The 105,595-nt window shown below is 70.7% G+C and carries 103 protein-coding genes and 2 pseudogenes (1 of these 105 running past the window's edge); 62 read left to right on the plus strand and 43 right to left on the minus strand.

Features of this window, described 5'->3' with window-relative positions; all coding sequences use genetic code 11:
• The 3 genes in view from ACIA5D_RS37670 to ACIA5D_RS37680 are tightly spaced (at most 57 nt apart) and all read left to right on the plus strand, a layout consistent with a single transcriptional unit that may run on beyond the window.
• Positions 1–388: the 3' portion of a helix-turn-helix domain-containing protein gene (locus ACIA5D_RS37670; RefSeq protein WP_396035259.1), read on the plus strand. 305 nt of this gene lie to the left of the window's left edge; 388 of the gene's 693 nt are visible here — the last part of the coding sequence; the start codon falls outside the window, past its left edge; its stop codon occupies positions 386–388.
• Positions 389–445: 57 nt separating this feature from the next.
• A complete protein-coding gene (locus ACIA5D_RS37675; RefSeq protein ID WP_396035260.1) occupies positions 446–1,153 on the plus strand; it encodes a dihydrofolate reductase family protein in 708 nt (235 codons plus the stop codon).
• Positions 1,154–1,210: 57 nt separating this feature from the next.
• Positions 1,211–1,357: a hypothetical protein gene (locus ACIA5D_RS37680; RefSeq protein ID WP_396035261.1), complete on the plus strand. Its 147-nt coding sequence runs from the start codon at positions 1,211–1,213 to the stop codon at positions 1,355–1,357.
• On the opposite strand, the gene ACIA5D_RS37685 is transcribed toward ACIA5D_RS37680, so the two are convergent.
• Entirely contained in the window at positions 1,354–2,265 is a 912-nt protein-coding gene (locus ACIA5D_RS37685; protein ID WP_396035262.1) for an NADP-dependent oxidoreductase, read from the minus strand. The two genes, ACIA5D_RS37680 and ACIA5D_RS37685, sit on opposite strands and share 4 nt — an antisense overlap.
• A 298-nt stretch (positions 2,266–2,563) precedes the next feature.
• Between ACIA5D_RS37685 and ACIA5D_RS37690 the strand changes: the two genes are divergently transcribed.
• Positions 2,564–3,577 (plus strand): molybdopterin-dependent oxidoreductase, encoded by a 1,014-nt coding sequence (locus tag ACIA5D_RS37690; RefSeq protein WP_396035263.1) that lies wholly within the window; start codon positions 2,564–2,566, stop codon positions 3,575–3,577.
• On the opposite strand, the gene ACIA5D_RS37695 is transcribed toward ACIA5D_RS37690, so the two are convergent.
• Together ACIA5D_RS37695 and ACIA5D_RS37700 are read right to left on the minus strand one after the other, a co-directional pair.
• On the minus strand, positions 3,507–4,163 hold the full coding sequence (locus tag ACIA5D_RS37695) for a sigma-70 family RNA polymerase sigma factor (RefSeq protein WP_396035264.1): 657 nt from the start codon (positions 4,161–4,163) through the stop codon (positions 3,507–3,509). The two genes, ACIA5D_RS37690 and ACIA5D_RS37695, sit on opposite strands and share 71 nt — an antisense overlap.
• Positions 4,160–4,942 (minus strand): alpha/beta fold hydrolase, encoded by a 783-nt coding sequence (locus ACIA5D_RS37700; RefSeq protein WP_396035265.1) that lies wholly within the window; start codon positions 4,940–4,942, stop codon positions 4,160–4,162. Before ACIA5D_RS37700 ends, ACIA5D_RS37695 begins: the two co-directional genes overlap by 4 nt.
• A gap of 85 nt (positions 4,943–5,027) precedes the next feature.
• Between ACIA5D_RS37700 and ACIA5D_RS37705 the strand changes: the two genes are divergently transcribed.
• The 3 genes from ACIA5D_RS37705 to ACIA5D_RS37715 all read left to right on the plus strand — a co-directional run bounded on the left by ACIA5D_RS37705 (position 5,028) and on the right by ACIA5D_RS37715 (position 10,891).
• Positions 5,028–7,796 carry an AAA family ATPase gene (locus ACIA5D_RS37705; protein WP_396035266.1) on the plus strand — a complete coding sequence of 923 codons (2,769 nt, stop codon included), beginning with the start codon at positions 5,028–5,030 and terminating at the stop codon, positions 7,794–7,796.
• Between the two features lie 76 nt (positions 7,797–7,872).
• On the plus strand, positions 7,873–9,717 hold the full coding sequence (locus ACIA5D_RS37710) for a ricin-type beta-trefoil lectin domain protein (RefSeq protein ID WP_396035267.1): 1,845 nt from the start codon (positions 7,873–7,875) through the stop codon (positions 9,715–9,717).
• A 112-nt stretch (positions 9,718–9,829) separates the two neighbouring features.
• Complete coding sequence (locus ACIA5D_RS37715; RefSeq protein WP_396035357.1) at positions 9,830–10,891, plus strand: NTP transferase domain-containing protein; 1,062 nt, start codon at positions 9,830–9,832, stop codon at positions 10,889–10,891.
• Between the two features lie 97 nt (positions 10,892–10,988).
• Here the strand turns inward: ACIA5D_RS37715 and ACIA5D_RS37720 are convergent, their stop codons facing one another.
• Positions 10,989–11,684, minus strand: a complete 696-nt coding sequence (locus tag ACIA5D_RS37720) for a response regulator (protein ID WP_396035268.1) — start codon at positions 11,682–11,684, stop codon at positions 10,989–10,991.
• Positions 11,681–12,907: a sensor histidine kinase gene (locus ACIA5D_RS37725; RefSeq protein WP_396035269.1), complete on the minus strand. Its 1,227-nt coding sequence runs from the start codon at positions 12,905–12,907 to the stop codon at positions 11,681–11,683. The genes ACIA5D_RS37720 and ACIA5D_RS37725 overlap by 4 nt, the downstream gene beginning before the upstream one ends.
• A gap of 109 nt (positions 12,908–13,016) precedes the next feature.
• Between ACIA5D_RS37725 and ACIA5D_RS37730 the strand changes: the two genes are divergently transcribed.
• The 5 genes from ACIA5D_RS37730 to ACIA5D_RS37750 all read left to right on the plus strand — a co-directional run bounded on the left by ACIA5D_RS37730 (position 13,017) and on the right by ACIA5D_RS37750 (position 19,546).
• Complete coding sequence (locus ACIA5D_RS37730) at positions 13,017–14,753, plus strand: serine hydrolase (protein ID WP_396035270.1); 1,737 nt, start codon at positions 13,017–13,019, stop codon at positions 14,751–14,753.
• Between the two features lie 387 nt (positions 14,754–15,140).
• Positions 15,141–15,593, plus strand: coding sequence for a hypothetical protein (locus ACIA5D_RS37735; protein ID WP_396035271.1), 453 nt, complete (start codon positions 15,141–15,143; stop codon positions 15,591–15,593).
• 348 nt (positions 15,594–15,941) lie between these two features.
• Positions 15,942–16,982, plus strand: a complete 1,041-nt coding sequence (locus tag ACIA5D_RS37740; protein WP_396035272.1) for a TerB family tellurite resistance protein — start codon at positions 15,942–15,944, stop codon at positions 16,980–16,982.
• Positions 16,972–18,372, plus strand: a complete 1,401-nt coding sequence (locus tag ACIA5D_RS37745; protein ID WP_396035273.1) for a hypothetical protein — start codon at positions 16,972–16,974, stop codon at positions 18,370–18,372. The genes ACIA5D_RS37740 and ACIA5D_RS37745 overlap by 11 nt, the downstream gene beginning before the upstream one ends.
• Before the next feature lie 262 nt (positions 18,373–18,634).
• Positions 18,635–19,546, plus strand: coding sequence for a haloalkane dehalogenase (locus tag ACIA5D_RS37750; RefSeq protein ID WP_396035274.1), 912 nt, complete (start codon positions 18,635–18,637; stop codon positions 19,544–19,546).
• A 425-nt stretch (positions 19,547–19,971) separates the two neighbouring features.
• On the opposite strand, the gene ACIA5D_RS37755 is transcribed toward ACIA5D_RS37750, so the two are convergent.
• Positions 19,972–21,093 (minus strand): FAD-dependent oxidoreductase, encoded by a 1,122-nt coding sequence (locus ACIA5D_RS37755; protein WP_396035275.1) that lies wholly within the window; start codon positions 21,091–21,093, stop codon positions 19,972–19,974.
• Between the two features lie 24 nt (positions 21,094–21,117).
• Between ACIA5D_RS37755 and ACIA5D_RS37760 the strand changes: the two genes are divergently transcribed.
• Together ACIA5D_RS37760 and ACIA5D_RS37765 are read left to right on the plus strand one after the other, a co-directional pair.
• The gene (locus tag ACIA5D_RS37760; protein ID WP_396035276.1) at positions 21,118–21,849 is read left to right on the plus strand and encodes a TetR/AcrR family transcriptional regulator C-terminal domain-containing protein; all 732 of its coding nucleotides are present in this window, start codon (positions 21,118–21,120) and stop codon (positions 21,847–21,849) included.
• Positions 21,850–21,981: 132 nt separating this feature from the next.
• Positions 21,982–23,196, plus strand: a complete 1,215-nt coding sequence (locus ACIA5D_RS37765; protein ID WP_396035277.1) for an epoxide hydrolase family protein — start codon at positions 21,982–21,984, stop codon at positions 23,194–23,196.
• Here the strand turns inward: ACIA5D_RS37765 and ACIA5D_RS37770 are convergent.
• Positions 23,193–23,819 carry a class I SAM-dependent methyltransferase gene (locus tag ACIA5D_RS37770; protein WP_396035279.1) on the minus strand — a complete coding sequence of 209 codons (627 nt, stop codon included), beginning with the start codon at positions 23,817–23,819 and terminating at the stop codon, positions 23,193–23,195. The genes ACIA5D_RS37765 and ACIA5D_RS37770 overlap by 4 nt on opposite strands.
• Before the next feature lie 132 nt (positions 23,820–23,951).
• On the opposite strand from ACIA5D_RS37770, the gene ACIA5D_RS37775 reads away from it, so the two are divergent.
• Entirely contained in the window at positions 23,952–24,392 is a 441-nt protein-coding gene (locus tag ACIA5D_RS37775; RefSeq protein WP_396035280.1) for a hypothetical protein, read from the plus strand.
• Between the two features lie 2 nt (positions 24,393–24,394).
• Here ACIA5D_RS37775 and ACIA5D_RS37780 read toward each other — a convergent pair whose 3' ends face one another.
• Positions 24,395–25,297, minus strand: a complete 903-nt coding sequence (locus ACIA5D_RS37780; protein WP_396035281.1) for a GlxA family transcriptional regulator — start codon at positions 25,295–25,297, stop codon at positions 24,395–24,397.
• Between the two features lie 7 nt (positions 25,298–25,304).
• Positions 25,305–25,889 carry an isochorismatase family protein gene (locus ACIA5D_RS37785; RefSeq protein WP_396035282.1) on the minus strand — a complete coding sequence of 195 codons (585 nt, stop codon included), beginning with the start codon at positions 25,887–25,889 and terminating at the stop codon, positions 25,305–25,307.
• A gap of 110 nt (positions 25,890–25,999) precedes the next feature.
• Between ACIA5D_RS37785 and ACIA5D_RS37790 the strand changes: the two genes are divergently transcribed.
• Positions 26,000–27,091 (plus strand): alpha/beta hydrolase, encoded by a 1,092-nt coding sequence (locus tag ACIA5D_RS37790; protein ID WP_396035283.1) that lies wholly within the window; start codon positions 26,000–26,002, stop codon positions 27,089–27,091.
• Here ACIA5D_RS37790 and ACIA5D_RS37795 read toward each other — a convergent pair.
• Genes ACIA5D_RS37795 through ACIA5D_RS37810 form a run of 4 tightly spaced genes read right to left on the minus strand, consistent with a single transcriptional unit; the run spans position 27,081 to position 29,540 of the window.
• Positions 27,081–28,010, minus strand: coding sequence for a sugar kinase (locus tag ACIA5D_RS37795; RefSeq protein WP_396035284.1), 930 nt, complete (start codon positions 28,008–28,010; stop codon positions 27,081–27,083). The genes ACIA5D_RS37790 and ACIA5D_RS37795 overlap by 11 nt on opposite strands.
• Positions 28,007–28,639 carry a bifunctional 4-hydroxy-2-oxoglutarate aldolase/2-dehydro-3-deoxy-phosphogluconate aldolase gene (locus ACIA5D_RS37800; protein ID WP_396035285.1) on the minus strand — a complete coding sequence of 211 codons (633 nt, stop codon included), beginning with the start codon at positions 28,637–28,639 and terminating at the stop codon, positions 28,007–28,009. The genes ACIA5D_RS37795 and ACIA5D_RS37800 overlap by 4 nt, the downstream gene beginning before the upstream one ends.
• Complete coding sequence (locus tag ACIA5D_RS37805; protein ID WP_396035286.1) at positions 28,629–29,201, minus strand: hypothetical protein; 573 nt, start codon at positions 29,199–29,201, stop codon at positions 28,629–28,631. Before ACIA5D_RS37805 ends, ACIA5D_RS37800 begins: the two co-directional genes overlap by 11 nt.
• Before the next feature lie 33 nt (positions 29,202–29,234).
• On the minus strand, positions 29,235–29,540 hold the full coding sequence (locus tag ACIA5D_RS37810) for an NIPSNAP family protein (protein ID WP_396035287.1): 306 nt from the start codon (positions 29,538–29,540) through the stop codon (positions 29,235–29,237).
• A gap of 313 nt (positions 29,541–29,853) precedes the next feature.
• Between ACIA5D_RS37810 and ACIA5D_RS37815 the strand changes: the two genes are divergently transcribed.
• The 5 genes from ACIA5D_RS37815 (at position 29,854) to ACIA5D_RS37835 (ending at position 33,215) form a co-directional block, all read left to right on the plus strand.
• On the plus strand, positions 29,854–30,228 hold the full coding sequence (locus ACIA5D_RS37815; RefSeq protein WP_396035288.1) for a VOC family protein: 375 nt from the start codon (positions 29,854–29,856) through the stop codon (positions 30,226–30,228).
• 113 nt (positions 30,229–30,341) lie between these two features.
• Positions 30,342–31,268 (plus strand): hypothetical protein, encoded by a 927-nt coding sequence (locus tag ACIA5D_RS37820; protein ID WP_396035289.1) that lies wholly within the window; start codon positions 30,342–30,344, stop codon positions 31,266–31,268.
• Positions 31,265–31,438, plus strand: coding sequence for an abscisic acid-deficient protein Aba4 family protein (locus tag ACIA5D_RS37825; protein WP_396035290.1), 174 nt, complete (start codon positions 31,265–31,267; stop codon positions 31,436–31,438). Before ACIA5D_RS37820 ends, ACIA5D_RS37825 begins: the two co-directional genes overlap by 4 nt.
• 5 nt (positions 31,439–31,443) lie before the next feature.
• On the plus strand, positions 31,444–32,592 hold the full coding sequence (locus ACIA5D_RS37830) for a sensor histidine kinase (RefSeq protein WP_396035291.1): 1,149 nt from the start codon (positions 31,444–31,446) through the stop codon (positions 32,590–32,592).
• A complete protein-coding gene (locus ACIA5D_RS37835; protein WP_396035292.1) occupies positions 32,589–33,215 on the plus strand; it encodes a response regulator in 627 nt (208 codons plus the stop codon). The genes ACIA5D_RS37830 and ACIA5D_RS37835 overlap by 4 nt, the downstream gene beginning before the upstream one ends.
• Positions 33,216–33,348: 133 nt before the next feature.
• Here the strand turns inward: ACIA5D_RS37835 and ACIA5D_RS37840 are convergent, their stop codons facing one another.
• The gene (locus ACIA5D_RS37840; RefSeq protein ID WP_396035293.1) at positions 33,349–33,471 is read right to left on the minus strand and encodes a ribosomal protein bL36; all 123 of its coding nucleotides are present in this window, start codon (positions 33,469–33,471) and stop codon (positions 33,349–33,351) included.
• 112 nt (positions 33,472–33,583) lie between these two features.
• On the opposite strand from ACIA5D_RS37840, the gene ACIA5D_RS37845 reads away from it, so the two are divergent.
• Positions 33,584–34,636 carry an epoxide hydrolase family protein gene (locus tag ACIA5D_RS37845; RefSeq protein ID WP_396035294.1) on the plus strand — a complete coding sequence of 351 codons (1,053 nt, stop codon included), beginning with the start codon at positions 33,584–33,586 and terminating at the stop codon, positions 34,634–34,636.
• Between the two features lie 28 nt (positions 34,637–34,664).
• The gene (locus ACIA5D_RS37850; RefSeq protein WP_396035295.1) at positions 34,665–36,284 is read left to right on the plus strand and encodes a S8 family serine peptidase; all 1,620 of its coding nucleotides are present in this window, start codon (positions 34,665–34,667) and stop codon (positions 36,282–36,284) included.
• A gap of 80 nt (positions 36,285–36,364) precedes the next feature.
• Here ACIA5D_RS37850 and ACIA5D_RS37855 read toward each other — a convergent pair whose 3' ends face one another.
• Genes ACIA5D_RS37855 through ACIA5D_RS37870 form a run of 4 tightly spaced genes read right to left on the minus strand, consistent with a single transcriptional unit; the run spans position 36,365 to position 39,503 of the window.
• Positions 36,365–36,847 (minus strand): NADPH-dependent FMN reductase, encoded by a 483-nt coding sequence (locus tag ACIA5D_RS37855; protein ID WP_396035296.1) that lies wholly within the window; start codon positions 36,845–36,847, stop codon positions 36,365–36,367.
• Positions 36,844–37,911, minus strand: a complete 1,068-nt coding sequence (locus ACIA5D_RS37860; protein WP_396035297.1) for an LLM class flavin-dependent oxidoreductase — start codon at positions 37,909–37,911, stop codon at positions 36,844–36,846. The genes ACIA5D_RS37855 and ACIA5D_RS37860 overlap by 4 nt, the downstream gene beginning before the upstream one ends.
• Entirely contained in the window at positions 37,911–38,411 is a 501-nt protein-coding gene (locus tag ACIA5D_RS37865) for a flavin reductase family protein (protein WP_396035298.1), read from the minus strand. Before ACIA5D_RS37865 ends, ACIA5D_RS37860 begins: the two co-directional genes overlap by 1 nt.
• A gap of 9 nt (positions 38,412–38,420) precedes the next feature.
• Positions 38,421–39,503: an LLM class flavin-dependent oxidoreductase gene (locus ACIA5D_RS37870; protein ID WP_396035299.1), complete on the minus strand. Its 1,083-nt coding sequence runs from the start codon at positions 39,501–39,503 to the stop codon at positions 38,421–38,423.
• A gap of 143 nt (positions 39,504–39,646) precedes the next feature.
• On the opposite strand from ACIA5D_RS37870, the gene ACIA5D_RS37875 reads away from it, so the two are divergent.
• The 14 genes from ACIA5D_RS37875 to ACIA5D_RS37940 all read left to right on the plus strand — a co-directional run bounded on the left by ACIA5D_RS37875 (position 39,647) and on the right by ACIA5D_RS37940 (position 52,145).
• Positions 39,647–40,495: an ABC transporter permease subunit gene (locus ACIA5D_RS37875; RefSeq protein ID WP_396035300.1), complete on the plus strand. Its 849-nt coding sequence runs from the start codon at positions 39,647–39,649 to the stop codon at positions 40,493–40,495.
• Positions 40,492–41,451 (plus strand): ABC transporter substrate-binding protein, encoded by a 960-nt coding sequence (locus ACIA5D_RS37880; RefSeq protein WP_396035301.1) that lies wholly within the window; start codon positions 40,492–40,494, stop codon positions 41,449–41,451. Before ACIA5D_RS37875 ends, ACIA5D_RS37880 begins: the two co-directional genes overlap by 4 nt.
• A complete protein-coding gene (locus ACIA5D_RS37885; protein WP_396035302.1) occupies positions 41,448–42,152 on the plus strand; it encodes an ABC transporter ATP-binding protein in 705 nt (234 codons plus the stop codon). Before ACIA5D_RS37880 ends, ACIA5D_RS37885 begins: the two co-directional genes overlap by 4 nt.
• Positions 42,149–42,559, plus strand: coding sequence for a cupin domain-containing protein (locus tag ACIA5D_RS37890; protein ID WP_396035303.1), 411 nt, complete (start codon positions 42,149–42,151; stop codon positions 42,557–42,559). The genes ACIA5D_RS37885 and ACIA5D_RS37890 overlap by 4 nt, the downstream gene beginning before the upstream one ends.
• Before the next feature lie 54 nt (positions 42,560–42,613).
• The gene (locus tag ACIA5D_RS37895; protein WP_396035304.1) at positions 42,614–43,093 is read left to right on the plus strand and encodes a winged helix-turn-helix domain-containing protein; all 480 of its coding nucleotides are present in this window, start codon (positions 42,614–42,616) and stop codon (positions 43,091–43,093) included.
• A complete protein-coding gene (locus tag ACIA5D_RS37900; protein WP_396035305.1) occupies positions 43,093–44,409 on the plus strand; it encodes an FAD/NAD(P)-binding protein in 1,317 nt (438 codons plus the stop codon). The genes ACIA5D_RS37895 and ACIA5D_RS37900 overlap by 1 nt, the downstream gene beginning before the upstream one ends.
• A gap of 176 nt (positions 44,410–44,585) precedes the next feature.
• Positions 44,586–45,623, plus strand: a complete 1,038-nt coding sequence (locus tag ACIA5D_RS37905) for an alpha-lytic protease prodomain-containing protein (protein WP_396035306.1) — start codon at positions 44,586–44,588, stop codon at positions 45,621–45,623.
• 90 nt (positions 45,624–45,713) lie between these two features.
• Positions 45,714–46,370 (plus strand): response regulator transcription factor, encoded by a 657-nt coding sequence (locus tag ACIA5D_RS37910; protein ID WP_396035307.1) that lies wholly within the window; start codon positions 45,714–45,716, stop codon positions 46,368–46,370.
• Positions 46,370–47,455 carry a sensor histidine kinase gene (locus ACIA5D_RS37915; protein ID WP_396035308.1) on the plus strand — a complete coding sequence of 362 codons (1,086 nt, stop codon included), beginning with the start codon at positions 46,370–46,372 and terminating at the stop codon, positions 47,453–47,455. The genes ACIA5D_RS37910 and ACIA5D_RS37915 overlap by 1 nt, the downstream gene beginning before the upstream one ends.
• Before the next feature lie 25 nt (positions 47,456–47,480).
• Complete coding sequence (locus tag ACIA5D_RS37920) at positions 47,481–47,978, plus strand: hypothetical protein (RefSeq protein WP_396035309.1); 498 nt, start codon at positions 47,481–47,483, stop codon at positions 47,976–47,978.
• Positions 47,975–49,009 (plus strand): peptidoglycan-binding protein, encoded by a 1,035-nt coding sequence (locus tag ACIA5D_RS37925; RefSeq protein ID WP_396035310.1) that lies wholly within the window; start codon positions 47,975–47,977, stop codon positions 49,007–49,009. Before ACIA5D_RS37920 ends, ACIA5D_RS37925 begins: the two co-directional genes overlap by 4 nt.
• A gap of 5 nt (positions 49,010–49,014) precedes the next feature.
• Positions 49,015–49,677 (plus strand): ABC transporter ATP-binding protein, encoded by a 663-nt coding sequence (locus ACIA5D_RS37930; RefSeq protein WP_396035358.1) that lies wholly within the window; start codon positions 49,015–49,017, stop codon positions 49,675–49,677.
• Positions 49,674–50,879 carry an ABC transporter permease gene (locus ACIA5D_RS37935; RefSeq protein WP_396035311.1) on the plus strand — a complete coding sequence of 402 codons (1,206 nt, stop codon included), beginning with the start codon at positions 49,674–49,676 and terminating at the stop codon, positions 50,877–50,879. The genes ACIA5D_RS37930 and ACIA5D_RS37935 overlap by 4 nt, the downstream gene beginning before the upstream one ends.
• A gap of 93 nt (positions 50,880–50,972) precedes the next feature.
• Complete coding sequence (locus ACIA5D_RS37940; protein ID WP_396035312.1) at positions 50,973–52,145, plus strand: cytochrome P450; 1,173 nt, start codon at positions 50,973–50,975, stop codon at positions 52,143–52,145.
• Positions 52,146–52,147: 2 nt separating this feature from the next.
• On the opposite strand, the gene ACIA5D_RS37945 is transcribed toward ACIA5D_RS37940, so the two are convergent.
• On the minus strand, positions 52,148–52,963 hold the full coding sequence (locus tag ACIA5D_RS37945; RefSeq protein WP_396035313.1) for a hypothetical protein: 816 nt from the start codon (positions 52,961–52,963) through the stop codon (positions 52,148–52,150).
• Between the two features lie 221 nt (positions 52,964–53,184).
• On the opposite strand from ACIA5D_RS37945, the gene ACIA5D_RS37950 reads away from it, so the two are divergent.
• Both ACIA5D_RS37950 and ACIA5D_RS37955 read left to right on the plus strand, forming a co-directional pair.
• Positions 53,185–54,012, plus strand: coding sequence for a serine hydrolase (locus tag ACIA5D_RS37950; protein WP_396035359.1), 828 nt, complete (start codon positions 53,185–53,187; stop codon positions 54,010–54,012).
• Positions 54,013–54,055: 43 nt separating this feature from the next.
• Entirely contained in the window at positions 54,056–55,297 is a 1,242-nt protein-coding gene (locus tag ACIA5D_RS37955; RefSeq protein WP_396035314.1) for an Ig-like domain-containing protein, read from the plus strand.
• A gap of 11 nt (positions 55,298–55,308) precedes the next feature.
• Here ACIA5D_RS37955 and ACIA5D_RS37960 read toward each other — a convergent pair whose 3' ends face one another.
• Genes ACIA5D_RS37960 through ACIA5D_RS37970 form a run of 3 tightly spaced genes read right to left on the minus strand, consistent with a single transcriptional unit; the run spans position 55,309 to position 57,211 of the window.
• Positions 55,309–55,938: a DedA family protein gene (locus ACIA5D_RS37960; RefSeq protein ID WP_396035360.1), complete on the minus strand. Its 630-nt coding sequence runs from the start codon at positions 55,936–55,938 to the stop codon at positions 55,309–55,311.
• The gene (locus tag ACIA5D_RS37965; protein WP_396035315.1) at positions 55,938–56,714 is read right to left on the minus strand and encodes an MBL fold metallo-hydrolase; all 777 of its coding nucleotides are present in this window, start codon (positions 56,712–56,714) and stop codon (positions 55,938–55,940) included. Before ACIA5D_RS37965 ends, ACIA5D_RS37960 begins: the two co-directional genes overlap by 1 nt.
• Positions 56,711–57,211 carry a DUF1990 family protein gene (locus ACIA5D_RS37970; protein ID WP_396035316.1) on the minus strand — a complete coding sequence of 167 codons (501 nt, stop codon included), beginning with the start codon at positions 57,209–57,211 and terminating at the stop codon, positions 56,711–56,713. The genes ACIA5D_RS37965 and ACIA5D_RS37970 overlap by 4 nt, the downstream gene beginning before the upstream one ends.
• Before the next feature lie 53 nt (positions 57,212–57,264).
• Between ACIA5D_RS37970 and ACIA5D_RS37975 the strand changes: the two genes are divergently transcribed.
• The 4 genes from ACIA5D_RS37975 to ACIA5D_RS37990 are packed head-to-tail and all read left to right on the plus strand — an operon-like array spanning position 57,265 to position 61,360.
• Positions 57,265–58,203 carry a diacylglycerol/lipid kinase family protein gene (locus ACIA5D_RS37975; RefSeq protein WP_396035317.1) on the plus strand — a complete coding sequence of 313 codons (939 nt, stop codon included), beginning with the start codon at positions 57,265–57,267 and terminating at the stop codon, positions 58,201–58,203.
• Positions 58,204–58,263: 60 nt separating this feature from the next.
• Positions 58,264–59,214 carry a YihY/virulence factor BrkB family protein gene (locus ACIA5D_RS37980; protein WP_396035318.1) on the plus strand — a complete coding sequence of 317 codons (951 nt, stop codon included), beginning with the start codon at positions 58,264–58,266 and terminating at the stop codon, positions 59,212–59,214.
• 9 nt (positions 59,215–59,223) lie between these two features.
• Positions 59,224–60,759 (plus strand): phosphatase PAP2 family protein, encoded by a 1,536-nt coding sequence (locus ACIA5D_RS37985; RefSeq protein WP_396035319.1) that lies wholly within the window; start codon positions 59,224–59,226, stop codon positions 60,757–60,759.
• Entirely contained in the window at positions 60,677–61,360 is a 684-nt protein-coding gene (locus tag ACIA5D_RS37990; protein WP_396035361.1) for an endonuclease/exonuclease/phosphatase family protein, read from the plus strand. The genes ACIA5D_RS37985 and ACIA5D_RS37990 overlap by 83 nt, the downstream gene beginning before the upstream one ends.
• On the opposite strand, the gene ACIA5D_RS37995 is transcribed toward ACIA5D_RS37990, so the two are convergent.
• From ACIA5D_RS37995 to ACIA5D_RS38005, 3 genes are all read right to left on the minus strand, one after another.
• The gene (locus ACIA5D_RS37995) at positions 61,347–62,357 is read right to left on the minus strand and encodes a hypothetical protein (RefSeq protein ID WP_396035320.1); all 1,011 of its coding nucleotides are present in this window, start codon (positions 62,355–62,357) and stop codon (positions 61,347–61,349) included. The genes ACIA5D_RS37990 and ACIA5D_RS37995 overlap by 14 nt on opposite strands.
• A 179-nt stretch (positions 62,358–62,536) precedes the next feature.
• Entirely contained in the window at positions 62,537–63,922 is a 1,386-nt protein-coding gene (locus tag ACIA5D_RS38000; RefSeq protein WP_396035321.1) for a M36 family metallopeptidase, read from the minus strand.
• Between the two features lie 34 nt (positions 63,923–63,956).
• Positions 63,957–65,360: an MFS transporter gene (locus tag ACIA5D_RS38005; protein ID WP_396035362.1), complete on the minus strand. Its 1,404-nt coding sequence runs from the start codon at positions 65,358–65,360 to the stop codon at positions 63,957–63,959.
• Between the two features lie 101 nt (positions 65,361–65,461).
• On the opposite strand from ACIA5D_RS38005, the gene ACIA5D_RS38010 reads away from it, so the two are divergent.
• On the plus strand, positions 65,462–66,907 hold the full coding sequence (locus ACIA5D_RS38010; protein WP_396035322.1) for an alpha/beta hydrolase family protein: 1,446 nt from the start codon (positions 65,462–65,464) through the stop codon (positions 66,905–66,907).
• A gap of 27 nt (positions 66,908–66,934) precedes the next feature.
• Here ACIA5D_RS38010 and ACIA5D_RS38015 read toward each other — a convergent pair whose 3' ends face one another.
• Complete coding sequence (locus ACIA5D_RS38015; protein ID WP_396035323.1) at positions 66,935–67,354, minus strand: hypothetical protein; 420 nt, start codon at positions 67,352–67,354, stop codon at positions 66,935–66,937.
• A gap of 568 nt (positions 67,355–67,922) precedes the next feature.
• Here ACIA5D_RS38015 and ACIA5D_RS38020 point away from each other — a divergent pair.
• From ACIA5D_RS38020 to ACIA5D_RS38050, 7 genes are all read left to right on the plus strand, one after another.
• Positions 67,923–70,115: a glycoside hydrolase family 3 N-terminal domain-containing protein gene (locus ACIA5D_RS38020; protein ID WP_396035324.1), complete on the plus strand. Its 2,193-nt coding sequence runs from the start codon at positions 67,923–67,925 to the stop codon at positions 70,113–70,115.
• 94 nt (positions 70,116–70,209) lie between these two features.
• Positions 70,210–70,920 (plus strand): hypothetical protein, encoded by a 711-nt coding sequence (locus ACIA5D_RS38025; RefSeq protein ID WP_396035364.1) that lies wholly within the window; start codon positions 70,210–70,212, stop codon positions 70,918–70,920.
• A 68-nt stretch (positions 70,921–70,988) separates the two neighbouring features.
• Positions 70,989–71,918, plus strand: a complete 930-nt coding sequence (locus ACIA5D_RS38030; RefSeq protein ID WP_396035325.1) for a metal ABC transporter substrate-binding protein — start codon at positions 70,989–70,991, stop codon at positions 71,916–71,918.
• Between the two features lies 1 nt (position 71,919).
• Positions 71,920–72,654 (plus strand): metal ABC transporter ATP-binding protein, encoded by a 735-nt coding sequence (locus tag ACIA5D_RS38035; protein WP_396035326.1) that lies wholly within the window; start codon positions 71,920–71,922, stop codon positions 72,652–72,654.
• The gene (locus tag ACIA5D_RS38040) at positions 72,651–73,565 is read left to right on the plus strand and encodes a metal ABC transporter permease (RefSeq protein WP_396035327.1); all 915 of its coding nucleotides are present in this window, start codon (positions 72,651–72,653) and stop codon (positions 73,563–73,565) included. Before ACIA5D_RS38035 ends, ACIA5D_RS38040 begins: the two co-directional genes overlap by 4 nt.
• On the plus strand, positions 73,549–74,403 hold the full coding sequence (locus tag ACIA5D_RS38045; RefSeq protein WP_396035328.1) for a metal ABC transporter permease: 855 nt from the start codon (positions 73,549–73,551) through the stop codon (positions 74,401–74,403). The genes ACIA5D_RS38040 and ACIA5D_RS38045 overlap by 17 nt, the downstream gene beginning before the upstream one ends.
• The gene (locus tag ACIA5D_RS38050; RefSeq protein WP_396035329.1) at positions 74,382–75,455 is read left to right on the plus strand and encodes a hypothetical protein; all 1,074 of its coding nucleotides are present in this window, start codon (positions 74,382–74,384) and stop codon (positions 75,453–75,455) included. Before ACIA5D_RS38045 ends, ACIA5D_RS38050 begins: the two co-directional genes overlap by 22 nt.
• Here ACIA5D_RS38050 and chrA read toward each other — a convergent pair.
• The 4 genes from chrA to ACIA5D_RS38070 are packed head-to-tail and all read right to left on the minus strand — an operon-like array spanning position 75,452 to position 78,560.
• A complete protein-coding gene (gene chrA / locus ACIA5D_RS38055; RefSeq protein ID WP_396035330.1) occupies positions 75,452–76,600 on the minus strand; it encodes a chromate efflux transporter in 1,149 nt (382 codons plus the stop codon). The genes ACIA5D_RS38050 and chrA overlap by 4 nt on opposite strands.
• Positions 76,597–76,980, minus strand: coding sequence for a VOC family protein (locus tag ACIA5D_RS38060; protein WP_396035331.1), 384 nt, complete (start codon positions 76,978–76,980; stop codon positions 76,597–76,599). Before ACIA5D_RS38060 ends, chrA begins: the two co-directional genes overlap by 4 nt.
• Positions 76,977–77,690: an ArsR family transcriptional regulator gene (locus tag ACIA5D_RS38065; RefSeq protein WP_396035332.1), complete on the minus strand. Its 714-nt coding sequence runs from the start codon at positions 77,688–77,690 to the stop codon at positions 76,977–76,979. Before ACIA5D_RS38065 ends, ACIA5D_RS38060 begins: the two co-directional genes overlap by 4 nt.
• A 39-nt stretch (positions 77,691–77,729) precedes the next feature.
• Positions 77,730–78,560, minus strand: a complete 831-nt coding sequence (locus tag ACIA5D_RS38070) for a helix-turn-helix domain-containing protein (RefSeq protein ID WP_396035333.1) — start codon at positions 78,558–78,560, stop codon at positions 77,730–77,732.
• Positions 78,561–78,699: 139 nt separating this feature from the next.
• Between ACIA5D_RS38070 and ACIA5D_RS38075 the strand changes: the two genes are divergently transcribed.
• Positions 78,700–79,506 carry an SAM-dependent methyltransferase gene (locus ACIA5D_RS38075; RefSeq protein WP_396035334.1) on the plus strand — a complete coding sequence of 269 codons (807 nt, stop codon included), beginning with the start codon at positions 78,700–78,702 and terminating at the stop codon, positions 79,504–79,506.
• A 318-nt stretch (positions 79,507–79,824) separates the two neighbouring features.
• Here the strand turns inward: ACIA5D_RS38075 and ACIA5D_RS38080 are convergent.
• The 5 genes and pseudogenes from ACIA5D_RS38080 to ACIA5D_RS38100 form a co-directional block, all read right to left on the minus strand.
• Positions 79,825–81,002: pseudogene (locus ACIA5D_RS38080) on the minus strand (ROK family protein).
• A 4-nt stretch (positions 81,003–81,006) separates the two neighbouring features.
• Entirely contained in the window at positions 81,007–81,567 is a 561-nt protein-coding gene (locus ACIA5D_RS38085; RefSeq protein WP_396035335.1) for a hypothetical protein, read from the minus strand.
• 211 nt (positions 81,568–81,778) lie between these two features.
• On the minus strand, positions 81,779–83,530 hold the full coding sequence (locus tag ACIA5D_RS38090) for an ATP-dependent DNA ligase (RefSeq protein WP_396035336.1): 1,752 nt from the start codon (positions 83,528–83,530) through the stop codon (positions 81,779–81,781).
• A gap of 124 nt (positions 83,531–83,654) precedes the next feature.
• Positions 83,655–83,765: pseudogene (locus tag ACIA5D_RS38095) on the minus strand (NADPH:quinone reductase); the annotation flags it as partial.
• A gap of 31 nt (positions 83,766–83,796) precedes the next feature.
• Positions 83,797–84,465: a hypothetical protein gene (locus ACIA5D_RS38100; RefSeq protein WP_396035337.1), complete on the minus strand. Its 669-nt coding sequence runs from the start codon at positions 84,463–84,465 to the stop codon at positions 83,797–83,799.
• 11 nt (positions 84,466–84,476) lie between these two features.
• Between ACIA5D_RS38100 and ACIA5D_RS38105 the strand changes: the two genes are divergently transcribed.
• Entirely contained in the window at positions 84,477–84,968 is a 492-nt protein-coding gene (locus tag ACIA5D_RS38105; RefSeq protein ID WP_396035338.1) for an Lrp/AsnC family transcriptional regulator, read from the plus strand.
• 65 nt (positions 84,969–85,033) lie between these two features.
• Here ACIA5D_RS38105 and ACIA5D_RS38110 read toward each other — a convergent pair whose 3' ends face one another.
• The 3 genes from ACIA5D_RS38110 to ACIA5D_RS38120 form a co-directional block, all read right to left on the minus strand.
• Positions 85,034–85,879, minus strand: a complete 846-nt coding sequence (locus ACIA5D_RS38110) for an alpha/beta fold hydrolase (protein ID WP_396035339.1) — start codon at positions 85,877–85,879, stop codon at positions 85,034–85,036.
• A 3-nt stretch (positions 85,880–85,882) separates the two neighbouring features.
• The gene (locus tag ACIA5D_RS38115) at positions 85,883–87,286 is read right to left on the minus strand and encodes an FAD-dependent oxidoreductase (protein ID WP_396035340.1); all 1,404 of its coding nucleotides are present in this window, start codon (positions 87,284–87,286) and stop codon (positions 85,883–85,885) included.
• A 63-nt stretch (positions 87,287–87,349) separates the two neighbouring features.
• Positions 87,350–89,377 (minus strand): ATP-binding protein, encoded by a 2,028-nt coding sequence (locus tag ACIA5D_RS38120; protein WP_396035342.1) that lies wholly within the window; start codon positions 89,375–89,377, stop codon positions 87,350–87,352.
• Positions 89,378–89,802: 425 nt separating this feature from the next.
• On the opposite strand from ACIA5D_RS38120, the gene ACIA5D_RS38125 reads away from it, so the two are divergent.
• On the plus strand, positions 89,803–90,246 hold the full coding sequence (locus tag ACIA5D_RS38125) for an RDD family protein (RefSeq protein ID WP_396035343.1): 444 nt from the start codon (positions 89,803–89,805) through the stop codon (positions 90,244–90,246).
• A 404-nt stretch (positions 90,247–90,650) separates the two neighbouring features.
• On the opposite strand, the gene ACIA5D_RS38130 is transcribed toward ACIA5D_RS38125, so the two are convergent.
• Positions 90,651–91,139, minus strand: coding sequence for a GNAT family N-acetyltransferase (locus ACIA5D_RS38130; protein WP_396035344.1), 489 nt, complete (start codon positions 91,137–91,139; stop codon positions 90,651–90,653).
• A gap of 196 nt (positions 91,140–91,335) precedes the next feature.
• Here ACIA5D_RS38130 and ACIA5D_RS38135 point away from each other — a divergent pair, with 196 nt between their 5' ends.
• On the plus strand, positions 91,336–92,973 hold the full coding sequence (locus ACIA5D_RS38135; RefSeq protein ID WP_396035345.1) for a PAS domain S-box protein: 1,638 nt from the start codon (positions 91,336–91,338) through the stop codon (positions 92,971–92,973).
• Positions 92,974–92,980: 7 nt separating this feature from the next.
• Here ACIA5D_RS38135 and ACIA5D_RS38140 read toward each other — a convergent pair whose 3' ends face one another.
• Positions 92,981–93,445 carry a VOC family protein gene (locus ACIA5D_RS38140; protein WP_396035346.1) on the minus strand — a complete coding sequence of 155 codons (465 nt, stop codon included), beginning with the start codon at positions 93,443–93,445 and terminating at the stop codon, positions 92,981–92,983.
• A 23-nt stretch (positions 93,446–93,468) separates the two neighbouring features.
• Positions 93,469–93,915: a nitroreductase family deazaflavin-dependent oxidoreductase gene (locus tag ACIA5D_RS38145; protein ID WP_396035347.1), complete on the minus strand. Its 447-nt coding sequence runs from the start codon at positions 93,913–93,915 to the stop codon at positions 93,469–93,471.
• A gap of 201 nt (positions 93,916–94,116) precedes the next feature.
• On the opposite strand from ACIA5D_RS38145, the gene ACIA5D_RS38150 reads away from it, so the two are divergent.
• Complete coding sequence (locus ACIA5D_RS38150) at positions 94,117–95,325, plus strand: alpha/beta hydrolase fold domain-containing protein (RefSeq protein WP_396035348.1); 1,209 nt, start codon at positions 94,117–94,119, stop codon at positions 95,323–95,325.
• A gap of 124 nt (positions 95,326–95,449) precedes the next feature.
• On the opposite strand, the gene ACIA5D_RS38155 is transcribed toward ACIA5D_RS38150, so the two are convergent.
• Positions 95,450–97,849: an RICIN domain-containing protein gene (locus tag ACIA5D_RS38155; RefSeq protein WP_396035349.1), complete on the minus strand. Its 2,400-nt coding sequence runs from the start codon at positions 97,847–97,849 to the stop codon at positions 95,450–95,452.
• A 401-nt stretch (positions 97,850–98,250) separates the two neighbouring features.
• Between ACIA5D_RS38155 and ACIA5D_RS38160 the strand changes: the two genes are divergently transcribed.
• The 6 genes from ACIA5D_RS38160 to ACIA5D_RS38185 all read left to right on the plus strand — a co-directional run bounded on the left by ACIA5D_RS38160 (position 98,251) and on the right by ACIA5D_RS38185 (position 105,243).
• Entirely contained in the window at positions 98,251–99,663 is a 1,413-nt protein-coding gene (locus ACIA5D_RS38160) for a ricin-type beta-trefoil lectin domain protein (protein WP_396035365.1), read from the plus strand.
• Positions 99,664–99,699: 36 nt separating this feature from the next.
• Positions 99,700–101,061 carry a ricin-type beta-trefoil lectin domain protein gene (locus ACIA5D_RS38165; RefSeq protein WP_396035350.1) on the plus strand — a complete coding sequence of 454 codons (1,362 nt, stop codon included), beginning with the start codon at positions 99,700–99,702 and terminating at the stop codon, positions 101,059–101,061.
• Between the two features lie 539 nt (positions 101,062–101,600).
• A complete protein-coding gene (locus tag ACIA5D_RS38170; RefSeq protein WP_396035351.1) occupies positions 101,601–101,933 on the plus strand; it encodes a TfoX/Sxy family protein in 333 nt (110 codons plus the stop codon).
• Positions 101,934–102,322: 389 nt separating this feature from the next.
• Entirely contained in the window at positions 102,323–102,814 is a 492-nt protein-coding gene (locus ACIA5D_RS38175) for a hypothetical protein (RefSeq protein WP_396035352.1), read from the plus strand.
• A gap of 776 nt (positions 102,815–103,590) precedes the next feature.
• Entirely contained in the window at positions 103,591–104,157 is a 567-nt protein-coding gene (locus tag ACIA5D_RS38180) for a DUF1697 domain-containing protein (RefSeq protein ID WP_396035353.1), read from the plus strand.
• Positions 104,158–104,805: 648 nt separating this feature from the next.
• Complete coding sequence (locus ACIA5D_RS38185; protein WP_396035354.1) at positions 104,806–105,243, plus strand: chemotaxis protein CheW; 438 nt, start codon at positions 104,806–104,808, stop codon at positions 105,241–105,243.
• Positions 105,244–105,309: 66 nt separating this feature from the next.
• On the opposite strand, the gene ACIA5D_RS38190 is transcribed toward ACIA5D_RS38185, so the two are convergent.
• Positions 105,310–105,595: integrase core domain-containing protein (locus tag ACIA5D_RS38190; protein WP_396035355.1), on the minus strand; the 286-nt coding region annotated here is incomplete at its 5' end.

The following is a 105,595-nucleotide window of genomic DNA, read 5'->3' on the forward strand; positions in this document are numbered from 1 at the left end:
CCGGATCGTCATCGGCGGCGAGGACTGGGAGGCGCCGACGTACGAGAACGTCGAGCGCTTCGTCCGGCGGCTGCAGGACGCGGGCCTGCTGACGCGATCGCGCCTCGGAGAGGAGCACGCCCGGCGCACCCTTCAGCGCCGCTACCGCGCGATCACCGGGCTCTCGCCGACCGCCGTGACGCAGATCGACCGCGCGAACGCCGCCGCCACGATGCTGCGCGACGGTCTCGACTGGCGCGCGGTCGTCGCGACGCTGAGGTACTTCGACCAGGCCCACCTCGCACATGCGCTGCGCCGCTATGTCGGGCACACCGCGCGCGAGCTGCAGGCGGGCGACCGCCCCTCGATGTCGTTCCTGTACAAGACCGGCCCGGGGCCCGGCAGCTAGCGTCCCCTCCGGGCCGGCCACGGCGGCCGTCCACGACCCGGAACCCGGAGGAGAACCGTGCTGCTCAGCGTCAACACCTTCGTCAGTCTCGACGGCGTCATGCAGGGACCCGGAAACCCCGACGAGGACCGCTCCGGCGGCTTCGACCGCGGCGGGTGGCTCGTCCCGTACGCCTCGGCGCACACCACCGCGGTCGTCGAGAGCTGGTTTCGGGAGGCGGGCGCGTTTCTCTTCGGCCGTACGAGCTACGGCCTGCTCGGCGGGTACTGGTCGAAGGTCGCCGAGCCCGGTGACCTGATCGCCACCAAGCTCAACACGCTGCCGAAGCATGTCGTCAGCTCGACGCTGACCGGCGAGCAAGCCGATTGGAGCCCTACGACGGTCCTGAGCGGCGACCCGGTCGACGAGATACGCCGCCTCAAGGAGCTTCCCGGCCGGGAGCTCCAGGTGCACGGCAGCTGGAAGCTCGTGCAGACGTTGCACCGGGCGGGGCTTGTCGACCTCTACCGGCTGCTCCAGTACCCGGTCGTCGTCGGCGCGGGCAAGCGCCTGTTCCCGGACGGATCCACGCCCGCGACGTTCGCGATCGACGAGGAGAGCTCGCGCGTGCTGCCCGGCGGCGTCGTCTCGCTGACCCTCGAACCGGTGGGACTCGGCGCGATCTCCGCGGGCGCGTACATCGTTGACGACGGGCGCTCGACGACGGTCCTCGGTCAGGATCGGCGAGGAACTCCGGCCGTGTCGACGAGCACGAAACCCGTTTAGCGCTCCTCGCCTCTGGGGTAAACGGTCGCCGCCATCACATTCCAATGAGGAGCGACGATGTCAGTTCAGGCTGCCCTTTATCTGATCGCGGTCATTCTGCTGGTGCTCGCGGCGCTGCCATTGCCGACCCGGGGAATCAGCTTTGCGCTGCTCGGGGCCGCGTGCGCGCTGCTCGCCTACTCATGGAACACGATCACCGGCTAGGGCTCGACGATCAGAACCACCTTGCCCCGGCTGTGGCGGGACTCGACCGCGGCGTGGGCGGCGGCCACGTCGGCGAACGGGTAGGCGCGCACCGGCATCGTGACCTTGCCCGAGGCGGCCAGCGCGACCACCTCGGCCAGGCGCTCGGGGCTCCGGCCGGCCCGCACGACCAGGGCTCCGTGTTCGGCGGCGGCCTTGTCGTCCACGATGGTGCCCACCCGGGCCGGCGGGATGCCGAGCGCGATCGACTGGGCGATGGCCTCGCCGCCGGCGGCGTCCAGGGCGACCGTGGGCGTCGTCGCCAGGGCACGCACCGCATCGACGAGGCCATCACCGTAGGTGACTGGGGTCGCGCCGAGCTGTCGCAGGTAGTCGTGGTTGGCGGGGCTCGCGGTGCCGATCACGGTGGCGCCGCGCAGGCGCGCGAGCTGGGTCGCGACGGTGCCGACGCTGCCGGCCGCGGCGTGCACCAGCAGCACATCGCCATCGCCGACGCCGAGCTCGTTCAGCGCGCCGCTCGCGGTCTGCGATGCCGCGACGAGCGCGGCCGCGGTGGGCAGATCCAGGCGGTCCGGCTTCCGCACCACATTGCGTACGGGTACGCAGAGCAACTCCGCGTACCCGTTGAACATCGTTGAACCCAGCACCGCGTCACCGACCTCGAGGCCCGCCTCGCTCGCGCCCTCCCCGAGGCGATCGATCACCCCCGAGTACTCCTGGCCGATCTGCTGCGGGAAACTCACCTGCGCCCAGGGCATCTCGCCCCGTCGCACGAAGACGTCGAACGGCTGCACCCCGGCGGCCCGCACCCGGACCCGGACCTCGCCCGGCCCCGGCTCGGGATCGGGCAGTTCGGCAACGCGCAGGACGTCGGGCGGACCGAAGCGGTCGAAGACAACGGCTCTCATCGGGTCACTCTGCAAGGTGAAGTCAGGTTGAGGTCAAGGGCTCTGCACGCGTTCTGCACGCGACCTGCGTCACGGGCACGACGAATCAGGCGTGGCGGCCCGAGCTCGTCGCGGCGGGCCTCAGCCTGCTGGCGCTCGCCCTGCTGATCCCGTTCGGCCTGACCGGCCTGGGGGCCTACGCGATCGCCGCCGCCGTGATCCTCGTGGTCTACACGCTCACCGCCTGGTGGTTCGGCCGATAGCAAACCGATGCCCGCGCGACACGGCGGCGGGTCGGGGCCGCGCTAGCGTTCGGCCCATGCGGGTGAGTCTGCGTGGCAGGCAGGGCGGGCGCCGGGTCGACCTGGCGCTCGGCCTGCTGCTGGCCGCGGGCGTGCTCACCGGGACCGCGGCCAACACCATCGGGGTGAACTGGCCGCTCGATCTGATCCAGCTGCACGCCGCCGCCGCGCTGGCGATCCTTCTGCTGGCGCCCTGGAAGTACGTGGTGATCCGGCGCGGTCTGCGACGCACGCGGCGACGGCGGGCCACCAAGGCGCTGTCGCTGACCCTCGCGGCGTTCGTGCTGATCACGATCGGCAGCGGCCTTCTGCACTCGACCGGCCGGGTCGAGTTCGTCGGGCCGCTCACCCTCATGCAGATCCACGTCGGCGCTGCGATCGGCGCGCTGCTCGCCCTGACCGCGCACTTCCTAGGCCACGCCGTACGCCCACGCCGCACCGACGCCGACCGGCGGGCCCTGCTGCGGCTGGGCGTGCTCGGCGGCGCGGCGGCCGTGGCCACCGTCGCCTGGGACGCGGGGGCGGTCGCCACCGGGCGACGCTTCAGCGGCTCGATCGCCAAGCCGTCGCTGGAGGTCACCTCCTGGTTCGACGACGGCGTTCAGCGGATCGACCCGGCCGGGTGGACCCTGCGGGTCGGTGCGGCCACGTTCGATCTCGACGCCATCCGGGCCCTGCCGCACGAGCGTTTCACCGCGATCCTCGACTGCACCAGCGGCTGGTACAGCAGCCAGGACTGGGACGGCGTACGCCTGAGCACGCTCATCGCCGCGGCCGGGCTGCCGGCGGAGGGCTGGCGCAGTCTGGAGGTCCGGTCGACGACCGGTTACGCCCGCTGGTTCGGCGCCGGCGCCACCGGCGACGTCTGGCTCGTGACCGCGGTCGCCGGTCTTCCGCTCTCGTACGGCCACGGATTCCCGGCCCGCATCGTGGCGCCCGGTCGCCGCGGCTTCTGGTGGGTCAAATGGGTGGCCTCTGTCGAGCCGTCCCAGCGCCCACCCTGGGCGCAGTCGATCTTCCCGCTGAGCTGAGGATCTGCTCGAGGCCCGCCAGGTCGCCGCGGCGGGACGCGGTCGAGAAGGCTTGCAGGAAACTGTGGGCGGGAGACTCGTACGGACGGCGGCCGGCCACGGTGACGCGGGAGCGGGCGCGGGTCACGAGCTGCCGTGCGTTGGCGGGGCTGGTGCGCAGGAGCTCGGCGATCCGGGCGTACGGGTATTCGAAGCCCTCCCGCAGCACGTACGCGGCTCGTTCCGTCGGTGGCAGGCGGTCGGCCACCAGCCGCACGGCCGACTCGATGGCCTCGCGCCGCTCGGCCTCGGCGTGCGGGCCGGCCTCGCGGTCGGCCGTTTCCACGTGCTGGTCGGGGGCGACGTAGCTCTCGTGCCGGCGGCGCGCGGACTGGATGAGGTTGATGGCCAGCCGCCCGGTCACGGTGGCCAGGAACGCCTCGGCGTTGAGCACCGTGGCGCGGTCGGTGCGCTGCCAGCGCAGCCACACGTCCTGGAGGATGTCGTCGGCGTCGTCGGCGTTGCCGGCGATCCGGCGGGCGATGGCCAGCAGGCGCGGGCGCAACCGGACGAACTCGTCGAGGTCGGCGCAGGACCAGGTGCTCATCGTCCGGCCTCCTGCTCCGCGGTGCGGCCGAGCTTCTCCGTGCGGCCGAGCTTCTCCGTGCGGCCGAGCTTCTCCGTGCGGCCGAGCTTCTCCGTGCGGCCGAGCTTCTCCGTGCGGCCGAGCTGAGCGGCGGCGCGGATGATGTCGGCCGTGACCCGGGGCTGGGACATGTGCACGGCGTGGCTGGCGGCGATCTCGGTCACCGTGGCGCCGGCGCGGGCGGCCATGGTGTGCTGCGCCGCCGCCGGGATGATCCGGTCGTCCGCGGTCACCAGGCAGGAGGTGGGCTTGTCGCGCCAGGCGGGCCGGTTCACCCGGCCGCCGGCCGCGTCGACCCCCCACGGCACCTGCGAGCCGGCCAGGAAACGTGCCTCCGCGTACGGGAGATCGGCCGCGTACGTCTCCGGGAACTTCTCCCGGTCGAGCAGCAGGAAACCGTCCTGGGGCGGCAGGGCCGGGGGAAGAAGGCCCAGGGTGCTCACCGACTCGTACGCGTCGGGCAGGTATCCGGCGATGTAGACCAGGGCGGCGACCGCGTCGTGCGAGCCGGCCTCGGTGATCACCACCCCGCCGTACCCGTGACCGGCGAGAACGCACGGCCCGTCCTGCGCCCGCAGGACCCGGAGGGTGGCCAGGACGTCGCCCGCGAGCGACAGCGTGGGGTTCTGGACCACGGTGACCCGGTACCCGTCCGCGGCGAGCAGGTCGTGCACCCGCCGCCACCCCGAGCCGTCCACGAATCCCCCGTGAACGAGCACGATGTTCTTTGTCTGTGTCATGGCCGGAGGGTCCGGCGGGGGGTGTGTCGGAGGCATCAGGGATAACCCTCGACAGGGCGAGGGAGCCCTAGGGATGATGGGCCGCGTGAGTGACCTTGCAGCTGAGCTGGGGCTCTTCGGCCGCGAGGACGCCTTGCACGTCATGACCGACCTGATCGACTCCGGCGGGAGCGCGGTCGCCACCGGCGATCCCGGCTCCGGCAAGAGCAGCCTGATGAGGGTCGCGGTGCGGCTCGCCCAGGCCCGGGGGCGGCGGGTGCTGTCGGTGACGCCGACCCAGTTCGAGCAGGGATTGCCGTTCGCGGGGCTGGCCGAGCTGGTCGGCCAGTGCCCCGAGGGTGCCGACGCCGAGCTTCCGGGCCCGCAGCGGCGGGCGCTGGCGGTCGCCCTCCACCGCGCCGAGCCGACCGGGAGCGAGGTCGACGCGCTGGCGGTGCCGCTGGCCGTGCGGGGATTGCTGACCCGGCTGTGCGAGACCGAGCCGATCGCGCTGCTCGTCGACGACCTCCAGTGGCTCGACCAGGCGAGCGTCGGCAGCCTCGGCTTCGCGCTGCGCGGCATCGCCGTCGAGCCGGGGCGGCTGAGCGTCCTGGTCGCGACGCGACCTGATCCGTACACGGGAACCGATCTGATCCGGTCCCTGGCCGAGCCGCGGCGGGAGTTCGTGCTGCCGCCGCTGGCGGACGACGCGGTCGGGCAGGTCCTGCGCGACCGGCTGGGCCCGCGGTGGACTCCGCCGATGAGCGCCGGCGTGGCCCGGGCCAGCGGCGGCAACGCGCTGCTGGCGCTGGAGATCGCGCGGGCGATGGAGGCTGACCCGTCGCGCCGGCGCGGAAGTGTCGTTCCCGTGCCGCCGAGCCTGGCCGACCTGCTGCGCGAGCGGGTGGAGCGGCTCCCGCGGGGCGCCCGCGAGGTCCTGCTGCTGGCGTCCGCGGCCGGCCGGCTCACGGTGGCGCAGGCGCGGGGAATCGTCGACGAGGCGCGGCTGCGGGAAGCGCTCGAGGACGCGGCCGACGAGGACGTGGCGAGCGTCGGCGCCGGATCGACGATCGTCTTCTCCCACCCGCTGATGGCGTCGGCCGTCTACGACGCCGCCACGGCGGGCGAGCGTCGCCGGGCGCACCGTGCGCTCGCCGAGGCGCTCGACGACCCGGTGGAGCGGGCCCGGCACCGTTCCCGGACGGTCACCGCCCCCGACGAGGCGGTCGCGGCCGAGCTGGAGCGGGCCGCCGAGATCTCCCGGGGCCGCGGCGCCCAGCGACTGGCCGGCGAGCTGCTGGAGGGGGCTGCCCTGGCCACTCCGGACGGCGGACTTGACCGCTGGCTGCGCGCCGTGGACGTCTACGGCGACGCCGGCGACGAGATGGCGGCCCGGTCCGCCCTCGACAAGGGGTCGGCGCTGGCCACGCTTCCGGAGCAGCAGACCCAGGTGCTGACGCGGCGGGTGCGCCTCGCCGAGGACGTGACCACCGCCCGCTCGCTCGCCGAGCAGGCCCTGCTGCTGGCGCCGGCCGGGAGCGAGGCCCACGCCGAGATCATGAGCGTGCTGGCGGCGCTCTGCCGGCTCCAGGGTGACGGAACGCGGGGCCTGGAGCTGGCCCGGGCGGCGGTCGCGGAGGCGGCCTCGCTCGAGCGCTGGGAGATTCAGCTGTCCGCCCTGAGCGAGCGGCTGGCGATCGAGCGGCATTGGGGAGCCGGCGATCCCGAGCAGTCGCTGCGCGATGTCGAGGCGCTGGCCGAGCGCGCGACCCCGCCCCTGTCGGCGTCGTGGCTGGCGTTCATCCGCGGTTTCTACGCGGCCTGGGACGACGACAGCGCCGAACGACAGGTGCGCGACGGCATCGCGTGGGCCGTCGACGCCGGCCGGTACGGCGAGCTGTCGCTCCTCTACGTCGCCCTGGTTCTCATCCTCATCCGGTCGTCGAAGGTGGAAGAGGCCCGGGCGGCCCTCGACGAGGCGGCCCGCACGGGCGCGTGGACGGCATCCAGCCGCGACTGGTCGGCCGCCTACACCTCGCAGGAGGCCATGGCCCGCGTCCTGGTCGACGGGTATTCCGGCAACCTCGACGTCGCTCGCGAATGGGCCCGGCGCGCGGTCGCGGCGCCGCGCATCCGGGAGTCGACGTACTGGCGCGGCGGTTTCCTGGCCCAGCTCGGCTTCGTCGAGACCTCGGCCCGGGACTGGCAGGCGGCGCTGGAGCCGCTGCGCGAGCTCGCCGGCATCTTCGCGAGCACCAGGATGGTCGACATGGAGGCCCTGTTGTGGGCCGTCGACTACGCCGACGCCGCGCTCAAGACCGGCGCGATGCAGGAGGTCGACACGGCCATCGCCGTCCTGCGCCGTCAGGCGTCGGCCGGCCGGCCCGAGGCGGCGGTCGCCGCGGACCGCTGCGAGGCGTTGCGCAAGGCCGCGCGCGGCGACGTGGACGAGGCCCTGACCGAGCTCCGCGCGATCGCCGGCCGGGCCGGAGCCGAGTGCCCGTTCGAGGCGGCCCGGTCGCGGCTGGCCCTCGGCCAGGTCTACCGCCGCGCCGGCTACAAGGGCCTGGCGGGCGAGACGCTGAACGCGGCGGCGGCGGCCTTCGACCAGCTGGGCGTTCCCCGCTGGGCGGAACGTGCCCGGCTCGAGGCCGGCCGGGTGGGGCTGCGTCCCACGACGAGCGGGCTCACCGAGACCGAGCGCCGGGTCGCCGAGCTGGTGGGGGCGGGACAGTCCAATCAGGAGACCGCCGCCGAGCTGTTCATGTCGGTCAAGACGGTGGAGGCCAACCTGACCCGGATCTACCGGAAGCTCTCGGTCCGGTCGAGGACGGAGCTGGCGAACCTCATGAAGGCCGGCGTTCCGGAACCGTAGGCCATTGACTGGCCTCTATCGGGGACGCAAGGATCGTTACTTCACGTCCTGATATTACTCCGAGGGGCCGCCACCGATGTCCCGTACCAGAGTCGCGGCCGTGCTCGCCGCCGTCCTCGCCTCCGCCGGTCTGAGCGCTGCGGCCCACGCGGCCGCCGCCACCACCGTGCAGGTCTACCTCAGCTCCGAGTCACGCACCGCCGGCTACGAACCCAAGAACGGCAACTGGTACACCAACCCCGCCACCGGCCTGGCCGGCACGCCCTACCAGCTCAGCCGCCAGGCCGATCTGGCCACCGCGGCCGCCGGCGGCTCCGCGACCGTCACCGTCGACACGACCCAGCAGTTCCAGACCGTGCTCGGCGTCGGCTCCTCGCTCGAGGAGTCCACTATCTACAACCTCTCCCGGATGAGCGCGGCCGGCCGGGACGCCGCGCTGCGCGCGCTGGTCGACCCGGTCAACGGGGCCGGCTTCAACGTCGTCCGGATCACCCTGGGCACCAGCGATTTCACGTCGCACGACTTCTACACGTACGACGACGGCGCGGCCGACCCGACGCTGGCGCGCTTCTCGATCCAGCGCGACATCGACTACCACATCATCTCGACGCTGCAACAGGCCCTCGCGATCAACCCGAGCCTGAAGATCTTCGCGAGCGCCTGGAGCGCGCCGCCGTGGATGAAGACCAGCAACAACATCATCGGCGGCAGCCTGCTCAGCCAGTACATCCCCAACCTGGCCGCGTACTACGGCAAGGCCGTGCGGGCGTACGCCGCGCAGGGCATCCCGATCTACGCCCTGACCCTGCAGAACGAGCCGCTGTTCTCGCCGGCCGACTACCCCGGCATGCTGGTCTCGGCCGACCAGGAGCGCCAGCTTGCCAAGGCGGTCCGCGCCGAACTGCCGACCACCAAGATCTGGGCGTTCGACCACAACTTCTCCGAGGGTGTCTCGTACGCGGCGGGCGTGCTCACCGCCGACGCACGCTCGTCGGTCGACGGAATCGCGTTCCACGACTACGCCGGCGACCCCTCGGCGATGGCGACGGTCAAGGCGGCGTACCCGGAGAAGGACGTGCTGATGACCGAGCGCTCGGTGTGGGGCACCGCGGGCGCCGACCGGATCGTGCAGTACTTCCGCAACCAGGCCACCCTCTACGAGGGCTGGGTCTCCATACTCGACCAGAGCCGCTCGCCGGAACGCTGGTCGGGCTCGCCCGACCCGACCATGCTGGTGCAGAGCACCAGCAACCGCGACACCTTCTGGAAGCTGCCCGACTACAACATGGTCGCCCAGTTCTCGAAGTTCGTTAAGGCCGGCGCCAAGCGGGTGGCCACCGGTTACGGCTCGACCGGCACGGTCACCAACGTCGCCTTCGCCAACCCCGACAACTCGCTGGTCACCATCGTGGTCAACCAGACCTCGGCCAACCAGACCTTCACCCTGCGGGCCGGCGCGCGCCAGTTCACCGCCACCCTGCCGGCCAAGACCACCGGGACCTACGTCTGGGCCGGGGCGGGCGACGCCGGCGCCGGGCCGTCTCGCTCCGGCCGGATCACCGGGTACGGCGGCAAGTGCGTCGACGTGGCCGGGGCCAACTCGGCGAACGGCACCGCGGTGCAGCTCTACACCTGCAACGGCAGCACCGCGCAGACCTGGACGGTCGGCGCCGACGGCACCGTCCGCGCCCTCGGCAAGTGCCTCGATGTGGCCGGGGCCAGCTCGGCCAACGGCACCAAGGTCCAGCTGTACGACTGCAACGGCACCGCCGCCCAGCAGTGGGCGCCGAACGCCGACGGCACGCTGCGCTCGCTCGGCAAGTGCCTGGACGCCACCGGCCCGAGCTCGGCCGACGGCACCCGCCTGCAGATCTGGGACTGCTTCGCCGCCGCCAACCAGAAGTGGACCCTGCCGGCCTGACCGCACGACCCCGGCGCCGGCCGTGACATGCCGGAGCCGGGGTTAGGCTCGGCGGATGCAGCTGGAGATCGCTGGGCTCGTGCTGGCGGCCGGGGGCGGGCGCCGTTACGGAATGCCCAAGGCGCTCGTGGCGTACGACGGGAAGTTGCTCGTGGAACGCGCGGCCGAGACCCTTCGCGAAGCCGGTGTCGCGCTCAGCGTGGTGGTTTTGGGGGCGGAAGCCCCGCGGGTGAGCGACGTGGCGACCGGGCTGCCGACGACGGTGATCAATCCGGATTGGCCGAGTGGCCTCGGATCCTCCCTATGCGTGGGGCTGCAGGCGCTGGCGGAAACTACGGCGTCGGCGGTCGTGGTGCTGCTGGTCGACATGCCACACGTGACCGCATCGGCGGTGCGCAGAGTGACTGCCCTCGCGTCGAGTGACGCTCTGGTGATGGGCGGGTACGGCACGCGGCGTGGCCATCCCGTGCTGCTCGGGCGCGATCACTGGGCCGGCGTGATCGAGACGGCGAGCGGCGACAAGGGCGCCCGCGACTACCTGCGCGCGCATGCTTCGGAGTTGCGGGTGGTGCCAGTCGACGATGTGGCCGACGATTTCGACCTCGATGTGCCCCTGCGCGCGCTGCTGGACGATCTCTATGCCGAGGGCAAGGCCTTCGACGCCGGTCAATCCGACCGCCGCGACCGCCGTCGCAACCTGGAGCCGGACGCCGCCGAGCTCCTGACGATGGTCCTCCGGATCGGCGGCGCGAAGGACATCGTCGAGATCGGCACCTCGAACGGCTACTCCACGTTGTGGCTGGCCGACGCCACCGGCGGCACCGTGACCACAGTCGACGTAGCCCCGCCCGTCGACGCCCGCGCCAACGCCGCCCGTGCCGGCCTATTGCGCAAGATTATTTTCGAGACGGCCGACGGCGGCGACTTCCTGGCCGCCCGCCCCGATCGCAGTGTCGACCTGCTGTTCCTCGACGCCGACCGCCCCGAGTATCCCGGCTGGTGGCCGCACCCCAAGCGGGTCCTGCGCCCGGGTGGCGTTCTGGCGATCGACAACGTGCTCTCCCACCCGGATGAGGTGGCCCCTTTCCTGCGGCTGATCGCGGACGATGCTGACTTCACCGCCACGACCGTCGCCGTAGGAAAGGGGCTTCACCTCGCAGTTCTCAACCGCTAGCGGAGGCCGTCCCGGAGGCGTCAGAGGCGGAACGTTGCCACCAGATGGCGCAGTTCGCGGGACACCTCGCAGAGCTCGTGTGCTGGCGTGCTCGATCTCAGCGCGAGTTGGCCCCGGCCGGCCCGCCGCTGCCGGGCTTGACCAGGCCGGTCTCGTACCCGAACACCACGGCCTGCACGCGGTCGCGCAGGCCCAGCTTCTGCAGGATCCGGCTCACGTGGGTCTTGGTGGTCTGCTCGGCGATGAACAGCGACGCGGCGATCTCGGTGTTCGACATGCCGAGCGTCATCAAGCGCAGTACTTCCCGCTCCCGGTCGGTGAGACCGTTGAGGGCGGCGACGCCGGTGGACTCCCGCGGTCGCGCTTCGACGAAGTTCTCGATGAGCCGGCGAGTGATGCTCGGCGCGAGCAGTGCCTCGCCGGCGGCGACCACCCGCACGGCCCGGAGAAGGTCGTCGGGCTCGCTGTCCTTGAGCAGGAATCCGCTGGCCCCGGCCTGCAACGCGGCGTAGATGTAGTCGTCGAGGTCGAACGTCGTCAGCATCAGCACCCGCGGCGCGTGTGCCTCGGCGCGGTCCGGACCGAGCAGCGCCCTCGTCGCCGCGAGCCCGTCGAGCACCGGCATACGCACGTCCATCAGCACGACGTCGGGGCGCAGGCTGCGGCACCGCTCGACGCCGGCCTGCCCGTTCTCGGCCTCGCCGACGACGGTGATGTCGTCCTGCGAGTCCAGGATCGCGCGGATCCCCACCCGGATCATCGGCTGGTCGTCCACGATCATTGCGCGGATCATGCCTGGCCTCCGATCGGCAGTCGCGCCACGACCCGGTAGCCGCCCTCGTCGCGGGCGCCGGTCTCCAATGATCCCCCGGCCAGCCGGACCCGCTCGCGCATCCCCGCCAGTCCGTGGCCGGCCCGGCCGGGCGCCTCCATCGGCCGGGCCGGTGCCGCCGCCGCATCGTTCACGACCGACAGCACAAGGTCAGAACCATCAAGATCAAGACCTATGGTCGTACGGGCGCCGGGCGCATGCCGGATCACGTTGCTCAGCGATTCCTGGGCGATCCGGTACGCCGCCAGCGCGACCCCGTCCGGGAGCACCGCGGCGCGGGCGGCCTCGGCCTCGCGCAGCTCGACCGGCACCCCCGCGCGTCCGGCCGACTCGACCAGCTCCGCCAGGCGGCCGAGGCCGGGCACCGGCGCCAGCTCGGCCTCTGCGCTCTCGTCCCGCAGCACCGCCAGCAGCTGCCGCATCTCCCGCAGCGTCGACCGGGCGGCCGCGGCGATCTGCCCGAACTCGGCCTTCGCCTCCGGGTCCAAGTCCTTGATCCGGTACGACGCCGAGCTGGCCTGCATGTGGATCACCGACATGCTGTGCGCGACGACGTCGTGCAGCTCGCGGGCGATCCGGGTGCGCTCCTCGGCAACCGTCCGCCGGCCCTGCTCGACCTCGACGTCGCGTCGCGCCTCGACGAGCTCACGGCCGATCGCCCGCCAGCGGCGGACCGCCAGCACGACGCCGAGCACGAGCGCCGAGAGCAACAGGTAGGCGGTCATGATCGGCAGCGCGTCGGCGACGGTCCGGCCACGCGGATCGAACAGCACCACGACAGCGAGCAGCAGGACGCTCGCCGCCCATGTCGCCTCGGCCGTCCGCGGGTTGGCGCGGGCGGCGACCAGGCCGATGTGCGCGACCAGCGCGATCATGCCCAGCACCGTCAGCGGCCAGGTCGAGGCGGAGCCGGGCGGGATGGCGAGCGCGAAGACGGTGACGGCCAGCAGCTGCACCACGGTCGCCGCCCGCGGACGGATCAGGATCAGCACCAGCGCGGTGCTCTGCCCTACTCCCGCCAGCAGTGCGGCCGCCGGCGGCACGTCGAGCTCCGAGGCGGCCACCGCCGTGTTGAAGAATGCCAGCGCGAGCGCGGGCAGGCCGGTGCCCAGCCACAACGGCAGCCGCGACAGCACCAGCCGACGGCGGCCGTGCTTCCGGTCCGATTCCGAGCGCGCTGTCACGCGGCGACATTAGCGAGATCTGCCGTCGACCGGCATCCAACCGCGGAGGTATCCGGCCCCCTACCAGGGAGGGACGCCCCGGGCGAAACCGTTCGCCCACGCTCCTGGCATGGATCTTCTGACTCTGCTCGACCCGCTGATGACCTCGCCGCTGCTCTACCCACTGCTGACCGGCACGAGCAGCCTCGACGGCGTGCTCCCGATGATCCCGTCCGAGGCGGCGGTGCTGACGGCCGGCGTCTTCGCCCACACCGGCACACCCAACCTGGTGCTGCTCGTCCTCGCCACCGCCCTCGGTGTCTTCGCCGGCGACCACCTGGCGTACGGCATCGGCCGCAGCGTCTTCGGCCCCCGGCTGATCAACCGCTCGGCGCGCCTGGGCCGGGCCGTCGCCGCGGCGGGCCGGCACCTCGACCGCCGCGCCGGCCTGCTGATCGTGACCTCCCGCTTCCTGCCGGGTGGCCGGGTGACGATGAACGCGGCCTGCGGCACGGCCCGGCTGCCGCTGTCCCGGTTCAGCCCGGCGTCGGCGATCGCGGCACTGGCCTGGTCCGCTTACATCGCCGGGCTCGGCTACGTGGGCGGCACGGCGTTCGCCGAGAACCCGCTGCTCGGCCTGGCCGTCGGCCTCGGCCTCACGTTTGCCTGCGGCGGCCTCGTCGAGCTGATCCGGGCCGCATTTCGTGGCCGAGGCCGACGAGAGCACCGGCGCCCCGCCCGGCGCGGCCGCGCACGCCGGGCGCTGGCGAGCGCGACCGCGGCACTGGCGGTGCTCGCGATGCCGGCCGCTGCCGCTGCCGCCGCCACGCCGCACAAGCCGGACCGTGCCGAGCTGCAGAGCCGGCTGGACGGCATCGTGACCGCCGGCGCGGTGGGCGCCCTCGCCGAGGTACGTGACGAGCACGGCGTCTGGCGGGGCACCAGCGGTGTCGCCGAGCTGGGCACGACGCGGCCGGTCCCGGTCGACGGCCGGTTCCGGGCCGGCAGCATCACGAAGACGTTCGTCGCCACCGTCGCCCTGCAACTCGTCGGCGAGGGCCGGCTGCGGCTGGACGACCCGCTGGAGGCGTGGCTGCCCGGGGCGGTGCCGGACGGCCGCCGCATCACCCTGCGGCAACTGCTCGGGCACACCAGCGGGCTGTACGACTACCAGCGCACGCTGCGAATGCCGCCGGCACCGGAGTTCACGGCGAACCGGTGGCGGACCTGGAGCCCGGACGAGCTCGTCGCCCGCGCGGTGGCCAACCCGGCGACGTTCGAACCGCCCGGCTCGGCCTTCGCGTACTCGAGCACCGGCTACCTCCTGCTCGGCGAGATCATCGAGAAGGCGACCGGCCACCCGTACGGCATGGAGATCGATCGCCGGATCATCCGGCCGCTCGGGCTGACCGGCACCTCGGTGCCAGGCACCTCGACGCGGATCCCCGGGCCACACCCGCACGGCTACGTGCCGGTGCTGCGGGCCGGCGGGACACACCTCGTCGACCTCACGGCGATGAACCCGTCGGTGATGGGCGCCGCCGGCGAGATGATCTCCACGACCAGGGACCTCGACCGGTTCTTCGCCGCGCTGCTCGGCGGACACCTCCTGCCGGGCCGCCTGCTGGCCGCCATGGCCACCCCGGGCGTGGACGGCGCACGGTACGGACTTGGCCTGGCCTGGTGGCGCGACACCTCGTGCGGAGTCCGCGTCTACGGCAACGACGGCGACGCGGTGGCCTACCAGGCCTGGTCCTACTCCACCCAGGACCGCCGTCGCCAGGCCACCGTGGCACTCACGCCCGACTTCCGCGGCGACCCCGGCGACGCCGTCGACGCGTTCCTGAACGAGGCCTTCTGCGGCTGACCCACCGTCCGGCTGTGGGTGGCGCGCAGGCCCAGCGATCGGGTGAAGCGCGCGGGCTACCGGACTCGAACCGGCTCATGCCTCCGCGGACGAGAAGCCGCATCATCGGCAACATGACTGAACATGACGCACCCTTCCCATGTGCCTTTGCCCGGCGCGCGAGGAGAGGGTAGATCACCTCCCATCCCGGAGGCGAGATCATTTGGCGATGCCCTGCTGCCCCCAAGCTGCGGTGGCCGCAGGGGCCCGGCCACGTCGAGCTCCGTATCCAGCACGCAGCCCGCGAACGCCACCAACCATCGACCTGCACCGCCAGATGCCGGGGCAGTGGATCGTGGATCGTCGGCCCCTTGACCACTGCCGTACTCCTCCGATGAGAATGATCGCGTGGAGCTGAGACCCGCACTGTGCGAGCCGGACGTTAGGCCCGATCGGCTGGCCGCGCTCTGCACCGCGATCGAACAGATCGAGGACCTGCACGGGCGCGGCGAGCCGACCGATGGGGCAGTCGCTGCCCTCAATGCAGACACCGGTAACGACTACGAGCTCTACGACATCCTCAGCTACCACTCGTCAATGTCGACGGAAGAATTCGCCCGGTCGGCGGCCTGGCCTGCGTGGCCAAGGGTCCCCGACATCACCCACGAGGAACTGATCGAGATCGTCCGGCGAGCGCTGACGGGCGACGAACACGGCTACTATCTGCGGCTGCTGGATGTCAATGTTGCGCACCCGGCCCCGGCCGCCGTCATCTATCACCCGCCGTCTCATATGAGGGACGACGCCTCGCCGGAGGCGGTCGTCGACGAGATCCTCAGGTACCGGCAGATCGCGCTGTAGATACCCGACGCCGGGAGGGTGGTTCAGGCGCGTTACATCGCGTAGCCGGTCGCCGTAGCCGACGAAGTCAGGCCGCAGGACATCGCAATCTCTCGGATGAGGACATGGGCCAGGGTGCGCACCGGCCAGTGACGCAGCGGTAGAAGCCGGGCCGCTGGGAGGATGTCGTCTTGTCGGTGGCTGCCGATAGCCTTTCGCCAAGGACGTGAAGGGATGGCGATGAACCCTCGTGAAGTTGGGCTTGGACGGCTGAGGGGCGTTGCCGGCGCTGCTGGACGGAGGGTCGCCGACAGCGCGGGCGCCGCGAGGCAGCGTGTCGCTGATGCTGCCGGCGATGCCCAGGAGAGAGTGAAGCAGTCCACCGAGCAGGTGAAGGCGAAGGTCGTAGACGTCAAGGACAGCCTGTCGGCGCGGTCGACCCGCACTCGAGATTCCTCCGCTGACTTGTCCGCGCTCAGCGTCGATGCGAAGTTGCTTTATTGCCGGGTGTTGGTGAGCTTGGCGCTGGTCGATGCCCTTCTCGATCCTCGCGAGATCGCGAATCTGTACTTGTTCGCATCGACGATTGGTCTCGACGGCGACGCGCGATCGGAGTTGCGCAGTGAAATCACTGAGGCGCAACGCGATGCAGGAGTTCCCGACGTCACGGTGAAGCTGTCCCGAGAGTTGCACGACCTGCTCGCGGAAGATCAGCGCGCGCCGGTGTTTACGGTGCTGGTACGCGATTTGGTGCGAATTTCGCGTGCTGACAGGCACGCTGCGGACGTCGAGCGTGAGCGAATCGTGCTGGTTGCAGGACTCGTGTTCCCCGAGTCGGCCGACAAGGTCGTGAAGGCAACCGAACGGCTTGTGATTACCGAAGAGAGCTTTGCTTCCGGCAAGATCACGACCAGCCAGCTGGAGAGCGCCACCAAGGACATCGCTGCCAAGGCGGCTGCGTTCGGTGCCCCGGTCGCCGCGGTCAGTCTTGCTGGCAGCGTCTCCGGTCTCGGCGGGGCGGGGATCACCTCGGGTCTGGCGGCCCTGGGATTCGGCGGCCTGTTGGGCCTGAGCGCGATGGTCACCGGGATCGGCACGGTGGTGATTCTTGGGGTCGCGGTCCATCAGGGCGCGCGTTACATGCTGGCCACCAACGAGCGTGAACGCGAGAAGCGACGCGAGCATCTGATTCAGCAAGTCATCAAGCATCATCAGCAAGCCATGGCCGAACTCACCGACGACATCGCGGGGCTCGCTCACCGGATGGAGGCCTGCCTCAGCCAGACCACGAGGAACGAAGAGCGACTCGCCACGCTCAGGGCTGAGTTGGACGCCTTTCAGCTGGCCCTGGTGAATCTGCAGACCAGTCAGGAGGCCTTCGAACGGCGGGAGCCACTCCGTGTCGGGTGACCAGCTTTCGGCTGCTGCCGCCGTGGTTGCTTACCAGGCCGTCACGCTGACCGAACTGAGGGGCCTGTTCGACCAGGTGGAATTCGACCTCACGGACGTCCTCGAACGCGAACTTCGCGTCAGCGACACCCTCGACTCGGTGGAATCCGGGTTGGACGCGGTACGCGCCCGTCTCCAAGCAATGGGCGTCCTCGTACCGGCCCAAGATTCCCAGTCGAGCGCAGCGACCACCGTGAGTATCGAGACACCACGCTATCCCAGTTACGCCGTGCCCATCGTCTCGACTCATGGCGACTTCGATCAGCTCGTCAGGCTTGCCGAAGCCCGGTTGGATCTGCTGGGTATCGATCTGGCCCGGGACCCGCTCCAGCAGGTTCTTCCCTCCGGCCAGATAGCTCGCAGCCTGCGCAGTTACGCCGAGGAACATGGCGACGTCAGCTGGGACAAGACCGACTGGACGGTCGTCCTGGTCGCTGGAGTCCTCGCGACCCTCCTCGATGTCGTCCTCGTCCGCATCCCCCAGGATTCCACCTTCCTGGGCGAGAAATACGCGGGATCGCCTCTCACCAAGTGGCTCCAGGACAATGACCGTGCCCAAGACATCCACGACCAATTCTTCAAGAGGTTCGAGAAGCTGGCCAAGGTGCCGTATGACGCTTCCACCACGAAGGCCACCAGGGGTCTGGTCAGCGGTATGCGGCCGGCTACCCATCGGCTCCAGAGCCTCGGCCACGATCCGGCCCTGGGTTTCCTCGTCGGCGTGGCAGATCTCATGCACGGTACCGGCACCTACATCGATAAGGCAGGGCAACTGGTCCAGGTCGCAACCGAGGCCACCTCGATCGACCTGATCAACGCTCTCATCACCCAGGTGCGCCATCTGCTCTCGGACGTCTACACTCCCGCCGGACTGCAGCCCCCGTTGTTCAGCTTGCTTCAGCTCGGCCAGGTTGATTCCCCGTTCGCATTAGGCCCTTCCGGTGTCAAAGTGCCCTGGACCGACGTCGCTCGCCACATGTATACGAACGGCTACGACCTGCGCCACTTTTTCACAATGGGCATCACTCCTGGCGTCGTATCCGCGATCATCCGCGGGTACTGGCTTCTCAAGAGCTATGCCACCGACGGCACCGTAGCGCAACGGAAGCTGGAACACGCCAAACTCACCTCCATGCTGCTGCTCGGGCACACCATCGCCACCTCCGGCACACTTCTCAAGACCGGTCTGCTGTTTGGGATGAACCCGGCCGCCCTCAACTACAACCAGATTCTCGCCATGGCGCCCGCCACCGTCGCATGGTTCCAAGAAGCCATCGCCCGCGACCATAGAATCAATCTAGCCCTCGAGAGAGAATGGGAATTTCTCCTCAATACTCATGGGCAGGAGTAAAGGGATCCGCAAGAACGAACCGCCGCCATCTTCGCCGATGCTCTCCTGATCCCAGCAAGCGTTGATCAGCTGCGCATGTTAGCCGCGACAAATGCTCAGGCCCTTCCAAGATCCAGTGCAATGATCTGCCGCGGTGCGGTTGTGGTGCGACCGTGGTTGGCCTTTGGGTGTCGGGTCGGGTGGGTCGCTGGGATACTCGCCGGGTCGTGCTGGCTCGGTCGGGCCGAGGGCAGCGCCGTTGCCGTCGAGTGGGGGAGGACCTGTGGTTGAGGCGTTGCGTACTCCGGACGATCGCTTCAGTGGCCTGCCGGGCTGGGAGCACCCGCCGTCGTACGTCGAGGATCTGCCCGGCTTCGAAGGGCTGCGGGCGCACTATGTCGACCTGGGGCCGCGCGATGCCGCGGACACGTTTCTGCTGCTTCATGGCGAGCCGACCTGGGCCTACCTCTACCGCAAAATGATCCCGGTCTTCCTGGCGGCCGGCGGGCGGGTCGTCGCGCCCGACTTCTTCGGGTTCGGGCGGTCGGACAAGCCGGTCGAGCAGGCCGTGTACAGCTTCGACTTCCACCGCAACTATCTGCTCCGGCTGGTGGAACGCCTCGACCTGACGGGCATCACGCTGGTCGTGCAGGACTGGGGCGGTCTGCTCGGCCTGACGCTGCCGATCGACGCGGGGTTCGCGCCGCGGCTGTCGCGGCTGTTGGCGATGAACACCGGTCTGGCCGTCGGGATCTCACCGGGCAAGGGCTTCGAGGATTGGCGCGCCTACGTCGCGGCCCACCCGGATCTCGCGGTCGGCGCATTGCTCAAGCGCAGTGTGCCGGCGCTGAGCGACGCCGAGGCGGCGGCTTACGACGCCCCGTTCCCGGACGCGTCGTACAAGGCCGGAGCACGAGCCTTCCCGCAGCTGGTGATGACCGAGCCGGACATGCCCGGCGTCGAGATCTCGCGGGCGGCGCAACGATTCTGGTCCACCTGGGATGGTGCGAGCTTCCTCGCCGTCGGCGCCCAGGACCCGGTGCTCGGCGTGCCGGCGATGGAGAGACTGCACCGGACCGTCCGTGGGGCGCCGGCGCCGCTGGTGCTCGCCGACGCCGGCCACTTCGTGCAGGAACGCGGCGATGTCGTCGCTCGGGCCGCCCTCGTCTCCTTCGGCCGGACAGCCGGCGATTGATGGCGGTTGCTCGCCTGCTACGACCCTGTTCCGGGCGTCCTACCGGCACTTGCCGCAGTCGATGTCGGCAGGCGGATCGCCTGGCGATGAGTTGCTTGAGCCAAGCGGCCGGGCTGACGCCGCCGATCGTGCTGCCGTTGGCGCATTGGCAGTCGCCGCCCGGCTCGATCCGTTTCCACTCGTGCGGTGCGGCGCCGACGTAGTCCTGCTTGTCGCCGAGCAGGGCGAACGCCATGCCCCCACCCACCAGCAGCACCAGGATGGCAAGGACGGCGTGGACGGGCCGAACCGGAACCCGCCGCTCACCCATGCTCCGAGGCTGCCGAATGGGAGGTTTCGCCGGCGTCATCATCTGAGCCGGCCGCACAGCTCGTGAGTCCGGCGGCGCGAGTGGTGGCCGGCGCTCAGCGAGTGGTGGCCGGCACTCAGTCTGCGGGCGCCGGTTCGGCGGGCCGCGCGGTGAAGAAGCGGACGATGTCTTCCGCTGCGGTGGGGGAGAGCATCATCGCCTGGACCCGTGCGGACATTTCCGCGATCGGGTGGATTCTGGTGAACATCGCCTCCTCGTACGCCCGGATCGCCGTGTCCGGGTTGACGGCGAGTTCGGCGGCGAGTTCGGCGGCGTCGAGCATGGCCTGGTTGGCGCCCTCGCCGACCGGCGGCATGAGGTGCGCGGCGTCGCCGATGAGGGTGATGCCCGGCCGATGGTCCCAGCGTGTGCCGGTGGGCATCGCCTCGATCCTGCGTGGGGTCGGCGGGCCGTCGCCGGCTTCGATGAGTGCGGTGAGGCTGGGGTCCCAGCCATCGAACATGTCCAGCAGAGCGCGCTTGCTGCGGTAGGTGTCCAGATGACGATCGTCGGCGCGCAGCGAGATCCCGACCCGGATGCTGCCGTCGCCGAGGCGTTGCGCTGCCAGGATCTGCCTCACGCCGATGCACCAGAGGTTTCCGGGGCCGACCAGCTCGGCGAGAGCCGGGTGGCGCCGGTCGGCGTCGCTGATGCTCAGCTCGACCAGGGTGGCCACGGCGGACAGTGTCGTGTCGGTCAGCAGAGACCGGACGACCGAGCGTGCGCCGTCCGCGCCGATGAGGACGTCGCAGTCGGCGCCGTGGCCGCCATCGAACGTCAGCCCGAAACCTCCGCCGGGTCGTGGCGCGGCCGCGACGAGCCGGTGCTGCCAGGCCACCGTGTCGCCGGGGAGCGAATCGAGCAGAAGATCACGCAGCGCTCTCCGGTCGATCTCGGGGCGTCCGGAGAACGAGCCGGGTTGTGGCACGTGGTGCACGAGGGTGCGCCCGGCCGGGTCGAGGATGCGGTGTTCTTCGCCCTCCGGCCGTGCCTGCGACCGGAACCGGCCGGCGAGGCCCGCATCGGCCAGCGCCTGTTGCCCGGACTCCGAGTGCAGGTCGAGCATTCCGCCCTGTGATCGCGCGGATCGGCTTTCCTCGCGTTCGTACACCACCGCGTCGATGCCGTGCCGGTGCAGGATTCGGGCCAGCGTCAGGCCGCCGAGGCCACCGCCGGCGATCGCGATTCGCATCATCATCTCCGTTACCGTACGCTGTACCTCATGGATACGCCGTACGGTAGCGCACCGTTGCCCATCTGGGAACGGCCCGAGCCCCAGCCGCGGGCGGCGCCGGTGTCGCTGAGCCGCGAGAAGATCGCCGCCACGGCGATCCGGCTCGCCGACGCGCACGGCCTCGACGAGCTGTCGGTACGCAAGATCGCCAAGGATCTCGGCGTCGGTCCGATGCGGCTCTACGACTACGTCGTCAACCGGGCCGAGCTGCTCGATCTGATGGTGGACGCCGTCTACGCCCAGATCGCCGAGGCCGGCCCGCGGTCGGACTGGCGCGCGACGGTGCTGGCCATCGCCCGCGCGACCCGGGACGCCACCCTCGAGCACGAGTGGTTCTCCGACCTGCACGGCGGAAGACCACAGCTGGGACCGCACGCCCTCGCCGTGGGCGAAGCGACCGCGGCCGCGCTCAGCCAGGCCCCCGGCGTACACGACATCGGCGATCTTCAGCGGGCCGTGGGCGCTCTCAACTCCTTCATCATCGGAGCGCTCCGCCGGGAGATCACCGAGCGGCGCACCGCCCGTTCCACCGGCACCGACGAGCCCGCCTGGCAGGCCAGCCTCGGCCCCTACCTCACCCGCATGCTGAAAACCGGCCGTTACCCCACCATCGCCCGGCTCGTCATCGACGGCGACCACCTCGACGCCGAGGAAACCTTCAACCGCAACCTGACCACCATCGTGGACGGCATCACCAGCGATCCCCTCACTCACCAGTGACCCTTGCCCACGTGACGACCAGGGTGTTTCACGGGTGCGACCCGCACCCGGGCGTGGCCAGGCTTGGAGGCGTCCCGGAAGGCCGGATCCGCGACCTCCCTGAGCTGGGTTCCAAGAGAGGCAGTGTGTGACATGACCGCGCACGATCAGCAGGCCGAGAGCGTCATCCGGCCGTTCACCGTGGAGATCCCCAAAGACGCGCTCGACGATCTGCACCGCCGCCTGGCGGCGACGCGCTGGTCGAGCCGCGAGATCGTCGGCGATCGCTCGCAGGGTGTGCAGCTGGCCACGATGCAGGCGCTCCGCCAGTACTGGGCAACCGAGTACGACGGGCAGCGGGTCGAATCCCGGCTGAACGCCCTGCCTCAGTTCACCACCACCATCGACGGCGTGGACATCCACTTCGTGCACGTCAAGTCCGCGCACGAGGACGCGCTGCCGCTGATCATGACCCACGGCTGGCCGGGGTCGGTCATCGAGATGCTCGACTCCGTCGGCCCGCTCACCGACCCCACCGCACACGGCGGCGCCGCCACCGACGCGTTCCACCTCGTGTTGCCATCACTGCCCGGGTACGGCTTCTCGGGGGAGCCGGCCGAGCTCGGCTGGGACCTCGCGCGGACCGCGCGGGCGTGGTCGGAGCTCATGCGCCGGCTCGGCTACGACCGCTACGTGGCTCAGGGCGGTGACGTCGGCGCCGGCGTCACCGACGCGATGGGGCGGCTGGGCCCCGACGGGCTGGCCGGCATCCACACCAACCTGCTCGTGCCGGCGCTCAACGACCCGGCGTCGCTGCCGAACGACGGGGACGCGGAACGCACGGCGCTCGCCGCGATCAAGACCTTCCAGACGAGTGGGAACGGCTACTTCGTGGAGATGGCCACCCGGCCGCAGACCATCGGGTACGCGCTGTCGGACTCGCCGGCCGCGCTCGCCGCCTGGATGATCGACCACGACACCGACGCCTACTACAAGATCGCCCGCGCGTTCGTCGACGGTCAGCCGTCGGGCAACCTCACCCGCGACCACATCCTCGACAACATCACGGCCTACTGGCTGACCGGCACCGGCACGTCCGCGGCCCGGTCGTACTGGGAGGCCTACGGACCGGACGCGCCCGCGGCAGGCGGCGCGCCGCTCCCGGATCCCCGAGTCCCGGTCGGCTTCAGCGCGTTCCCCGGTGAGATCTGGCGGACGCCGCGCAGCTGGGCCGAGCAGGCCTACCCGACGCTCAACTACTTCGGCGAGGCCGAACGAGGCGGCCACTTCGCCGCCTGGGAGGAGCCGGAACTGTTCGCGGCCGAGGTGCGGGCCGCCTTCCGTCCGCTGCGCGCACAGGAGCTTTAGGGCGCGCGGAGGGTCAGCGACTGGAAGCGGCGGCCCTCGCCTACCTCCAGCGGGTGAAAATCGACGACCTCGAAGCCCGCCTCCGTGACGAGCTCGAGCAACAGCGCGTCGGTCCGCCAGGAGAAGAAGCGCGGCGGCACATGCTCGTCGCCCTCCAGCGGGCCCTCCGCGTTCTCCTGGCCGCCGTAGACGCCGATGAACACCAGGCCGCCCGGCCGCAGCAGCGCGCGGATCGCCGAAAGCACGGCCGGCAGATCCCGGTTGGGCACGTGAAGGAGGCAGTTCAGCGCATACACCGCATCGAACGAGGCCGGCGGAAACTCCAGGTGCAGGAAGTCCATGACGTGGGCCTCGATGCCCTTGGCGCGGCAGTGCGCGACCATCGCCGGTGACAGGTCGGCGGCGACCACGGCGAGGCCGGAAGCCTGGAAGTAGGCGCTGTCCTGGCCGGTGCCGGCGCCGACCTCGAGCAGCCGGGCGCCCGGCGCCAGCAACGAGCGGAACGCCTGGCGCTCGGCCAGTTTCCACGACTCCTTGGCGTGCTGGTCGCGCCAGGCGGCACGACCGTCGTACGCCGAGCGCAGCGGGCCCAGCACGTCGTCGTATCGGGCATCTAGCGGCATCGCACCCACACCACCGTCGGCGAGTAACCGGACATGATCACGAGCACAGGATAGGAGCGCTCCGACCCTGCGTGCTGCCCCGCCTGGCCTGGCCTTATCCTTCGTTGCCGATCGAGGACCGGGGAGGTTCCGTTGTACCCACAGCAGCCGCCGCAGCAGCCCTACTCCCAGCAGCCGGGCGGGGCCATCGCGCTCACGCTCAAATACCATTGGATGGCCTTCATGCTCGGGCTCTTCAAGCCCGTGGTGGAGCTCAACGGTCACCCGGCCGCGAACGCGTGGGGCCGCCAGGTCATCCCGGTTCCGGCGGGGCAGTACCACCTGCACGTCCACGTGCCGTACTTCCTGCCGCCGCGGCTGGGCGCCGCCGACCTGCCGGTGAACGTCTACCCGGGGCAGACGGTCGAGCTCGAGTACAAGGCGCCGCTGGCGGTGTTCTTCAAGGGCGCGCTGGGCATGCCGCCGCAGAAGTACCCGGGCGCGGTCCTGCAGATCATCCTGCTGGTGTTCGTCCTGATCATCATCCTGTGCGTCTGCGGCGGCGTGCTCATCGGCGGCAACTCGGGCTCCTAGGATCAGCTCCGGGTCGTAGAAGTCGTAGAAGCAGAGCGCAGCCGCCGCAGCATCCGGGCGTCGACGAAACCGACCGCCCGGGCCGCGGCGTCGACGGTCGAGCCGTGGCCGATGAGGTACTCGGCCCGCTCGACCCGCAGCAACTGCTGGTAGCGCAGCGGGGTGCGGCCGGTGGCGGCGGCGAACAACCTGGTCAGGGTGCGTTCGCTGACGCCGGCGCCGGCGGCGAGGCCGGCCAGCGGCAGGGTCGAGGCGAAGTCGGCGTCGATCCTGTCCTGCACCCGGTGCACGACGTCGGACAGGTGGGCACGGTGCCGCAGCATCGCGCTCGCCTGCGGCTCGTCGCCGTTGCGCCGGGCGTAGACCACCATCTCGCGGGCCACACGCGCCGCCGCGGCCGGGCCGTGCCGCTGCGCGACCAGGTGCAGGGCCAGATCGATGCCGCTGGCGATGCCGGCCGACGTGACCACCCGGTCGTCGCCGACGTAGAGCACGTCGCGCACGACGACGGCGTCCGGGTAGTCGAGGGCCAGCGCGTCCTGCAGGTCATGGTGGGTGGTGCAGCGCCGGCCGTCGAGCAGCCCGGCGCGGCCGAGCGCGTCGGCGCCGGCGCAGACGCTGGCCACCGTGCCGCCGGCCTCGTGATGCTCCTTGATCATGCGAAGCGTCGCGGAGCCGAAGGCGCCGAAGCCGTCCCGCCAGCCGGGCACGAGGACGAGATCGTCGGGCGCCAGCGCGGGCCACGCGAGCGACGCGTGCAGCGCGACCCCCTGCCAGGTGGGCACGGGCGACGCCTCCGCGACGTAGAAGAGCTCGTAGCCGTCGGCCGTGCTGAACACCTGCGCCGGGCCCGCCAGGTCGAGCAGGTGCACCTGCGGGGTCAGCACGAACACCACCCGGCTCACGATCCGGTCACACCCCCAGATAGTCGTCCGTGCGGCGGACCGAGGCGAATCGGCCGGCCAGCGCGTATTCGGTGCGGCGCACCACCTCCGCCGCGGAAAGCGTACGCGGGTCGGCCAGCAGCTCCTCGACCGTCTGGTCGGCGGGGGCGTCCCAGTGCGGGATCGGGAACGTTCCGGTCGCGTCGGTGACGAACGTGACCTCGTACCCGAAATCGGAGGCCACCCGCGCCGTGGTCTCGACGCACTGCTCGGTGCGCAGCCCGCAGACCGTCACCGCATCGACGCCGGCCGACGTCAGGATCTGCCCGAGATTCGTCGTCGTGAAGGCGTTGTGCGAGGTCTTGGTCACGAGCGGTTCGTCCTTGGCCGGCTCGAGCTCGTCGACCACCCGCACATGGCCATTGGCCGGATCGAATTCCCCGCCGGTGCCGGCCTCGGAATGCAGCACCCACACCACCATCTCGCCGCCGGCCCGGGCCGCCTCCACGAGCCGCCGTACGTTGGCGATGAGCGCCGGATTGTCCAGCGTCCGCCACAGCGGCCGTACCCGGAACGATTCCTGCACGTCGATCACGATCAGAGCATTGGTCATAGGCCGATTCTTCGCGTCCGGCTGCGCCGTCCGAAAGACACCATCGCGACGGCGAGCGGAACGATCCGGTCTTCGGCCCCGGCGGCCCGTGGGATCCCGGCGTCTACCGGGTGGCCGACGGCTACAGCCGCTTCAGCGACACCCAGCTTGACCGCTTCGACATCGTCAGCTTCGACCCCCGCGGCTCCCACACCAGCCGCCCGCTGATCACCTGCGACCGCGCCGCCGTGGGCCCCGCGCCCGACCCGGTCCTGACCAGCGAGGCCGACTTCGACGCGACCCTCGACTACAACCGCCGCCTCTGGCGAACCTGCGAGGACCTGACCGGCGACCTGTGGAACCACGCCGGCATGTTCGACACCGTCCGCGACGTCGAGGCCTTGCGGATCGCGCTCGGCGTGCCGGCGATCAGCTTCCACGGCAGCTCCTACGGCACGCTGCTCGGTGAGCAGTACGCCGAGCACTACCCGGGCCGGGTGCGGGCCATGGTGCTGGAGAGCGTCGACGACCACAGCGTCCCCACCACCGGCGCGTTCCTCACCAGCCAGGCGGTGGCCTTCGAGGACGCGTTCGACGACTTCGCGAACTGGTGCGACGCCACCGAGTCGTGCTCGCTGAACCCGCGCGGCGGCGCCCGCACGGTCTGGCGGCGGCTCATCGCCACCCGCGACCACTTCGACCTGGACGCCGTGGTGTTGATCAGGCTCCGGGACGCCGCGTACGCGGACCTCGCCGGCGATCTCGCCGCGGCCGACGACGGCGGTCCTCTACGGCACATCACCGACCTCGGCGTGGTGATCCCGGCGTTCTGCTCCGACTGGTCGCTGCCGGTGCGTGACTACCACGAGTACGCGGCCCTGCTGCGCCGCAGCGCGGCCGTCGCGCCCGACACCGGCTACCCGGCGCAGGTGTTCGCGCCGACCATGTGCCTCGGCTGGCCGCACGTCACCAACCCGCAGCACGTCCTCGACGTCCGGACGAGAACCCCGATCCTGCTGGTCAACTCCCGGCACGACCCGGCCACCGGCCTGAACTGGGCGCGCGCGGTCGAGCGCCGGCTGGGACGGCACGGGGTGCTGGTCACCTACGAGGGCGCCGGCCATGGGGCGTACACGAAGAGCGAATGTATCCGGCGTACGGCGGACGACTACCTGGTGTCGCTCGAGGTTCCCGGGAGAGGCACGACGTGCCCTATCGCCTGATGTCGCCGCCGGCCAGCGCCGCCAGCTCGTCGCGGTCGGGCAGGCCCTCGCAGTCGCCGGGCACGGTGACCGCGAAAGCGCCCGCCGCGATCGCCGTCCGCAGGCACTGCCCGGCGCCGGCGCCCGCCAGCCGATCGGCGAGATAGCCGGCCACGAACGCGTCCCCCGCGCCGACCGGATCGACCACGGTCACCGGCAGCGCGGGGACCTGGTGGCGCTCCCCGTTGATCAGCGCGACGCAGCCGCGGCCGCCGTCCTTGACGACCACCTCGGTCGGGCCGAGCTTGGCCAGGCCGGCGAGCGGGTCGCCGTCGTCGACGAACAGGGCCGCCTCGTCGGGGCTCGCGAACACGATGTCAGCCATCGACACCAGGTCGCGCAGCACCGGCGCGGCGTCGAGCGGCGACCACAACTTGCTGCGGTAGTTGACGTCGACCGACACCGGGACGCCCGCGGCCAGCGCGATCTCGACCGACTGGAAGACGGCGGCCCGGCAGGTGTCGCTGAGCGCCGGGGTGATGCCGGTGACGTGCAGGATGCCGGCCTCGCGTACCTCGCCCGCGGGGATGTCGGCGGGGCTCAGCCGCGAGCCGGCGCTGCCCGCGCGGTGGTAATCGACGTGCATGAACTCGCCGGACCGCTTGAACCGGACCATCAGGCCGGTGAACGACGTGTCTTCGATGGCGATCGCGCGCACGCCCGCATCGGCCAGGCGGCGCGAGATCAGGGCGCCGGTCGCGTCCGGCCCGACCCGGCCCAGCCAGGTGGACTTGCCGCCGAGGCGGGCGACCCCGACCGCCACGTTGCTCTCGGCGCCGCCGATACCGAAGGAGAAGCTCTTCGCGTACGCGAAAGGGCCGATGCCGTCGGCAGAGACCGCGCCCATGGTCTCACCGAAGGTGACCAGGCCGCCGCTCATGACCGGGCAAAAGCCACGGCGCTGACCGCGTGCCGGGCCCGGGCCGCGAGGGCCTTCAGGTTGCCGCCCGAGGCCGCGTCGCCGATCAACGGCCCGCCGACGCCGACGGCCTTCGCCCCCGCGAACAGCCAGTCGGCGATGTCCTCGATCTTGATGCCGCCGGTGGGCATGACGTTGATCTGCGGTAGCGGGCCGCGCACGTCGGTCAGGAACCTCGGGCCCAGGCCGGCCGCGGGGAACAGCTTCACGATGGGGGCGCCGGCTTTGTGCGCCGCGTACATCTCGGTGGGGGTCGAGGTGCCGGGGAAGAACGGCACGGGCGAGTTCGCCACCAGGTCGACGTCGATCACCGGGGAGACCAGGAACGCGGCGCCGGCGTCGACCGCGGCCTTCACGTCGTCCTCGGTGAGCACGGTGCCGGCGCCGATCGCCACCGAGCCCGGGAGCTGGCGGCGCAGGCCGGCGATCGCGTCGATCGCGCCGTGCGAGGTCAGCGTGATCTCGAGCGCGGTGATCCCGGCGCCGACCAGCACGTCGGCGACGGCGGCGAACCCGTCGGAGGTCGGTGCGCGCAGGATCGCCACGATCCCGCTGCGGATGACGGCTGCGGTTACATCCTCATCGGTCACGACTTAGATCCTGCCCGATATTGGCAAGATCATCCAAGGGCGGCCTGCGGAGTGAGAAACGGGCGCGTCCGATCGGCGGTGGCTCGGTGTCGATGCCCAGCTCCTCGCGGACCGCGGCCTCGAACTGCTGCATCACCAGCGGGACCTGGGTGAGCAGCTCCCGGAAGTGGATCTGCGGCTGCACCCCCGACACCGCGGCCGGGTTCATCTCACCGTGCAGTCGCTGCAGCAGAACGTGTACGGCGAGGGCCGCGCTCCGCACCGGTCCCGAGGCGAGCAGCCGCACCCGCATGAGGGCCGGGCCCACCTCGTCCACGTAGGCCAGCGTCGGCAGGGGCTTCTCGCCCGCGTCGTAAGCGGCACGCAGGCGGTAGGTGTCGCGCTCGAAGACCGCGAGCAGGCCGACGTACGCGTCCTTGCGCTCCTCGTACCACCGCCTGGTCCGCTTGCGGCGGCTGCGCAGGTAGTCGTCGCGGGCGTTCACGAACTGCGCCGTGGCCGCCCCACCCAGGGCAAACACCACGGCGATCAGGGGGAGCCCCCACCACGGGATCTGAGACACGCGCTAACCGTAGCGACTGCCGGCGAGGCGGGGTCACGGTAGCAGGGGTCGCATGAACGTCCGCTCGTACCGAAGAACACAGCCTGATTGGTCACGAATACGGTCCGCAGCGACGAACTCGGGGTCCACGCCGAACCGCTCCCGGTACCTCTCGTAGGCCGCGAGGCTCTCGAAGCTGAAGAGGGCTTCGGCCTTGTCGCTGGCCCCCTCGGCCGGCAGGAAGTAGCCGTGGTGGGTGCCGCCGTGCTTGGCCACGAGCCGCATCCATTCCCGGGCGAACTCCTCAAAGGAGGCAATCTGGGCCGGATCGATCGTGTAGTGCACAACACAGGTGATCACCGGACCAACCCTACGGTCGCTTTTACGGCTTTTCGCGGACTACGGCCGTCACGCGGGACAGCCAGTTGTCGTCGTCGGGGCGCTTGTAGCGCTCGTAATGCGCCCGCTTGAGTCCGTAGCGCATCCCCATGAAGTGGAGACGGTAGCCGGGGTGAAAACGCTTCGGTAGGGTCGTTCGGGTGAACACCGGACCGGCGCCAAGCCATGCATGGATTGGTGACCCGGTGGACGGCTGAGTCGCCGCACGTCGGCACGTGGGCCTCCGGCACAAGGAAAGAAGCCGGAATCCCTTTCCATCGTGCCGAGGAGACCTATGCCAGCCAGTTTCAATCACACGATCGTCGCCTCCAAGGACCGCGCCCAGTCGGCCCGGTTCTATCGCGAGCTGCTCGAAGCCGCGGAAGCGCCGTCGTGGGGAGTGTTCACCAACATCCAGCTCAGCGACGGTGTGCTGCTTCAGTTCGCCGAGCCGCCGGTCGAGATCCAGATGCAGCACTACGCGTTCCTGGTCGACGACGAGCTCTTCGACCGGGCCTACGCGCGCTTGTGCGAGCGCGGCGTCGTGCATTGGGCCGATCCGCAGATGCGGCGTCCCGGGGAGATCAACAACGAGCACGGCGGGCGGGGGGTCTACTTCAAGGACCCCTCGGGGCACGCCATCGAGGTGCTCACCCGGCCGTACCTGTAGCGACCCGTAGGGACCGCGCCTCCTACCGGGGTAGGAGGCGCGGTCCGACCTGGGGCCGCAGGTGCGGCTCGCGGGTGGGCGAAATGACCGCGGTGAATGCGCAGGCTGCGGTTATGACTATCGCGATCGCACGGAAACAGGCCCGGAAACAGGCCAGGAAACAGGCCCGGTGGAATCGGCCCCTGCTGGGCCTCACAGCCGTCATGGCGGGGCTCGTGGTGGTCACGGCCCTGGGGATATTTGTCGATCAGCGCGTCGTCACGGGGGCGCCGGTCTGGCTCAAGCCGTTCAAGTTCTCGGTCTCGTTCGCGGTCTACGGGCTCACGCTCGCCTGGATGCTGTCGGTCCTGCCCAGGCGGAGCCGGATCGCCGAGGTCGCCGCCGTCGCCATCGTGGGGGTGGGTGTGATCGAGCAGGGGATCATCGTGGTGCAGGCGGCGCGGGGGACGACGAGCCACTACAACGAGTCGACGCCGTTCAACGCGTCGCTCTGGGCGGCCATGGGGGCGTCCATCATGGTGCTGTTCATCGCGCACCTGTTGATCGGGGTGGTGGCGCTGGCGCAGCGGATTCCGGACCGCGCGAACGCGTACGGGATAAGGCTTGGTCTCGGTCTTTCGCTGCTGGGCATGGCCGCGGCGATTCCGATGGTCACCCCGATGCAGGACCCGGGGATCGAGGATGTCACGGGCGCGCACAGCGTGGGGGTTCCGGACGGCGGGCCGGGGCTGCCGGTCACGGGGTGGAGCACGACCGGCGGCGACCTGCGGATCGGGCACTTCGTGGGGCTGCACGCCCTGCAGGCGCTGCCCTTGCTGGCGTTTCTCCTGACCAGAACCAAAGCCGATGAGCGTACGAGGGTGCGGCTCCTGCTGGTCGCCGGCGGTGCTTACGGCGTACTCGTCATGCTGTTGACCTGGCAGGCGCTGCGAGCGCAACCGCTGCTGGAGCCGGATGGCCGCACCCTGATCGCGTGGGCCGCGCTCGCGGCCGTCACCGCCGCCGCGACCGCGCTGGTGCTGAGGAAGAGAGTGGCATGACCGGTACGTTGTTCGGCCTCACCTTTCTGGTGGCGGCGCCGTTCTGGGCCCTGATGATCCTGCTGCGGCGGTGGCGGTGGACCGAGCGGATCATCGGGAGCCCGGCGACGATCTTCTTCGGGCCGCTCGGGCTCTGGGTCCATCTCGCGGCGCGCAAGACCCTAGGCTGACGGGCATGGGCTGGGTGGTGCGCCTCTTCGACCGGCGGGACACCTGGGCCCGCATGGTGCTGCTCGACCTGAGCGGCATCAGCTACCTGGTCTTCGGCCAGGACGAGGGCCGGCATCCGACCGCGACCCAGTGGTGGCTCGCGGTCGCCGCCTTCGTCGTCGCGATCGCGCTCTGCCGCTGGCCGGCGGTCTGCTTCCTGACGCAGGCGGCGCTGCTCGGCGTGGCGATCTGCGTGCTCGACGACACCACGATCAACCAGGTGGGCGCGAGCTGGGCGCTCGCCGAGGTGGCGCTGTGGGCGCGCCGCCCGCGCACGATCTGGGCCTGCGCGGGGCTGCTCTTCGCGGTCTACGTCGTGTTCGCGGTCGCGGGCTCGCCGGGGTCGCTGAGCCGCGAGCTGTTCGGGGTGATCGTGCTGCCGGTCGGGCTGCCGCTGCTGCTCGGGCTGGTCATCCGCACCACGCGCGAGCTGGGGGTGCAGGCCGGGCTGCGAGCCGAGTCGGAGAGCCGGGTGGCGCGCGCCGACGAGCGGGGCGCGATCGCGCGCGAGCTGCACGACGTGGTCGCGCACCACGTGGCCTCGATGGTGCTGCGAGCCGGCGTGGCCCGGCACGTGATCCCGGGGCTCGACCCGCGGGTGGCCGAGGTGCTCGACGACGTGCACGGCACCGGCACGACCGCGCTCGCCGACCTGCGGCGGCTGGTCGAGGTGCTGCGCGGGCCGGGCGGGATGCGATCCGACGCGGCGATCGCGGCGATCGAGCCGGGCGCGCTGCCGGCCGCGCTGGGCGCGGCCGTCGACACCGCCCGGCGAACCGGGCTCACCGTCGAGGCGGACATCGACCAGGCCGTGGGTGGCGTCGATGCCGTACGCGGCCTGGCGGTGCTCCGCCTCACCCAGGAGGCGCTGACCAACGTGGCCAAGCATGCCGGCCCTACCGCCCGGGCGAGTCTGCGGGTCTCCGTCGACGACGGCGCCGTGAGCTGGGAGGTCGCCGACGACGGCGGCCCCGGGCAGCCGAATGCCGAAGGCGGTGGGCACGGCCTGGTCGGCATGCGGGAACGGGTCGAGGTGCTCGGGGGAAGGCTGACCGCCGGCCCCGACGGGAGCGGGTGGCGGGTGCACACGGTGCTGCCGCGGGTGGCCGCATGATCCGGGTGCTGCTCGTCGACGACCAGCCGCTGATCCGTGCGGGCCTGCGGATGCTCTGCGCCGCCGAGGACGACCTCGAGGTGGTGGGCGAGGCCGGCGACGGGCGCGAGGCGGTGACCCTCGCCGAGCGGCTCGCGCCCGACGTGGTGGTGATGGACCTGCGGATGCCGGGGGTCGACGGGATCAGCGCGACCAGCCGCATCCTCGCGAGCCGCCCGGCGACCCGGGTGCTGGTGCTGACCACGTTCGGCGACGACGATCACCTGTACCCGGCGTTGACCGCGGGCGCGTGCGGGTTCCTGCTCAAGGACGCGCCGCCGGCCGACCTCCTCGAAGGGATCCGGCGCGCGGCGGCGGGCGACAGCGCCTTCAGCCGGGACGTGCTGCGCCGGCTGGTCGACCGGGCGATGAGCAGCCGCGTGCCTCGTCCCAAGAACGACAACCTGACCGGCCGGGAGCGGGCCGTGCTCGATCTGGTCGGGGAGGGCCTGTCGAATGCCGAGATCGCCGAGCGGCTGCACATCGGCGTCACCACGGTGAAGACGCACATCACGGCGCTGATGACCAAGACCAACAGCCCCAATCGCGTACGTCTGGCGCTCTACGCGCACGAGGCGGGGTAGCAGAGAGGCGGGGTAGCAGAGAGGCGGGGATAGCAGAAAGGCCGGAGATCCGTGGCGGCGGGTCTCCGGCCTTCGCCGGTAACAAGTTATCGCGTGAACGCGGTTTTTGCCCGGTGATCGCTACGGCGTGGCGTCAGCCCTGCCGGCCGTTCCACCGAGGGTTCTTCTTGTTGATCACTACGTGGCGGCCGCGCCGGCGTGCGAGGACCGAGCCGGGCTTGCTCTTCAGCGACCTGAGCGAGTTGCGGACCTTCATCGTGGAACCTCTCTCCGCGCCGTAGCTGGCTTGCCGGGCGCGATCTCGTCAACGCTCCCGGGTGGACGGGTATTTCCGGTCCGGAACGGCCGATCCCGTTCGTCATGAGGGCATGGAAACTTTTCGCATCGACGTCCCGCAGGCCGCCCTCGACGACCTGCACGACCGCCTCGACCGCACCCGCTGGCCGTCCGAGATCCCGGGCGCGGACTGGGACTACGGCGTCCCGGGGCGCTATGTGCGGGAGCTGGCCGACCGGTGGCGGCACGGCTACGACTGGCGGCGCACCGAGGCGCGGCTCAACGCGTACGAGCAGTGGAAGACCGTCATCGACGGGCAGCCGATCCATTTCCTGCACGTGCGCTCGGCCGCGCCCGACGCTCTGCCGCTGATCCTCACCCACGGCTGGCCGGGCTCGGTCGCCGAGTTCCTCGACGTGATCGAGCCGCTGCGCGAACACTTCCACCTGGTCGTGCCGTCGCTGCCCGGCTTCGGCTTCTCGGGGCCGACCGCCGAACGGGGCTGGAACGTGGCCCGGATCGCCCGCGCGTGGGCCGAGCTCATGCGCCGCCTCGGCTACCGCCGGTACGGCGCGGCCGGCAACGACTGGGGGTCGACCATCTCGCCGCAGATCGCCCGGATCGCGCCGGAGTCGGTGGTGGGGGTGCATGTCACCCAGGTCTGGACCGAGCCGGACGGGCCGATCGACGACCCGACGCCCGAGGAGCGGGCGGCGCTGGACAACCACGCCTGGCTCGCCGAGCACATGAACGCCTACGGGATGGTGCAGATGCAACAGCCGCAGTCGCTCGCGTACGCCCTGACCGACTCGCCGGCAGGGCTGCTCGGCTGGCACTGCCTGATCTACCGGGAGGGTGTGGACGCCGACTACGTGCTCGACAACGTCTCGATCCACTGGCTGACCGGGACGGCGGGGTCGGCGATGCGGATCTACCGGGAGTTCCTTCTCGAGCCGCCGCTGGAGTGGCCGAGCCGCGTTCCCGTCGCGTATGCCCAGTTCGCCGACGACTATCAGCCGATCCGGCGGCTGGCGCCCGCTCTCGCGCAGTGGAACAAATACGACACCGGTGGACATTACTCGGCGGTCCAGACACCGGCCCTGCTCGTGAAAGATCTGACGGACTTCTTCACGGGCCTCAAGTAGGGCGGGCCGGCGACCGATCGACGGGGCCATGCGCATGCGAGCCCTCGGCACCCTGCTCACCGCGGCGGCCGTCACCATGGCCGGCACGGCCGTCCCCGCCCAGGCCGCCGAGGGCAACGTCCTCGGCGCCGGCGGCCCCGGGGCGATCCCGGGCCAGTACATCGTCACGATGAAGGGCATCGGCGCACAGAGTCTCGACGGCTCGGCCAAGCCGTCGTACCTCAAGCGGATGTCCGCCGAGCAGGCCGGCCGCCTCGCCGCGAACCCCGGAGTCCAGTACGTCGAGCAGGACCGCCTCCTGCACACCGAGGCCACCCAGCGGAACCCCGTCTGGGGCCTCGACCGGATCGACCAGCGCGCGGTCAAGGCGTCGAAGACCTACACGCCGACCGACGACGGCAGCGCGGTCACCGCGTACGTGATCGACACCGGCATCCGGATCACGCACAGTGAGTTCGGCGGCCGGGCCTCCTACGGCTACGACTTCGTCGACCGGGACACGACCGCGGCCGACTGCAACGGGCACGGCACCCACGTGGCCGGCACCATCGGCGGCGCCCACTACGGGGTGGCCAAGAAGGTGCGGCTGGTGGCGGTCCGGGTGCTGGACTGCGAGGGCGAGGGCACCCTCTCCGGAGTGATCGCCGGCGTCGACTGGGTGACCAGCCACGCCGCGAAGCCGGCGGTGGCGAACATGAGCCTCGGCGGCGCCCGCAGCACCTCGCTCGAGGCCGCGGTCCGGCGCTCGATCGGCAAGGGCGTCACCTACGTCGTGGCGGCCGGCAACGAGAACACCAACGCCTCGGCCGAGTCCCCGGCCGCCGTCTCCGCGGCGATCACCGTCGGCGCGACCGACAGCAAGGACCGCCGGGCCTCGTTCTCCAACTACGGCAGCGTGCTCGACCTGTTCGCGCCGGGCGTGGGCATCCGCTCGTCGGTGGCGAACAGCGACACCGCGCTCGCCACGGCCAGCGGCACCTCGATGGCGTCGCCGCACGTGGCCGGGGCGGCGGCGCTGGTGCTCGACGCGGCCCCCGGCTGGACCCCGGCCCAGGTGCGCGACTACCTGGTCGCGAAGGCCACCACCGGCAAGGTCGAGGGCGCGAAAGGCTCGCCGAACCGGCTGCTCTTCGTGACCGCCCCGCCGGCCGCGCCGGCCATCAGGTCGACCGGCGTGACGCTCACGGCCGGCCAGGCGTACTCGGGGAGTTTGGCGGCGAGCCGTCGTGGCGCCTGGACCCTGGTCGGCGGGAAGCTGCCGGCGGGGCTGAAGCTCTCGTCGAGCGGCGTCATCTCGGGCACGCCCACCGCGCCCGGCACGGCCACGGTTCAGGTTCGGTTCACCGACTTTGTCCCGTACGCGATCACCAAGAGCCTGACCGTCACGGTGCGCAAGAGCACGCCGGTGATCTCCACCGGGACGATGGCGACCGGAACGGCCGGCGAGGACTATGCGATGAAGCTGGCCGCCGACCGCAGCGGCACGTGGGCGTTGACCGTGGGTGAGCTGCCGGCGGGTCTGGAGCTCGACGCCGACGGCACGATCTCGGGCGTGCCCGACGCGGCCGGCAGCGCGACCTTCACGGTGACCTTCACCGACGGATGGGGCAGCCGGGCGAGCGCGGAGATGACGATCGACGTGCGGTAGCGAAAGGGGCTCCGCTCGGCGGCCGGGGGCACTTGGTCGCCGAGCGGAACCGATAAAACGGAAACTAGGGCACCACCCTGTCATCCGGCTGTGGTGCCGCTGTGCTCTCGCTCTGCGTAGGCCTCGGCGATCGCCTTCGACTCGGGCAGGTCGGCCTCCACCACCGGCAGGCCGGGCGCGACGTCGGCGCCGAGCTCGGTGAGCAACTGCCGCAGCAGCGCCTCGGCGGCGGCCGCCTGCGGCGCCACGCCCGCCGTCACCACCGGAACGGCACGCTTTCCGGCGAGAGCCTGGGCCGGGAGAAAGTCCAGCAGCACCTTGAGCACGCCGGTGTAGCTGCCCTTGTAGGTCGGGGTCGCCACGACGAGGACCTCGGCCTCTTTCACCAGCGCCAGGGCTTCGGCGGTCGCCTCGTCGCCCGGGGTGAGCAGGCCGGCGCCCAGCGAGCCGACCTCGATCACGGCCGGCGGCGAACCCGCCAGGGCTTCGCCGACCGCGACGGCCAGGGTGGACGTGCGCGAGCCCGCCCGGGGGTTGCCGGACACGACGACGACGCGACTCATGATTCTCCTTTTCGGACGAGAGGCAGGACGTTCTCCCCGAACCGCAACGCCTCTTCGAGGTGCGGCTGGCCGGAGAGGATGAAGTGGTCGATGCCGAGCGCTTGATACTCGGCGATCCGGGACGCGACCTCGGCGTGGCTGCCCACCAGGGCGGTGCCCGCTCCGGGCCGCACGAGACCGAAGCCGGCCCACAGGTTCGGATAGATCTCGAGCGAGTCGCCGGTGGCGAGCGCGGCCATCCGGCGCTGCCCCTCCGACTCGGTGCCGGCGAACTGGCGGCGGGCCGCCTCGATCTCCTCCGGCCGCACCCGGTCGAGCAGGCCGCGCGCGACCGCCCAGGCCTCGTCGGCGGTGTCCCGGCTGATCACGTGCAGCCGGATGCCGTATGTCAGCTGCCGTCCGGCGTCCTTGGCGAGCGTCCGCACGGCGTCCAGCTTGGCGGCGACCGCGGCCGGTGGCTCGCCCCAGGTGAGATAGGTGTCGGCGTGCCGCGCCGCCACCGGCAGGGCGGCCGGCGACGAGCCGCCGAAGAACACGGGTGGGATGGGGTCGGGCACGGCGCGGACGGTCGCGCCTTCGACGTCGAAGAACTCACCCTTGCTGGTGTACGGCGTGCCCGACCAGGCCCCGCGCACCACGTCGAGGAACTCGGCGGTCCGCGCATAGCGCTTGTCGTGGTCGAGATGATCGCCGAACCGCCGCTGCTCCGCGCCCTCCCCGCCGGTGACCACGTTGAGCGCCAGCCGCCCCCCGGAGAGGCGCTGATAGGTGGCCGCCATCTGGGCCGCCAGCGTCGGCGACAGCAGCCCCGGCCGGAACGCCACCAGGAACTTCAGCCGCGAGGTCTCGCCGAGCAGCGCGGCCGTGGTGAGCCACGCGTCCTCGCAGAACGTGCCGGTCGGGGTGAGCACCGCCTCGAACCCGGCCCGCTCGGCGGCCCGCGCCACCAGAGCGAGGTAGCCGAGGTCCGGCGGGCGGGTGGTGTCGGCGGCGAGCCGGGCCTGCCCGCCGCTCACGATGTCGTGGCTGTCGCCGGAGGTCGGCAGGAACCAGTGGAACGGCATCAGGCCGCCCGGCGCAGGTGTGCGTAGTGCCCGTCGTGGTAGACCAGCGGCGTCGCGCTCAGGTCCGCATGGTGCTCGCCGGTCTCGGGCGAGGCCAGCACGATGCTGTGGTCGCCGGCCTCGACGCGGCGCACCACCCGGCAGACGATCCGGGCGAGCACGCCGTCGAGCAGCGGCACCCCGTCCGGCCCCGGCGACCAGGCGCCGTGGGTGGCGAAGCGGTCGATGCCGCGGGTCGCGAACGTGCGGGCCACGTGCTCCTGCTCGTGGCTGAGCACGTGCACCGCGACCACCGCGGCCTCGGCGACGGCCGGCCACGCCGAGGCGGTGTGCGCGAGGCAGAACGAGACCAGCGGCGGGTCGAGCGAGACCGAGGTGAACGAGGTGGCGGTGAAGCCGGCCGGCGGCTGCCCCGGCGCCGTGATCACCACGACGGCGGCGGCGTGGCGGCGGAGCAGCTGCTTGAAGAGATCGGCGTCCACGAGCGAGGTGACGGTCACGGGCTCTCCTTAACGAGAGGCGCCGGCGAGCTCGCGGTGACGCAGCTCCTGCCGGACCAGGGGGATGAGGTGCCGGCCGTAGTCGACGGCGTCGTCGACCGGCTCGTAACCGCGGATCAGCAGCGTGGTGACGCCGATGTCGACGTAGTCGAGCAGCGCCTGCGCCACCGTCTCGGGCGAACCGACCAGCGCGGTCGAGTTGCCCTGGGCGCCGCTGGCGGCGGCCGTCGCCGTCCACAGGGCACGGTCGTGGCGGTCCTGTTTCGACGCGGCGGCCAGCAGGCGCTGGGAGCCGGCGTTCTCCGGGTTGCGGCCGCCGAGCACGCCGGCGAACGGGCCGTTGGTCTTGATGCCGGTGAGGATCTGCTCGGCCCGTTCCCAGGCGAGCTCGTCGGTGGCGGCCAGGATCGGGCGGAACGAGACGCTGATGCCGAGCGGGCCGCGCCCGGCGGCGGCCGCGGACGCCTGCACCGAGGCGATCTGCTCGGCGGTTTCGGCCAGCGGCTCGCCCCACAACGCGTACGTGTCGGCGGTCTTGCCGCCCACCCGGTACGCCGCCGCCGAGGAGCCGCCGAAGTAGAGCGGGATGCGGTGCGCGGGCTGGACCAGCGGGGCGTAGTCCTCGAACTTGTAGAAGCGGCCGTCGTACGAGAACGGCTCGGGTGACGACCAGGCTCGGCGCAGGATCGTCAGGTACTCCTCGGTGCGCGCGTACCGGTCGTCCTTGCCCAGGTAGTCGCCGTCGCGGCGCTGCTCGGTGTCGGAGCCGCCGGTGATCGTGTGCACCGCCACCCGGCCGCCGGTGAGCTGGTCGAGGGTGGCGAAGGCGCGGGAGGCGTTGGTGGGGGAGACGAAGCCGGGCCGGTGCGCGATCAGCAGGCCGATCCGCTCGGTGTTGGCCGCCGCGTAGGCGGCCACCTGGGTGGCGTCCGGCGTGGACGACCCGTACGCGATGAGGATGCGGTCGAAGCCGTTGTCCTCGTGGGCCCGGGCGAATCGCCGGATGTAGGCGGGATCGACCACGGGGCCGTCGGGCGGCCGGGTCTCCGACTGGTCCCGTGCGGCGATCATGCCGACGAACTCGACTGTCATGCTGGTTCCACCCTTTGAGATTGCGGATCGGGTACCCCCACCCTCCGTCCGGAATCAAGCTTCAGTCAATGGCTGTCCCATATCCTAGTAAACCTAGGGAGTATGGTTGACATGGCGGAGATGAGCGTTGCAAAGTTGCCGCCATGTCCACTACCGCGATCGCCGGTCCCGCCCGACAGACGGAGACCGGGGCGACGCCCCCGAAGAAGCGGGCTCTGCCGTACCGGACGATCTCCTGGACCGTCCCCGTCCTGCTGTTGCTCGCGTGGGAGCTCGCCAGCCGAGCCGGCCTGATCGCACCCAACGTGCTGCCGGCGCCGAGCTCGGTCGGAACGACCGCGTGGCACCTGACCGAGACCGGCGAGCTGCCGCGTCACCTGTGGGAGAGCCTCAAGCGCGCGGCGGTCGGGTTCACCGTCGGCGCGAGCATCGGCCTCGTGCTGGGCGTGCTCACCGGCTTCTCCCGGCTCTTCGAATCGATCATCGACCGGAACATCCAGATCGTCCGGGCCATCCCGTTCCTGGCGATCCTGCCGCTGGTCATGGTCTGGTTCGGCGTCGGGGAGAGCGGGCGCTACTTCCTGGTGGCGCTCGGCACGCTCTTCCCGGTCTACCTCAACACCGTGCTCGGCATCCGCCAGGTCGACCCGAAGCTGCTCGAGATGGGCCGGGTCGTCGGCCTGTCGAAGCTCGACCTGATCCGGGCCGCGATCCTGCCCGGCGCGCTGCCGTCCATCCTGCTCGGCGTGCGGCTGGCCCTCACCAACGCGTGGCTCGCCCTGGTCATCGCCGAGACGGTGGGCGCGCCCGCCGGCATCGGCTTCATGGCCACCAACGCCCGCGAGTTCCTGCAAACCGATGTGATCGTGCTGGTCATCGTGCTGTACGCGCTGATCGGCCTGACCACCGACCTGTTCGCACGAGGCCTGGAGCGCCGCTTCCTGGCCTGGCACCCCAATTACCAGCGTCATTCTCCTGGAGGATCGAAGTGACCCTGTCCCGCCGCAACCTGCTCGGCGCCGTGCTGGCTCTGCCTGTTCTCGCGGCCTGCGGCAATGAGGCAGCCTCGGCTTCCGGTCGCAAGAAAGTGCGTTTGACGTACGGCGCCATCTCGGTCCCCAAGACCCGGGGCGTCTTCGAGAAGACCCTCAACGACCAGGGCATCGACGTCGAGTGGGTCGGACCGTTCCCCAACCACGCGCCGACCCTGCAGGCCGTCGCCACCAACACCGCCGACTTCAGCTTCGGCGGCAGCTCGACCCCGGCCGACCAGGCGCTGCTCTCCGGCAACAAGCTCGTCTACGTCGCCTGGTCGAGCTCGACGCCGCGCACCAGCTCGATCATCGTGCTGCCCAACAGCGGCATCAAGAGCGTGAAGGACCTGGCCGGCAAGAACGTCGCGGTCAACAAGGCCGGGCTCGGCGAGTTCCTGCTGGTGGCCGCGCTGGAGAAGTACGGCGTGCCGCGCGACTCGGTGACCTTCACCTACCTCAACCCGCCGGACGCCGCGCCCGCCTTCGGCAGCGGCAAGGTCGACGCCTGGTCGATCTGGTCGGGCCCGCTCGAGCTCGCCGAGGTCCAGTACGGCGCCCAGCGGATCTTCGAGGACGGCAAGGAGCTCGACAAGCAGATCGACTTCGGCAGCTACCTGGTCCGCGAGGACTACGCCAAGAAGGAGGCCGACACGATCCGCAAGGTCATCGCGGCGTACAAGGCGGAGCAGGACTGGGCCAACGCCAACCCGGCCGAGGCGCAGAAGATCGGCAACGCGGTCTCGAAGTACCCGCAGGCCGTGGTGGACAAGCTGGTCAGCGAGAACGTCCAGGTCACCTGGAGCCTGATCAACGACGACGGGATCGCGCAGCTGCAGGCCGGCGCCGACTGGCTGAGTGAGCACAAGGTGCTCAGCGACAAGATCAAAATCGCCGATCACGCGGTGAAGCTGTGAGCACCGTCCGCGCGTTCTCGATAACCCGCCGGTACGGCGAACGCACGGTGCTCGACGGCCTCGACGTCGAGATCGAGCGGGGCGAGTTCGTGGCGCTGCTCGGCAAGAGCGGCTGCGGCAAGACCACGCTGCTGCGCGCGCTGGCCGGCCTCGACCCGGTCGACGGCGGCACGCTCGAGGTCCCGGAGCGCCGCACGGTCGTCTTCCAGGAGCACCGGCTGCTGCCCTGGTGGAAGGTCTGGCGCAACGTGGCGATCGGCCTGCCGCGCGCCACGGCCCGCGCCCGCGCGCAGTCGGCGCTCGAAGAGGTGGGTCTCGACAAGCACGCGAACGCATGGCCGGTCACCCTCAGCGGGGGCGAGGCTCAGCGGGTCGCCTTGGCCCGGGCACTCGTACGGGAACCCGAGCTGCTCCTGCTCGACGAGCCGTTCGCGGCCCTCGACGCGCTGACCAGGATCAAGATGCACGGCCTGGTCCGCGACCTCACCACCCGGCACCGGCCCGCCGTCCTGCTGGTCACCCACGACGTCGACGAGGCGATCCTGCTCGCCGATCGGGTGCTGACCATGCGGGACGGGCGGATCGCGGCCGTGCACGAGGTAGCGTCCGAGGCTCGCGACCGTGGCTCGGCCCCGTTCGCCTCGCTACGCCATGCGCTGCTCGGTGAGCTGGGGGTCGTCGAACCCTTGGAGCACGCATGAACGACTTCCATCAGAAGCTGCACCACGTCGTCCCCGCCGGGTTGTCGGGCGATACGGCCCAGACCACGGGCATGCGGCGGGTCGAGGCGATCAGCGGCAAGACCGTCGGCAGCGAGGCGCTGTGGATGGGCGAGACGCACGTGTCGGCCTCGACGGCCAGTGACAACCATCATCACGGTGAATCGGAGACGGCGATCTACGTCGTACGAGGAAACCCGGTCTTCGTCTTCTACGACGAGCAGGCGGGCGCCGAGAAGAGGCTGGAGACCAAACCCGGCGACTACATCTTCGTGCCGCCGTGGGTTCCGCACCGCGAGGAGAATCCCGACCCTTCGAACGAGGCCGTGGTGGTGATCGCCCGCACGACACAGGAGGCGATCGTCGTTAACCTGCCGTCGCTGCATTAACCTATCCATCAGATGGGAGATGTAGCTTTCGCCGACCCATCCCTAGGAGGCGCCATGTCCGCACTCGCCGTCGCACACCCCCGGCGGGTACATCTGCGGCCCGTACCCGATCTGCCGCCCGAGCCCCCGGTGACCGTGACCATCAGCATCGCGGGGGGAGCGGCCCCCGGTCGCGACCGTGTCCTCGCCGCCCTGCGTGACCTCGTCGAGGTGGCCTCCGCCGACGTGTCGGTCGAGGTCGAGGGCGGGATCCGGCTCGACCCGCGGGCACGCACGGCGCTGCGGGACGACGATCGGCTCGACCTGAGCCGGCTCGAGTTCGACTTGCTGCTGTTCCTGGCCCGGCACCCGCGGCAGGTGTTCAGCCGCAGTCAGCTGCTGGCGCAGGTGTGGGGGCACACCCACACCACGAACCGGACCGTGGATGTGCACGTGAGCCGGTTGCGCACCAAGCTCGACGATCCGGACGTGGTGACGACGGTTTACGGGCTGGGCTACCGGCTCGCGGACGAGGCCGCGGTGACGGTGGTCTGATGACGGGTAAGACGGTTGCGGTGGTGGGTGGCGGCGCCGCCGGCGTGCTGGCCACCCGGGAGCTGCTGCGATGTAGCGACGACCGGGTCGTGCTGATCGAGCCGGACGCGCCGGGCGGGGGGCTGGCCTACGGGTCGGCCCGCCCCTGGCACCTGCTGAACTCGCGGGCGGGGGCGATGAGCGCCGATCCCGCCGATCCTTCGGACTTCGCTCGGTGGGCGGAGTGCTCGCCGGCGTCGTTCCAGCCCCGTGCCACGTACGGGCGGTACCTCTCGGACGTGTTCGCGCGGACCGCTCTCTCCTACGGTGACCGGCTCGAGGTCGTGCAGGACCGTGCGGTGCGGCTCGGCCCGCCTTCCTCCGGCCCGCCTTCCTCCGGCCCTCTTTCCTGCGGCACTCTCTCCTCCGGCACTCTTCGCCGGATTTATACCGAAAAATCGGGACAGATAGCGGCGGACGAGGTCGTCGTGGCCACCGGCAACCCGGCGGCGGCCCAGCCCTTCCCCCTGCGCGACCACCCCGACTACATCGCCGACCCGTGGCGGCCAGGGGTGCTGGAGTCCATTCCGTCCGACGTCCCGGTCCTGCTGGTCGGCGCCGGCCTCACCGCGGTCGATGTGGTGCTGACCTTGACCGCCGACGGCAACCGGGACGCGCCCGTCACCGCCGTGAGCCGCCGCGGCCAGCTGCCCTTGAGTCACATCTCCGAGGTTCCCCCCGCGATCGATCTGCGCCTGGCGGAGTGCCGCAACCTCCGCGATCTGGTCCGTGCCGTGCGGGTGGCCGCCGCGGGCGCCGAGGACTGGCGGGCCGTGGTGGACGGCCTGCGCCCCAGCATCGACCGCATCTGGACGTCGTTGACCGAGGCCGAGCAGGAGACCTTCCTCCGCCATCTGGCCCGCCCCTGGGAGTGTCATCGGCACCGCATGGCGCCCTCGGTGGGCGCCCGCGTCGATGCGCTGCGCGATGAGGGCCGCTTCGAGGTCCGCGCGGGTGGCATCCGCTCGGTGACCGCACCGCCGGCCGGCGGCGTGCTGGTCGAGCTTGAGGCCGGCGTCCAGTGGTTCGGCGCCGTGGTCAACTGCGCCGGTCCCGGCCGCCTGCCCGCCTCGGCCGGCGCGTTCGTGAACAGCCTGCTGAACGACGGCCACGCCCGGATCGGCCCGCACGGCCTGGGCCTGGACATCGACGTGCAGGGTCGCATCGCCGACAACCTCTGGCTGATCGGCCCGCTGCGGCGGGGCCGGAGCTGGGAGACCACCGCGGTGCCGGAGATTCGCTCCCAAGCCCGCGCATTGATCGACAGACATAAATAAAGCATCCCGGTTCGGTCATATGGTCGCGGTATGACGTGGCCGTTTTTGCAGGTCAGTGCTGTTTTGATGATCGTCGTCGCAACAATGTTCCATCTTGTGTGCATATTGAGAACTCTCGATACTGCGGGGGCACGGTACGCCACCGGCGTACCACCCACCCCCCTGGGAGGACCAAAGTGCTCACCCGGAAGCTGCGCCGACCGATCGTCGGCCTGGCCGCCTGCATGCTCGTCGGCTCCGCGTTCGTCGCGTCACCCGCGGCGGCGGCTCCCTCGGCCGGCGACGCCTCGTTCGCGCCCTCCGCCCTCGCCTCCAAGATCGACGCCCAGTTCGGCAGCGCGACCGCCGGCTCGTACGTCGACGCCGCCGGCAAGGTCGTCGTCAACGTCACCGACGCCGCCACGGCGCGTTCCGTGACCGCCGCCGGGGCCACCCCCCGCTTCGTCGCGCGCAGCGGGGCCGAGCTCGCCGCCGCCGACAACAGCCTGAAGGCGACGCTCAAGACCCCCGGCACCGCTTTCGCCGTCGACCCGATCAGCAACCAGGTCGTGGTCAGCGTGGACAGCACCATCACCGGCGCGAAGCTGGCCGCCGTCCAGGCGATCGTCGCCAAGCTCGGCGACAAGGCCAGCATCGAGTCCATCCCCGGCACGCTGAGCGTCGAGATCTCCGGCGGCGACGCCATCTACGCCGGCGGCAGCCGGTGCTCGCTCGGCTTCAACGTGCGCAGCAGTTCGGGCACGAACTACTTCCTGACCGCGGGCCACTGCACGAACATCGGGTCCACCTGGACCAACGGCTCCACGACGCTGGGCACCCGCGCGGGCACCAGCTTCCCGGGCAACGACTACGGCATCGTGCGCTACACCAACACGACGATCACCAAGTCGGGCGCGGTCGGCTCCCAGGACATCACGTCGGCCGGCACCCCGGCCGTCAACTCGACGGTCACCCGTCGCGGCTCCACCACCGGCATCCACTCCGGCCGCGTGACTGCCCTCAACAGCACGGTCAACTACTCCCAGGGCTCGGTCTCCGGCCTCATCCGCACCACCGTCTGCGCCGAGCCCGGCGACAGCGGCGGCTCCCTGTACTCCGGCACGACGGCCCTGGGCCTGACCTCCGGCGGCAGCGGCAACTGCTCCTCCGGCGGCGTGACCTACTTCCAGCCGGTCACCGAGCCCCTGAGCGTGTACGGCGTCTCGGTGTTCTGATCCGCTTTCCTCCTGGAAACGGCCTCGCCTCCGGCGGGGCCGTTTTCCGTGTGACCCCTGTGTGACGCCGTTCGCCTTACGCTGTCGTGGATGAGAGTCCTGGTGGTCGAGGATCACATCCGGCTCGCCGACTCGGTGGCCCGGGTGCTGCGGCGCGAGGGCATGGCCGTCGACGTCGCGTACGACGGGACCGCGGCCGTCGATCTCACCACCGAGACCGACTACGACGTGGTCGTCCTCGACCGCGACCTGCCCGGCATCCCCGGCGACGAGGTCTGCCGCCGGCTGATGCGCGAGCCGCTGCGCACCCGGGTGCTGATGCTGACCGCGGCCGCCGCCGTCGCCGACCGGGTGGAGGGCCTCACCCTCGGCGCCGACGACTACCTGCCGAAGCCGTTCGCCTACCCCGAGCTGGTGGCCCGCATCCGCGCGCTCGGCCGCCGGTCCCAGCCCGCCGCGCCGCCCGTCCTCACGCACGGCGACCTGACTCTCGACCCGGCCCGGCGGGTCGCCGGCCGGGCCGGCTCGCCGCTCCCGCTCAACCCGAAGGAGCTGGCCGTCCTCGAATACCTGCTCACCGCGGCCGGCCGGGTCGTCTCGGCCGAGGAGCTGCTGGAACGGGTGTGGGACGCGGCCGCCGACCCGTTCACCACGACGGTGAAGGCCACCGTGAACCGCCTGCGGGCGAAGCTCGGCGACCCGCCGGTCATCGAGACCGTTCCCCGCGCCGGCTACCGGATCTCGTAATGGGCCTGACCGTCCGGCTGCGGCTCACCCTGCTCTACGGCGCGCTCAGCCTGCTCGCCGGCGCCGGCGTGCTGGCCATCACGTATCTGCTGATCGCGAACAGCGTCCCGAACATTTACTCGCGCCAGGTCGGCGGCCCGCCCGGCGGGCCCGATCTCGCCGGCGTGTCCCGGGACGAGGCCGCCCAGCAGCGCGAGACGGTCCTGCATCTGCTGCTCAAACAGTCCGTCTACGCGCTCGCCATCATGGCGGTCGTCGCGGCGCTGCTCGGCTGGCTGGTGGCCGGCCGGGTGCTGCGGCCGCTGCGCACCATGACGGCCGGCATCCAGAGCATCTCGGCCCGCAACCTGCACGAGCGGCTGGCCATCGCCGGGCCGCGCGACGAGCTCAAGGATCTCGCGGACACCGTCGACGGGCTGCTCGGCCGGCTGGAGGCGGCCCTCGACTCGCATCGGCGGTTCGTCGCCAACGCCGCCCACGAGCTACGCACGCCCCTGACGCTCGAACACGCCCTGCTGGAGGAGGCTGTGCTCGACCCGGACGCGACGGCGGAGTCGTTCCGGGCGCAGTACAAGGAGCTGATGGTCGTCAGCGAGCAGCAGGCCCGGCTCCTCGACTCGCTGCTGGTCCTGGCCACCAGCGAGCGTGGCCTCGACCGGCGGGAGAGCGTCGACCTGGCCGCGCTGACCGGCGACGTGCTGCGGGCCTTCTCGCCGGACGTCGTGATCGAGGCCGACCTGCATCCGGCCTGGGCCACCGGCGATTCCGTCCTGATCGGGCGGCTGGTGGCCAACCTGGTCGACAATGCGATCGCCTACAACGTCCCGGGCGGGCGGGTGGAGGTCGCGACCGGCGATTCCCGGCTGTCGGTGACCAACACCGGGCCGCCGGTGCCGCCCGAGATGGTGGAGCGGCTGCTCGCCCCGTTCCAGCGGCTTTCGCGGACGGCCGGCGAGGACGGCCATCACGGCCTCGGCCTGTCCATCGTGCAGGCGATCACGGCTTCGCACTCGGCGGAATTGACCGTGCGGGCAAATCCCGGCGGCGGCCTTTCGGTGACGGTGCTGTTTGTGCCCGTCGTGTGACCGGCCTGCGCGTAGAACGTAATGCATGAATACCAGGGCATTAATTTTCTCCGGATTCCTTCTCGTTTCCCTGACCGCCGGATGCGGGCGGGTCGGCGGTTCGAAATCCGACGAGCCGGACGGCTTCCAGCAGGCGCTGGCCTACGCCCAGTGCATTCGGGCGAATGGTGTGCCGAACTTTCCCGACCCCCTGAAGGAGGGCGGCGGCGTCAAGGTCCAGGGCGGGGAATACCTGGCCTCGCCGGAGGGGAGGAAGGCGGCGGAGGCCTGTCGCGACAAGGATCCGCAGGGCGACGACGACACCGACGGCGGCACGGTCGACGCCGCGAAGCTCGCGGCCTGGATGAAATGCATGCGCGCGAAGCTGCCGAAGTTCCCCGACGCCCAGACCAATGGCGGCACCATCACCATCCTTTTGCAGGGCACCGGTCTCAAGAGCGATTCCGCGGAATTCGAGAATGCCCGGCGGTCCTGCGAACCCCAATTCCCGGGCGGCAATCTGAAAATCGTGGGCGCGCAATGACCCGGCGTCGACGCTTGTTGTTCGTGCTGCCGGCCGTGGCGATCGCCGCGGCCGCCGTGACCGCCTCCACCGGGCTGCTCGGCCGTCGCGCCGCGAGCCCGGCGAGCGGAGCGCTAACCGGGCCACCGGCCACCGCGACGGTCGAGCGGCGGACCCTGACCCGCACCACCACGGCCGGCGGCAACCTCGGCTACGGCGAGTCTGCCGCGGTCCTGGCGGCCGGCGGCCGGGGCATGGTCACCTGGCTGCCGCGCGTGGGCGACGTCCTCGAACGCGGCGACACCGTGTACCGCGTCGACCAGCAACGGGTTCCGCTCCTGTACGGGTCCATCCCGCTCTACCGCGCGCTGTCGGTCGGCGTCGAGGGCGCCGACGTGCGGCAGCTCGAGCGCAACCTCAGCGCCCTCGGCTACGCCGGGTTCACGGTCGACGACAAGTACACGCCGGCGACCGCGTACGCGGTGAAGCGATGGCAGAAACATCTCGGCCGGATCCGGACCGGAGCGGTACGGCCAGGCGACGCCGTGGTGTCATCGGGGGCACGTCGCGTCGCCCAGCTCACCGGCGAGCCGGGCGCCGCCGCCTCCGGAGCGCTGCTGCGGTGGACCGGCACCGACCGGATCGTCACGGTCTCGCTGGACATCGGCTACGCCGACCTGGTGCGGCCGGGCGCCGCCGCGACCGTCGAGCTTCCCGGCGGGGACCGGGCGGCGGCCCGGGTCACCGCCATCGGCACGCCGGCCACGACCAAGGAGGGCGGCGCGACCCTGCCGGTCGAGCTGACCGTCACCGACCGGCGCAAACTCGGCCGCTACGAGGTGGCCCGGGTCAGCGTCGACCTCGCCGCCGAGACCCGCCAGAACGTGCTCGCCGTGCCGATCACCGCCCTGGTGGCCCGGCCCGGTGGCGGCTACGCGGTGGTCGTGGGCACCGGCTACGTGCCCGTGAAGACCGGCCTGTTCTCGGACAGCTACGTCGAAGTCGCGGGCGACGGCGTCGTCGAGGGCCTGAGCGTGGGGGTGCCGCGATGACACCGATCGTGCACCTGGCCGGAGTGTCCAAGCGGTACGGCACGGTGACGGCCCTGCTCGACGCGGACCTGCTGATCGAGCGGGGCGAGCTGCTCGCGATCGTCGGCCCTTCCGGCTCCGGCAAGTCCACCCTGCTCAACATCATGGGCACGCTGGACCGGCCGACCTCCGGGACCCTGCGTGTCGACGGCTACGACATCGGCTCGCTGCGTGACCGGGAGCTGTCCGCGCTGCGGGCCCGGACGATCGGCTTCGTGTTCCAGCAGTTTCACCTTGCTCCGGGCGTACGCGTCATCGACATCGTGGCGGACGGCCTGCTCTATCGCGGAATGTCGCGCCGAAGCCGCCGCGAGGTGGCTTCGGAGGTGCTGGCGCGGGTCGGCCTCGGCCACCGGATGACCCACCTGCCGCACCAGCTCTCCGGCGGTGAGCAGCAGCGGGTGGCGATCGCACGCGCGGTGCTCGGGAATCCGCCGCTGCTGATGGCCGACGAGCCGACCGGCAACCTCGACTCGCACTCCGGGGCGGTGGTCATGGATCTGCTGGGTTCGCTGCACGCCGCCGGGACGACGGTCGTGGTCATCACGCACGACCGGGACATCGCCGCCTCGCTGCCGCGCGAGGTGCGCCTCAAGGACGGCCGCATCGAGCACGAGGTCGCGCGATGACCGCGGCGCGGCTCGTGCCGAGCCGTCTCGGGCCGGCGGACGTGCTCCGCGTGGGCGGCTTCGGCCTGCGTTCGCGTCCGCTGCGGGCGTTCCTGTCGGCGCTGGGCATCGCCATCGGCATCGCCGCGATGGTCGGCGTGGTGGGTATCTCGGCATCGTCCGCCCACGAGCTCGACCGGCGGCTCAGCGCCTACGGCACCAACCTTCTGACCGTGACGCCCGGCCAGTCGCTGCCCGGCGAGAGCGTGCATCTCCCGGACACCGCGATCACGATGATCGGCGCAATGCCCGGCGTCGACACGGTTTCCGCGCTCGGCCGCACCGACGCCCACGTCTATCGCAACGACCACATCCCCGTCGAGCAGACCGGCGGCATCTCCGTCTACGCGGCCCGGGTGGACCTGCCGGCCGTCGTCGGCGCGCGGGTGACCGCCGGCGCCTGGCTCACCGAGGCGACCGCCCGCTACCCCGCCGTCGTGCTCGGCTGGACCGCCGCGAAACAGTTGGCTGTCTTCCGGGCCGGCCCCGACGAGCTGGTCTGGCTCGGCGGCCGCTGGTTCACCGTGGTCGGCATTCTCGCCGCCGACGAGCTGATCGCCGACCTCGATTACGGCGCCTTCGTCGGCTGGCCGGCGGCCCAGGGGGAGCTGAGCTTCGACGGCCACCCCACCACCATCTACACCCGGGCGTCGGAAGACTCGGTGCTGGCGGTGCAGCCGTTGCTGGGCGCCACCGCCAACCCCGAGAACCCCGGCGACGTCAACGTCTCCCGCCCGTCGGATGTGCTCTCGGTGAAGCAGGCAGCCCGCGAGACCCTCCAGGCCCTGCTGCTCGGCCTGGGCGCGGTGGCGCTGCTGGTCGGCGGCGTAGGCGTGGCCAACACCATGGTCATCTCGGTGCTGGAACGCCGCGCGGAGATCGGCCTGCGCCGCTCGCTGGGCGCCACCCGGGCCCAGATCCGTACCCAGTTCCTGGCTGAGGCTTTGCTGCTCGCCCTGCTGGGCGGAGCCGGCGGCGTGGTTCTGGGCATCGGCATAACCGCGGCTTTCGCGACATATCAGGCGTGGACGACGGTGGTCCCCGCCTGGGCGATGGTGGGCGGCCTCGTCGCCACCGTCCTCATCGGTGGGCTGGCCGGCTTCTATCCGGCCATGCGGGCCGCCCACATGTCTCCCACGGAGGCCCTCGCGCGTTCGTCGTAGCCCGTGTCCCGTCGACGGGACACGGGCCGTCTCACTCGATCAGGATTTCGGTCCATCGTGGACCGCGATCGACCTGGCACCCAGAATGGGGCGATGACGACAGTCGATTCGGGGCGGAAGGTCGGACGCGGGGAACTGGCGCCGGGGTGTCCCGCGCACGAGGGCGACGACGGCGTCTGGCGGATTCAGGATTACGCCACGGCGCGGGAGTTCCTGCGGCACGCGGACACCCGGCAGGCCGGGTTCGGGATCGAAGGGGTCAAGCGGTTCGCCAAGGGAATGCGGCTCGCGGTGCTCTATCGAGATGGGCCCGAGCACCGCGAGCACCGGCGGCAGACCGCCAAGTACTTCACGCCCAAGCGGGTCGACGCCGCCTATCGCGACCTGATGCGCCGGCTCGCCGACGAGCAGTGTGCGGTGCTGCGCAAGCGGGGGCGGGCCGATCTCTCCGAGCTGTCCTTTCAGCTCGCGGTGGCGGTCGCGGGTGAGGTCGTGGGGCTCACCGAGAGCCGCGGGAGCATGGCGAAACGGCTCCAGCGGTTCTTCAACCTGGTGCCCGATGGGGACGCACGGGGGCCGCGGGCGCTGTGGCACGGGGCGCACCAGCTGTTCACCATGGCGGCGTTCTACTGGCGGGACGTGCGGCCGGCGGTCGCGGTCCGCAAGAAAGCGCGGCGGGACGACCTGATCTCGCATCTGATCGACGAGGGGTGCACCGCGCGGGAGATCCTGGGCGAATGCGTCACGTTCGCGGCGGCCGGGATGGTCACCACGCGGGAGTTCATCTCGGTGGCGGCGTGGCATCTGTTCGGCGATGACGAGCTGCGGGCGCGCTATCTCGCGGGGGACGAGGAGGAGCGGGTCCTGGTGCTGCACGAGATCCTGCGCCTCGAGCCGGTGGTCGCCGATCTGCTGCGGTGGACCACTGCGGACGTACGCGTCAAAGGCGTGACCATCCCCTCGGGCGTCCTCGTGGATGTCGGTGTCGCGGCGGCGAATGCCGACGCCGGGGCGGTCGGCGATGAACCGGAGCGGGTGTGCCCGGGGCGTCGGCTGGCGGACGGGGTGGGTGACATGGGTCTGTCGTTCGGCGACGGCGCGCACCGCTGCCCGGGGGCCTACATCGCGATCCAGGAGACCGACATCTTCCTCACCACGCTTTTTTCCATTCCCGGGGTACGCATGGTGCGCGAGCCCGAAGTGCGGATCCGGCCCGAGATCGCGGCCTACGAGCTGGTTGGGCTGGTTGTCGAGGCGCCGGCCTAGCGTCAGGGGTGGGGGATCTCGCCGGCCTTCTCGCGTTCCTCGCCGCGGCGGCGGAGCATGCGCAGGCCGGGGATGCCGGCGATGGCCAGGTGCAGGTCTTCCGTCACCTCGAGGAGCTTGTGCAGGTCGGGGCCGACCTGGTCGAGCTTGCCGAGCAGCGGCATCACGTCGTTCACCAGGTGGTCGCGCAGCTGGGGCAGCGTGTCGACCATGCGGATCGCGGCGGTGACCTCGGCGGGCGACAGCTCGTCGACGAAACGGGCCGCGAGCGGAGCTCCCTTGCGCAGCGTCGAGGCGTACGCGTCAAGAAGTTCTGTGGCATCGCCCGCCGCCGACTCTGCCTGCCGGACCACCGCGGTGGCGTCGGCGGTGATGCCGCCGGCCGAGACGATCACGCCCTCGGCGGCCTGGCTGAGCGCCGACGCCTGGGTGATCACGCCGGCGGCCGCGTCCGTGATGCCGGCGGCCTCACCGACGATCGCCGACGCGGCGTGCGTGATGCCGCCCGCCTGCCCGACCACCGCCGACGCGGCCTCGGTGATGCCGGTGGCCTGCGCGACGACCGCGGTGGCGGCCGCCGTGATCGCCTGGGCGTCCGTCACCACCCCCTCGGCGTCGGTGACGATCGTGTTGACGCGGCGGATGAGGGTCTCGGCCTCGTCGGCGAGCACGGTGATGCGGCTGACCAGCAGCTCGGTCTGGCCGAGCACGCCCAGCACCCGGAGGGGAATGGTGACAGCGGTGGCGGCGGTCTCCACCACCTGCCCGATCGCGGTACGGGCGAGGTCGGTGAGCGGTGACACCAACGGGATGCGCATGCCACCATCATGCGCCCCCGCGACACGCCGGGCGATCGATCACGCCGGGTGATCGTGGCTGTTCCGTCGATCGAAAGTCTCTGTCAACTTCTTATGCACCCGGGGCGGAACGCGCGTCGGTGGCGTAAGCACGGCACTATGGCCCGGTGCGTACTCGAACGTGGATCTTGGCTGTGGCGGCTGTGGGGATCCTGGGGGGTGGCGGATTGGTCGGCGTGGGCATGACGCGCGGCGACGCCGGCGGCGTGCTGCCCCTGGCCGGGACGTTCACCACGAAGGCGTCACCGACCCCGATCGGGCCTACCCCCGAGGAATTGGCTGCTCAGGAACGTGCCAAGCGGGCGAAGAACCTGGACGCGGCGCTGAAGAAGTACGCCGCCACGGTGCCCGAGTTCTCGGTGGCGGTGCTCGACAACAAGACCGGCCGGCGGTACTCCTATCGCGGCGCCGAGAAGTACGAGACCGCGAGCGTCGTGAAGGTGCAGGTGCTGGCCTGTCTGCTGCTCACCGCGCAGGACAAGGGCCGTGACCTCACGTCGACCGAGCTCGCCCTGGCCAAACGCATGATTACCCTGAGTGACAACGACGCGACCACCTCGCTGTTCTCGAAGCTGGGCAAGGCCACCGCGATCACCAGGTGCAACAAACGCCTCGGCCTCACCCGGACCACCGTCAACAGCGCCTGGGGCCTGACCAGGACCACGGTCGACGACCAGGTGAAGCTGCTCGCCGAGCTGGTCGACGCCAAGGGCCCACTCGACGAGGACTCCCGCGACCTGGCACACCGGCTGATGAGCTCGGTCGACGAGGCACAGGACTGGGGCGTCCCGGCCGCGGCCAGAACCGGCGAGGACTTCACGGTCAAGAACGGCTGGCTGCCGCGCTCCACCGAGAGCAACCGCTGGATCATCAACTCGGTCGGCCGCATCACCAGCGACGGAACGGACGTCTCGATCGCCGTGCTCTCCCACGGGCACACGTCGATGTCCGGCGGCATCACAGTGGTGGAGAAGGCCGCCAAGCTGACGCGGCAGTACCTTAAATATTGATCACGAGGACAACGATTTCGGCGCCGGGTACGTCTTACCTGGTGTGGTTCAGCGACGGAAGGTCATCATCGGCGCGGCGGGTGCGGCCGCCGGGCTCGCGGCCGCGGGTTTCGCAGTGGCGGGCCGAGCGCACGGCGCTAAGGCGGCCCCCGATCCCGTGGCGGGAAGCTGGCATTCGGCGGCCGTGCCGTCCGCCGAACCGATCCAGCTGACGGTCAGCCCGGCGGCGGACGCGGACGACGTGTCGCCGGCCGAGCCGGTCGTCGTCTCGCTGGCGGGCGGCAACCTGCAGTCGGTCAAGGTCGCCTCCGGGGGCACGACCGTCGGCGGCGAGGTGCAATCCGACGGGACCTGGCGGTCCACCGGCACGCTCGCTTACGGCAAGACGTACAAGGTGACCGCGTCGATCGTCGACAGCACGGGCGCCGCCGTCGAGAAGACGTCCAGCTTCACCACGGTCAAGCCGAAGGCAGTCGCCGGGATCACGTTCCAGGCCAACGGGATGGGGTCGCTCAAGACCGGCGGCACGTACGGGGTGGGCCAGCCGGTCATCGTGGCCTTCAGCAGGGCTGTCAAGAACAAGGCAGCCGCCGAGAAGGCGATCACCGTCGAGACGACCCCCTCGGTGCCGGGCAAGTTCTTCTGGGTGAACAACACGATCGTGCACTGGCGCCCGTCGAAGTACTGGGCGAAGGGCACGACCGTCAAGGTGAGCGTCGACGCGCTCGGCGTTCACCTCGGCAACGGCACGTACGGCAAGACCAACGCGAAGACGCACTTCACCATCGGCCGCGCGCTGGTGGCGATCAGCGACAACAACACGCACCGCACCCGCGTCTACGTGGACGGCAAGATGGTGCGCGACATGGCGTGCAGCAACGGCAAGGGCGGCTACACCACGATCTCGGACGGCAAGCAGATTCACTTCTGGACGCAGAGCGGCCCGCACGTGGTGCTGTCCAAGGAACGCCGGCACACCATGAGCTCGGCCAGCTACGGCCTGACCGACCCGACCAACCCGAATTACTACGACCCCGAGGTGGTCGAGTACTGCACCCGGATCAGCTACTCGGGCGAGTTCCTGCACGCGGCGCCGTGGAACCACTCGCTGGGGCGGGCGAACATCTCCCACGGGTGCGTCAACCTGAGCAACGCTGACGCGCAGTGGGTCTACGAGAGCTTCCTCGTCGGGGACGTCGTCGAGGTCCGGCACACCCCGAAGGGCCTGCCGGTCGGGGACGGCCTCGGCGACTGGACGGTCTCCTACGACAAGTACGGGACCTGATCGACGCTCGGTCAGGCCTCGGAGGGCGAGGCGTCGGAGTGGGAGGCGTCGGAATGTGAGGCCCCGGCGGGGGAGGCGGCGGCGCGGGCCTCGCGGCGCTTGGTGATCCACGAGACCGTCTGGTTGACCAGGAGGATGAGGATCACGGCGGCCACCACGCCCTCCCAGGGGCGGGGGAAGATCGAGCCGCCGGCGACGCCGATGCCGGCGTAGACGGTGGCCCACAGGGCGCATGCGGGCAGGTTGGCGATGATGAAGGTGCGCCACGACAGGCCCACGAAGGCGGCGGCCAGCAGGACGGGCACGCGGCCGCCGGGAATCAGGCGGGAGACCAGCAGGACGGGGACCTGGGACTTCTCCAGGCGCACCTTGACGGCGGCCAGGTGTTCCTCGTCGCGTAGCCAGCGCAGGCGGCGGGCCAGCTGCTCGCCGCCGAGGCGGCACATGCCGTACATGACCAGGTCGCCGCAGTAGGCGCCGGCGGCGCCGAAGGCGATCACCAGGACGATGGTGACCGGGTGGTGCTCGTGGAAGGCCAGGGCGGCGGCGCCGCTCACCGCGGCGCCGGTCGGGACGATGGGGATGATGGCGCCGAACGCGACCACGCCGAACAGCCAGAACAGGGCGCCCAGGTAGGCCATCACGGGGCGCGCTCCACGGTCAGCGACTCGCCCTGGGCGAGGACGCGCACGCGGGTGTCGGGGGCGGCGCGGGACGCCAGCTCGGCGAAGCGGGGGCCGGGCTCGCGGAACATGTGCAGGCGGAGGCGGGCCATGCCGATCGGCCACAGCGTGCCGTAGTGGACCGGCACGGCCCAGGCGGCCTTGACCCGGCGCAGGGCCTCGGCGGCGTCGGCCGCGTCGAGGTGGTGGTGCGGGCCCAGGGTCGGGCCCCAGCCGCCGACGGGGACGAGGGCCAGGTCGAGGGGGCCGATCTGGCTCATTTCGTCGAAGAGGCCGGTGTCGCCGGCGTACCAGGTGCGGGCCGCGCCCTCGACGACGAAGCCGATCGCGAGCGCCTGCGAGCGCGACCAGGGGCCGCGGCCGCCGTCGTGTGCCGCGGGGACGGCGCGGACGCGGACCGCGCCGATCGTGGTCTCTTCGCCGGGGGCCAGCTCGACGCAGCGGGACGCGTAGGACGGGCCCATCGTCTTGGCGACGAATGCGGCGGCGCCGCGCGGGACGACCAGGACGGGGCTGCCGGGCACGAGGCGGAGCGACGCCAGGTGGAAGTGGTCGGCGTGCAAGTGGGAGAGGAGCACGGCATCGGGCGGGCCGGGCAGCGCCGGGGTGGGGCCGGTCATGCGCCGCAGGTGGGCCACCCGATCGGTGAGAACCGGGTCGGTGAGCAGGGTGACATCTGAGTCGGCCAGCCACACGGTGCTGTGGCCCCACCAGGTCACCGACGTCGCGCTCACGCGTTCACGGTACAGAGCCGTTTCAGCGCGCGGCCGCACAGGCGGGCGTACGCGTGCTGGAAGACGATCGCGAACGGGCCGCCCAGGCGCATCAGGAGGCCGGCGGGACGGCTGTACGCGGTCACCGTGAACCACACCCGGTCGTGGGGCTCGAGCGTGACGACGAAGGCCTCCTCGCCCGCGGCGGGATGACCGTGCAATGTCCCGTACGCAAAACCGCTCTTTTGTCCTGATTTTTCGGTCCATATCACCTCGCAGGGCGCATGCAGTGGCCCGAAGCCGACGGTGACATGTGCCCCGGGAACCGCGACAGGAGCGGTGACGGCGACCGACGCGCCGGTCGCCCGATGCATGGCAAAGGAGAGCACCGCCTCCGCGGCGCGCAGGTAAAGATCCTCCCCGGACCCCAGGAAAACCCGGTACGAGAGATGCCGGAACCCGGGCGGCCGCAGGCCGGTCCGCGTGCCACCCACGGGGGAGTAGGTCAATTCATTCACCCCTTCATGATTCCCGAGTCGCCGCCGGGCCGTCCCTCCGGCACACTGACGTCGTGACAGGACCCCGCAGTGCGGTCGTGGCGAATCCGGCCAAGGCTCCCGACGAGCTGCGCCACACCATCGAGCGGATGCTGGCCGAGGCCGGCTGGCCGCGGCCCACCTGGCACGAGACCACGCCCGAAGACACCGGCAAAGGCCAGGCGAAGAGGGCGATGGCCGACGGCGCCGAGCTGATCTTCGTCTGCGGCGGCGACGGCACGGTGATGGCGGTGGTCGGCGCGCTGGCCGGCTCCGGCGTGGCGATGGCCGTGCTCCCGGCCGGCACCGGCAACCTGCTCGCCGCCAACCTGGGCCTGGTCGGCGACCTCCCGGCGGCCGTGCAGGTGGCGCTCGACGGCGGGCGCCGCCGGATCGACGTGGGTGTGGCCGGCGACCGCTGCTTCGCGGTGATGGCGGGCATGGGGTTCGACGCGCAGATGCTGGCCGGCACGTCGGAGCAGGCCAAGAAGCGGTTCGGCTGGCTCGCGTACGTCGCCGGCGGTTTCAAGCACCTGCGGGACCGTCCGATGCGGGCGCGGATCGTGCTCGACAACCGCCCGCCGATGCCACGCCGCCCGCGCACCGTGATCGTCGGCAACGTGGGCCGCCTGCAGGGCGGGGTGCGCCTGCTCAGCCGGGCCGACCCGGCCGACGGCAAGCTCGACGTGGCGATCCTGAGCCCGAACAACCTGGGCCATTGGGCGAGCCTGGCCTGGGCGGTGCTGCGCCGGCGCGAGCGGGTGCCGCTGATGGAGACGTTCACCGCCGAGCGCGTCGAGATCCACACCAGGCGGATCGAGCCGCGCCAGCTCGACGGCGACCTCATCGAGCCCGGTCGTGTTCTGAAAATCAACGTCAAACCCCGGGCGCTTCTGCTCTGCGTTCCGCTTCCGGAGGGTGATCCCGATTTGGCGTACGACGTGAAGGCGGCGGCCCGCCGGGCGTCCTCGTGAGCTCCACCGAGCCGGTTCCCGAGACCCGCGACATGAGCGGGGACGAGCTCTCCGCCGACGATGCCCTGCTGGCCCCTGCGCCGCTACGGCCGGTGGCCGCTCGTGCGGGACGCGTTCATCCGGTTCCGCTACGGCGACGGCTTCAGCCACGCCCGCGCGTTCGCGTTCCAGCTCTGCCTCGCCGTGGTGCCGTTCATGATCGCCTTCGCCGGCCTGGCGGCCGTTCTCGGCGCCGAGACGCCGGGACAGGTGGTCGCCGACACGATCGGCGCGATCACCCCGGGTGCGAGCGAGTCATTGGTACGGGAGTTGCTCGAGGACACCGATCGCAGCCGTGGCGCCGGCGAGCTCGCCCTGACGCTGGGCCTGATCACGGGTCTGGTGGCGCTCACGACGGCGATGGCGCAGATCGAGCGGGGCGCGAACCGCATCTACGGGGTCGAGCGCGACCGTCCCGCCCTGCAGAAGTATCTCCGGGCCGCCCTGCTGACCGTGATCGCCGGCCTGCCGGCCCTCTTCGGCTTTCTGCTGCTCGTCGCCGGCCATCCGTTCGTCTCCTCGGCCGCGCGACATTGGGAATGGGCCGCGGGCCTGGTGAAGGCCTCCGAGGTGATCCGGTGGCCGGTCAGCCTCGCCCTGATCGTGGTCGCGGTCGGCCTGCTGTTCCGCTGGTCGCCCCGCCGCCACCAGCCGGCCCTGTCGTGGCTGCTCTTCGGCGCCGTGGTGGCCACCGTCCTGTGGTGGCTGGCGAGCCTGCTGCTGGCCGGCTACGTGCGGCTCAGTGCCGGCTTCGGCGCCACTTACGGCCCGCTCACCGCGATCATCGCGCTGTTGCTGTGGGCCAACCTCACCGGCATCGCGATCTTCCTGGGCCTCGCGTTCGCGGCCCAGCTCGAGGCCCGCCGGGTGGGCGTGCCCCGCCCCGCCAAGCAGGACAGCTGGAAGCCCGGCCGGGAGATCCCTTCGCCCCGCAAACGGAAGGGCGGTGTACGCACCGACCGTGCCGGGTAAGACCGGCGCGTGAGCGTTGTCGAGAAACGGGCCGGGTGGCACTTTGCCGAGCGCAGCGTGCTCGGACTGGTGGCGGTGATCGCCGCCGGGCTCGGGTTCGGGTTGTTGCTGTTGCTCGTGCTCCATCGCTGGACGCCGATGCTGCAACTCGACCAGCACCTCGACGACCGGCTGAACGCGCTGGTCGCGCCGCACCCGGCCGCCGTGGCGGTGCTCAAGGGCATCTCGACGGCCGGCGGCCGCGGCTGGTTGATCCCGCTGGTCGTGCTCGTGTGCGTGCTGCTGCTGATCCGGCGGCGGACGCGGCTCGCCATCTACCTCGCGGTCACCGGTCTCGGCGCGGCACTGCTCGACCCGTCGCTCAAGGCCCTGGTCGGCCGGGTGCGCCCGGTGGTGGCCGACCCGATCGCGTACGGCATGGGCAACAGCTTCCCGAGCGGGCACACCCTCGGCTCGACCATCGTCTACGGCGCGCTCACGCTGGTGTTCCTGTCGCTGGCCCAGGGCCGATGGCGCGGCTGGCTGATCGGCGCGGCCGCCGTCGTGATCCTGGCGATCGGGCTGAGCCGTATCGCGCTCGGCGTGCACTTCCTCTCCGACGTCATCGCCGGGTGGCTCCTCGGCCTGGCGTGGATCAGCATCACCGCGTACGCGTTCCGGGTCTGGCGCCGCGAAGCGGGGCAACCCACCGCGCCGCTCGCGGACGGCCTCGAGCCGGAAGCCGCCGACGACCTCGCCCCCGCCCCCGACGAGAACGCGGTGCTGCCGCACCCGTGGGCGAAGGGCGCCGAGATCCTGGTCGGCTGGGTCTTCACGTTCGGCGTGCTCTATCTCGTCGGGTACGCGGTGACGCGCTGGTCGCCGCCGTTCGACGACGCGTTCCCGCGCTGGCTCCAGACCTTCCGCAGCCCCACGCTCGACCACGTGAGCTGGCTGTGGAGCAAGGCCGGCGACACGCACGCGATCCTCGCCGTCTCGCTGGTCTTCTGCCCGATCGCGCTGGCGCTGTGGCGGCAATGGCGGCCGGTGCTGTTCATCGTGCTCGCCATGTTCGGCGAGCTGACCCTGTTCCTGCTCAGCGCCGCCGCGACCGGCCGCCCTCGCCCGCAGGTGGAGCAGCTGGACGGGACGCTGCCGACGTCGTCGTTCCCGTCCGGGCACATCGCGGCCACCATCTGCCTGTGGGCGGCGATCGCGCTGATCTGCATGGGCCGTATCGACCGCTGGTGGCGCTGGCTGTTCCTCGTTCCGGCCGTCGTGATGCCGGTCGGTGTGGCAGTGTCCCGGATGTACCGCGGCATGCACCACCCGACCGACGTGCTCGGGGCGGTGCTGCTGGCGGCGTGCTGGCTGGCGGTGCTGTGGTGGACCGTCCGCCCGAACGCGGAGGCCCTTCGTGCGACTGCTGACCTGGAACATCCTGACCGGCGGCGGGAACGGCCGGCTCGACCGGGTCGTGACGGTGATCCGGCGCGAGTCGCCCGACCTGGTGGCCCTTCAGGAGCTGCGCGGCTTCGACCGGCGGCGCATCGCGACGCTCGCTGACTCCCTCGGCATGACGGCGCACCTGGCGCCGTCGGTGTTCGGGCAGGCGGTGGCGGTGCTGGCGCGGCCGCCGCTGCTTCCCCGGCGCCGCGAGTCGGTGACCTGGCGCCTGCACCACGCGGCGGCCGCGGTGACGGTCGGGCCGCTGACGGTGGTGAGCACGCACCTCAACGCGAACTCGGGCTATCGGCGGATGCGGGAGGCCACGTGGCTGGCGCATCGCTTCGCGCGGCGTGGGCTCGTCCTCATCGCCGGCGACATGAACGCGCTCAGCGGGTTTGTGTCGACGCCCTCCACCGGACGGTTCTCGGTGGGCAGCCGGTCGGATCCGCGGGCGATCGCCGCCTTCGAGAAGGCCGGGCTGGTCGATCTGTGGACGGTGGCCGGGGCCGGATCGGGGCTCACCGTGCCGACCGAGGTCGGGGACCCCTTCGACCCGATGCGCCTCGACTACGTCTTCGGCACCCCGGCGGTGGCCGAGGCGGTGCGCGAGGTGCGGGTTCTGCGGGGCGGCGAGATCGAGTACGCGTCGGACCACCGTCCCGTGCTGGTGGAGTTCGATCGGGGCTTCCCGGCTCGGCCCGCGGTCAGGCGGGTGTGATGGTCTCGGTCGCATCGTTCCAGCGCCAGGGGACGCGCTGCCCGCGCAGATGCACCCCGCCGATCCACCGGTCGATGCCGTTGATCGTCACGTGGTCGGCCGCGCCGGCGAGCACCTGTGCTCCCATATCGGTCAGGCGCAGGCTGGTCTTGCGGTCGACCGGACCGCTCGCCGGCTGGGTGTGCAGGAGCGGGACGGCGGCGCGCGCCATCCGGTCCATCATCGCGAAGGACCAGGTGTCTCCCAGGTACGGGCGCGTTTCCCGGGCGGCGGCGCGGACGAACGCCGTGCCCGCCGCCGCGGCGCCGCCGGCGACCGCGGCCAGGATCCGCCGTTCGGTCAGCGACAGCCCGTCGCGGGTCGACGGGTACTCCCGGCCGAGCCGGTCGAAGGCCTCGCCCAGGAACCGCAGCTCGCCCGAGCGGCTGCCGGCGATGGCGGGCAGACCGTCCGGCGCCGGCGCCCGGAAGGCGGCCCACGCCTCGGTGGCGAGCTGGAGCGCGGCCGGGGTCAGCCGAGCGCACGCGTTGGTGGCGGGCAGCTCGCGCAGTTGCTCGGCGGTCAGCTCGCCCAGACCGCCGAAGCGGGCGATGCCGGGGTGCTCGCCGATGCAGATCAGGGTGATGCGGTGCGCCGGCACGCCGAGGTCGGCGAGGCGGGCGAGGATCTGGATGATCTGGAGCTGGTCGTACAGGTCCGCCTCGAACCACAGCACGTATTCGCCGTCGCGGTTGGCCGCCAGGGTCCGGTCCCGCCCGGCGAACATCTCGGGACCCTCCGCGCGGTCGTCCACCTGTGCCCCGGCCAGGAAAGCGGCCCTGATCAGGCGGAGCTCCTCGGCACCCACCGCGGGCACCGGCCCCTCGTGGAGCGAGTCGCGCCAGTACAGCACCCGGGACGCGAGCCCGGTGCCGGGCAGATCCGTGGCATCGCCGTTGCTCACGTGCAGAGCCGCCGACATTGCCTGGCCGGCGGGCACTCGCGCTTTCTTGGTCATCGTTCGTCTCCCGCCGCCGTCGCGTCTCCCCCAGCGACCGATGCGGCCAGGATATCGACTCTGACCGCCGCCATCCGTGCCGTGACACGGATGGCGGCGCTAGGCCGGACTACCTCCTGGTGACGGTCAGGGTCTGTGGCGGGAGATGACGTGGATTTGGCGGCTCCCGGCGGGGCGGACTACAGGATGCCGCGTACGTGGAAGGCGGCGCGGACCTTGGCCGCGGCCCTCGGGCCGTACAGAACGAAGGCGGTCGTCACAGTCTTGCGGGCCGCCTGGGGCATGCTGATCTCGGGGTTGAAGAAGAACTGCGACTCGAGGATCACCCGGTTGGCGGCCGTGCGGCCGAGCGCCCGGTTGACGTCCCACAGCGCGTGCGACCAGATCTCGCCGTCGTCGTGGACCTCGCCGGCGAGGTCGTCCGGGTAGACCTTGGGCCCGTCGACCCGCCGCAGGCAGTGCGGCTCGTCGGTGGTGTACGAGGTGGCGTCCCAGTCCATCACGCACGCCCACGGCGTGGTCCGCGTGTTCGGGCTGGTGGCCTGCGACATGGTGACGGCCCAGTAGTCGCCGAAGCCCTCGCCGATAGCGCCGGCCTCGTCGGAGACGCCGAAGTTCGGCACCTGGTCGTCCTGGATGGCGTGGCCGTACTCGTGCCAGATCACCTCGTTGTCCTCGGCGTCGTCCACGCCGCCGGTGCCGAACGTGATCGCGTCCACGCTGCCGTCGTAGAAGGAGTTGTCGTCCTCGTAGCCGGTGGTGATGAAGTCCTGCGGCTCGTTGTTGACGTCGCGGAACCCGAGGCGGTGGATGTACTCCTCGGCCGAGGTGATGCTGTAGTACGCCATCACCTGCTCGAAGCCGTCCTGCGACCGGGTGAACGTGAAGACCCGGTGCTTGGAGGTCACCGCGTTCGCGCTCATGTTGTTGGCGTACGCGCCCTGCAGCGTCGTCGCGCCGCGGTTGAGCTTGGTGAGCCGCACCGTGCGGTAAGCGCGGGCCGGGACGGCGCTGTCGGCGTCGTCCTGGTCGGTCAGCGACTCGTTCTGCAGCCGGACGACGGGGTTCGGGTCGAAGACCCGGCCCTTGCCGTCGGAGTGCTGAACCGTGTTCTCCTCGTGGAGCACGGTGCCGGAGCCGGCGTCGACCAGCGTCCGGAACGTGCCCTTGCGGGTCGGGGTCAGCGTCATCCAGGCCAGCTTGGCCGGCGAGCCCGGGACGATGACCAGTTCGGCGCTGCCCGGCTGACGGCCGAGCCGGCCTGCAACTCCCGACTTGGCGCGCTGGGCCGGTAGCTCGGCGATCGTGTCGGCCAGGCCGGTGACCGCCTTCCGGCCGTCGTCGACGGTGACCGACCCGTCGGTGTTCGTGTGCTTCGCGTAGTAGCCGCCGAAGACCGGGATTCCCCGATAGGTCTGTTGGTACCAGGTGTGCTGACCAAGCAAGGACTGGCGGGTCTGCACCGGCTTCAGGCCGTCGGGCGCGGCCTGCGCGGCGGTGCCGCCCGCAATGACCAGACCGGCCGTGAGCAGCGGTGCGAGCGCAAAGATTGCCCTCTTCTTCAAAGGAGCCCCCTCGATCCTTGGAGAGGGGTCGATGCTAGTGGGCGACGGGACGAATGGAAATGTCTGGATCTTCGTGGCGGGTCGCGAGCACGTCGGCGACCGCGGCGGCGAGGGCGATCAGCACGAACCCGATCGTTATCCACAGCGAGTCGCGGAACGCCAGATCCCAGCTGCCGTGGTGGTACGCGAGCCGGTTGAAGAACATCGCGCCGACCGCGGCGATCCCGATGGCCGTGCCGATCCGCTGGCCGGTCTGCAGCACCGCGCCCGCGCTGCCGGCCCGGCGCACCGGCACCTCGGCCAGCGTGAGCGCCTGGTTGGGCGCGATCACGAACCCGCTGCCCAGTCCCGCGACCAGGAACGGCAGAGCGGTCGCCCACCCCGCGCCGTCGCCGGGCACAAAATGCAGCGCCAGCACGACGCCGGTCAGCCCGGCCGCCACCATCACCAGACCGATGGCGACCAGTGGGCGGCCGTACCGGTTCACCAGGCGACCGCCGATGGCCGACGTGACCGCCGACCCCAGCGCGAACGGCGTGATCGCCACGCCCGCCTCGAGCGCGGTGTAGTGCAGCCCGCTCTGCAGGAACAGCGTGTAGGTGAAGAAGATCGAGGTGAACCCACCGAAGTAGAGCAGCCCGACCAGCGCGCCGAGGGCGTACGACCGCACCCGGAACAGCGACAGGTCGACCACCGAGGTCGCCCGCCGCCCGTAGCTGCGCTCCCACCACACGAAGCCGGCCAGCACGAGCACCCCCGCCACCGCGAGCAGCCACTTGGCCGAGCCGTGCCACTCGCGCTCCTGCACGAGCGGCAGGAGCAGCAGCAGCACGCCCACGCCGAGCAGCAGCACGCCGATCGGGTCGAGGCTCTCCTGCTCGCGGCGTTCCCGCGGCCGGCCCGGAATCCACCGGTAGCCCAGCACGATCGCCACCAGTCCGATCGGCACGTTGATGTAGAAGATCCAGCGCCACCCCTCGGCCGTGCCGAAGACCTGGATCAGCAGCCCGCCGAGCAGCGGCCCGATCGCCGTGGAGATCCCGATGGTCGCCCCGAGCAGCCCGAACGGCCGCCCCCGCTCGGCCGGCTCGAACAGCTGCTGGATCAGCCCCGAGACCTGCGGGTTCACCACGCCGGCCGCCGCGCCCTGCACCAGCCGTGCGATCACCAGCCACAGCGCGCCGGTCGCCATCCCGGCGGCCGCACTGGCCAGCGTGAACACCGCCAACCCGAGGATGAAGGCGTTGCGCCGCCCCCGGGCGTCGCCGAAGCGGCCCGCGGGCACGAGCATCAGCCCGAACGTCAGCGCGTACCCGGACAGCACCCATTGCAACTCGCCCGAGCTGAGATGCAGATCCGCGCGGATGGATGGCAGCGCGACGTTCACGATGCTGACGTCGAGCAGGGTCATGAAACCCGCGACCAGGGCCACGCTCATCGCGTGCCAGCGATTTACCACCACGCCGCAGTTTCCCGCGGTTCACCCGGGCAAACCAGAAGTAGGCACGGTCACCGTGCGCGCTTGTTATCTTTCCGCGCATGTCCCTCGGCCGCCGCGTATCGATCGTCGCCGTTCTGCTCGTTGCCGCGGCGGCGGGGCTCTGGCTGGTGCTGGGGGCCGGGGGCCAGGCGCGCACCGCGTACGTCGTGGTCGGCGGGGTGCCGATGGACGAGGTCCATCCGCGGGTGGCGCCGGGCGAGCGGCGGCCCGGCGTGGTGGTGGCGCACGGGTTCGCCGGGTCGGCGCGGCTGATGGCGCCGTTCGGCGACACGCTCTCGGCGCGCGGATACGTCGTCGTGCTGCTCGACTTCGACGGGCACGGGGCCAGCCGGCGCACGCTGCCCCGCAACGACGCGGCCGACACCGTGGCGCTGCAGCGGGACCTCGATGTGGCGATGGCGCATCTGCGGTCGCTGCCCGATGTGGACCCCGCGCGGGTCGCGCTGGTCGGGCACTCGATGGGCGCCGCCGCGGTCACGCGATATGCGGCCGCGCACCCGGAAGTCGCGGCGACGGTGGCGATCTCGCTGCCGTACGGCGGCGACCGGGAGGCCGACAACTTGTCGCTACTGGTGGGCGGGCTCGAGTTTCCGAGCTTCCACGCCGCGGCCGAGCGGGCCGACGAGCTGAGCGGACCCCATCACGCGGTGACCACGGTGCCGGCGGTGGAGCACATCTCGATCCTGTTCGCGCCGCGCACGCACCGGGAGACGGTCGCGTGGCTCGATGGCGTGTTCGGCGGGCCGCCTCAGCCCGGCCCGTTGCCCAACCCCGCCCGGCGCGTTGCCGGCGCGGGCCTTCTCATGGCGGCGCTCGCCGCCGGGGTGGTTCCGGTGGCGCGGCTGTTGTTCGGGCCGCCGACCGAGCGGTGGCCGCGATTCGACGGGCCGCTGATCGGGCGGGCGGGTGGCGTCGCGGGGGTCGCCGCGATACTCGGCGCACTGGTAGCGCCATTTCTGCCCAGCTCGCGTCTACCGCTTTCGCTCGGCGGCTACGTCGCCGGGCTCGCCACGGTCACGGGAGCGGTCGTCATCGCGTACCGGTGGCGGAACGGAAAGCCGGAACCGATACGCCATGCTTTCGCGGCGCCGGTCCTCATCGGATATGCGGCGATCGCTGTCGCGATCCCGCTGCACCTGGGTCTCACCTACGCGATTCCCGGCGGCATCCGGTGGTTTCTGTTGGTTGCGGTCTGGGCGGGTTTCGCGATTCTTGCGTACGGCGGGGAGCGCCTGGCCGAGGGAAACGGTTTCGGCGTTCTCGCGGTCTCGGCCGTGACGGTCGTGGCCCTGACCGCGGGCGCCGTCGCCGGCCTGACGTCGAGTTTCGTGCTGCTCGTCGTGCCATTGCTGGCCGTGCTGCTGCTCTGGCAGGCGGCGTGGAGCGCGGTGCTGCACCGTTTCGCGGCGCCCCGATGGCTGATCGCCGCGGCCGGTTCGCTGCTGGTCGCGTGGCCGATCGCGACCGCGCTGCCGACGCTGTAGCTTTCGCTTTTGTCGTCAGATTTGTCGTCAGACGGAAAGCAGCACCACTCCGGCCACGACAAGCGCGACCACCTTGACGACCTCGAGGCCGATGTACGCGAAATGGGCGCGCGACCGGGGCGCATCCAGCCCTTCGAGTACGGCGTTCGTTCGGCGGGTCAGCGCCGGCCGTACGGCGAAAAGCTGAACGACAAGCGCGACCGCAGCGACCAGAAAGGCCACCCACTCGCCGGCGTCGCCCACGGCAAGCGCGACGGCGATGCCGGCCGCGAGCACGACCTCGACGGCGTTGAGCGCGCGAAAGACCAGACGCCCGATTCCCAGCCCGATCGAAAGCGTCACGCCCGGCGCCCGAAACTTGAGCGGCGCTTCCAGAAACGAGATGCCCAGAACCATCCCCACCCAGACGAAAACCAGCGCCACGGCGACCGCCGCCCCGTTGTTCACGCGGTGGACGTTAGCTCGCGCTACCCGGCCCGGCACGGGCCGAAGGTCCCGTCGTATCGCGCGCCGGCTGTTGATCGAGAGGTGCTGGCGGGTGATGAGTTCCCGTTCGCGCCTAACCGCCACTTATCAAGATCCCCGCACCGGGCGCGGCAGCCGGGGCGGGCCGAGCTCGAAGCCGGCGTCGAAGCCGGCAACCACCGGTGACCGTGACGGGCGGCACTCACGGTGACCACGCACGACCCCCGGCCATGGCGCGCCCCAGCCCAGCCGCCACCCCACCGCAACGGGCGGCACCCACGGTGACCACGCACGACCCCCGGGCCATGGCGCGCCCCAGCCCAGCCGACGCCTCACCGCAACGGGCCGCACCCACAGTGAGGGCCCGCGACCTCGGGTCATGTCGGCCCGGCCACCGCCCCACCGCAATCACATGGCCTCGCGCCATGGCGCCCAAGCAAGACCGCCGGGGCAACTTCGGCGGTGCGGTGATGAGAAGACCACCCCCGCCCGAACCTGCGCTATTGTTGCTTACACGTGTAAGTGACCGGATCCCAAGGGCGTGAGGACCATGACGAACGTCGACGAGCTGCTGGCGCGGATGTCGCCGGCCGAGAAGGCCGGGCAGCTGACCCAGTACTTCTACTTCCGGTTGCCGGCGGGTGCGGAGGCCGAGCCCGCCCTGGGGCTCGATGTGGCCGAGCAGCCCCAGGCGGTCGAGGCGGCGCTGAGCCGTGGGGAGGCGGGGTCGCTGCTGTTCGTCACCGATCCGGGTGAGATCAACCGGCTGCAGCGGCTCGCGCTGGAGGGCAATCCGCACGGGATTCCGCTGCTGTTCGGGTTCGATGTGATCCACGGGCTGCGCACGATCTTCCCGGTGCCGATCGCGATGGCGGCCTCGTGGGATCCCGAGATCATCGAGCGCGGGCAGGCGATCGCGGCGCGGGAGGCGCGGGCGGTCGGGATCCACTGGGCGTTCGCGCCGATGGTGGACATCGCCCGTGACCCGCGATGGGGGCGGATCGTGGAGGGCGCGGGCGAAGATCCGTACCTGGGGGCGGTCGTGGCCGCGGCGCAGGTCCGCGGGTTTCAGCGGCACATCATCGCGGGGCCCAAGCACTTCGGCGGGTACGGCGCGGCGCTCGGCGGCCGGGACTACGACGAGGCCAACCTCTCCGACCACGAGCTGTGGAACGTCTACTTCCCGCCGTTCCGGGCCGCGATCGAGGCGGGGGCGGGCAACGTGATGACCGCGTACATGGACCTCAACGGGATCCCCGCGACGGCGAGCCACTGGCTGTTCACCGAGGTGCTGCGGGACGCGTGGGGCTTCGACGGCTTCGTGGTGAGCGACGCGAACGCCGTACGAAATCTCGTCACTCATGGTTTTGCCCGGGATCTGACCGAGGCCGGGGAGCGTGCCGTGATCGCCGGTGTCGACATGGAGATGGCGATCGCCGATCCGGCCTATGCGCGGCTGCCCGAGTCGCAGGCCCCTGCGGAGGTGATCGACTCCCGGGTGCGCAAGATTCTCGAGGCCAAGGTGCGGCTGGGGCTGTTCGACGACCCGTACGTCAACGAGGACCGCGCCCGTACGGTGCTCGCCGATCCCGCGCACCGGGCGGCCGCCCGCGAGGCCGCTCAGCGGACGGCCGTCCTGTTGCGCAACGAGGGTGACCTGCTGCCGCTGGATGCGGGTGACCTGCGCTCGATCGCGGTGCTCGGGCCGCTCGCCGACTCGAAGCGCGACACCCTCGGGCCCTGGGTCTTCGACTTCGACCTGGACGAGACCGTGACGGTGCTCGACGGCATCCGCGGCTTTGTGAAGGACCGTGCCGATGTCGACTACGCCCCCGGCATCCCGGTCGGGCAGCGCACCTTCCCCTCGATGTTCGACATGTTCGGCGGGAACGCGCCTGCCGACCCGCCCGGCTTCGACGCGGAGGCCGAGTTCGCACGCGCGGTCGCGACGGCCGCCGCGGCCGATGTCGCGGTGGTGGTGGCCGGGGAGTGGCAGAACATGATCGGCGAGGCGGCGTCGCGGTCGTCGCTGGAGCTGCCGGGGCGGCAACTCGAGCTCCTGCAGGCCGTCGTCGCGACCGGCACGCCGACCGTCCTGCTGGTGATGAACGGGCGGCCGCTCGACCTGCGCTGGGCCGCCGAGCACGTCCCGGCGATCCTCGACATCTGGTACCCGGGCACCCAGGGCGGCGCGGCCGTGGCCGACCTGCTCTTCGGGGACGTCTCGCCGAGCGGGAAGCTGCCGTTCACCTGGCCCCGCACGGTCGGGCAGATCCCGATGATCTCCTCGCACACCACCTCGCACGAGCCCGAGAACCAGGCGCGCCGCTACTGGGACGAGGCCAGCACGCCGCTGTTCCCGTTCGGGCACGGCCTGAGCTACGGCCGGTTCTCCTACGGCGATCTGACGGTCGACCGGCCGGTCGTCGGGCGGGAAGGCACGGTCGCCGTGTCGGTCGAGGTCACCAACGACGCCGACCGGGCGGCGGCCGAGGTGGTCCAGCTCTACCTGCGCCAGCGGCATGGGACGGCGTCGCGACCCGTACGCGAGCTCAAGGGTTTCCGGCGGGTGGTCGTGCCGGCCCGTTCGACCGTTGTGGTGGAGTTCACGATCGGGCCCGAGCACCGGCGGTACTGGAACGCGGCCGTGCGGGACTGGGTTCTCGACGCCACCAGCTTCGACGTCGAGGTAGGTGGCAGCGCCGCGTCCTTCGACGTGCGGCCCGCGGTAGCAGAAGGTTAACGGAAAATGTACAGGGGTATACGTCCCGGCGTCTCGAACGCAACGTACGGTTGTCGAGGCGCTCGAAGGGATGGGATTTACACAAGTGACGACGATGGGATTCTGGCAGCCGGATCCGCTGGAGACCCTGGCCGGTCAGGCCGACGAGGTGGAGCTCAAGGTGGTCGTGCCCCGGCGCGACGGCCGGTCGCTCGGCATCGACCCTGACCGCGGGCCCGCCCGCCGCGTGTACTTCCTCGACACCCCTGACCTCGACCTCTACCGCCATGGCGTGATCGTCCGGTTCCGCGACCGGCGCCGGCGGCGCGACGACGCCGTGGTCAAGCTCCGGCCGGTCGTGCCCGGCCGGGTGCCGGGCTGGCTGCGGCAGACCGACCGGTTCCAGATGGAGATCGACGCGCTGCCCGGGCACGCGGTCTGCTCGGGCGCGCTCAAGGAGCGTCTGGGCCGCAACGACGTGTCCCGCGCGGTCGCGGCCGGCCGCCCGCTGACCGGGCTGCTCTCCGCCCGGCAGCGCAAGCTGCTCGCGAAGTACTCGCCGGCCGGGGTCGGCCTCGACGACCTCGTCGTGTACGGGCCGATCGACGTGCGCTGCAACAACGTCAAGCTGCGCGGCCTCGACCGCGGCCTGACCGCCGAGCGCTGGCGCTTCCCCGACGGCTCCGACCTGCTGGAGCTGTCCACCCGCTGCGGCGTCGACGAGGCCGCCGCGGTGGCGAAGCGGGTCACGGCGGCGCTGCGCGCGTACGGCGTGGCCCCGGCCGCCGAGCAGCCCACCAAGACGGAGATGGCGCTGCTCGCGTAGGCGTGCATCAACGCATCGTCATCTCGCGATTAGACAATAAAAAATGAAAACCATTACCGTTTCGCGGTGTGAAACGGATCCTTCCCGCCGTCGTGGCGGCCCTGGCCCTGGCTCTGACCGTGGGCGGATGCGGCTCGAGCGGCGCCGCCTCCGCGGAAAAACGCGTCGCCGTCGTCGCCACCACCCCTGAGGTCGCCGACTTCGTCCGCAACGTCGCGGGCGACGACGTGACCGTCACACAGATCATCAAGACCGGCGTCGACCCGCACGAGTACGAGCCGACGCCCGCCGACATCCAGGCGATCGGCCAGGCCGAGCTGGTCGTGAAGAACGGCGTCGGCCTGGAGTCCTGGCTCGACCAGACGATCCAGTCCGCCGGCTTCGAGGGCACCGTCGTCGACTCCAGCCAGGGCGTGTCGCTCCGCAAGGGCGACCCCGGCGACGAGGAGATGAAGGACGGCGACCCGCACATCTGGCACGACCCGCGGAACGCCAAGATCATGGTGGCCAACATCGAGAAGGGGCTCGCCGCCGTCGACCCCGCGCACGCCTCGGACTACGCCACCAACCTCGCGAGCTACACGGCGAAGCTCGACAAGCTGGACGCCGGCAACGAGGCCGCGTTCGCCAAGCTGCCCGCTGGGCAACGCAAGCTCGTCACCAACCACGACGCGTTCGGCTACTACGTCGACCGCTACCGGCTCGAGTTCATCGGCTCGGTCATCCCGAGCATGGACACCTCCGCCGAGCTGAGTGCCAAGCAGCTCACCGACCTGGTCGCCAAGATCAAGGCGACCGGCACGAAGGCCATCTTCACCGAGAGCTCGCTGCCGCCCAAGACCGCCGAGGCCATCGCGAAGCAGGCCGGGGTCAAGGTCGTCGGCGGCGAGGACGCCCTGTACGGCGACAGCCTCGGCGAGCCCGGCACGCCGCAGGGCACGTACATCGGCGCCGAGGAGCACAACACCCAGGTGATCGTCTCGGCGCTGGGCGGCTGACGTGGCGCCGGCACTGCGGTACGCGGGGGTGAGCGTCGGCTACCACGGCACACCGGTGCTCACCCACGTCGACCTCGACCTGGCGGCCGGGCAGCGGCTCGCGCTGGTCGGTCCCAACGGCGCGGGCAAGTCCACTCTGATCAAGTCGGTGCTGGGCCTGGCGCCGGTGCTCGGCGGCGACGCGACCGTGTTCGGGCTTCCGCCCGCCCGGGCGCGCGAGCTGACCGGGTACGTGCCGCAGACCGACGCCCTCGACGCCGACTTCCCGGTCACCGCCGCCCAGGTGGTGATGATGGGCCGCTACCGCCGCATCGGCTGGTGGCGGCCCACCCGGTCGGCCGACCGCCGCGCGGTGCGGGAGGCGCTCGACCGGGTCGGCCTCGCGGACCTGGCCGGCCGGCAGTTCGGCACGCTTTCCGGCGGGCAGCGCCAGCGGGTGCTGCTGGCCCGGGCGATCGCCGCCGAGCCGCGGCTGCTGCTGCTCGACGAGCCGTTCAACGGCGTCGACGCGGTCAGCCAGGAGGCGATCCTCGCCGTCCTGCGCTCGATGTCCGTCGCCGTGCTGCTCAGTACCCACGATCTCGCCGTCGCCGCTGAGTTCGCCGACGTGGTGTGCCTGCTCAACGGCCGGCAGTGGACGGTGGGCCCGCCCGGCGAGGCGCTCACCGCCGGCAACCTGCGGGCGGCATACGGCGGCCACGTGATCGACGTCGGTCATCTGCTGGTCGAGCCATGACCTTCATGGCACGCGCCTTCGCCGAGCTCGCCCTGCTGGCGCTGATCTGCGGCCCGGTCAGCGTCTTCGTCTTCGCCCGCCGCCTGTCGTTCGTCTCGGACGCGCTGACCCACACCGTGTTCCCCGGCGTCGTCATCGGGTTCCTGGCCGGCGGGGTCGAGGGCATCTTCGCCGGAGCGCTCGTCGCCGGCGTCGTCACGGCCGTGGCGCTGACCCTGCTGACCCGCGGGGGCACGCTCTCCGACGACGCCTCCACCGCGGTCGTGCTCACCGCCATGTTCTCGATCGGCGTGGCCCTGGTGTCGCGCCGCTCGTCGTACACGTCGGACCTGACGGCCTTCCTGTTCGGGCGCATCCTGACCGTGACCCCGCGCCAGCTCGCCGAGACCGCCGTGCTCGCCGTCGTCATCCTCGGCCTGCTGCTGATCGGGGCCCGCGCGCTGATCTTCCGGACCTTCGACCCGGCCGGCGCGGCCGCCGCCGGCTACCGGATCGCGTGGCTCGACCTGTGGCTGAACCTGATCGTCGCGCTCGTGGTCGTCGCCGCCGTCCGCGCGGTCGGCACCATCCTGGTGGTGGCGCTGCTCATCGTGCCTGCCGCGGCCGCCCGCATGGTCACCTCCCGGCTGCTCACGATGGCCGCCGTCGGCACCGGGCTGATCCTGCTCGCCGCGTACGCCGGCCTGCAGGCCAGCTGGACCGCGTCGGTGACCTACGGCTTCTCGCTGACCTCGGCCTCCGCGGTCGTCCTCGTCCTCGTGCTCGCCTACCTGCTGCTTCTGCCGCTGGGCCGGCGGCGTCGCCCGCGCATACCCGGGGGCCGGCGGCGTCGCCCGCGCATGCCCGTGGGCCGGCGGCGTCGCCCGCGCCTTCCCGCCGAACGGAGTTCCCCGCATGAGCTGGTGGGATGACGCGCTGCACCGGGCGATCGCCGAGGTGTTGCTGGCCGGCGCCCTCGCCGGGCTGATCGGCGTCCAGGTGGTGCTGCGCCGCCTGTCGTTCTTCACGATGGCGCTGACCCACGCCACCTTCCCCGGCGTGGTCGCCGCCTCGATCATCGGAGTCGACATCCTCCTCGGCGGCGCGGTGGCGGGCGGGATCATCGCGCTGGGCGTGGCCGCGCTCAGCCGGCGCCGCGGCCAGAACGCGGCGTCGGCGACCGGGGTGCTGTTGTCCGCCGGATTCGCGCTCGGGGCCGCGCTGGTGGCCACGCAGAGCGGCTTCAGCCGGGACCTGTCGTCGTTCCTCGTGGGCTCGATCCTGACGGTCAGCTCCGAGGACCTGGTGGTCACGGCAATCGTGCTGGTCCTCGTCGCTACGGTCCTGCTCGTTTGCAGCCGTCCTCTTGCATTCACCGGCTTCGATCGTACGGGTGCGCAGGCGGCCGGCTTCGCGACCGGCGCCTGGGATGTCGTGCTGCTGCTGACCATCGAGATCGTGGTCGTGACGATCGTCCCGGCCGTCGGCACGATCCTCGCCCTCGCCCTGATCGTGGCCCCGGCCGCCGCGGCCCGTCCGTGGTCCGGCCGGCTGAGCGTGATCACCGCGCTCGCGGTCGTCCTGGGGGCGGCCGGCGGCCTCGGCGGCCTCTACGTGTCGACGCGCTGGAACATCGCCGCCGGCGCGAGCATCACGCTGACCGCCACGGCGCTGCTGACGGGGTCGCTGCTGCTTTCCCGCCTGAGGGGGCTGTTCTCGCACGTCCGCGGGTGTCACAATCTCCGGCCGTGGATGAGATCAACTCCGTAGTCGCGCCGCGGGTGGCACGGCCGCCCCACGAGTGGGAGCTGCAGACCCTCGCCCTGATGGTGGCGGCCGGGTTCGCCGCGCTGCTGGGCATTCTGCTGCTGGCCGGCGACCTGGCGGTGCGCTCGTATCTGCTCACCGACGGGGTGGACGGGCTCTCCTCGCTGGTCGTGTGGATCCTGGACAACAGCGAGGCGATCAGCGCCCTGTTTCTGCTGCTGGGCTTCGCCTACCTCGCCGGGTACATCCTGTGGCGCCGGCGCACCCTGGCGATGCTCGACTCCGTCGGCGCGTCGGACGCGGACGTGGTCTGGCACTGGACGGTCGCGGCCTGGTATTTCGCGCTCGCCGTGTCCTTCGTTCTCCGCGTCGGCCGCAATTCGTCAGCACCCGACCCCGCGGCCTACACCTCGGCGCCGGACTCCGCCCTCGACACCGCGACGTCCTGGCTGGCCTGGGACGCCGCGCAGATCGGCGCCCGGCTGATCGGGCTGACGTTCCTGCTGATCGCCGTTTGGCTGATCCGCGACCAGGTCCGCGAGCGGGTGGCGGCGGCGGGCGTGGTGTTCCGGGTCGAGGATGTGGCGCCGCGCCGCTCGGCGGTGCCCTTGCCGGCGGCCGCCCGCCCCGCGCCCCCGGCGCCGCAGCCGGCCGATCTCCCGCCGGCCGACGAGGCCTTCTGGGGCCGCGTCGCCGCCCTGGCCACCGGGCAGCGCGCCGAGATCGCCCTGCTGGAGACCACCGACGGGCTCGCGCGCCGCTGGCTTGTGGTGCCCGAGAACGGCGACCTCGGCGCGGTGCGCTCGGCCGTCGCGCCCGGCGCGGTCGTGACCGCGTTCCCGGAGCCGCCCGCCGCGATCGCGACGAAGGATTTCACGCCGCTCCCGGCCGGCGAGTACCACGGGTTCCTCGAGGACGCCGATTCCGGTGCGCTCTGGTACCAGTCGGTCAAGCCGAACCGGGTCGGCGCTTTCCTGTCCCGGGCGCGCCGGGCCCGTCGCTGGGCGCTCTACGCCGCGGACAGCCCCGACGCGCCGACCGCCGTGGTGTCTTAGTAGGGGAGGGGTCCGCCGGCCAGCACGATCGCGATCCCGGCGGCGGCCGCGGCGAGCAGGGTGAGCACCGGCCCGCGGCGCAGCACCAGGGTGAGCACCGCGGCGCCGGCCAGGATCAGGTACTGCCAGGGCTCGTCGAGCGCGCGGACCAGCGGGACGGCGGAGCCGAGAATGGCGCCGATGGCGGCCGGGCCGGCCCCGTCGAGGAACGCCCGCACGCGGCGGTCGGCGCGCAGGCGGTCGAAGCGGTGCGCGCCGAGCAGGATGAACGCGAACGAGGGGCTGAACGCCACGGCGGACGCGAGCACACCGCCGGCGAGACCCGCGGCGGCGTAGCCGACCACGGCGACGGTCTGCACGACCGGGCCGGGGGTGACCTGGCCGAGCGCGACGGCGTTGAGGAACTGGCCGGCGGTCATCCAGTGGTAGTGGTCGACGGCGTCGGCCTGCATGAGCGGGATGATGACGAAACCCCCGCCGTAGGAGAGGGCGCCGACCTTGAGCGCGACCCAGGCGACCGACAGCAGGACTCCGCCGCCGAGCCCGGCCGCGGCCAGCGCCGGCAGGGCTGCCGCGGGTCGGCGTTCGTTCAGATAAGCGCGCTGGGCGAGGACCTCGGCGATGCCACACGCGATGAGCAGCAGCACCAGCCAGGGTCCGACCGTGGCCGCCGCGACCGCGCCGATCAGCAGGTAGAGCGACCACCGCACGCGGCTGCTCTGCTCGGGCGCGCGGCGCCAGCCGGGCGGCATCAGGCTCCAGCCGGCCTGCAGGGCGACCGCGGCCACCGCGGCGCCGGCGCCCGCGCCCGCGGCCTTCACCGCGATCGGCGGGTCGCCCTCGAGGAAGAGCGCCGCCAGGGCCAGGATCACGATCAGGCCGGGCACGATGAACGCCGCGCCGCCGACCAGGGCGCCGGCGCGGCCGCGCACCCGCCACGCGCAGAAGATCGCCAGCTGCGTGGACGCCGGCCCGGGCAGCAGGTTGCAGGCGGCGATGGCGTCCTCGAACTCGCGCGGGCTGATCCATTTGCGGTCGTCCACGCAGAGCTTGCGCAGCAGGGCGATGTGCGCGGGCGGGCCGCCGAAGCCGATGCAGCCGATCCGTCCCCACTCCTTGAGAACAGTGCCCAGGCCGACCGTCACGGCTGGAACAGCTCGACCGGGTTGCCGGCCGGATCGTCCAGGACGATCTGCCGGCCGCCCGGGCCGGTCACCACGTCGCTGCGGAACTCGATGCCGGCGGCGCGCAGCCGTGCGACCTCGGCGTCGATGTCGGCGACGAGCAGGTGGATGCGGTTCCAGCCGCCGGGGCCGGGCGTGCGGCCGTCGGGCATCGGGCGCCCGGCGGAGCTCTGCGGGCCGGAGAGCAGCAGCCGCAGGTTGCCGCGGCGCACGTCGGCGAACGCGGGCGGGAACGTCGTCTCGCCGGGGACGAACCCGAGGTGGGTGGTGTAGAAATCGATCGCGGCCTGCACATCGTCCACCAGGTAGCGGACGTGCACGGTGCCATCGGTGGTGGTCATGACGCCTCCTTCAGGGTGTGCAGCAGGAACCCGATCCGCTCGTCGAGCGCGTCCGCGAGCCGGTCGAAGGCGGCTCGCTCGGACGGCTCGCTGGTGCTCCAGTGGGTCGGGTGTGTGTGCCCGGGAAACTCCGGGCAGATCTCGCGGACCTTGTCGCACAGGGTGATCACCCGGTCGAAGCGCTCGCCGGCGAACTCGCTCAGATGTTTGGGGCGGGCGCCGGCGAGGTCGATGCCGCGGGCGGCCATCGCCGCCACGGCATGCGGGTGGATCGGCTTGGGGTGGCTGCCGGCGCTGCGCGCTTCGACCATTCCTTTCGTACGGCTATGCAGCAGCGCCTCCGCCATCTGCGAGCGAGCGCTGTTGCCGGTGCACAGGAACAGCACCCGCGCCGAGACCCCGGCCGGGTGCGCCGGCGGCGACAGCCGCAGGCCCGGGTGCAACGCGCCGCCGGTGTCGGCGAGCACGGCGGCGCAGCGAGCCAGGTTGAGCGCGTAGTAGGTGTCGCGCCGATCGGCGCTGCTGCGCCGCGCGGTGACCAGGTCGGCCTTGCGCAGCTTGCCCAGGTGGTAGGACACGAGGTTCTGCGGCTGGCCGAGCAGCGCGGTCAGCTCGTGCACCTGCCGGTCGCCGGCGGCCAGATGGCTCAGCAGCCCCCAGCGCACCGGGTGGCCCGCGGCGCTCAGGAAGGCCGGCGGTTCCAGCTCCATACCTGGATTACATCAAATCGATTTGATGTAATCAAGGGGTCAGCGATCCAGGTCCTTCAGGATGCGGTGCAGGATGGCCGGGGTCTCGCTCAGCTCGGCGGCCTCGATGAAGAGCCGGCCGATCACCGCCGAGTAGCGGTCGACCTCCTCGCGCTTGTCCATGTAGAGGCCGCCGGTGAGGTGCTCGACGTAGACGATGTCTGACAATTCCTGATATGGGAACCGCAGGATGCTGAAGGCGCCACCGGACGCCGCATGGCCGCCCGACGCGAACGGCATCACCTGAATGCTGATGTACGGGTTGTCGGTGAGCTCGAGGAGCGAGGCGATCTGCTCGCGCAGCACGGCGCGCCCGCCGATCGGCCGGTGCAGCACCGCCTCGTCGAGCACAACCCACACCTTCGGCGGGTCGGGCTGCGTGAGCCGCTTCTTGCGCTCCATCCGCAACTGCGCCCGCTTGTCGACCTCTTCGGGCGCGGACCGGCCGTACCCGATGCTGATCACCGCCCGGGCGTACGCCTCGGTCTGCAGCAGGCCCGGGACGAACTGGACCTCATACGTACGGATCAGCTCGGCGGCCTCCTCGAAGTCGAGGTAGGTCTGCAGCCAGGTGTCGGTCACGTCGCCGTACGAATGCCACCAGCTCGGGGCGTTGGCCTCCTTGGCGAAGGTCAGCAGCGCTTCCCGCTCCTGCGGATCGTCGACGCCGTAGAGCGTCAGCAGGTCGGCGATGTCGCGTTCCTTGAACCCGACCCGGCCCAGCTCCATGCGGCTGATCTTGGAGTCGGACGCCCTGATCGGGTGCCCGGCCTGTTCCCGGCTCAGCCCCGCGCGATGGCGCAGGGCACGAAGGCGGGCACCGAGTTGCATGCGGCGTACCGTGGAGCCGCCGCCCTGTCCTTGGCTCACCTCGCCCGCCCGCGCCTTCGTCTACAGTGGAAGCTTTTGATCTTCGGGCGTTAGCATACCCACGAACAGCCCGATATGGATTCGTTGATAGGGGCCCATCATGACCGACGAGGCCGCCGCCAAGCTGGACACCAGCATCCCGCACTCCGCGCGGGTCTGGAACTACTGGCTGGGCGGCAAGGACAACTTCCAGGCCGATCGGGAGGTCGGTGACCAGTTCTCCGGTCTTTACCCCGACATCACCGTGGTGGCGCGGTCGTCGCGCGGGTTCCTCAAGCGGTCCATCACGTACCTGGCCCAGGAGGCCGGTATCCGACAGTTCCTCGACGTCGGCACCGGCATGCCCACCGCCGAGAACACCCACCAGGTGGCCCAGGCCGCCGCCCCCGACTCCCGCATCGTCTACGTCGACAACGACCCGCTCGTGCTGGTGCACGCCCGGGCGCTGCTGACCGGCACGCCCGAGGGCGCCACCGAGTACATCGACGCCGACCTGCGCGACCCGGCCGCGATCCTGGAGGCGGCCGGCCGCACCACGCTCGACCTGTCCCAGCCCACCGGGTTGATCCTCATGAACATCCTCGGGCACGTACCCGATCTCGACGAGGCCGTCTCGATCGTCCGGCGCCTGCTGGACGCGCTGCCGTCCGGCAGCTACCTGGTCACCGCCGACGGCACCAACGTGATCGACGGCCCGGCGTTCGAAGAGGCGATCGGCGTGTGGAACGCGAACGCGCCGCTCTCCTACCACCTGCGCCGGCCCGAGGAGCTGGCCCGCTTCCTCGACGGCCTGGAGATCATCGAGCCCGGTCTCGTGCCGTGCGCCAAGTGGCGCCCGCCGGCGGACGCTCCCGCCGAGGACCTCCGCGAGGTCGACGAGTTCGGCGCGGTCGGCCGCAAGCCGTAAGGACCCGCCGGTCGCCTGCTGCCGCCGCGTCTGCACGGTGGCCTGGGCAGCGTGCCCGTGCAGCCGGTCGTCGAGTTGATCCCGTGCCCGTGCTCGTCGTGCCCGATGACCAGCGAGACCTCGACCCGGGAGCAGTCGACCGCCCCGTCCTCGGGGTCGGTGACCCGGACCTCGAACGGGATCGTGTCGCCCCATTCGACCGTGCCGTCCCCGGTGAAGTCCCAGGCCAGCGCGATCGTGTCGCCCGGGTCCGGATCGGCGGTGCCGGCGCTGGAGAACTGGACCGCCAGCCGACGTCTGGACATGTTTCCTCCGGGGTTATGCCGCCTGGTCGAAGGCCGCGTCGCTTGCCAGCACCGCGGCGCCGGTGACGCCGGCGCGCGGGCCGAGTTCGGAGAGGACCACCGGGAGGTTGCCGGTGGCCAGCGGGAGCGACAGGCGGTAGACCACGCTGCGGATCTCGGCGAGCACCAGATGGCCGAGCTGGGCCAGCCCGCCGCCGATCACGATCATCGCCGGGTCGGCGAAGCTGACCAGCCCGGCGAGTACCCGCCCGATCAGCCGGCCGCCGTCGCGGATCAGCCGGATCGAGGCGAGGTCGCCCGCGCCTGCCGCCTCCGCGACGTCGGCCGCGGTCACCGCCCCGGACGACGCAAGCCGGTCGGCCAGGGCGGGCGACGCGCCCGAACGGCCGGCGAGCGTCGCCTCCCGGGCCAGCGCCGCCCCGCTGAACATCGCCTCGAGGCACCCGGCGTTGCCGCACGAGCAGACCGGCCCCGCCGCGTCGACCTGGATGTGCCCGACGTCGCCGGCGCACCCGTCGGCGCCGCGGAACACCTCGCCGCCCAGGTAGATGCCGCAACCGATGCCCGTACCGATCTTGACGAAGAGGAAGTTGTCGACCGCCTGCGCGACCCCGCCGTGCCGTTCGCCCACCGCCATGATGTTGGCGTCGTTGTCGACCACCGCCGGGCAGGCGTGCTCGCGGGTGAGCACCTCCCGCACCGGGAACCGGTCCCAGCCCGGCATGATCGGCGGGGAGACCGGCAGGCCATCGCGAAAGCTGACCGGGCCGGGCAGGCCGATGCCGATGGCGGTCAATCTCTCGTACGCCCCGTCGGCCCGTGCCCGGGCCAGCAGGTCGTGACCCGGCGCAGGACCGGCCGGGGTCCCGAGCGGATGTCGGCCTCCTCGGCGTACGCCGCGACCGGCTCCAGCCGCCCGTCGGTGACCTCCACATCGAGGCTGGTGGCGCCCAGGTCGACCGCGGCGAACCGCAGGCCGGGATGCAGAGCCACCAGCGTCGAGCGCCGGCCGCCCCGGGACGCCGCCGGGCCGGCCTCGGCCACGTACCCGCGCGCGGCCAGCCGGCCGAGCTCGGTCAGCAGCCGCGCGCGGGTGATCTCCAGCCGATCGGCGAGCTCGGCCCGGGACATCGTGCCGTGCTCGCGGAGAAGCCGCAGGAGCCGCGGGTGCATAGGATCGGCCGCGCGCATCGGCTCAGCGGCGGTAGATGGTCAGCTCGGACATGTTCCGGTAGCTCAGCTCGGCGAAGCTCAGAGACTGGCCCGGGTTCGCCGCGCCGCCCGGCGCGTTGTCCTGCTCCCAGTTCGCGTGATGGTAGTTCTGCTCGCCGATCTCCTCGAAGAACTGCTGGAAGTTGAGGTCGCCCTCGCCGAGTGGGACCATCACGTGCCCGTTGCTCTGCTCGGGCGCGCGGTCGCCGTCCTTGGCGTGGAACAGCGGGAACCGTTCGGTGCGGGGCGCCACGGTGAGGATCGGGTCGAACAGGTCGGTCCGGGTGCGGCCCCACTGGTCCACGTAGGACTGATGCTTGAACCGCGCCACATAGGCCCAGTAGACGTCCATCTCGAAGATGATGCCCCGGTTGCGGGCCGCCGGGATGAGCGGCTCGGCGCGCAGCTTGCCGTGGCTGATCGCCGGGGAGCCGGTCTGCAGGATCGGGAAGCCGGCGGCGCCCAGCGCCGCGGCGGCGCCGGCCGACGCGGTGAGCAGGCGGCGGCGGGTGAGGGCTTTCTTGGATGTTTGCGGCTTGGGCATGACTTCTCCACCTTCCAACCGCGGCCCGCGGTGGGGTCGCTGCCGGGTGATTCAGAACGGGAAAAGAGCCGGCGTTGCCGAGGCGCCGGCGTGGCGCGTATCGCGAGTGTTACGCCTCGATGACACACGGTATCGCGCGCCTCATGCGAAAGATAGTCCACATCAGAGCCAACTTTTTGTTTGCCTGACGAAAGTCGCCTTTCTCCAGCACCTATGCGGTGCGGCGGCGCGCGGCCTGGTAGAGCTGCAGGAGCTCGTCGGCGGTGGTGGCGTCCTCGGCTGTCTTGTCGTCGCGCCAGCGGCCGGTGAAGCGGGGAAAGCGCAACGCCAGTCCGGCGTCGTCGGGCAGCTTGCCGCGGGCGGCGGTGTAGTTGGGCGACGGGGTCAGCTCGGCGGCGACGACCTCGATGACCAGGCCGGGTTCGAACCACACGTCGGCGTCGCGGCGGGAGTCGACGCGGGCCGGGCGCTCGTCGCGGATCAACGGCGCCAGGCGTTCGGGCAGCCCGGCGAGGTCGGCGTCGCTGAACCCGGTGCCGCACTTGGAGACCGCCTGGAAGACGTCGGTTTCCGGGTCGTAGGCGGCCAGCAGCAGCGCGCCGTACATGCCGGCGCGGCGGCCGCGCCCGTACAGCGCGCCGACCACGACCAGATCGAGGGTGTCGGTGAGCTCGGTGCGGTAGTCGCGCTTGAGCTTGACCCAGCTCCAGCCGCGGGCGCCCGCCTGGTAGCCGGCGGCCGGCGCGATCGACTTGCAGACCAGTCCCTCGCAACCGTCGGCCACCGCCTGCTCGAACAACGCGTCGAGCCCCGCAACGTCGGTGACCTGTTCGGCGGTGGCCAGCCGCAGCGGCCCGGAGGTGGCGACGGCCGCGGCCAGCCGTTCCCGCCGCTGCAGGTAGCCGAGGTGGGTCAGGTCCTCGCCGTCGGCGTACAGCAGGTCGAAGCAGAACAGGCTCACCGGCACCTGGACCGCGGCCTCGGCGATGCCGTGCGTGCGGCGGCGGTACATCACCTCGTGGAACGGGCGCAGGTCGCCGGAGGCGGGATCGAAGGCGACCACCTCGCCCTCGAGAATCACCTCGGCCGGGCGCAGGGCGGCGTCGAGCATCTCGACGAGATCGGGAAACTGCCAGGCCATCCGCTCCAGGCCGCGGGTGTAGAGCTCGAGCGTGCCGTCGGCGGTGCGGTGGGCCTGCACCCGGATGCCGTCGTACTTGTATTCCGCGGCGCAGCTGCCACCCAGCTTGGCGAGCACCTCGGCCGGGCTGGACAGGCGCTGCGCGAGCATCGGCCGCACCGGGTTGCCGGCGCGTACCCGGATCTGCTGCACCGCCTGCGGCCCGCCCTCGGCGACCGTGGCGGCGACCAGCCCGAGGTCGGAGCAGATGTTGAAGGCCCGCTCGAGAACCGGGCGAGCCTTGCGGCCGCCCGCATACACCTGCGCGAGCCCGTCGAGAACGGTGGCGGTGCCGATGCCCAGCCGCAGATTCCCGGTCACCGTACGCACCAGGTAGCGCGCCTCCAGCTGCGTGGCCCGGCCCAGCAACCCGGCGAACAGCTCGAGCTTGCGCCCCTGCGAGCCGGCCCCGGCCGCGGCGGCGATCTCATGCATCGTGCCGAAAACCACCGAGACGTCCAGTCCCTCGGCGCCGGCGGCGCGCTCGTGCAGCAGCCGCTCGGCCGCCAGGCCGAGGTCACCGGTCTCGCGCGCTCCCGCCAGCGCCTGCTCCTGCGACACCCCGGCGGCGGTACCGACCGCGCGGGCGGCCAGCCGCTCCGCCAGCCCGATGTCCACCCCGGCGAAGTCCGGCGCGATCTTCCCCTGGCACAGCAGGACCACCGCCGGCAGCAACTCAACCGGCGTCTGCGCGATCAGCCCCGCGATGCGGTCGATCATCGCCAGCCGGCCGGTCGCCTTCTCCAGATCTCGATACGCCTCGGCGAGCGTCTCGTACCGCATAGTCACCGCCCGTGCCGCGCCCGAAGCTCATCCAAGCACGCTCACGCAAAGCTGGTGGGTCGGCCACCGATCAGCAGCAGCGACTTGCCGACTGGGCCGTCCAGGAGCGGAGCGATCACCCGTATGCCGCGGCCAGGCCCACGACGACCTGCCCGGGCCCGGGCACCGGGTCGGGCAGATCCACCGGCAACAAGACCTCCGGACCGCCGAAACCGGCCACCTGAATGGCGCGCATATGTTTCACCCCTTCATGTCTTGGCCAGTGTTCAACCTGAAGGTTGGTTGAGGTCAACGTGCGGCCGGGCGGGCTTTGGCAAGTTTCGCCGGACGCCTGGTGCCCCGGGAATTGAGGCCGCTCGGGTGGCTTGGATGAGCGCTCGCGTGGCTTGGATGAGCATGAGCACGGCCGCGGTGGCGCCGGTGGCGCCGAGGGCGATCAGGCGGTGGTCGGACTTTCCCAGGCCGAAGGCCAGCCAGCAGGACAACTCGCCCAGCACCAGCGCCCACGTTCCGCGCGAGATTCCGGTTGGCCGGGTGGTCCGGTACGCGGTCCAGATCGATGGCGTCACCTGGACGATCGAGGCGGCCGCCAGGAGCGTGCCCAACCCGGCACGGCCGTCGACGGCAAGGGCGACGAGCAGCGCCGCGGCCCACACGAGGATCCAGGCCGTCGCCCTCGTTGTGCTGGCGCCGCGCCGCGCCAGCAGGATGGACATCGTCGCGGCCAGCACGCTCGCGGCGGTGGACGGCAGGCTCGCGGTCCAGTAGCCGGACAGCATGAAGTAGCCGAACCAGGCGGCATTGTTGACGGAGGTCAGCGTTGCCCACGCCCACGAGACGCCGGCCGTGTCCCCGGTGGCGCGCAGCTTGAGGATCTGCGGCACGTACTGCGGAATGCCGAACGCGGCCGCCACGAACGGAAGATAGTCCAGCACGTCGCAAGACTATGCTTGTCGGCTCGTTAGTTCTTTGCTATTTCTTGCTGGTGGATCCCATAGAGAGCAAGATTCTTGCTCTGCTTCAGAGTGAGGGCAGGATGACGGTGACCGACCTCGCCGAGCGGGTCGGGCTGAGCATCGCGCCCTGTCACCGGCGGGTGCGCGAGCTGGAGCGGTCCGGCGTCATCCGCGGCTATCGCGCGATCGTCGACCCGGCAACCGTCGGCCGCGGGTTCGAGGTCCTGGTGTCGGTGACGATGGACCGCGAAGACGCGGACACGATCGCCGCCTTCGAGGCCGGCCTGGCCGCGGTCCCCGATGTCGTCCATGCGGAGCGGCTGTTCGGCGATCCGGACTACTTCGTCCGGGTGGCCACCGCCGACATCGCGGCCTATCAACTGCTGCGCGACGAGACGCTCGCCCGATTGCCTGGCGTGCTGCGCATGACCTCCACCATCGTCATGAAGCGGGTCGTCGACAACCGCCCGCTACCCACCTGAGCCGAGACGCCGGCTCAGTCGTCGCGGGCTTCCCGCTTCACGCACGCCGCAGAGCAGAGCGGCCTTCATGCCAACGCGTGCTGGCTGAGGAAGTCGAGCAGGAGGGTGTTGACCTTGTCGGGGGCGTCGACCTGCAGCCAATGGCCGGCGTCTTCGACGCGCTCGTAGCGCCACGGGCCGGTCACGTGTCCGGCCGAGCGGGTCATCCCTTCCTCGATCAGCGCGCGGTCGGCGCTGCTCCAGACGCCCATCGCCGGCGCGGCTACCGGCGGCAACGGTGCTCGTGCTTCGACCAGTGACTCCGGCGGCAGGATCGCCCGGTACAGGGCGAGGCTGGCGGTCAGCGCCGCCGGGTCGGTGAACCGCTCCACGACCGGTTCGATGTCGGGGTGCGCCGACCATTCGCGCAGGTTGCGGAACCCGTCGTCGGACAGCCACCGCTCGGCGACGCCGGCAAACTGGAACAGCAGCATGTACCAGGACTTTTCCCGCTGTCGCAGGCCGGCCGAACGCAACGCCTCCGGATGGCCGACCGACAACGCGGTGATCGAAGCAGTCCTGGCCGGTGCCAGCGCTGCTGTCATCCAGGCGATGGCAGCGCCCCAGTCGTGGCCGACGATGTGGGCGGACTCGATGTCCAGCGTGTCGAGCACGCCGAGGACGTCGCCGACCATGACCGGCGCGGCGTAGGCGGCCAGGTCGGTCGGCTTGCTGGATCTGCCGAAGCCGCGCAGGTCCGGGGCGATGACGCGATATCCGGCCGCGCTGAGGGCCGGCACCTGGTGCTGCCACAGGTCACCGGTGTCCGGCCAACCGTGCAGCAGGACCACGGGCACGCCGGAGCCGGTGTCGCGGACGTGCAGGGTGATGTCGTTGAGCTCGATGTCCATCGCGTTCACCTCGGCAGCCACGGGTCAGGCGATCGCGGCGAGCAGTTCGCCACGGGTCGCGCCGGGTAGCGGATACTGCGGGGCGCCCATGCCGAGCGCACGGACCCGGTCGATGACTCCGGCGCCGCCGAGCACCTCGTCGGGCGTGGCGATGAAGGCCGCTATCGACGCGTAGCCGCGGGCCAGATCCGGGTCGGCCAGGCCGGCCGCGAACAGCGCCTTGCTCATCGGCCACCGCGGATCGTCGGTGCGGTACGCCGTACCGGCGGCGTCCGCGGCCATTTCCGCGAGCCGGTGCCGGTCGTTCCAGACGGTCGCCCGGTACAGCGGCTCGACGACCTGCGTGCTTGCCTCGTCGAACCGGCGGGCGAGCTTGTCGTGGTCGGCGGGGTCCGTCTCGCGCAGCAGATCCCGCAGCAGCACGGCCTGGATCATCGCCATCGAGGCCCCCCGGCCGACCGAGGGATTGGTGCACGCCCAGGCATCGCCGACCGTGACCACGCCGGTGGCGACCGGCTCGCCGTCCGCGACCAGTCGCCGGTGCCGGTCCTCGATGCCGGCCATGACGTCGACGCCGGAGATCGGCTCGCCGTCCGCCCAGTGGGCGATCAGCGGATAGCGGGCGACCGCCGCATGCCAGCGGTCCGGTTCGCGCAAGCCCCGCAGCGCCTTGTCCCGGCTCGCGGTGGCCAGCACCACGCTCCACGTGCCGTTGTCCCCGGGCAACGTGATGGCCGACAGCGAGTCGTAACTCTGCAGCAGGTTGGTCAGCGCCGCCGGCTGTTCGCCCGTACGGGACCGGAAGTGCCGGCAGTGGTAGACGAAGCCGGAGTCCGACCGTTCCTCGACCGGCGCACGGGCGCCGGCCGCCTGCAGCCAGGAGCCCAGGGCCGAGCGCCGGCCGCCGCAGTCCACCACCAGGCCGGCGGGTATCGCCGTGCCGTCCGCGGTCAGGACGCCGGTCACCCGGGGCACCCGCGTGCGCTCATCGGTGGTCAGGCCGATGACCGCGATGCCCCGCCGGATCGTCACTCCGGCGGCCTCGGCGGCGGCCGACAGAACCGCCTCGAGCACCGGCCGGCGGGCGGTAACGGTATCGAACCGCTCATCGCCGGGCCGGATCGGTCCGCGCCGGTCCACCGGCAGCATGTCCATCAGGTTCACCTGGCGGGCGCCGACCGCCCGCAGCGCGCCACCGACCTCCGGGAGCTGTTCCCGCACCAGCTGCCACCAGCGCGGCAGCATGAAATGCGGCAGCCGGAACTGATTGACGCCGCTCCGCTGCCACTCGTTCCAGGCAGAGTCGGTATCCGCCGGCGGCCCGGCCGGGTCGCGCTCGACGACGATCACCTCGTGCCGGTCGCGAGCAAGCAGCATCGCCGTGCCCAGGCCGGCCAGGCCCGCACCGAGAACCAATATCCGCGCCATGTCGCACCCCCATCGATGAACCGATGACGGCATCGTTTCCCCGGCGCCTGTCCGTTCTCCAGGTCAGTCGGTGCTCATCTCCTGCTCACCGACGGCGGTCAGTCCCCCGGTGCCGATCTCCATCGCCCACAGCAGCTCGGTCACCTGCTCCACTGCCCGCCCCAGGTGCCGCCGGTACGTGCTGAACGGCAGGCCGAGAACCTCGGCCGCAGCTTCCTGGTTCGGGGCTGCCCGGATGAACGTTCGATTCAACACGGCCCGGAGCTGATCACCCTTCGGCATGTCGGCGAGCCGGCCGACCGCCGCCACGACGCTCGCGCGCACCTCGCCGGCGTCGGCGCCGAGCCGGCTGCCGACGAGCGGGCAACCGGCGAGCCGGTCGGGGCGATGGAGGTTCTGCAGTGCCGACCGTACGGCGTCACCGAACGTCGCCCGGCACAACGGCGGCGGACGCAGCGCCGAGTCCGGTGGTGGCCCCGTGCCGCCCTGATGCTCCCGTTCGTTCATCAGATCAAGCCAGGCGTCGACCGGGAATCGACGCCAGTCCATCCCGTACGCGACGTGCGACCGGCCCGCGACGGTGACCTCGACGAGCGGCCGGAAGCCGAGATAGTCGAAGAACGGCCCCCAGTACTGAGGGTCGACCGATACCACGAACGACCACGCGACCGGTTCGGTGCACCAGGTCATGATCGAGCTGACCGAGCCGGCCAGCAACGCGTACTTGTCCCGCTGGGCATCGCGGACACCGGACCAGAACCGGCCGATGTCGACGCGCTCGCCGGGACGCATCGGCGCAGTCCGGGCGACGTGCTCGAGGATCGCCCGGACGACGGGGTCGCGGTCCTCCATCGGCGAACCGCACGGGCAGAAGACGCCGTACGCGTAACCGACGACGCCCTCCTCGGTACGCACCACGTTCATGTAGTCCGGCTCGTCGGCGAACCACCCTTCGGCCAGCGCCGCGCTCACCGGGCCCTCGCTACGTTCGATCAGCGCCAGGATCGGTGCGTACTCCTCGGGCCGGGCCGGCACGACCGCGGCCGTGCCTTGGCTCCGCAAGGTGAAGTAGGCCTCGGTGAGCGGGCTGCGCCGGTGCAGGTACGCCAGTTGCTGGGCGAGCAGTTGCCGATCCAGGCCGGTCGTGGCCCGGATCCCGGCGACCACATGATCATGGATGATCCGGTGCAGCGACCGGTACCGGTCCGGTGAACGGCGCTCGAACTCCGCCTCGAGGACCTCCCGGGTGAGATCATGGGGCGTCAGCCCACCGGGCCGGCAATGCACGAACGGGCGGCGCCGCAGCCATCCCCACACCTCGGGCGCGTCAGCGCCGACCGTCTTGCGCAGCAGGTCCTCGGTCGTCAGCCAGGCCCGCGCACACGTCGCCAAGCCGGTCATGTGAGCCTCCGAGGGCGCGTCGCGCAGCAGCGACTCGAGCAGCACCGAGATGAGATCGGGCACCTCGGCGAGGCTCTCCGGGACGGCGCCGCCGCAGGCCACGTCGGCCAGCAGCGCGAGCGTCAGCGGGTGGCCGCGGCCCAGCATCAGCAGCCGCTGCTGAACCGGCTCGGTGACGCCGGCCCGGGCGAGCAGGTCCGCACTGTCGGTCTCATCGAGATGGTCGACCCGATGGATGGCGACCACCTGCCGCCAGCCCGGGTCCACCCGCCAGGCAGCCGACGGGGGCTCGCGTCCGGCGAGGACCACGAGGCCGTTCGCCGGCAGGCCCGGGATGAAGACCCGGCGCAGCCAGCCGTCGAGGGCGCCCAGATGCTCGTACGAGTCGACCAGCAGCAGCGTTCCGTGGTCGTCGGCAAACTGCTCGACCGCTTGGAGGAAACCCTCCGGCGACGGGTCGATCTCTCTCCCGTCCAGCAGCGCCGGCACCCGGCCGACGGCTCGAGCCCGGGCGAACATCTCCAGGAGCAGCGTGGTCTTGCCGATGCCGCCCGGACCGTGCACGAACAGCACCCGCCTGGGCGACCGCCCGGTCAGCGCGTCGCCGAACGCCCGCAGCTCGTCGCGGCGACCGACGAAGTTTCGCCGCCGCGCCCGCTCGATGACGTCCCCGAGGACGGTGGTCACCACCGACTCAGTCTCGACCCCTCAGACGGAATGGACCAGCACCCGTCACCGGACCGACAGTCGGCGGATGTCGCCGTGGGCACCTTCGCTCTTGGCATTCAAAGCCACATGCAGGAAAGTATCTACGCTGCTTCAGCTTCTCATCGGCTTGTTCCTGACCGGGAACACACCTCCAGACCACGCCGTACCTACCAGAAATGGACCACAATATGGTCAATCCCGGACCCTTCGCGGGGTCGCCTGGCGACGAGCCGGCTCCCTCCGGACATCCCGCATCTCCGCCCCCGCCGCCTCCGTACGGTGCTCCGCCCCCGCCGCCTCCCTACGGAGCTCCGCCGCCGGCGACCGGTTACACGCCGCCGCCCTACACCACGCCGATGGGTGGCGCTCCGGGAACGCCCATGAACGGGGTCGGCCAACCAGGCAACTTGGCCGACCGGTTCGTGGCGAGGTTCATCGACGGTCTCATCGTCGGCGTCGTGGCCGTGATCCTCAACTTCGTGCTTGCGTTCGTCTCGGATTCATGGTTCCTGACCGGGTTCATCTCTGCGGTGGTAACCGCGGCCCTGTATCTCGGCTACTTCGGTTATCTCGAGTCCAGCCGAGGCCAGACGATCGGCAAGCAGGTGATGAAGCTGAAGGTGTTCGGCCCGGATCGCGTCAGCAACCCGACGCTGGAGCAGGCCATCCGCCGGAACATCTTCATGGCGTTCGGCGTCTTACGGATCGTTCCGATCATCGGCGGCGTGCTGAGCGTCCTGGCCGGGCTGGCAGCGGTGATCATGATTGCGGTCAACATCAACAGCGACCCGCAGCGTCAACACTGGTTCGACAAGTTCGCCGGTGGCACCCAGGTCATCAAGATCGGCTGACCGTCGCGCTTCACGCCCGCCGGTCCGGGTTCAAGCGGCCTTCCGCTTGAACACGGACCGGCCGACGCGGCTCATCGCGTGCGAGCCGCAGTCAGCCGTCCGGTATTGCGACCGGAAGGTCCCCAGCGACAGCAACTGTCTCCGTGCGTAGCATCTCGCTGTGTCCATCGTTCCTGAGCCGCCGACTGATTGGCGCCATGACGAGCTTCGGCGCCTTGGCGAACTCGAACGTCGCATGACGGTAGAGCTAGCGGATACTCGGGACGCTATCGCGCGGCTCGTCGGTCAGATGCTTCCCCACCACGCGCGACCAGATCGGATCGAGAGCGTTGTTCGCGCCAGCGGCTACTCGCGGTGGACGGTTGAGCGTTTGCGCGACGGCAAGATGTGGCTTCGCTGATCTCCTACCCGGCGAGCACGAAGATGAATTCCTCGATGCCGTCTTCGGGCTCGGGCGCCTGTGCCTCCTGTACGTGGTCGCGTGTGAAGCCGCATTTCTGCAGGACTCGGATCGAGCCGATGTTGTGCACCGCGACGTGGGCATGCAACGGCCGGGCCGAAACTTCGCTGACGAGCAGAGCGAGCGCCTGTGTCGCTACGCCACGCCCCCAATACTCGCGCCCGATCCAGTAACCGATCAGTCGCCGCCCATCGTCCTGCCAACTGCCGATGTTTCCTGCGACGACGCCATCAGCAAGGATCGTCCGCAGGACCACCGTGTCGTCGAGGCGGATCCTCACCCAGTGCGCGTCGAACCGTTCCCGGTCCCGTGCGGGGAAAGCCGCCATCGCAGTCGCCTCGGGATCTGCCTGCTGGTCGAAGAGCACGTCGAGGTCGTCATCCTCGACAGCTCGCAGGCGGACCTCGGGGGATACGTCCGCGTCGTCACTCACATCCGGCCTCCACTCAACGCCTCGCACGACCGGATCATAGGCCCGCGGTCGAGACGATCCGCAGTGGCAGGCAACGCCACCGTGGTCACTGATGTCTCGGCAGAGGCACTCTCCGAATTGTGTGCCAATGGCACAAGTCATAGCGCTAGGTACAAACGACATGGACACACCGCGACGCCACTGGTACTAGTGGGGCGTGCTGAGGGCCATCGAATGGGCTGTGCTGGGGATCGGCAGCGCGGCCGCCATCGTTTACGGGGTCCGTCGTCACCGACCTGCCCGGGCCGGACCCTGGCTGCTGCTCGCCGGCGCCATCGTGGCGAGCGCCGCAGGCGACGTGCTGACCGCGTTGAACCGGCCCGGCGTGGCCGATATCTGCTTCTACGCCATGTTCGTGTTGGTCGCCTGCGGTCTGCTGCAGCTGACCCGCATCGGTGCGATTCTCGTCGACCGGGCACGGCTCATCGACCTGCTCGCACTCGCGTGCTCGACGCTGCTGGTGGTCTGGGTGTTCCTCATCGGCGATGCGGGCCAGATCGGCGACAATTCCGGGGCGTACGTCATCGGAGCCCTGCTGCTGCTCGCGGTTGTCGCCCGCCTGCTGGTCGCCGTGGGCCGGAACCTCTCGGCTGCGCTGCTGGTCATCGGTGCGGTGGGTGTGCTGGTCAGTGACATCGTGCAGCCGTTGTGGCCGGGCCGGCTGAGCGAGTCCGGGTTCGTGGTGCTCTACCTGGCTTGGGGCGCCGCCGCGCTGCACCCGTCGATGGTGAGGCTCACCGAGCCCGCGGCGCCGCGGGCGAGCCCGTGGCGCGTGCGCTGGGCGGCGCTGTTGGGCATCTCCGTCGCCACCCCGCCGGTCGTTCTGCTGATCGAGGCGGCCCACGGCACGGTTGGCGACGGCGTGGTGATCGCCGTGGCCGGTGCGATCACACTTCTCCTGACGATCACGCGGCTGACCGACTCGGTGACCCTGAACGGCCAGGCCTTGACGCGTGAGCGCGGCTTGCGGCAGGCGAGCGCCGCGCTGGTCGTCGCCGCCGACGAAGCGGCCGTGGACGAGGCCGTCCGAGCCGCGATCGCCGAGCTCATGCCACCGGACGCTATCCGTAGCACCGACTTCGCCATCGACGACCACCAGCTCACGCTCGAAGCGGGGCCCGGCCTCGGGACCGGCCCACCACCCCGTAGCTGGTGGATCGAGGACGCGGACCGCGACTACGCCACGCTGGTCTGTCCGCTCTGGCTGGAGCCGCTCGGCGTCGCACGGCCCAGCGGCGGCGCCCTGATCCTGGTGGGTCGCCGGGACACCCTCACCGCCACTCGCGACACCCTCGAGGTGCTGGCCGGTCAGGCGGCGCTCGCGCTGGATCGCATCTCCCTGGTGGAGGCGGTCGGCCGCCGCGACAGTGACCTCTATCTGCGCGCAGTGATCCCGAACAGCGCGGACATGATGGTGGTGATCGACGAGGACCAGCGCATCCGATACGCCAGTCCGTCGCTGCGCGAGCTGCTCGGCGCCGACGACCTTCCGCCGCTGGCCACACTCGACGGTCTGGTGCATCCGGACGATCGCAACCAGCTGCGTCAGGCCTTCCGCGGCTCTGGCGACGGTGTGGTGTTCTGCTCGCTGTTGCGGGCGGATGGCAGCCAGGTGCTGGTCGAAGCCACGTACCGCGACCTGCGCGAGGACCGCTTGGTCCAAGGCTTTGTAGTGACGATGCGGGATTTCACCCAGGGCCATGAGCCGAACGAGCAGCTGCCTCATGGCCACAACCTGGACGAGTTACCGGCCCGGGTGAACCGGCGCAGCTCTCGACACAAGTTCCGCTACTAGCCGCGTGTCACCCTTTGTTCAGCTCTTGGGCGAACATCACGAGGATGCCGCTTGGGCCGCGGACATAGGTGAGCTTGTAGACGTCGCCGTACGTCGCCACGCCGCGCAGCGGGTGGTAGCCGTGTTTCGCCGCGATCTCCACGGCCTCGGCGATGTCGTCCACCGAGAAAGCCACGCGGTGCATCCCGATCTCATTGGGTTGGGTGGGGTTCGTCTCGATCGCGTCGGGATGGATGTACTCGAAAAGCTCCAGGCAACCCTTGCCGTCCGGCGTGTGGAGCACGGCGATCTTGGCGTGGTTGCCGTCGAGGCCGACAGCGGTATCGGCCCACCCTCCACTGACCGTGTCACGGCCGAGAACGCTCAGTCCGAGGTCGGTGAAGAAGGCGATCGTCGCTTCGAGGTCCCGGACGGTGATGCCGACGTTTTCAAACTTGATGGGCATGGTTCTACTCTCTGATTTGTCGGTCACGGCAGTGCCGAGGTGTCGATAGCTCAGTCTTGAGGCGTCAGCAGCACGACCGGGATCTGACGGTCGGTCTTGTGGGCGTACTCCTCGTACAGCGGGAAGATTCGTACCATCTGCGGCCAGAGGGCATCTCGTTCGCCTGGGGACGCCATGCGGGCCCGGCATGTGACGCGACGGGTTCCGGCCTGGACCCCGACGCTGGGGTCGGCGTGAAGGTTCCTGAACCAGTCGGGGTCCTCGTCAGCGCCGCCTTTGGAGGCGACGACGACGAAGTCGTCGCCCGACGTGCCGTAGATCAGGCACGTGCGTCGCGGCTGCCCGGTAACTCGTCCGGTTGTGGCGAGCAGGAGCATGCGCACTCCGTTGTTCTCGTGTCCCTCGGTTCCACCCGAGGTGAGGTATGTCCGGGTCTGCTCGGCAACCCAATCCCACTGCGAGTCGGTGGCGCGGTCAAGATCAGCGGCAACAGCCATCTCTGTTCTCCTTCTGTGTCGTGCGTACGAGCCAGGTAGCTCGCTCCACTTGTGGAACGGAGCCGTAGCGCCGATCTCGACGTCCTGGCTCGTGCGCTCCAGAGGTCTCGTTCATCGTGTCGTGGTGATCAGGAGGACGGAATTGCCGATCGGTCATGGCTGCGATGCGCGCCGGTCATGCCTTGAGCGACAATGAGCCTCATGTCCGAACGCGTCGATGCCGCCTCGCAAGCGCTCGAGCTGCGGCATCTGCGCGGCTTCGTGGCGGTGGCGGAGGAGCTGAACTTCCGACGTGCCGCCGAACGGCTCTACATCACCCAACCGGCCCTTACCCGTCAGATCCAGACCCTCGAGCGCCTGATCGGGTGCCAGCTCCTGGTCCGGTCCACTCGGACGGTGCGGCTCACCCTCGCCGGCGAGGCACTGCTGGACAGGACTCGGCCTGTACTGCTCGAGGTCGACGCGGCCGTGACTGCCGCGCAATCGGTCGGCGGCGAACTTGCGGCACGCATGGGCGAGATCTGGCAACCGTTGGTCCGCGCCGCTGCGCTGGATGAGGACATCGAGGCCGTGCGCTCGGCCTGGGAGTCCGTCCACGCCCGCTCCGCGCCGCCACCGGAAACCGACGTGCGCGCAGTCACGGCCGGCGGAGTGCCGGCCCTGGCAGTCGGTGAGACTCAGCCCGACGCCCCGTCCCTTCTCTACCTGCACGGCGGTGGATATCTGCTCGGCTCTGCGTTCGGCTACCGCTCGCACGCCGGCACGCTGGCCATGGCCAGCGGCGCCACCGCGCTGGTCCCGGACTACCGGCTGGCTCCCGAACATCCCCATCCCGCAGCCCTCGACGACGCCGTCGCCGCGTACCTCTGGATTCTCGATCGGGGAACACCCGCCGGACGCGTGACGGTCACCGGTGACTCCTCCGGCGGCGGCTTGGCGCTGTCGCTGCTACTCACGCTGCGCGCCCGCGGCCTACCCCTGCCTGGTGCCGCAATCCTGCTGTGCCCCTGGCTCGACTTCGGCCTGGACCACGACGGCGCGGACGACCACGACCTCGTCTCCCTCCACGAGGCACGTCGGTTCGCCAACGCCTATCTGGCCGGACATCCCGCCGACGACCCCGTCATCAACCCACTACGCGCGGACCTGAGTGGCCTTCCGCCGATGCTCGTCCAGGCCGCCGCCGGCGATGAACGACTCGTCGACGCCCAGAGGCTCACCCAGCGCGCCGCCCAGCACGGCGTGGACGCACGGCTGGAGATCTACCCCGTCGATGCCCACGTCTTCCACATCTTCTGGTCGTTCCTTCCACTCGCCCACAACGCCCTGCGAGCAGCGGGTGAATTCGCCCGCAAGCAGCGCGACAGCGCTAGCGACGAGGCTGAGGCCAAAGCCGGAAACGGCACCTGACCAGGCGCCGAGCCCGGCTCACGCTTCGACATGGCCGTCGGCGCCGGGGTGCTGATCCCGTGCTCCTCCCAGGCCGTGTCCGCTTCATCGTCATGACTCGCTTTCGGTGTGACCGGGGGCGGGGTCAGCTGCGCAGGCTCCATTGCTGGTTGGCGCCGCCGTTGCACGACCACAGTATGATCTTCGTGCCGTTGGTGGTGCCGGCCCCGTTGGCGTCCAGGCACAAGCCCGACTGCACGCCGGTGATCGTGCCGTTGGCGTTCACGGTCCACTGCTGGTTGGCCTGGCCGCTGCAATCCCAGATGATCACCGCGCTGCCGTTGGCGGTGCCCTGCCCCGACGCGTCCAGACACTTGTTGCCGTACACGGTCAGTTGCCGGCTGGAGGTGTAGCTCCACCGCTGGTTCGAAGCGCCCGAGCAGTCGTACAGCTGCGTCTGCGTGCCGTTGGTCGTGCTGGAGTTCGGCACCTCCAGGCACCGGCCGGACTGACCACCCACCACCTGCACGTTCTGCTGGCCGGGCGGGTTCGACGACGACTGCGGGCCGGCGGCCGCCATCACCGCGCGGGCTTCGGCCGGCCAGTTGTTGTTGGACACCGTGGTGTTGCCGGTGACGACGTTCCCGCGGACGCCGTTGGCGATGCCGGTCGACCCGTTGGTGGTCCAGTTGCCGCGTACGGTCAGGTTGCCGGTGTTGACGTCGCTCCAGGCGTTCTCGGTGGACCAGGTGCCGACGTCGGAGAAGACGTTGCCGGACGCGGTGAAATACCGCGAGCCCTCGTCGAAGTAAAGGCCGAAATACCCGTGCGTACGCAGGCAGTAGTTGCCGCTGATGACCGCGTTCGGGTTGGCCGACAGGGTGTAGATGCAGCCGCCGTCGTTCATCTGCTGCATCACGTCGTGCACATAGTTGCCGGTGATCTGAGTGTTGGTCGCGGTGGTGGCGGTGCTGTACCGCGGCTGGTAGTTGTACAGGCCCCGGTTGGCATACTCGTTGTTGCCGCCGGCGTCGTTGGAGCCCCATCCGTACCCGGCCGAGATGCCGGAGTAGGGCATGTTGTAGACCTCGTTGTGGGTGATCGTGGCGTTGGTGACGTAGGTCGGCAGGAACGAGACCATGTCGCGGTAGTCCAGGCCGACGTCGTGCACGACGTTGTTGCTGATGGTGATGTTCCGGTTGGTCATCCGCGCGTCGCTGGGATGGTGCGCGTCCGCCTGCACTCCGCCGGCCAGCACCGCGCCCGCCGCTAGCCCGGTGAACGTCGAACCGGTGACGGTGATCCCGGCGGCGCCGAGGCCGACGCCGGTGGTGTGCGCGTTGGCGTCGTTGCCGAGGCCGAGCCCGATCTGTCCGAGGTTGACGAACTGGTCGCCGCTGAAGGTGATCGTGTTGGCCGCGGACAACTGCACCGCGGCGGGCATCTGGCTCCAGTGCGGACGGGTCGCCTCGAACTGCGAGCAGCCCGACCCGCACGAGCCGAACGATGGCCACGACCAGTTCCCGGTGAGGTAGCCGCCGGTCTGCTCATCGGCGTAGCCCTGGTTGCTGCTGGGCCCGAGCCAGCTGGTGCCGGTGAACGTGATCCCGGAGAACGAGAGGTTGTGCGCGGGCGAGTCGTACGTGCCGCCGACGGCGACCAGCGACTGCAGCGTGGGCAGCTCGACGTCGGCGCTGCTCAGGTTCTCCCCGGAGCGGGGGATGTAGTACAGCACCCCGGTGCCGCGGTTGAGGTACCACTCACCCGATGAGTCGAGGAACTCGTACGCGTTCTCCAGGTACATCGGCCCGGCCCGGAACGGGTTGGTCAGCGTGTCCCACCCGAACGTGTTGTTGTTCCAGGCAGGCTGCTGCATCGTCAGCAGGTTGCCGGAGATGCTCTGCACCGGTGAGTACCGGTCGGTCCACGAGTTGATGGCCTCCACCTCGACCCGGCTCTGGTTCGCCAGCGCGTTGAGGTAGTTGAGGGCGGAGTTGGTGAACCGCAGCCCGGCCGCGGAGGCGGTGAAGTCGGAGCGGTTGACCTGGGTGCGCGCTCGCGTCGCCGGGGTCCCGTTGACGTAGAGCTGCCGCGTGTCGACTCCGGCCCCGACGCTGGCCTGCCAGATGTTCTTCCCCGAATCGGCCACGCTCCAGCCGGTGACCTGCCGGGCGCCGCTGATGACCGGATGGGCCGACGGAGCCGCCTGCCACACGACTGTGTGCCCGCCGGTGCCGGAGTCGGCCGCCGTGAACCGCAGCGGCGCGGACAGCCGGTACACCCCGTCGGCGAGCTGGACCGCGATGTCGCCGGACATGCCGGCCACCATCGAGCGCACCGCCATCTGCGCCCCGGACAGGGAGCACGGCTGGCTGCTGGAACAGGTGCTGCCGCCGCCGGACGGTGACGCGTAGACGGTCGTCGTCGCCGCCGCGGCCGGAAGCGCCGAGGCCGCGACAGTGACCGCGCTGGCCGCTACGGCCGTGGCGGCCAGGGTCACCGCGGCCACCACCGGCCTACGAGGGAAGCGGGAGCGCAGGGGCATGGCGTCTCCTCGAGTGATCGGGGCAGGGGAAGGGCCCATCGGCGAATCGGTTCGACGACGGCACGGGCGTAACTTCCCTGCAACATAGGTCGTACGTATGATGAAGTCAAGCGACAGATATCGATGCAGTGCGGACGCCAAGATGCCTTAAACTCCTGGAGGCCGCGACGCCGGCGGACGATGGCTCCATCATCGGCCGCGGCGATAATCCATCGATGAACGTTGCTACGTCGCCGTGACGCGGCTAGGGTGCGGGGAAATCGTCGAATCGATTCGTCGAACTCTCCACCACTCCGGAGCACAACTCCGGGTCGAACTGTGGGACTGCAACGGTGGCGCCGACGAGCAGTGGAACCGGCAAAGCTGACCCGCGGCGCCGCACCCGGCAGAAGTCATCCGTGATGGAGTACCCGTCCCTGGGAGGAATCGTGCACATCCGGCTCGGTCGTATCCGGTCAGTTGCGGTACTGGCCATCTGTGGGCTGATCGCCTCGGTGGCGGCCGCCTCGCCCGCACGGGGCGCTACGGCCACCATCACACCCGCCACGCCGTGGACGGACACGGCCGGCAACCGGCTGCAGGCGCACGGCGCGGGACTCTTCCGGGTCGGTTCGACGTACTACATGGTCGGCGAGGACAAGAGCGCCGGGTCCACGTTCACCGCGGTCGCGTGCTACTCCTCCACCGACCTGGTGCACTGGGCCCGGCAGGGCAACGCCCTGTCCCGGCAGAGCAGCGGCGACCTGGCCGCGGGTCGCATCGTCGAGCGGCCGAAAGTGCTCTACAACGACGCGACCGGCAAGTACGTGCTGTGGATGCACATCGACAACACCGCCTACCAGGACCGGCGGGCCGGCGTGGCGACCAGCAACACGCCGTGCGGCCCGTACACGTATCTCGGCGCCGGCAATCCGCTCGGCCACCAGAGCCGGGACCTCGGGCTGTTCAAGGATGACGACGGCACCGCGTACCTGATGCACGACGACCCGGCCGGCCTGTTGCGCATCGACCGGTTGTCGGCCGACTACACCACGGCGCAGCAGGCGGTGGCGAGCTTCCCCGAGCTCGAGGCGCCGGCCATCGCCAAGGTCGGCGGCCGGTACTTCCTCCTCGGCTCCCACCTGACCGGCTGGGGCACCAACGACAACGTGTACGCCACGGCGACCTCGCTGTCCGGCCCGTGGAGCCCGTTCACCGACGTGGCCCCGGCCGGCACCCGCACCTACGACTCGCAGACGTCGTTCCTGCTGCCGGTCACCGGCAGCGCCGGCACCAGCTACGTGTACGTCGGCGACCGATGGAACGCCGGAGACCTCAACTCGTCGCTGCCGGTGTGGTTGCCCATCTCGCTGACCGACCGCGGCACCGCGGCGTTGAGCTGGTACCCGTCCTGGGGGATCGACACGACGACCGGCTCGGTCACGCTGCCCAACCTCCGGCTGACCGGCGCACAGTCCGGCCGCTGCCTGGACATCGCCGGCGCGTCGCAGACCAACGGCACCGCCGCGCAGATCTGGGACTGCAACGGCGGCGCCAACCAGACCTTCACCCCGACCACCGCCGCCGAACTCCGGGTGTTCGGCGGCAAGTGCCTGCAGGCCCGCAACCAGGGCACCACCGCCGGCACTCCGGTCGAGATCGCCGACTGCGCCGGTGGCGCGGGTCAGCAGTGGTTGCTGTCCAACGACGGCACCATCGTCGGCGTCCCCTCCAGGCTCTGCCTGGACGCCAACGGGCAGGCCACCGCCAACGGCACCCGGGTCCAGCTGTGGACCTGCAACGGCGGCGCCAACCAGAAGTGGAACCGCGGCTGACACCGCGCCTACCCCGAGACAGAACGGAGCCCAACCATGTCAAGACGCCGATCCCTGGCCGGTGCGCTCGCCGCGGTGGGACTTGCCCTCGCCATGGCGGTCGCCGCCCTCGCCACCGGCCTCGGACCCACCGCGTACGCGGCGGGCGCCGCTCCGCTCGCCGCGACCGCCGGGTGCGGCAAGGCGCCGGCGCTGACCAGCGGCACGCACTCCATACAGAGCAGCGGCCAGAACCGCACGTATATCCTCCGGGTCCCCGACAACTACGACAGCAACCACCCGTACCGGCTGGTCTTCGGCTTCCACTGGAACGGCGGCACGGCGAACGACGTGGACTCGGGCGGAACCGTGGGATACCTATGGTCCTACTACGGGCTACGGGCGCTGTCGAACAACAGCGCGATCTTCGTGGCGCCCCAGGGCCTCGGCAACGGCTGGGCCAACTCGAACGGGCAGGACCTCACGTTCGTCGACGACATGATCCGGCAGATCGAAGGAGGGCTCTGCGTCGACACGACCCAGCTGTTCTCCGCGGGATTCAGCTACGGCGGTGGCATGACGTACGCCCTCGCGTGCTCCCGGGCGACCGTCTTCCGCGCGGTCGCGGTGTACTCCGGCGCCAATCTCAGCGGGTGCAACGGCGGCACCCAGCCGATCGCATACATCGGCATCCACGGGCTGCGCGACACCACTCTGCCGATCTCCCTCGGCCGCTCGTTGCGCGACCAGTTCGTGCGGAACAACGGGTGCGCCGCGCAGAACCCGCCGGAGCCGGCCCAGGGCAGCCTGACCCACATCGTCACCTACTACTCGGGTTGCCGGGCGGGATACCCGGTGGCGTGGGCTCCCTTCGACGGACCGCACGCCCCCAACGCCGTCGACGGCAGCGCCGATCCCTATGCCCCCGGCGACCGGTCCTGGACCCAGGCGGTGGTGTGGAAGTTCTTCACCCAGTTCGACAGCACGCCGCCCACCACCCCGCCCACCACCCCGCCGACCACCCCGCCGACCGGCGGCGGCACGCAGATCGTCGGCGGCCAGTCCGGCCGGTGTGTCACCGCGCCGGCGCAGAGCGCGGGGACCCCCGCGCAGTTGCAGGACTGCGCCGGCCAGTCCGGCCAGGTGTGGACGTACACCTCGAGCAAGCAGTTGCAGCTGTCCGGTTCCCTGTGCCTCGACGCGAACGGCGCCGGCACCAGCCCCGGCACCGCGGTGATCGTCTGGAGCTGTAACGGCCAGGCCAACCAGCAGTGGAACGTCAACGCCAACGGCACCCTCACCGGTGTGCAGTCGGGACTCTGCCTGGACGCCAACGCGGCCGGCACCGCCAACGGCACGAGGCTCATCCTGTGGTCCTGCAACGGCCAGGCCAACCAGCAGTGGAGTCTGCGCAACTGACTGAGCGCGCGGTCGTCACCGCCCGGCCGGCCGGGGTCGCCGCTCCGGCCGGCCGGGCTCCCCCGCGGGTTCGGGATCAGGGGCTGACCCGCAGGCGGTGCTGGCCGAGCTGGTACGTCGCGCGATCGCTGCCGGCCACGAGGCAGCGCAGCCATGGGTGCAGGCGACGGCGGGTCCGCGCGAGACCCTGCGGGCGGGTGTGGACGCCGGGGCCAAGCTTTGGCTTGCCAATGCGCCCGTACTGCGCGCGATAGTGGAGAGCTGGGCGCTGCCGCAGTCCCTCCGGGCACACGGCCATTCCGCGTAGCCGACATCCCCTGGGAGAAACCCGCACCGATGCACAGGCTGACGGCGACCAGCGCCTTATTCGCCCTGAGAGCAAGCCTGGCGCCTCATATCTTATTTGCCGCCGATCGCGCAGTGCGGACCATGACTGTCGGGATCGTTGTCCGTCGGCGACCTCGGAGCATCGGGCAAGCCGGCGGGTCGGCACGTGCGGGCGACCCTTCTTGGCTGCCCAGCGGTGCGACACTGTCGTCGTGGCTTACGACGAGGATCTTGCCAACCGCATCCGGGAACTCGTGCAGGATGAACCAGGCCTGACCGAGAAGCGGATGTTTGGCGGACTGGCGTTCTTGGTCAACGGCAACATGGCGGTGAGCGCCAGCGGGCAGGGCGGCCTGCTGCTGCGGGTCGACCCGACTGATACCCCTGCCCTCGTGCAACGGCCCGAAGCCAGCCGGTTCGAGATGCGCGGGCGCGAAATGGATGGCTGGCTTCGCATTGATCCGTCCAGCCTGGCTTCGAAACGCCAGCTCAGGTCGTGGGTGTCCCGGGGCGTCAGCTACGCCCGATCGCTGCCAGCAAAGTGACGCCGCTCCCACCGAAAGGACGTCCGGATCGGCTCAAGATCGAACGCGGGACGAACGCGCTCATCGAGACGCTCGACCGGGGCAACATCACCGAGGCGTTCGACCCGAACCGACCTCCCCTCCTCTGACAACCCCCACATCCCGCCGGCGCGTCGCCTTGTGGTGCCGTCATCGCTGCGACGAACCCGACCACCGGTGGACGCTCATGCCGCTGTGCGGACGCGGCCAACGGGTTCACGAGCTTCCGGACGGTCGTGGACTGTTGCCGAAATGTGCGTCGTTGCCGGAGGTGTCAGGCGGGCACCCAAAGCCTGAACGGCCCTGGGCTACCCCCGCCCAGGTCCTAGCTATCGCCAGCCACACTCGCCATCACTGCCGCCTACACCGGGATGCGCTGGGGCGAGCTGACCGGACTTCAACGCCACAACTGCAAACCCGGCGAAGGCCGCATCTGCATCGACCCGCACACAGGCGCCCTACATGAGGTCGCCGGCCGACTTGAACTCGGACCACCCAAGACCCCGGCCGCCGTCGGTGAAATTTTGTTGCCGCCGTTCTTGCTGACATGGCTTCAAAGCCACCTCGACAGCCATGACCATCTCCATGTCTTCGTCGGCGCCGACGGCGGCCTCTACCGCCGGTCCAACTTCAGCCGCCGCCACTGGCGCCCCGCCACCGATGGCAACCCAGCCCGCCTCATCGCTCCGGTCGTGCCAGGCATGCACTTTCACGACCTGCGACACACCCACAAGACCTGGATGATCGAGGACGAGGTTCCCGAGGTTGCCCAAGCCAAGCGCCTCGGCCATCGTCTCCCTTGGCGGCATAGTGGCGCTCATCGGGGAGCGAACAATAGCGTGCTGGGAGAGGTCACCCTGTGAGGCGCAGCCATGCTCCCCAGCTGCTCCCAGAACTAGGACAAAAGGTCCACCGCTGTGGATCAACGCGGTGGACCTTTTGGCTGGTCAGATTAGGTGTGGGCAATACTGGGATCGAACCAGTGACCTCTCCGGTGTGAAAGTGGTCTACCCAAGCCACTGACCAGCCAAAACGTAAATCAACCCAGGCCAGGGAGCGTTACTCGGCATCGCTGAACGCTGTTCGACGCCGTTCGGAACCGCTGGCGACAACCCCACCTGCTCCCCGCCGATCACCAGTTTGGGGAGCAGCGCCACACGACCCCGCCAGGAACGCCAGATTCATCGCCACAGTGCTTCCCCACGACCGACGGAAACAGCCGATGAGCAGCTCAAACGTGCTCGCCGGCCGGAACCACACTGCTCCCCTCCCGCGCGGCATCCCAGCCCTTGCCGGAGACCGCCAGGCCCGGATTTCGGCTCCCCGCAGAACAACGGCAAGACGCCCGGCGGGGAGCAAGTCTGGAGCACACGCCCGCCCAGCGATGGCCCACATGGGTCCGTTCTACTGCCAGGCTGCTCCCTCAAAGCAGAGCACCTGCCTCGACTCACGGTCACCGAACGTAGTCGAGACGGATCACTCAAGCCATGACCACGTTTACGGATCTGCCGAGATGAGCGCGTTCGGTCATGCCGGTTCCATCATTCGTTTTTGCAATTTCTGTGACCGATACTCAAGCAGGTCCACGCAAGGCGAAGGTAACTTTACGTGACCTTCGACCATGGGTACAATCCGCCAGGTGACGACGTTCCTGATTCTTTTGCGCGGCATCAATGTCGGAGGCAAGAACAAGGTTTCGATGGCGGAACTGAAGAAATGCCTGGAAGGGCTCGGATTTTCCGACGTCTCAACTTATATCGTCAGCGGTAACGTGGTCTTGACGTCGGACCGGCACGCCGGCGAGATAGCGGCCCAGGTCGAAGCGGCGCTGCCCAAGGCCTTCAAGCTGGACAGCGAACTCATCAAAGTCCTGGTTCTCACGCGTGATGAACTGCAGGCTGTCGTGGACGACAGACCGAAGGGCTTCGGCAACCAGCCGGACAAATACCACCATGACGCTATTTTTCTCATGGGCATCAAGGCTGCGGAGGCGATGCCGATATTCAATCCGCGCGAGGGCGTCGACCGGGTCTGGCTGGGTAATGGTGTCGTCTATTCGGAGCGTCTCAGTGCTCAGCGCACAAAGAGCCGGCTAAGCTCGATGATGACGTCACCGCTTTACAAGTCGATGACTATTCGCAGCTGGCGTACGACAGTCAAGTTGTTGGAAATACTCAACGCCAGAGGTGCCCACCAGGAGGGCTAGCGTCGCACCCCGGCAATTGCCGGATGTCCGGATCTGCGCGAGTCGCTCGCTACGTCTGCGTGCCGCAGGGCGGCATCTGGTTGCGGTCCGTGACGCCGAGATTCAGCTTGCCGGTCGAAAATGCTCGGCATCGTACGGCCGGTATCTCACCGAGCAGTGGTAGCAATGCTCGACCTCGTCGTTCGCCCGGTACCACTCGTGGGCCCCGCAATCGCTCGTGCCCTTGCCCGCGATACCCAGATCAACGAGTACCTGCGGAAGATTCCGCCGGAGGCGTGTTCGCCAACGAAACCGGCCGCGACGGGAGTTGGACACGACCAGAAGCTACGCCGACTTCGTCATTGAATACAGCGGATTCCGATCAGGACGCCGTCCGGATTTGCCGCGGTGAGGGCGTTCCGCAGCGTCAGGTCCAGGCGGGCGCGACCGGGACCGCCGTCGAGGGTGTCGTACGTGGTTCGTCACGTTGGAGTCGATGTCTTGCAGGACGTCGGCCTGTCCTGCCTAGGGATGGTCGCGTCCGGTGCCGCCGATGCAGTCGTTGTCGCCGTGAACCAGGGTTTGTCTTGAATCTACGGGCGGCGTGCCGAATACAGCAGGTGGTACGCCGGTGAAGCCCTGGTGGCCACGAGGTCCGGGAGGTCACCCATGCCCAGCCGTCAGTTTGTAACGTTCGACGTCGCGAACCAGTTCTTCGGGGTTCCGGTGAGCGTCGTGCAGGAAGTTTTACTCAACGAGAAGTACACGCCGATGCCGGGCGCTCCGGGCGGGTACGGCGGGCTGTTCAATCTGCGGGGCGAAGTCATCGGGACGGTAGACCTGAGGGTCCGGTTCGGGCTGCCTTCCAGGCCGATGTCGGGTGCGGTCGTCAATGTGGTCGTGCTTGCGGACGGTGAGCCGGTGAGCCTGCTGGTGGACCGGATCGGACTGGTCGTCGACCTGGACGATGCGGCGTTCGAAACGCCGCCGGACACGCTGACCGGGCCGACGCGGGCGCTCATCGTTGGAACGTACAAGACCGGGGATCGGCTGTTGCTGGTGCTCGATGTCGAGCATTGCGTGAACACAGTCCGCGGCGGGGTTTGACGACGGGCGGCCTAGAGCGCATCTTGAGCTGCCCCGATCTTTTCGGACAGGCGGATTTGTTCTAATTCATGCGGCAAGCTGCCGGTCTTCGAACTCGTTCCGGACTTGCCGGGGTGTCTTGTATCCGAGTTGCGAGTGCCGTCTGCGCGAATTGTAGCGGGTCTCGATGTAGCGGGCAATATCGTTGCGTGCGTGTTTCCGAGTCGGATATGCGGTCCGGTGGACTCGTTCGTTCTTCAGCGTGGCGAAGAACGATCCGGCCATCGCGTTGTCGTAGCAGATCCCGGTCCGTCCGACTGATTGGCGGATGCCGAGCCTCTTCAACGTGATGGCGTAGTCGGCGGATGTGTAG

It is taken from the genome of Actinoplanes sp. NPDC051513 (assembly GCF_044454685.1).
GTDB lineage: Bacteria > Actinomycetota > Actinomycetes > Mycobacteriales > Micromonosporaceae > Actinoplanes.

Excerpts from the sequence above, each read along its gene's own strand:
- ACIA5D_RS37825 (WP_396035290.1), top strand. The coding sequence starts at position 31,265 with ATGACCGGTACGTTGTTCGGCCTCACCTTTCTGGTGGCGGCGCCGTTC.
- ACIA5D_RS37855 (WP_396035296.1), bottom strand. The coding sequence starts at position 36,847 with ATGAGTCGCGTCGTCGTCGTGTCCGGCAACCCCCGGGCGGGCTCGCGC.
- ACIA5D_RS38115 (WP_396035340.1), bottom strand. The coding sequence starts at position 87,286 with ATGGCGCGGATATTGGTTCTCGGTGCGGGCCTGGCCGGCCTGGGCACG.
- ACIA5D_RS37890 (WP_396035303.1), top strand. The coding sequence starts at position 42,149 with ATGAACGACTTCCATCAGAAGCTGCACCACGTCGTCCCCGCCGGGTTG.
- ACIA5D_RS38155 (WP_396035349.1), bottom strand. The coding sequence starts at position 97,849 with ATGCCCCTGCGCTCCCGCTTCCCTCGTAGGCCGGTGGTGGCCGCGGTG.
- ACIA5D_RS38145 (WP_396035347.1), bottom strand. The coding sequence starts at position 93,915 with ATGGCTGTTGCCGCTGATCTTGACCGCGCCACCGACTCGCAGTGGGAT.
- ACIA5D_RS37845 (WP_396035294.1), top strand. The coding sequence starts at position 33,584 with ATGGAAACTTTTCGCATCGACGTCCCGCAGGCCGCCCTCGACGACCTG.
- ACIA5D_RS37815 (WP_396035288.1), top strand. The coding sequence starts at position 29,854 with ATGCCAGCCAGTTTCAATCACACGATCGTCGCCTCCAAGGACCGCGCC.
- ACIA5D_RS38060 (WP_396035331.1), bottom strand. The coding sequence starts at position 76,980 with ATGACCACCACCGATGGCACCGTGCACGTCCGCTACCTGGTGGACGAT.
- ACIA5D_RS37710 (WP_396035267.1), top strand. The coding sequence starts at position 7,873 with ATGTCCCGTACCAGAGTCGCGGCCGTGCTCGCCGCCGTCCTCGCCTCC.
- ACIA5D_RS37700 (WP_396035265.1), bottom strand. The coding sequence starts at position 4,942 with ATGACACAGACAAAGAACATCGTGCTCGTTCACGGGGGATTCGTGGAC.
- ACIA5D_RS37940 (WP_396035312.1), top strand. The coding sequence starts at position 50,973 with ATGACGACAGTCGATTCGGGGCGGAAGGTCGGACGCGGGGAACTGGCG.
- ACIA5D_RS37920 (WP_396035309.1), top strand. The coding sequence starts at position 47,481 with ATGAATACCAGGGCATTAATTTTCTCCGGATTCCTTCTCGTTTCCCTG.
- ACIA5D_RS38065 (WP_396035332.1), bottom strand. The coding sequence starts at position 77,690 with ATGGAGCTGGAACCGCCGGCCTTCCTGAGCGCCGCGGGCCACCCGGTG.
- ACIA5D_RS37795 (WP_396035284.1), bottom strand. The coding sequence starts at position 28,010 with ATGAGCGGCGGCCTGGTCACCTTCGGTGAGACCATGGGCGCGGTCTCT.
- ACIA5D_RS38150 (WP_396035348.1), top strand. The coding sequence starts at position 94,117 with ATGTCCGAACGCGTCGATGCCGCCTCGCAAGCGCTCGAGCTGCGGCAT.
- ACIA5D_RS38010 (WP_396035322.1), top strand. The coding sequence starts at position 65,462 with ATGTCCCTCGGCCGCCGCGTATCGATCGTCGCCGTTCTGCTCGTTGCC.
- ACIA5D_RS38085 (WP_396035335.1), bottom strand. The coding sequence starts at position 81,567 with ATGCCCAAGCCGCAAACATCCAAGAAAGCCCTCACCCGCCGCCGCCTG.
- ACIA5D_RS37755 (WP_396035275.1), bottom strand. The coding sequence starts at position 21,093 with ATGATGATGCGAATCGCGATCGCCGGCGGTGGCCTCGGCGGCCTGACG.
- ACIA5D_RS38165 (WP_396035350.1), top strand. The coding sequence starts at position 99,700 with ATGTCAAGACGCCGATCCCTGGCCGGTGCGCTCGCCGCGGTGGGACTT.
- ACIA5D_RS37935 (WP_396035311.1), top strand. The coding sequence starts at position 49,674 with ATGACCGCGGCGCGGCTCGTGCCGAGCCGTCTCGGGCCGGCGGACGTG.
- ACIA5D_RS37960 (WP_396035360.1), bottom strand. The coding sequence starts at position 55,938 with ATGGCCTACCTGGGCGCCCTGTTCTGGCTGTTCGGCGTGGTCGCGTTC.
- ACIA5D_RS38175 (WP_396035352.1), top strand. The coding sequence starts at position 102,323 with ATGCGCTGGGGCGAGCTGACCGGACTTCAACGCCACAACTGCAAACCC.
- ACIA5D_RS38005 (WP_396035362.1), bottom strand. The coding sequence starts at position 65,360 with ATGAGCGTGGCCCTGGTCGCGGGTTTCATGACCCTGCTCGACGTCAGC.
- ACIA5D_RS37950 (WP_396035359.1), top strand. The coding sequence starts at position 53,185 with ATGACGCGCGGCGACGCCGGCGGCGTGCTGCCCCTGGCCGGGACGTTC.
- ACIA5D_RS37910 (WP_396035307.1), top strand. The coding sequence starts at position 45,714 with ATGAGAGTCCTGGTGGTCGAGGATCACATCCGGCTCGCCGACTCGGTG.
- ACIA5D_RS37680 (WP_396035261.1), top strand. The coding sequence starts at position 1,211 with ATGTCAGTTCAGGCTGCCCTTTATCTGATCGCGGTCATTCTGCTGGTG.
- ACIA5D_RS37730 (WP_396035270.1), top strand. The coding sequence starts at position 13,017 with ATGGATCTTCTGACTCTGCTCGACCCGCTGATGACCTCGCCGCTGCTC.
- ACIA5D_RS38025 (WP_396035364.1), top strand. The coding sequence starts at position 70,210 with ATGGGATTCTGGCAGCCGGATCCGCTGGAGACCCTGGCCGGTCAGGCC.
- ACIA5D_RS37685 (WP_396035262.1), bottom strand. The coding sequence starts at position 2,265 with ATGAGAGCCGTTGTCTTCGACCGCTTCGGTCCGCCCGACGTCCTGCGC.
- ACIA5D_RS38105 (WP_396035338.1), top strand. The coding sequence starts at position 84,477 with ATGCTTGTCGGCTCGTTAGTTCTTTGCTATTTCTTGCTGGTGGATCCC.
- ACIA5D_RS37980 (WP_396035318.1), top strand. The coding sequence starts at position 58,264 with ATGCCCTGCTGGCCCCTGCGCCGCTACGGCCGGTGGCCGCTCGTGCGG.
- ACIA5D_RS37765 (WP_396035277.1), top strand. The coding sequence starts at position 21,982 with ATGACCGCGCACGATCAGCAGGCCGAGAGCGTCATCCGGCCGTTCACC.
- ACIA5D_RS37760 (WP_396035276.1), top strand. The coding sequence starts at position 21,118 with ATGGATACGCCGTACGGTAGCGCACCGTTGCCCATCTGGGAACGGCCC.
- ACIA5D_RS37840 (WP_396035293.1), bottom strand. The coding sequence starts at position 33,471 with ATGAAGGTCCGCAACTCGCTCAGGTCGCTGAAGAGCAAGCCCGGCTCG.
- ACIA5D_RS37830 (WP_396035291.1), top strand. The coding sequence starts at position 31,444 with ATGGGCTGGGTGGTGCGCCTCTTCGACCGGCGGGACACCTGGGCCCGC.
- ACIA5D_RS38075 (WP_396035334.1), top strand. The coding sequence starts at position 78,700 with ATGACCGACGAGGCCGCCGCCAAGCTGGACACCAGCATCCCGCACTCC.
- ACIA5D_RS37695 (WP_396035264.1), bottom strand. The coding sequence starts at position 4,163 with ATGAGCACCTGGTCCTGCGCCGACCTCGACGAGTTCGTCCGGTTGCGC.
- ACIA5D_RS38090 (WP_396035336.1), bottom strand. The coding sequence starts at position 83,530 with ATGCGGTACGAGACGCTCGCCGAGGCGTATCGAGATCTGGAGAAGGCG.
- ACIA5D_RS37860 (WP_396035297.1), bottom strand. The coding sequence starts at position 37,911 with ATGCCGTTCCACTGGTTCCTGCCGACCTCCGGCGACAGCCACGACATC.
- ACIA5D_RS37850 (WP_396035295.1), top strand. The coding sequence starts at position 34,665 with ATGCGCATGCGAGCCCTCGGCACCCTGCTCACCGCGGCGGCCGTCACC.
- ACIA5D_RS38185 (WP_396035354.1), top strand. The coding sequence starts at position 104,806 with ATGCCCAGCCGTCAGTTTGTAACGTTCGACGTCGCGAACCAGTTCTTC.
- ACIA5D_RS37690 (WP_396035263.1), top strand. The coding sequence starts at position 2,564 with ATGCGGGTGAGTCTGCGTGGCAGGCAGGGCGGGCGCCGGGTCGACCTG.
- ACIA5D_RS37720 (WP_396035268.1), bottom strand. The coding sequence starts at position 11,684 with ATGATCCGCGCAATGATCGTGGACGACCAGCCGATGATCCGGGTGGGG.
- ACIA5D_RS37770 (WP_396035279.1), bottom strand. The coding sequence starts at position 23,819 with ATGCCGCTAGATGCCCGATACGACGACGTGCTGGGCCCGCTGCGCTCG.
- ACIA5D_RS37785 (WP_396035282.1), bottom strand. The coding sequence starts at position 25,889 with ATGACCAATGCTCTGATCGTGATCGACGTGCAGGAATCGTTCCGGGTA.
- ACIA5D_RS37995 (WP_396035320.1), bottom strand. The coding sequence starts at position 62,357 with ATGACCAAGAAAGCGCGAGTGCCCGCCGGCCAGGCAATGTCGGCGGCT.
- ACIA5D_RS37715 (WP_396035357.1), top strand. The coding sequence starts at position 9,830 with ATGCCCAAGGCGCTCGTGGCGTACGACGGGAAGTTGCTCGTGGAACGC.
- ACIA5D_RS37915 (WP_396035308.1), top strand. The coding sequence starts at position 46,370 with ATGGGCCTGACCGTCCGGCTGCGGCTCACCCTGCTCTACGGCGCGCTC.
- ACIA5D_RS37900 (WP_396035305.1), top strand. The coding sequence starts at position 43,093 with ATGACGGGTAAGACGGTTGCGGTGGTGGGTGGCGGCGCCGCCGGCGTG.
- ACIA5D_RS38040 (WP_396035327.1), top strand. The coding sequence starts at position 72,651 with ATGACCTTCATGGCACGCGCCTTCGCCGAGCTCGCCCTGCTGGCGCTG.
- ACIA5D_RS37895 (WP_396035304.1), top strand. The coding sequence starts at position 42,614 with ATGTCCGCACTCGCCGTCGCACACCCCCGGCGGGTACATCTGCGGCCC.
- ACIA5D_RS37925 (WP_396035310.1), top strand. The coding sequence starts at position 47,975 with ATGACCCGGCGTCGACGCTTGTTGTTCGTGCTGCCGGCCGTGGCGATC.
- ACIA5D_RS37820 (WP_396035289.1), top strand. The coding sequence starts at position 30,342 with ATGACTATCGCGATCGCACGGAAACAGGCCCGGAAACAGGCCAGGAAA.
- ACIA5D_RS37875 (WP_396035300.1), top strand. The coding sequence starts at position 39,647 with ATGTCCACTACCGCGATCGCCGGTCCCGCCCGACAGACGGAGACCGGG.
- ACIA5D_RS37945 (WP_396035313.1), bottom strand. The coding sequence starts at position 52,963 with ATGCGCATCCCGTTGGTGTCACCGCTCACCGACCTCGCCCGTACCGCG.
- ACIA5D_RS38160 (WP_396035365.1), top strand. The coding sequence starts at position 98,251 with ATGGAGTACCCGTCCCTGGGAGGAATCGTGCACATCCGGCTCGGTCGT.
- ACIA5D_RS38045 (WP_396035328.1), top strand. The coding sequence starts at position 73,549 with ATGAGCTGGTGGGATGACGCGCTGCACCGGGCGATCGCCGAGGTGTTG.
- ACIA5D_RS38020 (WP_396035324.1), top strand. The coding sequence starts at position 67,923 with ATGACGAACGTCGACGAGCTGCTGGCGCGGATGTCGCCGGCCGAGAAG.
- ACIA5D_RS38070 (WP_396035333.1), bottom strand. The coding sequence starts at position 78,560 with ATGCAACTCGGTGCCCGCCTTCGTGCCCTGCGCCATCGCGCGGGGCTG.
- ACIA5D_RS37870 (WP_396035299.1), bottom strand. The coding sequence starts at position 39,503 with ATGACAGTCGAGTTCGTCGGCATGATCGCCGCACGGGACCAGTCGGAG.
- ACIA5D_RS37835 (WP_396035292.1), top strand. The coding sequence starts at position 32,589 with ATGATCCGGGTGCTGCTCGTCGACGACCAGCCGCTGATCCGTGCGGGC.